General features: G+C 64.9%; 106 protein-coding genes and 1 pseudogene (2 of these 107 only partly in view). 25 read left to right on the plus strand and 82 right to left on the minus strand.

Features of this window, described 5'->3' with window-relative positions; translation table 11 throughout:
* A protein-coding gene (locus ASE43_RS02500) for a hypothetical protein (protein WP_057159354.1) crosses the window boundary here: on the plus strand, positions 1-223 show its 3' end. 278 nt of this gene lie to the left of the window's left edge; the window shows 223 of its 501 coding nt (coding positions 279-501); its start codon lies beyond the left edge, outside the window; it ends in the stop codon at positions 221-223.
* 36 nt (positions 224-259) lie between these two features.
* Here the strand turns inward: ASE43_RS02500 and ASE43_RS02505 are convergent, their stop codons facing one another.
* Entirely contained in the window at positions 260-874 is a 615-nt protein-coding gene (locus ASE43_RS02505; RefSeq protein ID WP_057159355.1) for a hypothetical protein, read from the minus strand.
* 237 nt (positions 875-1,111) lie between these two features.
* Between ASE43_RS02505 and ASE43_RS02510 the strand changes: the two genes are divergently transcribed.
* Entirely contained in the window at positions 1,112-2,029 is a 918-nt protein-coding gene (locus ASE43_RS02510) for a DUF2268 domain-containing putative Zn-dependent protease (protein ID WP_057159356.1), read from the plus strand.
* A 48-nt stretch (positions 2,030-2,077) separates the two neighbouring features.
* On the opposite strand, the gene ASE43_RS02515 is transcribed toward ASE43_RS02510, so the two are convergent.
* Entirely contained in the window at positions 2,078-2,764 is a 687-nt protein-coding gene (locus ASE43_RS02515) for a DUF4386 family protein (protein WP_057159357.1), read from the minus strand.
* A gap of 141 nt (positions 2,765-2,905) precedes the next feature.
* The gene (locus ASE43_RS02520; RefSeq protein WP_057159358.1) at positions 2,906-3,301 is read right to left on the minus strand and encodes a type II toxin-antitoxin system PemK/MazF family toxin; all 396 of its coding nucleotides are present in this window, start codon (positions 3,299-3,301) and stop codon (positions 2,906-2,908) included.
* Between the two features lie 337 nt (positions 3,302-3,638).
* On the opposite strand from ASE43_RS02520, the gene ASE43_RS02525 reads away from it, so the two are divergent.
* Positions 3,639-4,655, plus strand: coding sequence for a transporter (locus tag ASE43_RS02525; RefSeq protein WP_057159359.1), 1,017 nt, complete (start codon positions 3,639-3,641; stop codon positions 4,653-4,655).
* Between the two features lie 13 nt (positions 4,656-4,668).
* On the opposite strand, the gene ASE43_RS02530 is transcribed toward ASE43_RS02525, so the two are convergent.
* The 7 genes from ASE43_RS02530 to ASE43_RS02560 form a co-directional block, all read right to left on the minus strand.
* Positions 4,669-5,391: a M15 family metallopeptidase gene (locus tag ASE43_RS02530; RefSeq protein WP_057159845.1), complete on the minus strand. Its 723-nt coding sequence runs from the start codon at positions 5,389-5,391 to the stop codon at positions 4,669-4,671.
* 94 nt (positions 5,392-5,485) lie between these two features.
* Positions 5,486-6,085, minus strand: a complete 600-nt coding sequence (locus ASE43_RS02535) for a DUF3011 domain-containing protein (RefSeq protein WP_056174791.1) — start codon at positions 6,083-6,085, stop codon at positions 5,486-5,488.
* Positions 6,086-6,096: 11 nt separating this feature from the next.
* Entirely contained in the window at positions 6,097-6,498 is a 402-nt protein-coding gene (locus tag ASE43_RS02540; protein ID WP_082576281.1) for an EF-hand domain-containing protein, read from the minus strand.
* Between the two features lie 478 nt (positions 6,499-6,976).
* A complete protein-coding gene (locus ASE43_RS02545; RefSeq protein ID WP_056174795.1) occupies positions 6,977-7,390 on the minus strand; it encodes a DUF4124 domain-containing protein in 414 nt (137 codons plus the stop codon).
* A gap of 489 nt (positions 7,391-7,879) precedes the next feature.
* Positions 7,880-8,347 carry a nuclear transport factor 2 family protein gene (locus tag ASE43_RS02550; protein ID WP_057159360.1) on the minus strand — a complete coding sequence of 156 codons (468 nt, stop codon included), beginning with the start codon at positions 8,345-8,347 and terminating at the stop codon, positions 7,880-7,882.
* A 126-nt stretch (positions 8,348-8,473) separates the two neighbouring features.
* On the minus strand, positions 8,474-8,680 hold the full coding sequence (locus ASE43_RS02555; RefSeq protein WP_057159361.1) for a twin transmembrane helix small protein: 207 nt from the start codon (positions 8,678-8,680) through the stop codon (positions 8,474-8,476).
* 66 nt (positions 8,681-8,746) lie between these two features.
* Positions 8,747-9,097, minus strand: coding sequence for a hypothetical protein (locus ASE43_RS02560; RefSeq protein ID WP_235568630.1), 351 nt, complete (start codon positions 9,095-9,097; stop codon positions 8,747-8,749).
* 129 nt (positions 9,098-9,226) lie between these two features.
* Between ASE43_RS02560 and ASE43_RS02565 the strand changes: the two genes are divergently transcribed.
* Positions 9,227-10,642 carry a PLP-dependent aminotransferase family protein gene (locus ASE43_RS02565; protein ID WP_056176620.1) on the plus strand — a complete coding sequence of 472 codons (1,416 nt, stop codon included), beginning with the start codon at positions 9,227-9,229 and terminating at the stop codon, positions 10,640-10,642.
* A 242-nt stretch (positions 10,643-10,884) separates the two neighbouring features.
* On the opposite strand, the gene ASE43_RS02570 is transcribed toward ASE43_RS02565, so the two are convergent.
* From ASE43_RS02570 to ASE43_RS02580, 3 genes are all read right to left on the minus strand, one after another.
* Positions 10,885-11,919: an NADP-dependent oxidoreductase gene (locus ASE43_RS02570; protein ID WP_057159362.1), complete on the minus strand. Its 1,035-nt coding sequence runs from the start codon at positions 11,917-11,919 to the stop codon at positions 10,885-10,887.
* Between the two features lie 147 nt (positions 11,920-12,066).
* A complete protein-coding gene (locus tag ASE43_RS02575; RefSeq protein WP_057159363.1) occupies positions 12,067-12,672 on the minus strand; it encodes a TetR/AcrR family transcriptional regulator in 606 nt (201 codons plus the stop codon).
* 186 nt (positions 12,673-12,858) lie between these two features.
* Entirely contained in the window at positions 12,859-13,455 is a 597-nt protein-coding gene (locus ASE43_RS02580) for an NAD(P)H-dependent oxidoreductase (RefSeq protein ID WP_056174805.1), read from the minus strand.
* Between the two features lie 299 nt (positions 13,456-13,754).
* Between ASE43_RS02580 and ASE43_RS02585 the strand changes: the two genes are divergently transcribed.
* On the plus strand, positions 13,755-14,000 hold the full coding sequence (locus ASE43_RS02585; protein ID WP_057159364.1) for a hypothetical protein: 246 nt from the start codon (positions 13,755-13,757) through the stop codon (positions 13,998-14,000).
* Positions 14,001-14,080: 80 nt separating this feature from the next.
* On the opposite strand, the gene ASE43_RS22450 is transcribed toward ASE43_RS02585, so the two are convergent.
* The 3 genes from ASE43_RS22450 to ASE43_RS02600 form a co-directional block, all read right to left on the minus strand.
* Complete coding sequence (locus ASE43_RS22450; RefSeq protein ID WP_235568631.1) at positions 14,081-14,971, minus strand: hypothetical protein; 891 nt, start codon at positions 14,969-14,971, stop codon at positions 14,081-14,083.
* A 499-nt stretch (positions 14,972-15,470) separates the two neighbouring features.
* Entirely contained in the window at positions 15,471-15,857 is a 387-nt protein-coding gene (gene crcB / locus ASE43_RS02595) for a fluoride efflux transporter CrcB (protein ID WP_057159366.1), read from the minus strand.
* A 26-nt stretch (positions 15,858-15,883) separates the two neighbouring features.
* The gene (locus ASE43_RS02600; protein WP_057159367.1) at positions 15,884-17,242 is read right to left on the minus strand and encodes a replication-associated recombination protein A; all 1,359 of its coding nucleotides are present in this window, start codon (positions 17,240-17,242) and stop codon (positions 15,884-15,886) included.
* A 204-nt stretch (positions 17,243-17,446) separates the two neighbouring features.
* Between ASE43_RS02600 and ASE43_RS02605 the strand changes: the two genes are divergently transcribed.
* Positions 17,447-17,974 (plus strand): N-acetylmuramidase, encoded by a 528-nt coding sequence (locus ASE43_RS02605; RefSeq protein ID WP_057159368.1) that lies wholly within the window; start codon positions 17,447-17,449, stop codon positions 17,972-17,974.
* 106 nt (positions 17,975-18,080) lie between these two features.
* Positions 18,081-18,563 carry a GNAT family N-acetyltransferase gene (locus ASE43_RS02610; protein ID WP_057159847.1) on the plus strand — a complete coding sequence of 161 codons (483 nt, stop codon included), beginning with the start codon at positions 18,081-18,083 and terminating at the stop codon, positions 18,561-18,563.
* Positions 18,564-18,618: 55 nt separating this feature from the next.
* Here ASE43_RS02610 and lolA read toward each other — a convergent pair whose 3' ends face one another.
* The 3 genes from lolA to ASE43_RS02625 form a co-directional block, all read right to left on the minus strand.
* Positions 18,619-19,266 (minus strand): outer membrane lipoprotein chaperone LolA, encoded by a 648-nt coding sequence (lolA, locus tag ASE43_RS02615; protein WP_057159369.1) that lies wholly within the window; start codon positions 19,264-19,266, stop codon positions 18,619-18,621.
* A gap of 150 nt (positions 19,267-19,416) precedes the next feature.
* Complete coding sequence (locus ASE43_RS21515) at positions 19,417-20,283, minus strand: hypothetical protein (RefSeq protein ID WP_157499633.1); 867 nt, start codon at positions 20,281-20,283, stop codon at positions 19,417-19,419.
* A gap of 118 nt (positions 20,284-20,401) precedes the next feature.
* Entirely contained in the window at positions 20,402-22,759 is a 2,358-nt protein-coding gene (locus ASE43_RS02625) for a DNA translocase FtsK (protein ID WP_175489052.1), read from the minus strand.
* Positions 22,760-23,292: 533 nt separating this feature from the next.
* Between ASE43_RS02625 and trxB the strand changes: the two genes are divergently transcribed.
* The 9 genes from trxB to ASE43_RS02665 all read left to right on the plus strand — a co-directional run bounded on the left by trxB (position 23,293) and on the right by ASE43_RS02665 (position 31,732).
* Positions 23,293-24,246 (plus strand): thioredoxin-disulfide reductase, encoded by a 954-nt coding sequence (gene trxB / locus ASE43_RS02630; protein ID WP_056174823.1) that lies wholly within the window; start codon positions 23,293-23,295, stop codon positions 24,244-24,246.
* 2 nt (positions 24,247-24,248) lie between these two features.
* Complete coding sequence (locus ASE43_RS02635; RefSeq protein ID WP_057159372.1) at positions 24,249-24,446, plus strand: hypothetical protein; 198 nt, start codon at positions 24,249-24,251, stop codon at positions 24,444-24,446.
* Positions 24,443-24,898: a GNAT family N-acetyltransferase gene (locus ASE43_RS02640; RefSeq protein WP_200956229.1), complete on the plus strand. Its 456-nt coding sequence runs from the start codon at positions 24,443-24,445 to the stop codon at positions 24,896-24,898. Before ASE43_RS02635 ends, ASE43_RS02640 begins: the two co-directional genes overlap by 4 nt.
* Positions 24,876-26,042 carry a GNAT family N-acetyltransferase gene (locus ASE43_RS02645; protein ID WP_057159374.1) on the plus strand — a complete coding sequence of 389 codons (1,167 nt, stop codon included), beginning with the start codon at positions 24,876-24,878 and terminating at the stop codon, positions 26,040-26,042. Before ASE43_RS02640 ends, ASE43_RS02645 begins: the two co-directional genes overlap by 23 nt.
* A 160-nt stretch (positions 26,043-26,202) precedes the next feature.
* The gene (gene aat, locus ASE43_RS02650) at positions 26,203-26,961 is read left to right on the plus strand and encodes a leucyl/phenylalanyl-tRNA--protein transferase (RefSeq protein WP_057159375.1); all 759 of its coding nucleotides are present in this window, start codon (positions 26,203-26,205) and stop codon (positions 26,959-26,961) included.
* Positions 26,962-27,048: 87 nt separating this feature from the next.
* Positions 27,049-27,267: a translation initiation factor IF-1 gene (gene infA, locus ASE43_RS02655; protein WP_031372296.1), complete on the plus strand. Its 219-nt coding sequence runs from the start codon at positions 27,049-27,051 to the stop codon at positions 27,265-27,267.
* Between the two features lie 340 nt (positions 27,268-27,607).
* Positions 27,608-27,772: a hypothetical protein gene (locus ASE43_RS21520; protein WP_157489276.1), complete on the plus strand. Its 165-nt coding sequence runs from the start codon at positions 27,608-27,610 to the stop codon at positions 27,770-27,772.
* Between the two features lie 97 nt (positions 27,773-27,869).
* A complete protein-coding gene (gene lanM, locus ASE43_RS02660) occupies positions 27,870-30,728 on the plus strand; it encodes a type 2 lanthipeptide synthetase LanM (RefSeq protein WP_057159376.1) in 2,859 nt (952 codons plus the stop codon).
* 644 nt (positions 30,729-31,372) lie between these two features.
* Positions 31,373-31,732, plus strand: coding sequence for a DUF6491 family protein (locus tag ASE43_RS02665; protein ID WP_056174834.1), 360 nt, complete (start codon positions 31,373-31,375; stop codon positions 31,730-31,732).
* A 291-nt stretch (positions 31,733-32,023) separates the two neighbouring features.
* Here the strand turns inward: ASE43_RS02665 and clpA are convergent, their stop codons facing one another.
* Together clpA and clpS are read right to left on the minus strand one after the other, a co-directional pair.
* On the minus strand, positions 32,024-34,306 hold the full coding sequence (gene clpA, locus ASE43_RS02670) for an ATP-dependent Clp protease ATP-binding subunit ClpA (protein ID WP_056174836.1): 2,283 nt from the start codon (positions 34,304-34,306) through the stop codon (positions 32,024-32,026).
* 88 nt (positions 34,307-34,394) lie between these two features.
* Complete coding sequence (gene clpS / locus ASE43_RS02675) at positions 34,395-34,715, minus strand: ATP-dependent Clp protease adapter ClpS (RefSeq protein ID WP_056174837.1); 321 nt, start codon at positions 34,713-34,715, stop codon at positions 34,395-34,397.
* Positions 34,716-34,822: 107 nt separating this feature from the next.
* Here clpS and ASE43_RS02680 point away from each other — a divergent pair, with 107 nt between their 5' ends.
* Genes ASE43_RS02680 through hflD form a run of 4 tightly spaced genes read left to right on the plus strand, consistent with a single transcriptional unit; the run spans position 34,823 to position 37,642 of the window.
* Positions 34,823-35,344 carry a YbjN domain-containing protein gene (locus ASE43_RS02680; RefSeq protein ID WP_056174839.1) on the plus strand — a complete coding sequence of 174 codons (522 nt, stop codon included), beginning with the start codon at positions 34,823-34,825 and terminating at the stop codon, positions 35,342-35,344.
* Entirely contained in the window at positions 35,344-35,823 is a 480-nt protein-coding gene (locus ASE43_RS02685; RefSeq protein WP_057159377.1) for an NUDIX hydrolase, read from the plus strand. Before ASE43_RS02680 ends, ASE43_RS02685 begins: the two co-directional genes overlap by 1 nt.
* Before the next feature lie 5 nt (positions 35,824-35,828).
* A complete protein-coding gene (gene mnmA / locus ASE43_RS02690) occupies positions 35,829-37,013 on the plus strand; it encodes a tRNA 2-thiouridine(34) synthase MnmA (RefSeq protein WP_057159378.1) in 1,185 nt (394 codons plus the stop codon).
* Positions 37,010-37,642, plus strand: coding sequence for a high frequency lysogenization protein HflD (gene hflD, locus ASE43_RS02695; protein WP_057159379.1), 633 nt, complete (start codon positions 37,010-37,012; stop codon positions 37,640-37,642). The genes mnmA and hflD overlap by 4 nt, the downstream gene beginning before the upstream one ends.
* Before the next feature lie 800 nt (positions 37,643-38,442).
* On the opposite strand, the gene ASE43_RS02700 is transcribed toward hflD, so the two are convergent.
* The 33 genes from ASE43_RS02700 to acnB all read right to left on the minus strand — a co-directional run bounded on the left by ASE43_RS02700 (position 38,443) and on the right by acnB (position 72,381).
* A complete protein-coding gene (locus ASE43_RS02700) occupies positions 38,443-39,072 on the minus strand; it encodes an HAD family hydrolase (protein WP_057159380.1) in 630 nt (209 codons plus the stop codon).
* A gap of 519 nt (positions 39,073-39,591) precedes the next feature.
* The gene (locus tag ASE43_RS02710; RefSeq protein WP_057159381.1) at positions 39,592-39,918 is read right to left on the minus strand and encodes a nucleotide pyrophosphohydrolase; all 327 of its coding nucleotides are present in this window, start codon (positions 39,916-39,918) and stop codon (positions 39,592-39,594) included.
* A gap of 79 nt (positions 39,919-39,997) precedes the next feature.
* On the minus strand, positions 39,998-40,231 hold the full coding sequence (locus ASE43_RS21525) for a hypothetical protein (RefSeq protein WP_157489277.1): 234 nt from the start codon (positions 40,229-40,231) through the stop codon (positions 39,998-40,000).
* Positions 40,232-40,310: 79 nt separating this feature from the next.
* A complete protein-coding gene (locus ASE43_RS21530; protein ID WP_157499634.1) occupies positions 40,311-40,769 on the minus strand; it encodes a hypothetical protein in 459 nt (152 codons plus the stop codon).
* Between the two features lie 365 nt (positions 40,770-41,134).
* Positions 41,135-41,752, minus strand: a complete 618-nt coding sequence (locus ASE43_RS21015) for a DUF1294 domain-containing protein (RefSeq protein WP_082607056.1) — start codon at positions 41,750-41,752, stop codon at positions 41,135-41,137.
* A gap of 70 nt (positions 41,753-41,822) precedes the next feature.
* Positions 41,823-42,194: a DUF4274 domain-containing protein gene (locus ASE43_RS21020; protein ID WP_082607057.1), complete on the minus strand. Its 372-nt coding sequence runs from the start codon at positions 42,192-42,194 to the stop codon at positions 41,823-41,825.
* 60 nt (positions 42,195-42,254) lie between these two features.
* Complete coding sequence (locus tag ASE43_RS02720; protein ID WP_157499635.1) at positions 42,255-42,563, minus strand: hypothetical protein; 309 nt, start codon at positions 42,561-42,563, stop codon at positions 42,255-42,257.
* A gap of 256 nt (positions 42,564-42,819) precedes the next feature.
* Positions 42,820-43,239 (minus strand): hypothetical protein, encoded by a 420-nt coding sequence (locus ASE43_RS02725; protein ID WP_056174861.1) that lies wholly within the window; start codon positions 43,237-43,239, stop codon positions 42,820-42,822.
* 57 nt (positions 43,240-43,296) lie between these two features.
* On the minus strand, positions 43,297-43,671 hold the full coding sequence (locus ASE43_RS02730; RefSeq protein WP_057159384.1) for a VOC family protein: 375 nt from the start codon (positions 43,669-43,671) through the stop codon (positions 43,297-43,299).
* A gap of 836 nt (positions 43,672-44,507) precedes the next feature.
* Entirely contained in the window at positions 44,508-45,047 is a 540-nt protein-coding gene (locus tag ASE43_RS02740; protein WP_057159386.1) for a hypothetical protein, read from the minus strand.
* A gap of 519 nt (positions 45,048-45,566) precedes the next feature.
* Positions 45,567-45,983 carry a DUF4440 domain-containing protein gene (locus ASE43_RS21535; RefSeq protein WP_157499636.1) on the minus strand — a complete coding sequence of 139 codons (417 nt, stop codon included), beginning with the start codon at positions 45,981-45,983 and terminating at the stop codon, positions 45,567-45,569.
* An 823-nt stretch (positions 45,984-46,806) separates the two neighbouring features.
* Entirely contained in the window at positions 46,807-47,136 is a 330-nt protein-coding gene (locus tag ASE43_RS21540; RefSeq protein WP_157499637.1) for a hypothetical protein, read from the minus strand.
* Between the two features lie 58 nt (positions 47,137-47,194).
* Entirely contained in the window at positions 47,195-47,509 is a 315-nt protein-coding gene (locus ASE43_RS21545; protein WP_157499638.1) for a hypothetical protein, read from the minus strand.
* 1,489 nt (positions 47,510-48,998) lie between these two features.
* Positions 48,999-49,313 (minus strand): hypothetical protein, encoded by a 315-nt coding sequence (locus ASE43_RS02745; RefSeq protein WP_057159387.1) that lies wholly within the window; start codon positions 49,311-49,313, stop codon positions 48,999-49,001.
* A gap of 96 nt (positions 49,314-49,409) precedes the next feature.
* Entirely contained in the window at positions 49,410-49,769 is a 360-nt protein-coding gene (locus ASE43_RS02750; RefSeq protein ID WP_057159388.1) for a hypothetical protein, read from the minus strand.
* A gap of 2,031 nt (positions 49,770-51,800) precedes the next feature.
* Positions 51,801-52,286: a hypothetical protein gene (locus ASE43_RS02760; protein WP_057159390.1), complete on the minus strand. Its 486-nt coding sequence runs from the start codon at positions 52,284-52,286 to the stop codon at positions 51,801-51,803.
* A gap of 52 nt (positions 52,287-52,338) precedes the next feature.
* Complete coding sequence (locus ASE43_RS02765) at positions 52,339-52,626, minus strand: hypothetical protein (RefSeq protein WP_057159391.1); 288 nt, start codon at positions 52,624-52,626, stop codon at positions 52,339-52,341.
* Between the two features lie 1,989 nt (positions 52,627-54,615).
* Positions 54,616-55,074 (minus strand): hypothetical protein, encoded by a 459-nt coding sequence (locus tag ASE43_RS02770; protein WP_057159392.1) that lies wholly within the window; start codon positions 55,072-55,074, stop codon positions 54,616-54,618.
* A gap of 63 nt (positions 55,075-55,137) precedes the next feature.
* The gene (locus ASE43_RS02775) at positions 55,138-55,521 is read right to left on the minus strand and encodes a hypothetical protein (RefSeq protein WP_057159393.1); all 384 of its coding nucleotides are present in this window, start codon (positions 55,519-55,521) and stop codon (positions 55,138-55,140) included.
* A gap of 89 nt (positions 55,522-55,610) precedes the next feature.
* A complete protein-coding gene (locus ASE43_RS02780; protein WP_057159394.1) occupies positions 55,611-55,847 on the minus strand; it encodes a hypothetical protein in 237 nt (78 codons plus the stop codon).
* Between the two features lie 76 nt (positions 55,848-55,923).
* Positions 55,924-56,298, minus strand: a complete 375-nt coding sequence (locus ASE43_RS21025) for a DUF4274 domain-containing protein (protein WP_082607058.1) — start codon at positions 56,296-56,298, stop codon at positions 55,924-55,926.
* A 415-nt stretch (positions 56,299-56,713) separates the two neighbouring features.
* Positions 56,714-57,046 (minus strand): hypothetical protein, encoded by a 333-nt coding sequence (locus tag ASE43_RS02785; protein WP_057159395.1) that lies wholly within the window; start codon positions 57,044-57,046, stop codon positions 56,714-56,716.
* Positions 57,047-57,241: 195 nt separating this feature from the next.
* A complete protein-coding gene (locus ASE43_RS02790; protein WP_057159396.1) occupies positions 57,242-57,553 on the minus strand; it encodes a hypothetical protein in 312 nt (103 codons plus the stop codon).
* Between the two features lie 458 nt (positions 57,554-58,011).
* The gene (locus tag ASE43_RS21550; protein ID WP_157499639.1) at positions 58,012-58,269 is read right to left on the minus strand and encodes a hypothetical protein; all 258 of its coding nucleotides are present in this window, start codon (positions 58,267-58,269) and stop codon (positions 58,012-58,014) included.
* A gap of 68 nt (positions 58,270-58,337) precedes the next feature.
* Positions 58,338-58,754, minus strand: a complete 417-nt coding sequence (locus ASE43_RS02800; RefSeq protein WP_057159398.1) for a hypothetical protein — start codon at positions 58,752-58,754, stop codon at positions 58,338-58,340.
* Between the two features lie 185 nt (positions 58,755-58,939).
* Positions 58,940-59,143, minus strand: a 204-nt coding sequence (locus tag ASE43_RS21030) for a hypothetical protein (protein ID WP_235568632.1), incomplete at its 5' end; no start/stop codon positions are given.
* A 4,159-nt stretch (positions 59,144-63,302) separates the two neighbouring features.
* A complete protein-coding gene (locus ASE43_RS21555) occupies positions 63,303-63,698 on the minus strand; it encodes a hypothetical protein (RefSeq protein WP_157499640.1) in 396 nt (131 codons plus the stop codon).
* Between the two features lie 452 nt (positions 63,699-64,150).
* Positions 64,151-64,642, minus strand: a complete 492-nt coding sequence (locus tag ASE43_RS02810) for a hypothetical protein (RefSeq protein WP_057159400.1) — start codon at positions 64,640-64,642, stop codon at positions 64,151-64,153.
* A 71-nt stretch (positions 64,643-64,713) separates the two neighbouring features.
* A complete protein-coding gene (locus ASE43_RS21560) occupies positions 64,714-65,277 on the minus strand; it encodes a hypothetical protein (protein WP_157499641.1) in 564 nt (187 codons plus the stop codon).
* Between the two features lie 1,835 nt (positions 65,278-67,112).
* On the minus strand, positions 67,113-67,484 hold the full coding sequence (locus ASE43_RS21565) for a hypothetical protein (RefSeq protein WP_157499642.1): 372 nt from the start codon (positions 67,482-67,484) through the stop codon (positions 67,113-67,115).
* 3 nt (positions 67,485-67,487) lie between these two features.
* Positions 67,488-67,916: a hypothetical protein gene (locus ASE43_RS02815; RefSeq protein WP_157499643.1), complete on the minus strand. Its 429-nt coding sequence runs from the start codon at positions 67,914-67,916 to the stop codon at positions 67,488-67,490.
* Positions 67,917-67,932: 16 nt separating this feature from the next.
* A complete protein-coding gene (locus ASE43_RS02820) occupies positions 67,933-68,649 on the minus strand; it encodes a hypothetical protein (RefSeq protein WP_057159402.1) in 717 nt (238 codons plus the stop codon).
* Positions 68,650-69,783: 1,134 nt separating this feature from the next.
* Positions 69,784-72,381, minus strand: a complete 2,598-nt coding sequence (acnB, locus tag ASE43_RS02825; protein WP_057159403.1) for a bifunctional aconitate hydratase 2/2-methylisocitrate dehydratase — start codon at positions 72,379-72,381, stop codon at positions 69,784-69,786.
* Between the two features lie 350 nt (positions 72,382-72,731).
* Between acnB and acnA the strand changes: the two genes are divergently transcribed.
* Complete coding sequence (gene acnA / locus ASE43_RS02830; protein ID WP_057159404.1) at positions 72,732-75,497, plus strand: aconitate hydratase AcnA; 2,766 nt, start codon at positions 72,732-72,734, stop codon at positions 75,495-75,497.
* Positions 75,498-75,918: 421 nt separating this feature from the next.
* Here acnA and ASE43_RS02835 read toward each other — a convergent pair whose 3' ends face one another.
* Positions 75,919-76,362 carry a nuclear transport factor 2 family protein gene (locus ASE43_RS02835; RefSeq protein ID WP_057159405.1) on the minus strand — a complete coding sequence of 148 codons (444 nt, stop codon included), beginning with the start codon at positions 76,360-76,362 and terminating at the stop codon, positions 75,919-75,921.
* Positions 76,363-76,575: 213 nt separating this feature from the next.
* On the opposite strand from ASE43_RS02835, the gene ASE43_RS02840 reads away from it, so the two are divergent.
* Both ASE43_RS02840 and ASE43_RS02845 read left to right on the plus strand, forming a co-directional pair.
* A complete protein-coding gene (locus ASE43_RS02840) occupies positions 76,576-78,249 on the plus strand; it encodes a long-chain fatty acid--CoA ligase (RefSeq protein ID WP_056174901.1) in 1,674 nt (557 codons plus the stop codon).
* 287 nt (positions 78,250-78,536) lie between these two features.
* Entirely contained in the window at positions 78,537-79,430 is an 894-nt protein-coding gene (locus tag ASE43_RS02845; RefSeq protein WP_082576287.1) for a crotonase/enoyl-CoA hydratase family protein, read from the plus strand.
* A gap of 51 nt (positions 79,431-79,481) precedes the next feature.
* Here ASE43_RS02845 and ASE43_RS02850 read toward each other — a convergent pair whose 3' ends face one another.
* From ASE43_RS02850 to lysS, 3 genes are all read right to left on the minus strand, one after another.
* Positions 79,482-81,647, minus strand: a complete 2,166-nt coding sequence (locus ASE43_RS02850; protein ID WP_057159406.1) for a response regulator — start codon at positions 81,645-81,647, stop codon at positions 79,482-79,484.
* A gap of 3 nt (positions 81,648-81,650) precedes the next feature.
* Complete coding sequence (locus tag ASE43_RS02855; protein ID WP_057159407.1) at positions 81,651-82,718, minus strand: two-component system response regulator; 1,068 nt, start codon at positions 82,716-82,718, stop codon at positions 81,651-81,653.
* 219 nt (positions 82,719-82,937) lie between these two features.
* Positions 82,938-84,452, minus strand: coding sequence for a lysine--tRNA ligase (gene lysS, locus ASE43_RS02860; protein ID WP_057159408.1), 1,515 nt, complete (start codon positions 84,450-84,452; stop codon positions 82,938-82,940).
* Between the two features lie 211 nt (positions 84,453-84,663).
* Here lysS and ASE43_RS22795 point away from each other — a divergent pair, with 211 nt between their 5' ends.
* Positions 84,664-84,798 (plus strand): hypothetical protein, encoded by a 135-nt coding sequence (locus ASE43_RS22795; protein WP_255356342.1) that lies wholly within the window; start codon positions 84,664-84,666, stop codon positions 84,796-84,798.
* Between the two features lie 65 nt (positions 84,799-84,863).
* Here ASE43_RS22795 and prfB read toward each other — a convergent pair.
* Positions 84,864-85,992, minus strand: a protein-coding gene (prfB, locus tag ASE43_RS02865; protein ID WP_157489291.1) for a peptide chain release factor 2 whose coding sequence is annotated in 2 segments (ribosomal slippage) — positions 84,864-85,916 and positions 85,918-85,992 — 1,128 coding nt in all. Because the reading frame shifts where the segments join, the coding sequence is not laid out codon by codon here.
* A gap of 136 nt (positions 85,993-86,128) precedes the next feature.
* Entirely contained in the window at positions 86,129-89,056 is a 2,928-nt protein-coding gene (locus ASE43_RS02870) for a VIT domain-containing protein (RefSeq protein ID WP_235568633.1), read from the minus strand.
* Between the two features lie 355 nt (positions 89,057-89,411).
* On the opposite strand from ASE43_RS02870, the gene ASE43_RS02875 reads away from it, so the two are divergent.
* Positions 89,412-90,797 carry a trypsin-like peptidase domain-containing protein gene (locus ASE43_RS02875; RefSeq protein WP_057159410.1) on the plus strand — a complete coding sequence of 462 codons (1,386 nt, stop codon included), beginning with the start codon at positions 89,412-89,414 and terminating at the stop codon, positions 90,795-90,797.
* Between the two features lie 70 nt (positions 90,798-90,867).
* Here ASE43_RS02875 and ASE43_RS02880 read toward each other — a convergent pair whose 3' ends face one another.
* The 22 genes and pseudogenes from ASE43_RS02880 to dnaK all read right to left on the minus strand — a co-directional run.
* Positions 90,868-92,703: a 2Fe-2S iron-sulfur cluster-binding protein gene (locus ASE43_RS02880; RefSeq protein WP_057159411.1), complete on the minus strand. Its 1,836-nt coding sequence runs from the start codon at positions 92,701-92,703 to the stop codon at positions 90,868-90,870.
* Complete coding sequence (locus ASE43_RS02885) at positions 92,700-93,392, minus strand: PepSY domain-containing protein (RefSeq protein ID WP_056174913.1); 693 nt, start codon at positions 93,390-93,392, stop codon at positions 92,700-92,702. Before ASE43_RS02885 ends, ASE43_RS02880 begins: the two co-directional genes overlap by 4 nt.
* Before the next feature lie 77 nt (positions 93,393-93,469).
* Complete coding sequence (locus tag ASE43_RS02890; RefSeq protein WP_057159412.1) at positions 93,470-96,205, minus strand: TonB-dependent receptor; 2,736 nt, start codon at positions 96,203-96,205, stop codon at positions 93,470-93,472.
* Positions 96,206-96,320: 115 nt separating this feature from the next.
* On the minus strand, positions 96,321-96,698 hold the full coding sequence (locus ASE43_RS02895; RefSeq protein ID WP_057159413.1) for a CopL family metal-binding regulatory protein: 378 nt from the start codon (positions 96,696-96,698) through the stop codon (positions 96,321-96,323).
* Positions 96,699-96,867: 169 nt separating this feature from the next.
* Positions 96,868-97,671: a TSUP family transporter gene (locus tag ASE43_RS02900; protein ID WP_057159414.1), complete on the minus strand. Its 804-nt coding sequence runs from the start codon at positions 97,669-97,671 to the stop codon at positions 96,868-96,870.
* Between the two features lie 82 nt (positions 97,672-97,753).
* A pseudogene (locus ASE43_RS02905) lies at positions 97,754-97,990 on the minus strand (single-stranded-DNA-specific exonuclease RecJ); the annotation flags it as partial.
* A gap of 173 nt (positions 97,991-98,163) precedes the next feature.
* On the minus strand, positions 98,164-98,589 hold the full coding sequence (locus tag ASE43_RS02910) for a hypothetical protein (protein ID WP_057159416.1): 426 nt from the start codon (positions 98,587-98,589) through the stop codon (positions 98,164-98,166).
* Positions 98,590-98,595: 6 nt separating this feature from the next.
* A complete protein-coding gene (recJ, locus tag ASE43_RS02915) occupies positions 98,596-100,386 on the minus strand; it encodes a single-stranded-DNA-specific exonuclease RecJ (RefSeq protein ID WP_082607065.1) in 1,791 nt (596 codons plus the stop codon).
* 10 nt (positions 100,387-100,396) lie between these two features.
* On the minus strand, positions 100,397-101,344 hold the full coding sequence (locus tag ASE43_RS02920; protein ID WP_057159417.1) for a hypothetical protein: 948 nt from the start codon (positions 101,342-101,344) through the stop codon (positions 100,397-100,399).
* A 25-nt stretch (positions 101,345-101,369) separates the two neighbouring features.
* Positions 101,370-101,846, minus strand: a complete 477-nt coding sequence (gene greA / locus ASE43_RS02925) for a transcription elongation factor GreA (RefSeq protein WP_056174930.1) — start codon at positions 101,844-101,846, stop codon at positions 101,370-101,372.
* Between the two features lie 184 nt (positions 101,847-102,030).
* Positions 102,031-105,279: a carbamoyl-phosphate synthase large subunit gene (carB, locus tag ASE43_RS02930; RefSeq protein WP_057159418.1), complete on the minus strand. Its 3,249-nt coding sequence runs from the start codon at positions 105,277-105,279 to the stop codon at positions 102,031-102,033.
* Between the two features lie 4 nt (positions 105,280-105,283).
* A complete protein-coding gene (locus ASE43_RS02935) occupies positions 105,284-105,934 on the minus strand; it encodes a hypothetical protein (RefSeq protein WP_056174937.1) in 651 nt (216 codons plus the stop codon).
* Positions 105,935-105,983: 49 nt separating this feature from the next.
* Entirely contained in the window at positions 105,984-106,427 is a 444-nt protein-coding gene (locus tag ASE43_RS02940; RefSeq protein ID WP_057159849.1) for a hypothetical protein, read from the minus strand.
* A gap of 14 nt (positions 106,428-106,441) precedes the next feature.
* Positions 106,442-107,020: a hypothetical protein gene (locus tag ASE43_RS02945; protein ID WP_056174940.1), complete on the minus strand. Its 579-nt coding sequence runs from the start codon at positions 107,018-107,020 to the stop codon at positions 106,442-106,444.
* Entirely contained in the window at positions 107,017-108,144 is a 1,128-nt protein-coding gene (carA, locus tag ASE43_RS02950; RefSeq protein ID WP_057159419.1) for a glutamine-hydrolyzing carbamoyl-phosphate synthase small subunit, read from the minus strand. The genes ASE43_RS02945 and carA overlap by 4 nt, the downstream gene beginning before the upstream one ends.
* 345 nt (positions 108,145-108,489) lie before the next feature.
* Positions 108,490-109,215, minus strand: a complete 726-nt coding sequence (gene dapB, locus ASE43_RS02955) for a 4-hydroxy-tetrahydrodipicolinate reductase (RefSeq protein WP_082576291.1) — start codon at positions 109,213-109,215, stop codon at positions 108,490-108,492.
* A gap of 58 nt (positions 109,216-109,273) precedes the next feature.
* Complete coding sequence (locus ASE43_RS02960) at positions 109,274-109,735, minus strand: hypothetical protein (RefSeq protein ID WP_057159420.1); 462 nt, start codon at positions 109,733-109,735, stop codon at positions 109,274-109,276.
* Between the two features lie 88 nt (positions 109,736-109,823).
* Positions 109,824-110,426 (minus strand): hypothetical protein, encoded by a 603-nt coding sequence (locus tag ASE43_RS02965; RefSeq protein ID WP_056174950.1) that lies wholly within the window; start codon positions 110,424-110,426, stop codon positions 109,824-109,826.
* Positions 110,427-110,477: 51 nt separating this feature from the next.
* The gene (locus tag ASE43_RS02970; RefSeq protein ID WP_057159421.1) at positions 110,478-110,810 is read right to left on the minus strand and encodes a hypothetical protein; all 333 of its coding nucleotides are present in this window, start codon (positions 110,808-110,810) and stop codon (positions 110,478-110,480) included.
* Positions 110,811-110,858: 48 nt separating this feature from the next.
* On the minus strand, positions 110,859-112,754 hold the full coding sequence (locus ASE43_RS02975; RefSeq protein WP_057159422.1) for a DUF3857 and transglutaminase domain-containing protein: 1,896 nt from the start codon (positions 112,752-112,754) through the stop codon (positions 110,859-110,861).
* A 205-nt stretch (positions 112,755-112,959) separates the two neighbouring features.
* Positions 112,960-114,093 carry a molecular chaperone DnaJ gene (gene dnaJ, locus ASE43_RS02980; RefSeq protein WP_057159423.1) on the minus strand — a complete coding sequence of 378 codons (1,134 nt, stop codon included), beginning with the start codon at positions 114,091-114,093 and terminating at the stop codon, positions 112,960-112,962.
* A gap of 120 nt (positions 114,094-114,213) precedes the next feature.
* Positions 114,214-114,653: the final stretch of a molecular chaperone DnaK gene (gene dnaK / locus ASE43_RS02985; RefSeq protein WP_056174962.1), read on the minus strand. 1,474 nt of this gene lie beyond the right edge of the window; the window shows 440 of its 1,914 coding nt (coding positions 1,475-1,914); the start codon falls outside the window, past its right edge; it ends in the stop codon at positions 114,214-114,216.

The raw sequence follows: 114,653 nt of genomic DNA on the forward strand, positions 1-114,653 counted from the left end.
CGCGCGCGTGGTCCACACCTACGATCGTTTCGCGGTGGCCTACAGCGTGGTCGAATCCCGGGCCGACAAGCACGCGGCGCGTCCGGACTTCGTCGGCGTCAACAGCGTCCAGCTCTACAAGGTGGGCACGCAGTGGCAGGTGCTGTCCTTGTACTACCACGTCGAGAAGCAGGGGTCGCCGATTCCGACCGACGCTGGACGCTCGGGGCAGTGCATCGGTTAAGCGCCCGGACTGCCGGGGTCCCGCGCCTTGGCGGCCTCAGTCCGGCAATAAGCTCCACTGCGAACCCTGCAGTTGGAAGCGCACCCGTTTGGAGCCTGCGCCGGCACCGGGCGTATGCAGTTGCGCATCGCATTCGACCGCGCCGCTGTCGCGGTCCAGATCGCAGGACTCCAGCGCGGCGACTTCGAGGGCGAGCGCGAACCGACGATACTCGGCGGCGCGCCGGGCATCGGTTTCGCGCGCGCCCAGCGCCTGCAAATGTTCGCGCAGCAGCGCTTGCGCGCGGCCCAGGGTCGGTTGCGGAGCCTCGATATCGGACCGTTTGACCAGCCGCCAGTGCGCACCGTCCAGGTCGAAGGCGAAGACCTGATACGCATCGCGCATCGGCGCTTCGATCTTGACGATGCAGGCGGTCTGCGCGGGGACCAGCGACTGACACCCTTGCACGAGCGAGAACTTCAGCGATTCCAGCAAGGCCCGGCCGAGCGGCGACGCCGCCGCCTGGGGCCCGGCCCGTTCCGCGCTCAAGGCCGCGTGCAAGGCGGCATTGGCCTGATCCAGGGTCGGCGCCGCATCCAGGGCCAGGGCCTGACCCGACGCGAGCGACAGGACGAATAAAGCATAACGGCGTGCGAGCGCGGTGAGCGGCATTCGGGAAGACTGCGTGGAGCGGACGAAGACCGCGGGCGGCATAGTCTAAAGGCACGGCGCTATCGACGAAGGAGCAGGACGCCACCGTCGCAGCGCCTCCGCTTCGGCTGTCAAGCCTCTTGAGTTCACCGTCGTCCGGCCTACTCGGGCCGCTATCGCCGAGGCGGTGCGGCGCTACCATGCAGGCGCAGCACGACCAGCCGATTCCAAACCGCCTACGACGAATGGAATGCCCCCATGCGAGCCACACGCCTGCTTCTGACCACCGTATCCCTGCTCCTGCTCACCGCCGCCGTCCCGGCCCAGCGCGGCCCGGAAATACGCGTCGACGATATCGAACGCTTCTATGCGATCTACGATCGCGCCGGCGGCAAGCCGAGCGCGGAAGAACTGCAGCGCGACTATCTGGATCAGGGCAGCCCTGGCTTGCTGGAGTTCGCTCGGATGCGCAGGATCACCGGCGAACGCATCGCCGGCATGATCGCCGAGCGGCCCGCGCTGTACACCAACGCCAAGCGCTGCGTGGACGTGTTGCCCGCGGTGGAGACCCGGCTGGGCACGGCGCTGGGCAAGCTCAGCCAGTACTACCCGCCTACGCGTTTCCCTCCGGTGACCCTGGCGATCGGGCGCGGCAAGCCGGTCGGCACCGCCAACGCCAGCGGGGTGATGATTGGGTTGGAGTCTCTGTGCGCGGTGGACGTCCTCAACCCCAATCTGGAGGACCGCTTCGTCTACGTGATCGCACACGAGTACGCGCACGTGCTGCAACCGGCCGCGCAGGTGGAGGACTCCAACAGCACGGTGCTCAAGGCCTCGCTGATCGAAGGCGGCGCCGAATTCGTGGGCGAGCTGATCTCCGGTTCGGTCGGTTACAGCCATCTGCGCGCCGCGACGCGCGGAAAGGAACTGGCGCTGGAAACCGCGTTCCTCGCCGACCAGGACCAGAAAGCCGAAGGCTCGGCCTGGCTGTACAACGGCCTGGGCACGCCCGAGCGCCCGGGCGACCTGGGTTACTGGGTCGGCTATCGCATCGCCAAGGCCTACTACCGTCAGGCCAAGGACAAACGGGCCGCGGTGCGCGAGATCATCGAATTCGAAGACGCCAAGGCCTTCCTGGCCAAGAGCGGATGGAAGCCGGGTATGCAGTTGGATTGAGGCATCGCGGCGGGTCGGCGCCGACGACGCGCCGACCACCGCCGCCCGTCAGCCATCGACCGCGCGCTGCGCGTTCGCCTCCTTGGGGAAGCCCTTGACCAGCAGCCAGCACAGCAACGTCAGGTAGACCAAGGCCAAGGGAGCGATCAAGGGATAGATCACCGGCAGCCCGAACAAAGGGCGACCGACGGAGAACATCTGCGCCGTCGCCGCCGCGATGCCGACCACCGCAAGCGCGCGCGGCACCAGCCGCGCCCGGTAAAGAAACGCGAAAAACACCAGTACGCTCGCACCGCCGATCAGCACGTCCATGAAGTGGATGCTGTTGCGCAACCCGGTCAGCAGGCTCTTGGCCGGCAGGAACAGTTCGCCCGCGTGCGGACCGGCGGCGGTGTAGGCCTCGCTCAGGCTGGCGAACGCGACCAGGGTGGAACATTCGATCAGGGAGATCGCCAGGGCGGCCGCCGCCAGCCCGAAATAGAAGGTGACGATCGCCGGGTGGCTGCGGCGGAAGTGCGCCGACACCAGTGCCGCGACCCATAGCTTCAGCAGGCTGGTGCATAGGCCGATCACCGCGATCAGGCCTATCCGATACGGATGCTGCGCGGCATTCACCAGCAGGCCCTCGCCGACGAACAGATCGGTCTGCAGTTTGAAGTTCGAATACATGCCTAAGGCGAAACTGAGCAGCATGCTCGCCCCGATCCAGCGACCCACGGTGGTGATGTTGTTCATCTCGTCCCTTCGTTCCCCGCCTCATCGGCGAGGCCCACTGTCGTCGTGCGTCGCCAGCGCGTTCAAGCGCGACAACGACAGGCGACGACTAGGACTGGATGAATACCGGCCGGGCGCGACCGGCGGCGCGGACCGGCCCGTTCAGCGACGGAAGAACGAGGCCTGCAGGAAGCGCATCCCGGCCAGAATCTGGGCGACGCGTTCGCCCGACAGGCTGCCGATGCGTTCGCCCAGTCGCGCCTTGTAGACCGTCGATACCTGCGAGACCACCACCACGCTGCGCTTACTCAACCCGCCCTCGTCCGGGTCCAGCAGCAGGTTGCCGGGCTCGCTGGCACGGTTCAAGTTGGAACTCAGCGCGCACACCACCACCGTGCCGATGCGCGAATGATTGAATACATCGTCCTGCACGATCACGTGCGGATGCGGCGCGCCCGGGATCGAGCCTTTCGTGGGATCGGGTGGCAGCCAGAACACTTCGCCTTGATTGACGACGCGGGCATGCCCCCCGCCTGGGGCTTCTGGCTCTCGATCCATGGCTTGCGATACCGGTGCTGAGGTGCGGTGAGGGCGTGCTGGCGCTGCCGATGCGGGAGCGCGCGGAAGAGAATACTAGGCCTGCCGCCGAAGCGCGGCTGACGCGGATCCGGCGACTGCCGCGGTCGCGGGTCCGCCCGACCGCACTCCCGGATCGGATCGCGCCATCCGACTGGGGCGATCCGGAGCTCCACTTCACCCCCGCAAGCTGGCTACCTATCGCGCCCTACCCGCCCGCCGCTCCGAGGCCACGACCCGGCGGGCCCGCCCGCAAGCCCAAAGGCATCGCCCGCCACCAACTTCCGCTAGGCTTTCGGCAAATCCCGGACTACGCACGATGCGCTCGATCGACGCTACTTACGGCTCCAATGAGGATGGACTGATCTGGGGCTATCGGTTCGCGCCCGGCCAGGCCGCGCAGGCCATCGGCACCGACGCGGTCGCGGCGTTCCTGGCCGCGCAAAGCGTCGCCTCCACCGGCGAGTTCCTGTGGCTGCATTTCTCGCTCTCCAATCAGGGCGCGGAGCGCTATCTGCGGCGCGTGCTGGATCTGCCCGAGGCCTTCTTCGAGTCGCTGGGCAGCCAGGTCGGTTCGACCCGTTTGGAGCAGGACGACGATGCCCTGATCGCGGTGATCCACGACGTGCTGTTCGAATCCAGCTTCGACGCCTCCGAGGTCGGCACCACCAGCCTGTGCATCAATCCGCGCCTGATCGTCAGCGCGCGCCTGCGCCCCTTGCGATCGGTCGACCGGCTGCGCGCGGCGGTACGTGCGGGGCAGCCGTTCCGCTCGCCGGTGGAACTGCTCGCGCATCTGTTGCGCGATCAGGCCAACGTGCTCAGCGATATCCTGCGCAAGTCGACCGTGCGCGTGGACGGCATCGAAGACCGCCTGCTGGCCAATCGCATCGCCAGCGACCGCACCGAGTTGGGCAGCTTGCGGCGCTCCTTGGTGCGCCTGCAGCGGCTGATGGCGCCGGAGCCGACCGCGCTGTTCCGGCTGTTGAACCGCCCACCGGCCTGGGTCGATCGCGACGACGTGCAGGACCTGCAGCAGGCCGCCGAGGAGTTCTCCACCGCGATCGGCGACTCGGCTGCACTGGTCGAGCGCGTCAAGCTGATCCAGGAAGAACTGGCGGCGCTGGTCAACGAGCAGACCGGTCGCAGCCTGTTCGTGCTGACCGTGGTAACGGTGCTGGCGCTGCCGGTCAACCTGATCGCGGGCCTGTTCGGCATGAACGTGGGCGGCGTGCCGCTGTCGGAGCACGGCCACGGCTTCGCCATCGTGGTCACCGCCCTGGTGGTGCTGACCGCGGTGTTGGCCTACCTGGCGTTCGGCCGCAAGCGGGATTGAGCGCAGCCCGCGCTCAGCGGATCGGAAAGTCGTAGGCGGTATCGGGCGTGGGCTCGGGCTTGTAGGTGTAGTGCCACCACTCCAGCGGATAGTTGACGAAGCCTTCGCGCGCCATCGCGGTCAGCAGGCGCTGGCGGTGTTCGCGCTGGGCGGGGCTGGCACCGGGCCAATCGGTATGCGCGGAGACGTCGAAGTAATCGAAGGGCGTGCCCATGTCCAAGGGCGTGCAGGTGGCCGGATCGCTCGCCGACCCGCAACGCATCAGGGTGAGGTCCAAGGTGGCGCCGCGGCTGTGGCCGGAGGTCGGCGAGATGTAGTCGCCGAGCAAGGCGCTCTTGTCCAGTCTGGGGTAATAGGCGGCCTTGGTGGATTGGTCGTGCAGGTCGCCCGCCCAGGCCACGAAGTCGCCGACCGCGCGGGCCGGGCGATAGCAATCGAAGAGCTTCAGACGCAGGCCTTCGGTGCGTAGCATGCGCTCGACCCGTTGCAGGGCCTGCGCGACCGGGCGTAGCAGGTAGCAGCGCGCCGCAACGTAGCCTTCGACCGGACGGCCGACGAAGTTGTCGGCGGAGGCGTAGCGGATTTCCAGGGCCAGATCCGGCACCGATGCGCGCACGTCGACCATGCCGGCCGCATCGGCGTCGCTAGCGGGCGACAGGCGCGGCGCGACCGCGGCGCTCGGCGCTGGTGGCGACGCTGGTGGCGAGGTCGAGACGCAGCCGGACAGGAGCAGCATCAACGGCAGGAAGATGGCGATGCGCATGGGCGCCAACATACAGGACCCGGCCCGCGACCGCGGCGGGCGGTCGTGGGCGCGGGTCGGAGCGGACTCAATACACCGCGAAATCTGCGCGGCAGCCGTTGTCGACCCAGATCGTGTTGCGCTCGACGCCCCAGTTCTGGCCGTACTGGCAATAGGTCTTGCTGAGCTGGCGCTGCACCTCGACGTGGCCGCGGCCGTAGAACGGGCAGCGCACGTAGTTGTTGTCGTTGGACTCGCAACGCACGGTGTTGCTGGGCTGGTAGTAGTTGCCGCCGTTGTAGCGATCGTCGTCGTAGCGGTCGCGATCGCGGTCCTTCTTGTTCTTGTTGGCCAGGATCGCGGCGCCGATCAGGCCCACCACCACCGCGCCGGCGACGGCGTTGGAATTGTCGTGACCGGAGGACTGATAGTCGCCGACGTTGAACTCGGCGCGGCAACCGTTGGTCACCCATACCCGGTTGCGGTCGTAGCCCCAGGTATCGTTCTGCCAGCAGCCCGAAGAGCTGAGCTGGCGCGACAGGGTGACGCCGCCGCGGGTATCGACCGGGCAACTCTTGTACTGGCCGTTGCCGGATTCGCAACGCACGGTTTGGCCCGCGTAGGCGCTCTGGCCCAACGAGGGCACGACCAGGGCGAGGACGAGGATGCTGCTGACGATTCGTTTCATGGTCGTCTCCTTCACTTCGCGGCCCGGCGGGCCTGGGCCAGGGCTTCGAGTTCGGCGCCGGCGAGGTAGCCGTCGCGATCGGTATCGAAGCTGTCGAAGACCGGCCGCAGCGCGTCGCCGTAGGCGTCCATGGTGATCTCGTGCTGCGGGTTTTCCGCGCGTGCGGTAGGCACCAGGTGCGCTGGGATCTCGGCGCCGCGCAGCACGCCGTCGCGGTCCGCGTCGGCTTGGGCGAATCGGCGGATCATGGCATTGCGGTATTCCTCGAACGAGAGCTTGCCGTCGCCGTCGCGGTCCATGCGCTTGAGCAGGCCCTCCGGGGTGACGGCCACAGGTTCGTTCTTGGTCTTCGCCAGCGCCAATGGACTAAGGCACAGCAGCACGACGGCCACCAACGATATGCATCGTTTCATGCGGTTCTCCTGAGGATGGGAAGCGGACGAAGCGCCGTCGGCCGGGAGGGGCCGAACGGTGGACGACGGAACGACGATGTGTGGGCGGCTTTCCTTCTCCTCGTGAACGAACGGCGTCCTGGCGGTTCGGTGGCGATGGGTTCAGCGCTTGCGGGACATCGATGGGTCGGGCGGGCATCCGCAGCGCACTGGCGGGTCGGCCCCAGGTGCGCCTGCGCTCATCAAGAACGCGCGCGGCTCCAGATTCAGGCCATACGGCGCACCGACGGAGCCCCCAGTCGTGGCTAGCCCGGCGCGACGGTCCGGCGATACTGGCGTACGGAACATGGCTCACCCCATGCCGCTGCGACCCCGCACTAATAGTGCATCAATCGTTAGCAAAACATGTATTCGCGGCCGGCGCCGACGAGCGGCCGCCGGGCACTCCGTCTGAGGTGTGCGCACGGTCACGTCACGACCGGCCGGCGTGCCACTCCGGCTATTTGCAGGCTTCGAAAACCGCGTCGTTGAGCGCGCTGACCAGCGCGTAGTCGCGTTCCATGCCGACGGCGGCGAGCTTTCGTTCGCGGCGTTCGCGCGCGACATCGCAGTCGCGGCCATCGCCGAGCCGGATCGCATAGGCGCGCGCGCCGCCGGGGCGGTCGGTGCCGGCCAGGCGCGAGAGATAGCGCGAATCGGCTTGGCCGCGCTGCTCGGCCTGCTGACGGCGGGCCAATTCGGCCGTGTCGGGCGGCGGCTGCGGTGTGGCCTCCCAGACCCGGGCGGTGGCGGCGGCGCAGGGTTCGGACTGATAACTAACCGCACCGGAGCGCGCGACGCATTTGTAGAGGCTGGCGGCGTCGGCGACGGTAGGCAGCAGCAACAGCAGCGTGCAGATGGGATGGAGGGGCATGGCGATCGTCCTTGACCGATGCGGCGGGGCCGCGTTGTGGGGTGCGGTCAGATTGATCGTGGCGGGAGATCGTCGCCAGCGGTGGAGCGCGCGGATCGGGGTCGGATAAAGGAGGATCGGGACGTAGGAAAGCCCTTATCCGGATTTGCGGAGGCCGGCATTGCAGCCGCGCGTTCTCAAGGCACCGATACCGCGTAGCGCTTCGAGGCCTGTGGGAGTTCGTGGCGCGCTGGTCGGGTCATCAGCGCTAGGCATGCGCGCGCAGTACCCGATCCCCCTGCCCCCTTAGACAAAGGACCAGGTCGAGCGGCCCCCGGCTGGAGGTCGGCGATCGCACCAGAGCTGGGCGTACTGCTCAGGGCCGTTCCTGACGAGCCTGTGCAGCCATGGGCGGCGAGCGAGCGCGCGAGGCGCAGGAGCAAAGAAGAGCTCGGGCGGCGGGCCTCGATGAGCGAGGTCCCGCAATGGCGCGGGCGCCCTAGCCTGCGGTCAGGGCTTGGTCGCGGGCGCCGCTGGCAGGCGCGAGGCGTGGCTGGCCACCATCACCCAGCCCTGCGGCCCGCGCACGTAGGTGTCGGTGAACTGGAAATCGGCGGCGAAGGCTTTGCCTTCGGAGACACCCTTGACGCTGGTGATGCCCAGCGCGATCGCGGTGTCGTTGCCGTAGTAACGCAGGCGGGTGCCGTGGTTGCGGAACACCTCGTAGGTGGTCACGCCTTTGGCTAGTTCGGCGACCTCATCGTCGCGCGTGGTGATCTTGCCGTTGGACGCGGTCAGGGTGAAGTCCGGGGCCAGGTGCTTGCCGATCCAGGCGGCGTCCTCGGCTTCATAGGCCGCGCAGATGTCGCGCTCCAACTGCAGGATGGCGCGTTCGTCGGCGCTGCGATCGGCGGCGATGGCGGCGGGCGCGCACAGCGCCAGGACGATGGACAGCGGCAGCAGCGAGTACAGGCGCATTGCGGGTTCCTTGCGGGATCGATGGCGAGGGACGCGAACGGCGCCCGTCGCGCAGCATGCCCGCGTGCGCTCGCGCAGGCTGCGCGGATCTTGCGGTTTCGCGTGGTTGCGCGGAGCGCTGCGCGCTCAGCGGCCGATGCCGTGCGGTTCGATGACGCCCGTGGCGATGCCGGCCGCGACCAGCGCGATCAATGCCACCGACAAGACGATGCGGCGGGTGAGCGCGTTGACGGTGCGCCGGCTCTGTCCGTGATCGACGAGTATGTAGTACAGGCCGGCGCCCAGGTTCCAGACGATCAGGCTCAGGAAGGCGACGATGAACAGCGTTTTCATACGGGTTCCATGCCGGCGCGGCCGGCGACGTAGCGGGCCCGCGGGACGCCGCGGGCGGCGGCGGGTTCAGGCGTCCGCGGAGGCGACGGCCTTGCGCCAGCGCGGCAACATGCGCAGGCGTAGGAAGACGGCGGCGGTCATGATCAGCAGGAACAGGCCGTAGGCGACGGAGGTTGCCAGCACCTGTTTCCAGATCGCGCCCGCGTTGGGGTCGGCGTTGTGCATCGACCAATGCATGCCCCACCCGGCCAGCAGCGTGGCCAGCAGCAAGGCGCCGCTGTCGAAGACGGTGCGCGCGGCCAGGCGCGGCTGCTTCGGGTAGGCCCAGTACAGCCAAGCCAGGATCGAGAACCAGGGCACGAACAGGATCAGCGCGAGGTTGAGTTCGACCTGCGGATTCATGGCGGCGGCGAGCATCGACGGCGACTCTGTGGGGTTGAGGCCATACTGCGCCGACCATATCAGTTTCGCCAGAATCAGAAATGAGATAAAAAACCGTATCAGTTGAGCCTGAGCGGCCGTCCGGCCGCGCTCTGGAGCCGCGCCTTGAAGCGTTACGAAGCCCTAGCCGACGACATCGCGGCCTCGATCCGCGACGGCCTGCTGCGTCCGGGCCAACGGCTGCCCTCGGTGCGTCAGGCCAGCGCGGCGCGCGGGATCAGTCCGGCGACGGTGTTCCAGGCCTATTACCTGCTGGAGGCGCGCGGCCTGGTGAGATCGCGCGCGCGCTCGGGTTACTACGTGACCCGCCCGTCCGCGCTGCTGCCGCCGGAGCCGGACGCGGCCTCGCAGCCGGACGGCGAGTCGCGCGCGGTCGATGTGTCCGAACTGGTGTTCGAGGTGCTGGGATCGGCGATGGCGCACACGGTGGTGCCGCTGGGGTCGGCGTTCCCCAGCCCCTTGCTGTACCCGCTGCAGAAGTTGGGTCGGGCGATGGCTTCGGCGGCGGTGCATCTGGACCCTTGGAGCACGGTCGACGATCTGACCCCGGGCAATGCAGCGCTGCGGCGCCAGATCGCGCTGCGCTACCGGATCGACGGCCTGCAGATCGGTGCCGACGAGATCGTGGTCACCAACGGCGCGCTGGAAGCCTTGAATCTTTGCGTGGCCGCGGTGACCCGCCCCGGCGATGCGGTACTGGTGGAGTCGCCCTGCTTCTACGCCGCGCTGCAATCGCTGGAGCGCCACGGTCTGCACGCGATCGAGGTGCCCACGCATCCGCGCGACGGCATCGACCTGGAGGCGCTGGCCGCGGCCATCGAACGCCATCGCCCGCGTGCGTGCTGGCTGATGACCAACTTCCAAAACCCCTTGGGCAGCGCCATGCCCGATGAGAAGAAGCGCGCCCTGGTCGAACTGCTGACCCACCATGGCGTGCCGCTGATCGAGGACGACGTCTATGGCGAGCTCTACTTCGGCGAGCGCCGACCGACGCCGGCCAAGGCCTACGATCGCGAGGGGCTGGTGATGCATTGCGGTTCTTTTTCCAAGAGCCTGGCGCCGGGCTATCGGATCGGCTGGGTCGCGCCCGGGCGTTATGCGCGCGAGGTCGCGCGGCGCAAGCTCACCGCGACCTTGAGCACCTGCGTGCCGGCTCAGCTTGCGATCGCGCACTATCTGGAGAAAGGCGGCTACGACCGTCACCTGCGGCGGCTGCGCGCGACGCTGTCGGCGCAGCAGGCGCAGTATCTGGCGGCGGTGGCGCGGCATTTTCCGCCCGGCACGCGCGTGACCCGTCCGGCCGGCGGCTACTTCCTCTGGATCGAACTGCCGGAGGGCGGCGACGCGCTGCGCGTCTATCAACGCGCCTCGGCCCTGGACATCAGCATCGCGCCGGGGCCGATGTTCTCGGTGCGGCGCGGCTTCGGCCACTGCCTGCGCCTCAACTGCGGGCACCCGCTGGATGCGCGCGTGGATGCGGCGCTGGCGACCTTGGGTCGGTTGGCGGGCGGCGGCGGATAGGAGCATCCAACACTGCGCGTATCCGAGCGGATCTTGCATCGAGGCGGCGCCGGCGAGGCGCGCGCGGTCGACGGTCCGTCACGCGCTGGATCGCTGCCTTGGCGCCGAGCGGGGTCGGTCGCGCATCCGATCGCCGGCCGACGCGTATCGCCGCTCCTTCGCGAGAGCGGCGATACGCGGACGGAAGTCGCCTTCGCGGTTCCGCCTCGTTGTTAGCTGGCGTCTTGCTCAGGCCGTAAGGATCAGGCGTCGGCGACCTGCACCACCAGCTTGCCGAAGTTGCGCCCCTCGAGCAGGCCCGCGAACGCCGCCGGTGCCCGCTCCAGTCCATCGACCCGATCCTCGTGCAGTTTGACCAGTCCGTCGGCGAACCATTGGTCCATGTCGCGACGGAAGGCCTGGTAGCGGTCGGCGTAGTGGTCGAGGATCACGAAGCCCTGCATGCGGATGCGCTTTTGCACCAGCATCGTGGTCAGCTGGGGCAGACGGTTCGGGCCCGGCGGCGGGGACTCCTCGTTGTAGTGCGCGATCACGCCGCACACTGGTACGCGCGCGCCGATATTGAGCAGCGGCAGCACCGCATCGAACACTTCGCCGCCGACGTTTTCGAAGTAGACGTCGATGCCGTCCGGGCATGCCGCGGCCAGGCGCTGAGCCAGGTCCGACTCGCGGCGGTCCAGGCAGACATCGAAACCCAGTTCCTCCACTGCGTAGCGGCACTTGTCGGCGCCGCCGGCGATGCCGACCACGCGCGCGCCTTTGAGCTTGGCGATCTGGCCGACCATGGCGCCGACCGCGCCGGTCGCGGCGGCCACGACCACGGTCTCGCCGGGCTTGGGCTGACCGATATCGAGCAGGCCGACGTAGGCGGTAAAGGCCGGCATGCCCAAGCCGCCCAGCGCCAAGGACGGCTGAGGCATGTCGCCCAGCGCGACCAGATCGCTGCCGTCCGACAGGGCGTAGTCCTGCCAACCGGCGTTGCCCAGGACCAGGTCGCCGGCGCGGAACTGCGGGTGCCGCGATACGACCACGCGATTGACGGTGCCGCCGACCATAGGCTGGCCCAGCGCCACCGAAGGTGCATAGGTCGGCCCGATTTCGTTCATGAGCTGGCGCATGTAGGGATCCAGCGAGAGGTAGAGGGTACGCAGCAGCAGTTGCCCCTCCTCTGGCGTCGGCACCTCGGTCTGGTCCAGGCGGAAGTCCTGCGGGGTCGGCACGCCGCGCGGACGCGCGGCCAGGACGATACGGCGGTTGACGGTGGCGCTGGACGACATGGGTTTACTCCGTGGTGTGGGGTGAGTGGGGCGCGAGTGGGCGCGCGATCGGGCTGGCAACGGCGCAGGGCCGGCAGCGGGCGCAACTAGACCGGTCGTCTAGAAGGCGGATACAAAAAGGGCGGGAATGCATGCGCAACTCCCGCCTCAGACGTACAGGTTAAGGCCGAGCAGTTGGCGGGTGCCGATCAGGGCCGTGTCCAAGGGCGCGCGGTCGCGGGTGATCTTGGCCAGCAGGCTGGCGCCCAACCAGTTCTGATAGAGCGCGGCCGCGGCGGCCTGCGGATCCGCTGGCGCCGACGCCAACGACCCGTCCAACCTGCCCGCTTCGATGCACGCGGCCAGCCGCGCGATGATCCGGCGGGTACCCTGCGCGAGCGCGGTGCGCATGCTCTCGGACAGGTCGCAGACCTCGGCGCCGAGCTTGACCACCAGACAGCGGCTTTGCGCCTGCTCGCCGGTCTGCGAGTCCAACCAATCGTGGAAGTAGGTCAGCAAGCGTTGCGCGGCCGGGCCCGGGGCGCTCAGCAGGGCGTCGGTACGCGCCAGGTACTCGTTGAAGTAGTTCTCCAGCAGCGCTTCGCCGAAGGCTTCCTTGGAACCGAAGTAGTGATAGAACGAGCCCTTCGGCACGCGAGCAGCGGCCAGCACTTCGGCCAGCCCCACCGCGGTGAAGCCCTTGCTGAGCAGCAAGGGATGGGCGACGTCGAGGATGTGCTGGCGGACGTCGGCGACGGCGGCGGCGGGATTCATAGGCCGGGACTTTAAACTCAATTAGACCGGTCGTCTAGCGCCTGAAATCGCGGGGCTAGACGCCGTATGGCGGTGCGTCATGCAGATCACTGCCCCGCGCCGCTCGCGCTGCGCCCGCGCAAGCCCGCGAATTCATCCTCCGCGCGCCGACCGAAACATCGAACTCTGCGCCCGGCCGTGCGGCGCTCAACGCAAGCCGCGGAGCCGCGCCAGGATGCGGCGCTCGAAACGCTCCAGGCGACCGCGTTCGACCCGCTCGGCGCGATACAGCGACAGCAGCTCCAGCCGGCAACGCGGCGCGCAGGTGCCGAGCAAGGCGTGCGCGAGCACGCGTCTAACCGGCCGACGCAGCCACAGCCAGTCGACCCACCAGGGCGAGCCCAGCGTGGTGATCGCGATCGTGCGCCGCAAGCCGTGCAAGGCGGGCTTGATCGCGCTCAGATCGGAGGCATGGTGATACGCGTGGCCCGGCGCCCAGACCCGATCGAACCAGCCCTTGAGCATGGCCGGAAAACCGAACCACCAAGTCGGAAACACCAGTACCAAGGCCTCCGCCGCGCTCAATCGCGCCAACTGCGCGCGCACCGCGGTGTCGTCGTAAGCGCCGGCCTCGTAGTAGGAACCGCGTTCGCGCGCGCTCAGCGCCGGCTGAAAACCTTCCGCGTATAAGGACTCGGTTTCGACCTCATGACCATCGGCGGTCAAGGCATCGATCACCAAACGCGACAACGAGACGCACAAACTGTCGTGCAGCGGGTGCGCGACTACGACCAGACATTTCACGACTGCGTTCCTTGCCTTGCGCGATTCGTATGGCGTCCAGACTAACCAAGCCTGGGCGATATTCCGATCCGCCCATGGTCGTAGATACGACGCCATTGTTGTGCATATCGTATGTGTTTTAAGTGCTGTCGCTGCCGGCGCAGATGTGAAAAGTGCGTCGAGAAGCTGAACGCTTTGTCAAAACCCTTCACACGACTAACGCGACGTTGCGCACGGTTAACACACCCGATCCTAGATTCGCCCGGCACAAGAAGGGGGGATTGCGGGTGTTCAAAGTGTCGTTGAGGGAGCACGCATTGATGAGCGTGCTGGTGGGGCTGCAGCGCGGCGTGCAGCCGGAAACCAGTCATCTGAAACATTGCCTGGTCGAAGAAGGCCTGGCCCTGAATCGCGAGGGCCGTCTGTGCCTGTCCGATGCCGGCAGCACCCTGCTGCAGGGCTTGCAGCACATGCTCTGGGCCGAGGTCGAAGCCCTGCAGCAAGTGCTGGCCAATCGCAGTGCGACCGTGGCGCAGGGCCAGCCGCGAGTGCTGGCGCCGGACTGAGCGGTCGGGATCCGCGGGTCGCCAACCCCGCGGCGAAGCGCGAGCGCGCCGACGGCCGCAGGCCGCCGGCGCATCGTCGATCACGCCGTGGCGCGATCCTTACGACCCAGCCACCAGGCCATCGCCGCACCGGCCAGCAACCAGCCGATCAACTGTTCGGCCAAAGCGGCGAGCGTGAAGTCGATCGGGAACAGGTACCAGTTCCAGTACGGCACGCTAAGCGCGAACCAGGCGAACAGCGCCATCGCGCCGGCGATCAGCACGCGTCGGCCGAAGCTGCGCGCGGCCAGCGCCATCACCCAGGCCGCCAGCATCGCACCCAGCAGGCAGCTTACGAACTGTTTGCCCAGATTCGGGCCCATGCTGGAAATCGCCGGATTGCCAGCGGGCTGATAGATCACGAAGGCATAGGCTTTGCCCTGGTTCTCGGCGATGAAGCTCTGCCTCGCCGCTTCGTCGCTCCACTTCTCCGGCGCCATGCTCGGATACATGTACACGCCCTCGCCCGCCGCGGACTGGCTGAGCGCGCTCAGCACCGCATCCTGCTGAGCCGGCAGCTTCATGCCGGCTTCGCCGATCGGCAGCGCCATGTGCGCGACCGCGCCCCAGATGAACATCACGATCGCGCCGATCAGGCCCGTAATCGCTATCCGCATAGTCGTTCTCCCCGCAACGTAGGTGGGTTCCCCCGAACCCGCGATAGCGAGCTTGCGCTCAGTCGCGATGGCCGACAACTCCCACGCGGGTGTTGCGCCGCAACGTCGAACGGTGCGCATAGCGGCCGCGTCGCAACCCGCGCATGCGCTCAGAACGAGCGTGGCACCTGCGGTCAGAATTGCATCGGGAGTATCGCGGCTCACTCCGATAGCCAGGGCCAGGCACAAGAAATCCGCCGCTGTGTTGTCGTCGCTGGCGCTTGCGCGGCCGCGCCAGTCGACGGTGCCGTTGCCGGAACTGTCGATCGCGCTCACGCTGCGATAGTCGTTTCCGTGGTGGCGTGACGCCTGGCCGCGACAACGAGATGGAGGATCATCGCTGTGGCCAACAGGCGCGCATGCTTGTCTCCTTCGGCACCAGCGGATGCCAGGGGGCGGACGCGATGCGCCGCTACGGGCAATCGCGGTCTCCTGATCGACTTAGCCAAGCCGATCTGCCTTGGCAGATAGCGCTCTCGGAAAGGCGCATTACATACGTAGAAATTGCGCAGCCCTTATCGAGGCGAACGAGTGCGAAAAGGTTGCATCGCTGCAACATCGCCTGAGTCGTCCGAGGCCAACTCGTGGGCGCCGAGCCGCGCCAGATGCTTGATCGTCAAGCGATAGGCCACCCAGGCCCAATCATTCGACCAGACGTTTCAGTAGCGAAACAGTGTCTAATTTCCGGCCGATGGAATTGTTTAACTTATTATTTTCAAATACTTATATAAAATAACTGAAGTGACTCCGCAGTTACGCTTTCGATACTCCACTGCTAGCCCACCCCACTCCAGCCGCGCACGCTGGCGATCCCCAAGGCCGTCATCGCCAGCGAACCGAATAAGTGCAGTGCCGCAGTCGCCAGCGCCCAGCCGTACTGCTGGCGCAGCAGTTGCTGGACGACCTCGGCCGAGAAGGTCGAGAACGTGGTCAAGCCGCCCAGCAATCCGGTGATCGCGAACAAACGCCACTCCGGCGCGATCGAGGCATGCGCATCGAACCAGGCCAACGCCAGGCCCACGCCGTAGCCGCCGATCAGATTGGCCGCGAGCGTACCCAGCGGCAGACTCGCGGCCAGCGGATTGAGCCACAGCGACAGGCCCCAGCGCGCCCAGGCGCCGAGCGCGGCGCCCACACCGATGGCGAGGAAGGCATAAGGCATCGCGTGGTTCTCCGTGCGGCGCGGGCTCAGTCGTCGCCGCGCGCCTTGGCGCGCGCCGAGCGCAGGCGGTCGAGTTTGTCCTTGAGCTTGATCTCCAGCCCGCGTTCGACCGGCTGGTAATAGACGCGCTCGCCCATCTCGTCGGGAAATCCGGTTTGATCCAGCGCGATCCCGCCTTCGGCGTCGTGATCGTACTGATAGCCCTGGGCGTAGCCGAGCTGCTTCATCAGCTTGGTCGGCGCGTTGCGCAGATGCAGAGGCACGGCCTGGCTGCCGTATTGGGCGACGTCGCTGCGGGCCGCGTTGTAGGCCGCGTAGGCCGCATTGGATTTGGCGGTGCTGGCCAGATAGATCGCCAGCTGCGCGAACGCCAGCTCGCCTTCGGGGCTACCGAGGCGGTCGTAGGTGTCCCAGGCTTCCAGCGCCATCTGCAGGGCGCGCGGATCGGCCAGACCGACGTCCTCGACCGCCATCCGGGTCAGCCGGCGCGCCAGGTAGGCCGGATCGCAGCCGCCGTCGAGCATGCGCGCCAGCCAGTACAGCGCGGCGTCGGGATTGGAGCTGCGCACGGATTTGTGCAGCGCCGAGATCTGATCGTAGAACTGCTCGCCGCCCTTGTCGAAGCGGCGGGTGCGATCGGCCAGCACTTGGGCCAGGCTGGCCTCGGTGATGCGGCCGCCCTCGTCGGCCGCCAGTTCGGCGGCGATCTCCAGCAGGGTCAGGCCACGACGCACGTCGCCGTCGGCGGCGCCGGCGATCTGCAGCAGCAAGTCGTCGTCCACCGCGATGCCCTGCGCGCCCAGGCCGCGTTCCTCGTCGCTGAGCGCATGCCGCAGCGCCAGCGCGATGTCGTCGGCCGACACCGCCTCCATCACATGCACGCGGCAACGCGAGAGCAGCGCCGAGTTGAGTTCGAACGAGGGGTTCTCGGTGGTCGCGCCGACGAACAGGATGGTGCCGCGCTCGATGTGCGGCAGGAACGCATCCTGCTGGGCCTTGTTGAAACGATGGACCTCGTCGACGAACAACACCGTGCGCCGGCCCTCGGCGAAACGGTGCGCGGCTTCGGCCAGCACTTGGCGGACCTCGGGCAGGCCGGACAGCACCGCCGAGATCGCGCGGAACTCGGCGTCGGAATAACGCGCCAGCAACAGCGCCAGGGTGGTCTTGCCGCAGCCCGGCGGCCCCCACAGGATCATCGAGTGCACGTGCCCGGATTCGACCGCGCGTCGCAGCGCGGTGCCGGGCGCGACCAGGCGGCGCTGGCCGACCATGTCGTCCAGGCTGCGCGGGCGCATGCGTTCGGCCAGCGGGCGCAGGCCCTCGCGGTCGACGCTGAGCAGGTCGGGTTCGTCCTCGGAACGGCGGGAAGTTCGGCGGGCCACGTGGGGGTCGGTCGCTTACGGCGGTGTCGACCGACACGATAGCAAGTTCGTGCGCACGCGGCGCCGCGACCGACGCCAAGGCCTTGATCCGCAAGGCCTTGACCGGCATCGCTCACAGGCGCGGCCTGGACGCGTTGGCATTACCGGGCCGGCAACCGCGCCGCCCGGCGCGTCCACGCGCCCACTCGGACCGGACTGCGTTCAATGGCCAATTTCGATCTGTACTTGCCGCAACTGCTGATCTTCGAAGGCGGCTACGTCGACGACCCCCACGACCCCGGTGGCGCGACCAACAAGGGCATCACCCTGCGTACGTTCCAAAGCCATGCCGGGCGGCTGTTGAACCTGGCCCCCACCCTGGCCAATTTGCAGGCGCTCACCGACCAGCAGGCCGCCGCGCTCTACCGCGCCCTGTACTGGGACGCGCTGCAGTGCGATCAGATCCAGTTGCAGTGCCTGGCCGAGGATCTGTTCGACTTCTACGTCAATGCCGGCGTGCATGCGATCTTCCTGATCCAGCGCCTGCTCGGCGCACCGGTGGCGGTGGACGGCGTGTTCGGCCACGACACCCTGGCGGCGTTGGAAGCCGCGGATCAGCGCACGCTGTACGCGCGCTACCGCCAGGGCCGCATCGACTACTACCGCCTGCTGGCGACGCAGCATCCGGTGCTGGCGCGCTTCCTCGCCGGCTGGCTGCGCCGCGCGCAATGGTTCCCGGTCAACGCGCCATGAGCGATCCGTGAGCCGGTCCGGGGCCATCGTGTACGCGCGCATCCGCGCAGCCGAGGCGGCCGCGCGCGACAATGCCGACGATGCTGAGCCGCGAACGGACCTGCGAATGAACACCCCTGCCCTGCGCACCTGGCGGCCCGACGACCGCCACGCCGTGCTGGCCCTGCTGGAGGAAACCTTCCAGCACACTTGGCAGCCGCAGCTCAGCGCGGCCGCGATCGAGGCCTACCGCCGCGATCGCGTCGCCGAGCGTTATGTCGATGCGCAAGGCGCGCATTTCCTGATCGCCGAATGCGAGGGCCGCATCGCCGGCTTCGTGCATCACGAGGCGGGATTCGTGCAAGCCCTGCACGTGACGCAACGCTATCGCCGACGCGGAATCGCGCGCCGCTTGATGGCCGCCGCCGAAGCACAGATGCGCGCGCAAGGCCTCGCACTGGCGAGCCTGGAGACCGACACCTTCAACGCCGAGAGCCAGGCGCTGTACCTGGCCCTGGGCTACCGCGAGGTCGCGCGCTATCCCGATTTGGAATGGAACAGCGGGCTCACCACGATTCGCTACGAGAAGGCGCTGACGCAGCCCTCGTAACGACGCGGCCAGCGCGCATGCGGCAGCGCGGACACTGCCACGAATCTCGCCGGGCTCAGCGCTCGCCGATCACATCGGTGCCGGCGGGCGGCACGAACTTGAACTTGCCGGCGGCGAAGCCAGGGTTGCGCTTCCAGCCGCTGAACACGACCTCGGTGCGCTGGCCCAGGCTGTCGACCACCTGCATGCGGGCCAGGCCGTTGCCGTCGAAGCCAAGCTTGGCAGTGCGGAAGTTGGCCTCGGCGTTGCCCTTGGGCGCCAGCGACAGCCAGTTCAGGCCGTCGGCCTTGCCGGCGTCCTTGACCACGAACTGCGCGTCCAGCTTGGCCGGATCGATCAGCGCCGACAGCGGGCTGTTCTGTTCCTCGGCGCCCTGCGGACGCACGGTGACCTGTTGCAGATCCGGATCGTGCACCCAGACCTTCTTGCCGTCGGCCACGATCAGCTGCGGGTACGGCTTCACGTACTCCCAGCGGAACAGGCGCGGCGCGGACAGCGCGAGGTTGCCGCTGGAGGCTTCCTTGCGCTTGCCGTTGGCGTCGAACACCTGCTGGGTGAACTGCCCTTCCAGGCCCTTGAGGCCGCGGGTGAAGCTGTTGAGATCGTCGCGCGCGGCGGCGACGGCGCTGCCGGCGAACAGCGCCGCGGCGATCAGAACGATGCGCGCGGCATGGCGGGCGGTGGGAAGGACGGACAGGCTCATGCGATCGATCGCTCCGGAAAGACGTGCTGCGGCGAGTCTGCCGCGAGCAAACTGAATAGGTGCTGCGCAATGCGCCAGTATCGCGCGAAAGCGCGGGCGACGTTCAGTCGCGCGATGGCGGCGTGAGCGCCGCCGCGCGTCGGCGACCGCTCAGAAGCCGCGCAGCGCGCTGCGCTTGATTTCCGATTCGATCTGGCGATGCGGCGAGTTGTTCACGCCCGGCGCGGCCTGCAGGCCGACGCTGGGGAGTTCGTTCTCCAGGTGCTCGCAGCGCCCGGACTCGTCGCAGGAATAGACCTGCGGCGCTGCCGCCACCACGCTGGCGTCGCCGTCGCTGCCGACGGTCACGTAAGCGCCGCCGGCGCGCGGCGCGCGCACTTCGGTCTCGGCGCGGGCGACGGCCGCGGTCGCAAGCGAGGCCCGCTCGGGCTCGGCGTCGGCGTCGGCGGTGGCGGCGATGGACGGCTCGTCCGCACTCAAGGGCGCGATCTCGAGCGCGGCGGCGTCGACGGGGGCCGCCAAGGTGATCGCGGGCGCGCCGCGCGTCGGCGCTGTGGCGGTCGGCATCGTGGCTGCGGGCAAGGCAGCCCCCGCGGCCGGAACGACCGGTGTCCGCGCGATCGTCGCGACCTCGACGCCGGCAAGCGCAGCCGGTGCGGTCGCCGCATCGGCGGGCGCGGCTTGCGATACGGACGGCACGGGAGCCTGCGTTGCCACCGCTGGCGGCGTCGGCGCAATCGCAACGCTTTGCGCTGCGACAAGCGGCGCGGGCCTGGCGACCGTGGGGGGTTCGGGGACGGGAACCACCTCTCGCGCGGCCCCGGCTGCTTGCGGCGTCCGCGCCTTCGGCGCCGGCGACTGCGGCAGGCGTTTGGCCGGATCCTGATCCAGCAACGAAGGCGTCCCGCGCCAGCGCACCCATTCCTGGGCCAGCGCCGGCGGCGAAACGCAGACGATCATCCAGAACGCCGCGATCGCGACGCCCGTCCTGCTCGAATTCCAGGCCATGGCGGCCATCCCCCGAGTCCGAACCGCGTAATCCCCCCCTGCGGTCCAGCTTAGGGCGTCGTTGTGACAGCCGCCAGTCCGGCGCCCGCCGCCCGTCGGCGCCCGGCCCGGTTCCGGCGGCGCGGCCCTATTTCGGCGGCGGCGGCGCCAGCACGCTGCGGTCGCCGTTGTGCTCGGGGGCGGTGACGATGCCGGCCGCCTCCATCGCCTCGATCAGGCGCGCGGCGCGGTTGTAGCCGATCTTGAGCCGGCGCTGCACGCCCGAGATCGAGGCGCGGCGGGTCTCGGTGACGATGCGCACGGCCTCGTCGTAGAGCGGATCGGACTCGTCGCCGCCGCCACCGCTCTCCGGCAGGCCGGTGGCGCCGACCACGATGCCGTCGCCCAGGGTCTGGACCTCATCCAGCACGCCTTCGATGTAGTCCGGCCCGCCGCCGACCTGCTTGAGGTGCTCGACCACGCGGTGCACTTCCTCGTCGGAGACGAAGGCGCCGTGCACGCGCTCGGGCATGGCCGTGCCCGGCGGCAGATAGAGCATGTCGCCGTGGCCCAGCAGGGTCTCGGCGCCGGACTGGTCCAGGATGGTGCGCGAATCGATCTTGCTGGAGACCTGGAAGGCGATGCGGGTCGGAATATTGGCCTTGATCAGGCCGGTGATCACGTCCACCGACGGGCGCTGGGTGGCCAGGATCAAATGGATGCCGGCCGCGCGCGCCTTCTGCGCCAGGCGCGCGATCAGCTCTTCGACCTTCTTGCCGACGATCATCATCATGTCGGCGAATTCGTCGATGAAGATCACGATGAAGGGCAGCGTCTCCAAGGGGCGCGGCGCCTCGCCGAGCTCGGCATTGGGTTTGAACAGCGGATCCATCATCGGCTGGCCCGCTTCCTCGGCATCGCGGACCTTCTTGTTGAAGCCGGCCAGGTTGCGCACGCCGACCATCGACATCAGCTTGTAGCGCCGCTCCATCTCGGCCACGCACCAGCGCAGGCCGTTGGCGGCTTCCTTCATGTCGGTCACCACCGGCGCCAGCAGGTGCGGGATGCCCTGGTAGACCGACAGCTCCAGCATCTTGGGGTCGATCATCAGCATCCGCAGTTCCTTCGCGGAAGCCTTGTACAACAGGCTCAGCACCATCGCGTTGACCGCGACCGACTTGCCCGAGCCGGTGGTGCCGGCGACCAGCAGATGCGGCATGCGCGCCAGGTCGGCCACGGTCGGGCGGCCGGCGATGTCCTTGCCCAGCGCCAGGGTCAGCGGGCTACCGGACTTGTCGTATTCCTTGGAGCGCAGCAGCTCGGACAGGAAGATCATCTCGCGGGTGGTGTTCGGCGTTTCCAGGCCGATCACCGACTTGCCCGGGATCACGTCGACCACGCGCACCGACTTCACCGACAGACCGCGCGCGATGTCCTTGTCCAGCGAACTGATCTGGCTGACCTTGATGCCGGCCGCGGGCTGCACTTCGAAACGGGTGATGACCGGGCCCGGGTAGGCGCCGACCACCTGGGCGTCGATGCGGAAGTCCTTCAGCTTGAACTCGATCTGCCGCGACAGCGTTTCCAGGGTCTCTTCGCTGTAGCCCTTGGGCTGCGGCTTGGGATCGTCGAGCAGGGCCAGCGGCGGAATGCCGGTGCCGTCGCCGACGTGGAACAGCGGAATCTGCTGCTCGCGCTTGGCGCGCTCGCTCTTCTCCACCACCGGCGCCGGCGGCGGCTCGATGCGGACCTTCTCGCGCTTGGCGCGCAGCTCGGTGTCGACCTTGCGCGCTTCCTCGCGCTCTTCGCGGAAGGCGCGGGTCTGCTGCCATTCGGTGGCTTGCTGGCTGCCGCGCCGGAACAGCTTGCTCAGGACCGGCCCCAGCGCCATCGCCCAGCCTCCGATCCTGTCCATCACCGCCAGCCAGGAAATCCCGGTGGCCAGGGTCAGCGAGACCAGCAGCAATGCGAGCAGGAACAGGTTGCCGCCGACCGGGCCGAAGCCCGAGTACAGCGAGCGCCCGACCAACTGGCCGAGGATGCCGCCACTGCCGGCGGAGAAATCGGCGGCCGGGCCGAAGCGCAACTGCAGCAGGCCGGTGGCCGAGACCAGGAAGCCGACGATGCCGACCAGGCGCAGCGCCGGACCGAGGTCGGCGTCGCCATCGCCATCGCTGTCCATGCCGAACAGGGCGATCCAGGCGATCGCGCCCAGCATCAACGGCAGCAGGAAGGCGACGTAGCCGCACAGGTACAACAGCACGTCGGCGGTCCAGGCACCGACGCGGCCGCCCAGGTTGTGCAGCGGCGCGGTGATCGAGCCCGAATGCGACCAGCCCGGGTCCTGCGGCGAAAACGACAGCAGACTGGCCAGCAGATACAGCAGCAGCGGCGCGATCAGGATCAGCGCGATATCGCGCACCAGCCGCTGCCGGCGCGGCGAAGGCGGCGCCTTTTCCTTGGCCGGAGCGGCCTTCTTGCGGCTTGCGGAGGGAGCTTGCGCCACCGTGATGTTCTGCCTGAGCTAGATACCGTTAGTTATTGAATATACGGCGGAACAAACTGAATTAACAGCCAATTCACAGCAAGATCCCCGCCGTGGCGGGGATCCGCGGACGCCGCGGGCGTCTCGCCGTCGTCCCGGCGGGACGGCGGCCGGACCGGCCTGCGTCGCGGCAGGCCAGGACGCCACGTTACAGCTTCATGCCGCGTCGCGCAGGATCGCCGCACGGATCGTCCGGGCCGCGCGCCCTGCTCCGCCTCGGCCGACGCCTGCGCGTCATCGCCCGCGACGTTCGCGGCGCAGGCCTGGTTGATCGGCTCCATGGCGCCGATGGATGTTCAACGCGCTCCGACCGCGATCGCGCCGCAATGGCGTGGATCGCGGGCCATGCAACGTTGCGTCCGCGGCGCGTGCCTTGTGTTGCCGGGACGCCGCCGCCAAGCTATGTGGCCACCGCATCTTCGCCGCGCCAGCATCGGCTCGCGCGACGGAGACACATCGCGCCCAGGCGCGTCCTCATAGCCCGCGATCCCTACATGACCCCTTCGAAGCACTCCCGCGTCGTCATCCTCGGTTCCGGCCCCGCCGGCTGGACCGCCGCCGTCTACGCCGCCCGCGCCAATCTCAAGCCGCTGGTCATCACCGGCCTGCAGCAGGGCGGTCAGCTGATGACCACGACCGAGGTCGACAACTGGCCGGGCGACGCCCACGGCCTGATGGGGCCGGACCTGATGACGCGCATGCAGGCGCATGCCGAACGCTTCGATACCGAGGTGGTGTTCGACCATATCCACAGCGCCGATCTGTCCAAGCGCCCGTTCCGCCTCACCGGCGACAGCGGCGAGTACACCGCCGACGCCCTGATCATCGCCACCGGCGCCACCGCCAAGTACCTGGGCCTGCCCTCGGAAGAGGAATACAAGGGCCGCGGCGTGTCCGCCTGCGCCACCTGCGACGGCTTCTTCTACAAGGACCAGGACGTGGCGGTGATCGGCGGCGGCAACACCGCGGTCGAGGAAGCGCTGTACCTGTCCAACATCGCGCGCAAGGTCTACCTGGTCCACCGCCGCGACACCCTGCGCGCCGAAAAGATCATGCAGGACAAGCTGCACGCCAAGATCCAGGCCGGCAAGATCGAGCCGGTGTGGCACCACGTGGTCGAGGAAGTGCTGGGCAACGACGCCGGCGTGACCGGCCTGCGGGTGAAGTCGGTGCAGGACGACTCGGTGCGCGAGCTGGCGATCCACGGCTTCTTCGTCGCCATCGGCCACACCCCGAACACCACCCTGTTCGAAGGCCAGTTGGACATGAAGAACGGCTACCTGACCATCAAGACCGGCCTGGACGGCAACGCCACCCAGACCTCGGTCGAGGGCGTGTTCGCCGCCGGCGACGTCGCCGATCAGGTCTACCGTCAGGCCATCACCTCCGCCGGCTTCGGCTGCATGGCCGCCCTGGACGCCGAGAAGTTCCTCGACAAGGACGCCTGAGCGTGCGCGACGCGCTCGCGGCGGCATCGCTGATGGTGGCGCTGGCGATCGCGCCCGCGGCGGCCGCGCGCGAGCCGGGCATGTTCTGCCTGGACCGAACCGAGCTGGCCGCCGAACGCAAGAACGCCAGCGGCCCGGCGCAGCAGTACATCTTCAGCGAGACCGCCGGCATGGGCATTCCGTTCTCGATCAAGCGCTGATGACCGCACCCGCCTCTTCGCTGCAGATCCGCGACGACCGCGACGGCCCCTGCTCGGAGCAGGACTTCGCGCGTATCCACGACTTCATCGGACAGTCCTACTGGGCCGCCGGCATTCCCGCCGACACCCTGCGTCGCGCGCTCGATCATTCGCTGTGCTATCGCGGCTATGTCGACGGCGAACTGGTCGCGTTCGCGCGCGCGGTCACCGACCAGGCCACCTTCGCCTACCTCGCCGACGTGTTCGTGCTGCCCGCGCATCGCAGCCGCGGCCACGCCCGCGCGCTGGTGGGCGCGCTGATGGACGACGCGCGCGTGCAAGGCCTGCGCCGCTGGCACCTGGTCACCCGCGACATGCAACGCCTGTACGCGGGGCTGGGTTTTCAAGCCTTGAGCCAGCCCGAGTACCACATGCAGCGTCACGATCCCGATGTCTACCGACGCGGCGACTGAGCCGGTCCGCGCGCGCCTGCTGGAGGACCTGTCGGAGCTGGCGCCCGCACAGTGGGACGCGCTCCACGACGGCCGCAATCCCTTCGTCGCGCATGCCTTCCTGTCCGGCCTGGAGCGGCACGGCTGCTTGCGCGAAGAATGGGGCTGGCGGCCCCAGCACCTCACGCTGTGGCGCGGCGACCAGCTGATCGCGGCGGCACCCGCCTATCTCAAGGACAACTCGCACGGCGAGTTCGTGTTCGACCACGCCTGGGCACATGCCTACGCGCAACACGGGCTGGACTATTTCCCCAAGTGGCTGTGCGCGGTGCCCTACTCGCCGGTGACCGGCCCGCGCCTGCTCGCGCACGAGCCCGCCGACCGCCGCCTGCTGGTCGAGGCCATGAGCGCGCTGGCCGAACGCCTGGCGCTGTCATCGGCGCATGTGAACTTCCACGGCGAGGGTGAGGACGCACTGTTCGGCGACGACTGGCTCGCGCGCAGCGACGTCCAGTATCACTGGCGAAATCCCGCCGGCGCCGACGGTCCGGCCTGGCGCGATTTCGAAGCCTTCCTGGCCGCGTTCGACCACAAGCACCGCAAGAACATCCGCCAGGAGCGCGCCAAGGTCGCGCGCGCCGGGGTGCGCTTCCGCACCGTCGAAGGCGTCGACGCCAGCGACGCCGATCTGGCGCTGATGCACGGCTTCTATCTGCGCACCTTCGCCGATTACGGCAACCATCCCGCGCTGACCCTGGACTTCCTGCGCCACCTGGCGCGCGAGTTGCCACGCGCGCTGGTGATATTTCTGGCCGAGCTGGACGGCCGCGCCATCGCCGGCGCGTTGTGCCTGCGCGGCGGCGATACCCTCTACGGCCGCTACTGGGGCGCCGAGACCGCCCTGCCCGGTCTGCATTTCGAGACCTGCTACTACCAGGGCATCGACTACTGCCTGCGCGAAGGCCTCAGCCGCTTCGAGCCCGGCGCCCAGGGCGAGCACAAACTCGCGCGCGGCTTCCTGCCCACCTTCGTGCGCAGCCGCCACTGGATCGCCCACGAAGGCTTCCGCGCCGCGCTCGCGCCCTGGTGCCGCGACGAACGCGCATCGATCCGCGACTACGCCCGCACCTTGGCCGAGCACAGCCCGTTCAAGCAGGCCGACTGAGACGCCTTGCCCTTCCTTGCTGTACCTCTGTGGCCTCCCTCCTTTGTCGCAGGGTGAGCACTGCGTTCAAGACCGGCCGGGCTGGGGAGCATGCGCTTTCGATCCGCCGCGCCCCGCACCAGCCCTGCAGCCGTACGCCAACTCGGCGATCATGCCCGCGATGAGTCCCCTGCCCACGCTGCTGTCGGCCGATCCCGAGTCCCCGTTCCCGCCCGCCGAGCGCGCCCTGCGCCGGCCGGAGGGTCTGCTCGCGGCGGGCGGCGACCTGACACCGACGCGGCTGCTCAACGCCTATCGGCACGGCATCTTCCCCTGGTACGCCGAAGGCCAGCCCCTGCTGTGGTGGTGCCCCGACCCGCGCACGGTGTTCCGCAGCGACGGCGTGCGCCTGTCCTCGAAGTTCCGTCGCCAACTGCGCCGCAGCGCCTGGCGCCTGCGCGCCGACACCGCCTTCGCCGAGGTCGTCGACGCTTGCGCGCACATGCCGCGCCCCGGCCAGGACGGCACCTGGATCACCGACGAAATGCGCGCGGCCTATCTGCAGCTGCACCGGCTGGGCCATGCGCATTCGGTCGAGGTCTACGACGGCGAGCGCCTGGTCGGCGGCATCTACGGCGTGGCGATCGGACGCATGTTCTTCGGCGAGTCCATGGTCTCGCTGCAGTCGGGCGGCTCCAAGGTCGCCCTGGCGGGACTGGCGCGGCGTCTGCACGCCTGGGGCTGGCCGCTGCTGGACGCCCAGGTCGAGAACGAGCACCTGCTGAGCCTGGGCGCGCAACTCTGGCCGCGCACGCGCTTCCTGGCGGCGGTGGCCGAACTCAGCGCCGCCGACGCCGCGCCCGGCCCCTGGACCGCGGCCTTCGGCGATCGCCCCGCCAGCGAGTTGGCCGACGCGGCCGGGGATTGCGGCGCCGATTAACGCTATTTTTGCGTCGATGCGCCAGGCGTGGCACAATGCCGGGCTTCGCGGGCGCGAAACGCCCGTTCTTCCTCATTCAGGAAACACATGGCAAAAGATGACGTGATCGAATTCGAGGGCACGGTGGCGGAAACCCTTCCGAACACCATGTTCCGCGTGCGCCTCGAAAACGGGCACGAGATCATCGCCCACATTTCGGGACGGATGCGCAAGAACTACATCCGCATCCTGACCGGCGACAAGGTCAAGGTCGAAATGACGCCTTACGACCTGACCAAGGGACGCATCACCTACCGCATGAAGTAAGTGCGGTTGCGAGCAGCGATCAGAAAAAGCGGCCCATGGCCGCTTTTTTCGTTTCGGCCCTCCCGCCATGTTCCCGGCGCCAGCGTTATACGCTGAGGATGTGCCTAACGGCATAAACAACCCTAACGCGTAGCGCCCGCCTCGGCTTACGGCGCAAATGCCGCGCATAGGCAGTCGCGCGCGCGCATTCGGCTGTGCTACGTTCGGGATAAGGCCATTTCCGCATTGGAAATCCGATCCCTGTGCGAGTCAGGGCGCACGCACAAGGAGGGTGCTCGGAACGCGCCCATTCCGGAACGCCGCCAAGCGCGCGGCGCTCCGCTGCCAAGGAGGAACGCACATGCCTGCACGGATCCCCGAAGACGTCATGAACCGGCTGATGATCGAAAGCGTCGGCGATGTCGAGTTGAAGGACGAAAAGCTGGTCGACCAGACCGCGAATCTTCGCTCCCCGGTCGACACCGTACGTTGCACCTGCATGATCGGCGCCGACTACTTCGGTTGACGCACCCACGATCCGGGTCGCCGCGACGCGGCCCGGATCGCTACCAGGACCGCCCGCACCCACGCGCATCGGCGCGGGCAACGGCCTAGGACCACGGATGTCCGAACCCGATCCGCCTGCCATCGAGCTGGACGACTACACGCCTTTCGAGGCCGGTCTGCTGCCCTTGCTGGAATGGGCCCGGCCGCTACTCGCGCCGCCGCAACGGCGGTTGAGCGCGCTGCTGCGCCGGTTGCGGCGCGAAGCCAAGGCCCGCGAATTCGACCTGGTCGGTTTCCAGGACTCCGTCGCACGCGCGCTGGACAGGACCGCGCTGCGCTGGAGCTACCGCTGCCTGCTGCTGGAACTGCGCATCGCCCGGCACCAGCAACGCCTGCGCGGCGCGACGCCGCAGGAACGCCACGCCGATTTCCTGCGCTGGATCGGTAGCGCGGCCGGAAGGCGGCAGGTCCATGCGCGCTATCCGCTGCTACGCGCCGATGTCGAACGGCAGGTCGCCCAGAGCGAGCGCTTCCTGGCCGAGTTCCTGCAACGCCTTGCCGGCGACCGCGCACCGCTGGGCCGGCTGTTCGCCGGATGCGACCTGGGTGCCGCCATCGGATTCCGCACCGGGCTGGGCGACCCGCACGACCACGGGCGCAGCGTGGTGCGGCTGCGTTTCGAACATGGCTGCGCGTATTACAAGCCGCGCAGCTTCGCGGCGGATGTCGCTTATGCGGATTTCCTCGCCGACCTGGCCCGGCACGGCATCGCGCCTGCGCAGCGCTCGGTCGCGGTAGCGGACCTGGGCCGCCACGGCTACGCCGCCGAGGCCGTGCACGCGCCGATCGCCGATCGCCAGGACGCCGTCCAGTACTACCGGCGCTACGGCGGCCTCGTCGCGATCGCGCAATTGCTGGCGATCTCGGACCTGCACTACGAAAACCTGATCGCCAGCGGCGCCTATCCGGTCGCGATCGACCTGGAAACCCTGTTCCAGCCGCGCCTGGGTGCGCGCCACGGCGGCCGCATCCGCTACGACGTTTATGGCGCCTCGGTGCTGTTCTCCAATCTAGTGCCGCGCGCACGCGACGCCGCCGATGAGCACGATCTGAGCGGCTTGGCGTTCGCGCTGCACACCGTGACCTCGCGCGTGCCGGTGGACCCGGGCACCGATACGCTGCGTCTGGACGAGGTCGAAACGGTCACCGCGCACGGCCAGAACCTGCCGCGCTTCAACGACGGCACCCGCGCCCTGCCCCAGGACCACATCGCCGACATCGTCGCCGGCTTCGAACAGACCTACCTCGGCCTGCTTGCGATCAAGCCGGCGCTGCTGGCGCCGGACGGCCCGCTGTCCCGGTTCCGGCATGCACGCATGCGCCTGTTGCTGCGCTCGACTCATATCTACGGTCGCCTGCTCTCGGCGATGTCGCACCCCAAGTTCATGGGCTCGTCGGCCGCGCGCGAGGACGTGCTGGCCCGCCTGCGCCTGGGCGAGCGGCAGTGGCCGTTCCTGGCCCAGTCGCACGGCTCCGAGCGCGAGGCCTTGCTGCGCGGCGACGTGCCGCGCTTTTCGATGACGGTCGACGGCACCGACGCGATCGACGAGCTCGGCCGCCGAATCGGCCGCACCCACGCGCGCTCGGGATGGGCGGAGGTGCGCCGTCGTTTGCGCGAGTGGTCGCCGCGCGATCTGCAGCGTCAACGCTACGTGCTCGCACAGGCGCTGGAATGCATGCGCGCGGACGCGGTCGTGGCGCCGTCGTCGCGATCGCGCGTGCGCGAGACTTTGCCGCCGCCGCCCTCGCCAGTCGAGTTTCGCAGCGCGGCGGCGGCCATCGGCGATCGCCTGCTGGCCCTGGCCTTTCGCGATGGCCGCGGCTCGGCCTATCTGCAGGTCGAGTACGACCAGGCCGACCGCCCCGCGATACGGCCCATGGGCCTGGGGCTGTACGAAGGCCTGTGCGGGCTGGCGCTGAGCTTCGCCGAACTCGGCCGTCAGTGCCGGCAACCGCGTTACCTGCGCGCGGCCGAGGCCGCGCTGCAGTCGATCCGCCGACGCCTGCGCGACGAGCCCGAAGCGCTGGCCTCGATCGGCCTGTACACCGGCACGGCCGGCTGGATCCACACCCAGTTGCAGTTGGGCCTGAGCTGGCGCCGCCGCTCCTTGCTGCGCGACGCCGTCGCCAGCGCGACGGGCTTGCGCGAACGCATCGCTCAAGACCGCGAACTCGACCTGATCGGCGGCGCCGCCGGCTGCCTGCTGACGCTGATGCGCCTGGACGACGCCTGCCCCGACCCGGGCCTCGCAGCGCTGGCACAGGTCTGCGCCGAACACCTCGCCGCGTCCGCAACCATCGAAGGCCGCGACGCCTATTGGCTGAGCCTGGGCGCGCCCGAGGTCCCGTTCTGCGGCTATGCCCACGGCAGCGCGGGCATAGCCGCCGCCCTGTCCGTCCACGCCCGCCGCAGCGGCCAGCGACAATTTCAAGCGCTGGCCGAGCGGGCCCTGCGCTTCGAACGTCGCCGCAGCCGTCTCGGCGCGGATGCCTCGACGCAGGCGGATCCGGCGTCCTGGTGCCACGGCGCCAGCGGCCGCGGCATGTCGCGCCTGCTGCTGGCGCGGACGCTGCCGCAGCCCCCTGTCGAAGCCGAGCTCGACGCCTGCCTGGCCACGGTCGAACGCACCGGCCTGAGCGGCAGTCACTGCCTTTGCCACGGCCAGCTCGGTCAGCTGGATTTCATGCTGCAACTCGCGTTGCATCGCGGCGATCGCGATTTGCTGCGACGCTGCCGCAGCTATGGCGGACGGATCCTGCAGCAAGGCCGGCAGCGCTGGCGTTGCGGCGTGAATCAACCAGGCCAGGAGCCGCTGGGCCTGATGATCGGTCTATCCGGCATCGCCTACGGCCTGCTGCGCCTGGCCGACCCGAGGCGCACGCCCTCTGTGTTGAATCCGGGCTGGGCGCAATGAGCCGGCGCGGACCGCACCCGCCTGCGGGGCCCTGAAAGCGGCGCAGCGCGAGCACAGGACCGGGGATTGAGGTGCGTCCGGATGCGAGGATGTTGGCGACCTGGCGGCGATGCCGTCGCCGCATGCGCAGCGACGAGAGCAAGCCGGTGGCCACACGACACCAACGGCAGGGCCGCGATGGACGGGGCCTGGAGGTACCCGACGCCAGCGTCCGCTACAGCGCGCTCGATGGCGGTTCCTGCGAGATTCGAGCGAGCCCACGCATCGACTGCGACCCAATCGCGCGCTCGCGCATCCATATCCGCATGCCGTAGTCCAAGCGACGTGCGGCGACGAGCGATCGTCCGTTAGGAAGATCGTCGCGATAGCTCGCGCCCTGCGCACAAGCCCCGCCGATGCGACGCAGGACCGAGGGATTCGTCGGCGTCTGCGGCGATTCGCGCCGGTCGCGGCCCGAATCGTCGCAAACGCCTTGCGCCGCAAAGGACGGCACGCAGCATAGGCACCGTCATACGCGTTTCGTTCGGAATCGGACATAGGCCGATGTTCACGGTGCCGGAGGTCAGGGCGACTTCCTCCAGATTCGGCACGAACCGCGCATCACTACTTTAATCACGCCCCGTTCCCAAACCAGGAGAGATGCCATGCGCCACACCCACCGAATCACCCTGTTGCTCGCGCTCGGCCTGTGCGCCGCCAGCGCGCAAGCCGTCGCCGGCGAAGCCATCCAGGAATGCGTGGAGCTCAGCGGCTCGCAGCAGGTATCGCGCTTCGGCACCCAGTACGTGCTGGTCGCCGACGGCGACGCCTATTACCGCCTCAGCGTCTCCAGCTCCTGCGACGGCCTGCAAATGGCAACCCGCTTCGATCTCTCCGCCGACGGCCAGAGCGGCCGCATCTGCCCCAGCGGCACCCGCGTCAAGCTCAACAAGGACGACTGCAAGGTCAGCGCGGTCGAGCGCATCGACGAGACCGCGTACGCGCGCTACAACAAGCGCCGCTGAGCGCGGCCGAACGAGTCGCGAGCCGTGTTGCGTCGTAGGGTGCGGTGAGCGAACGCGTCGGCGGGCCCCCGCCTTCGCCCCCTCCTTTGAAAAAGGAGGGTTGGGGAGGATTTGCTCCTCCTCGCTACGCGACAATCCACCCGCGAGAGGACCGGCACGCGGCGAAGCGGGCTGGAGTAGCGCCGCGATCGGCCGTCATAGCGTAACGAGAGACCCAAACCAAAACAGGCGGCCATCCGGCCGCCTGTTTCGTATCGCCTGACACCGCGCGAACACCGCGGCGCCGTCGGATCACACCGTGACCGGCAACAGCTTCTCCGGCTCGGCCTGGGCCTCGACCACCAGCTCGTCGTCCTTGACGTCGATGCTGACGCGGCCGCCGCCGATCAACTTGCCGAACAGCAACTCGTCCGCGAGCGGGCGCTTGATCTTGTCCTGGATCACGCGCGCCATCGGACGCGCGCCCATCAGCGGATCGAAGCCGTGCTGGGCCAGCCAGTCGCGCGCGGTCGGGGTCGCGCTGAGGGTGACGTTCTTCTCGTGCAACTGCGCTTCCAGCTCGATCAGGAACTTGTCTACCACGCGCAGGATGTGATCGAAGCCCAGCGCCTGGAACTGCACCACCGCATCGAGGCGGTTGCGGAATTCCGGGGTGAAGCTGCGACGGATCACTTCCATGGCGTCGGTCGAATGGTCCTGCTGGGTGAAGCCGATCGTGCGCCGCGCCGCCTGCGCCGCGCCGGCGTTGGTGGTCATCACCAGGATCACGTTCTTGAAGTTGGCCTCGCGACCGTTGGTGTCGGTCAGGGTGCCGCGGTCCATGACCTGCAACAGGATGTTGAAGATGTCCGGATGCGCCTTCTCGACCTCGTCCAGCAGCAGCACGCAGTGCGGGGTCTTGACGATCTTCTCGGTCAGCAGGCCGCCCTGGTCGAAGCCGACGTAGCCCGGAGGCGCGCCGATCAGGCGGCTGACCGAATGCGGCTCCATGTACTCGGACATGTCGAAGCGCACCAGCTCGATGCCCAGCTGCAGCGCGAGCTGCTTGGTGACCTCGGTCTTGCCCACGCCGGTCGGGCCGGCGAACAGGAAGTTGCCGATCGGCTTGTCCGGATTGCCCAGCCCCGAACGCGCGAGCTTGATCGCCGCGGTCAGGGTGTCGATGGCCGGATCCTGGCCGAAGATCACCATCTTGAGGTTGCGCTCGAGGTTGCGCAGCACGTCCTTGTCGCTGGCCGAGACCTGCTTGGTCGGGATGCGCGCCATCTTGGCCACGATGGTCTCGATCTCTTCGATGTCGATCAGGCTCTTGCGCACGTTCTCGGGCAGCAGGCGCTGGCGCGCGCCGGCCTCGTCGATCACGTCGATGGCCTTGTCCGGCAGCAGGCGGTCGCCGATGTGCTTGACCGACAGATCCACCGCCGCCTGCAGCGCCTCGTCGGCGTAGGTCACGCCGTGGTGCGCCTCGTACTTGGGCTTGAGGCCCTGCAGGATCTCGAAGGTCTCGCCCACGGTCGGCTCGACGATGTCGATCTTCTGGAAGCGCCGCGCCAACGCGCGGTCCTTCTCGAAGATGCCGCGGTATTCCTGGAACGTGGTCGAACCGATGCAGCGCAGCTCGCCCGAGGACAGCGCCGGCTTGATCAGGTTGCTGGCGTCCATGGTGCCGCCGCTGGCGGAACCGGCACCGATGATGGTGTGGATCTCGTCGATGAACAGCACCGCGTCGGGCAGCTTCTTGAGCTGCGCCAGCACCGCCTTGAGGCGCTTTTCGAAGTCGCCGCGGTACTTGGTGCCGGCCACCAGCGCGCCCAGGTCCAGGGCGTAGATGGTCGCGTTCTCCAGCACCATCGGCACGTCGCCGTCGACGATGCGCTTGGCCAGGCCTTCGGCGATCGCGGTCTTGCCCACGCCGGCCTCGCCGACGTACAGCGGGTTGTTCTTGCGCCGGCGGCATAGCACCTGGATGGTGCGCTCGACCTCGTCGGCGCGCCCGACCAGGGGGTCGATGCGGCCGTCGCGAGCGAGCTGGTTGAGGTTGACCGCGAACTCGGCCAGGGCGTCGGACTTGCCCTCGCCCTCGCCGCCCTCGGCCGGCTTGGCTTCGCCGTCCTCGTGCTGGCCGCCCGCGTCCTCGGCGCCGTGCTTGGCGATGCCGTGCGACAGGTAATTGACCACGTCCAGGCGGGCCACGTCCTGCTGGTTGAGGAAGTAGACCGCGTGCGAGTCCTTCTCGCCGAAGATCGCCACCAGCACGTTGGCGCCGGTGACCTCCTTCTTGCCCGAGGACTGGACGTGGTAGACCGCGCGCTGCAGCACGCGCTGGAAGCCCAGGGTGGGCTGGGTATCGCGATCGACGTCCTCGGGCAGCACCGAGACTGAGGTCGCGATGGCCTGTTCGAGGTCGCTGCGCAGTCGCGCGAAGTCGGCGCCGCAGGCCTTGAGCACGCCCTCGGCGGAGGGATTGTCCAAAAGCGCCAGCAGCAGGTGTTCGACCGTCATGTACTCGTGGCGCGCCTCGCGGGCGCGCTTGTAGCACTGGCCGATGCTGTATTCGAGATCCTTGCTGAACATGGGAGGGGGCCTCCAGTACGTATGCACCCTTGATTGGGGCCGGCCGGCGGTTTTTCCATCCCCGTCGTCGCGGAGCTACAGCAGAGTTCTAAGCCTTTTCCATCGTGCACAGCAAGGGGTGCTGGTGCAGCCTTGAAAATTCGTTCACTTGCGCCACCTTGGACTCGGCGACTTCGCGCGTGAAGACGCCGCAGACGCCGCGGCCGCGGGTGTGCACATGGAGCATGATCTGGGTCGCTTTCTCGGCATTCATGGGGAAAAAGCGCATCAGCACCTCCACCACGAAGTCCATCGGGGTGTAGTCGTCGTTCAGCAACAGCACGGAGTACAGCGGCGGCCGGGCGACTTCCGGCTTCCCGGTCTCCACCATGACGCCGTGGCTGTGTTCGTGATCGGTTTGTTTGGGCATACGCAAATTATACGGCCGGCAGGCCGCGAGCCGTGGACGCCCGAGAGCGCGGCAAGCAAAATGGCGGCTTCCGCCCCATCCCAACCTCCCAAGTGAAAGGAATCCCGATGCGCCTTACCGCCCTGGCCCTACCCGCCGCGCTGGCCGCCGCCCTGCTGCTGCCCGCCGCCGCCCAGGCCGCCAGCAACAAGGCCCAGGCCGACGAGGCCAAGCACTCGACCGCCGCCGACCCGCGCATCGCCAAGCAGTTGGACGGCTTGGGGTACAAGTACGAAGTGGACGAGGACGGCGACTACAAGTTGACCTTCGAGATGGACGACGACCGCAGCCAGCTGGGTTTCGTGATCTCGCGCACCGAGAGCTACGGCAAGCACAAGGTCCGCGAAGTCTGGGCCCCGGCCTACCGCGCCGAGGGCGACGCCTTCCCGGCCGAGCTGGCCAACAAGCTGCTCGAGGACAGCCAGTCCAGCAAGATGGGCGGCTGGGTCAAGCAGGGCAACATGGCCGTGTTCGTGGTCAAGCTGCGCGCCGACGCGCCGGCCGAGGAGCTCGATGACGCTCTGGACTACGCCCTGCGCGCGGCCGACCTGATGGAATCCGAGCTGACCCCGGGCAAGGACGAGTTCTGATGAGCTACCGCGAGGGCCGCTTCTGGCAGCCGGACGTCACCGTGGCCACGGTGGTGGTCGACGGCGGGCGGCTGCTCGTGGTCGAGGAGACGGTCGGCGGGCGCCTGGTGATCAACCAGCCTGCCGGCCATCTCGAGCCCGACGAGAGCCTGGTCGACGCCGCCCTGCGCGAAACCCGCGAGGAAACCGGCTGGGACGTGCGCCTGACCGGCTTCGTCGGTGCCTACCAGTGGAAAGCACCGTTGCAGCCCGACGGCAGTGGCGGCCGCCACTACCTGCGCTTCGCCTTCGCCGCGGTGCCGGTGGTGCACGACCCGAACCGGCGCCTGGACGAAGGCATCGTGCGCGCCCTTTGGCTGACCCCGGACGAGCTGCAGGCCGAGTCCGCGCGCCACCGCAGCCCCCTGGTCTGGCGCACCGCCAGCGATTTCCTGGCCGGGCGCCGCCACCCGCTGGACCTGATGCAGCACCTGGATTGAACGCAGTGGCTTCGCTACGCACCGTGGTGGGCATGTCCGGCGGCGTCGATTCGTCGGTCGCCGCGCTGCGCCTGCGCGATGCCGGCGAGCCTATCGCGGGCTTGTTCATGCAGAACTGGGCCGATGACGATGCGCAGGACAGCGCGAGTGCCGCTGAAGGCAGGAAGCCGAAAGCGGCCGGCAAGAGCGACTGCCGGGCCGAGGACGACCGCCGCGACGCGGTCGCGGTCTGCGGCCGGCTCGGCCTGCCCATCCACTTCCGCGATTTCTCCAGCCAGTACTGGGACGGCGTGTTCACCCACTTCCTGGCCGAATACGCGGCCGGCCGCACGCCCAACCCGGACGTGCTGTGCAACCGCGAAATCAAGTTCAAGCACTTCCTGGACGCCGCCCACGAGCTGGGCGCCGAATTCATCGCCACCGGTCACTACGCGCGGGTCGAGCGCGTCGGCGGCCGCCAGCGCCTGCTGCGCGCAGCCGACCGCGGCAAGGACCAGAGCTATTTCCTGCACCAGCTCGGCCAAACCCAGCTGGCGTCCACCCTGTTCCCGCTGGGCGACCTGATCAAGCGCGACGTGCGCCAGATGGCCCAGGACGCCGGCCTGCCGACCGCGGCCAAGAAGGACTCGACCGGCATCTGCTTCATCGGCGAGCGCGACTTCCGCGAGTTCCTGTCGCGCTACCTGCCCGCGCGCGAAGGCGAGATCCGCGCCGTCGACGGCGAGCGCGCCGACGGCCGCGCGATCGGCCGCCACGCCGGCGTGTTCTATTTCACCCTCGGCCAGCGCGAAGGCCTCAATATCGGCGGCGTGCGCGGCTACGAGGCGGCGCCCTGGTACGTGGTCGGCAAGGACGTCGCCCGCAACGTGCTGTACGTGGACCAGGGCAGCGACAGCCCCTGGCTGCGTTCGCAGGCGCTGTGGTCGGAAACCGCGCACTGGATCGACGGCGCGCCGCCCGCGCGGCGCTTCGCCTGCAGCGCGCAAACCCGCTACCGCCAGCCGGACGAGGCCTGCGAGGTCGAAGTGCTGGACGACGGCCGCCTGCAGGTGCGCTTCGCGCGCCCGCAACGCGCGGTCACCCCCGGTCAATCGCTGGTGCTGTACGACGGCGAGGTCTGTCTGGGCGGCGCCGTGATCGCCGCCACCGACGCGCCGCTGGAACAACATTTGAAGGTCAATGCCGCATGAGCTCCACCGCCTCCCCCGCTGCCTCGGCGATTTCCGAGCGCGTGCTCGCCCTCGCCGGCCTGGTCCAGGCCCTGGCCCAGGTCCGCCGCATCGCCGACACCGGCCAGGCCAACGCCGCGGTGCTGGGCACGGCGCTGGACTCGGTGTTCCGCATCGACGCCGCCTCGCCCGCCCAGGTCTACGGCGGCACCGAGGCCCTGCGCCCCGGCCTGGTGCTGCTGCGCGACTACTTCGTCAACGACACCAAGGACGAGCAACTGCCGCGCCTGGCGATGGCGGTGATGCAGCTGGAGCGCCGTTTCGTGCGCGACTCGGCCATGGCCGAACGCGTCCAGGCCGGCATCCGCGCCCAGTCCGGCGCCGCCGAACGTCTGGGCAGCGCGCATCCGGACGTACTGGCCGCGCTGGGCGGGCTGTACGCCGAAACCCTGAGCCACCTGCGCCCGCGCGTGCTGGTGCAGGGCAACCCGCATTACCTTGGCCAGGCCAACGTGGTCGCGGAAGTGCGCGCGGTGCTCCTGGCGGCAGTGCGCTCGGCGGTGTTGTGGCGTCAGCTGGGCGGCAGCTTGTGGGACTTCCTGCTGCGCCGGCGCGACATGATCGCGGCGCTCCACGCCTATCTCGACTAGCTCGAAGCCGCCCGGCGGTGAGCCGCAGGCAGCCCCCGTAGGTGCGGTAAGCCCTAGGTGCACCGCATCGGCGCCATCGAAACGGCCGCGACGCCGAGGGCAATGCGTAAAGATGGCGATAGCGCGCCAGGGCGCGCCCAATCGATAGGTCCGTAGGATGCGGTAAGCCCTAGGCGCACCGCATCGGCGCCATCGAACGGCCGCGACGCCGAGGGCGACGCGTAACGATGGCCAAAGTGCGCCAGGGCGCCCCTATCGACAGAGCAGCTTAGAGCGTGCTGCCGCCGTGGGCCCAGGCCCAGGCTACCGCCGCGATCAGGACCAGGCCCAAGGTCCAGCGCAGAGCACGGTCCAGCCGGTCGGCTCGAAGCGATTTAACGGATTTCATTGCATTCCCCCTGCGCGTGCAATCACACACCAGCACGCGTTTTGCATCTGCGAATGCCGTCACGTCGCCGTGCAGCGCAGCGCCGCGGAATGCGACCTGCTTCGCGTCTTCGCATCGCGGTCCTGCGACGATGCGTCCTGCCTATGAAGAATACGCCGCGCACTTGAAACGCCGGCCAAATCCGGCGGGCTCCAGGCTCGCGAAGATGGCGATGCATTCATCGCGATACAGGCAAAGGCAACGCCAGCCGGCCACCGGAGTAGCCCGACGTACGATGTGGTGAGCGCAGCGAACCGCATCGCCACGCACCGCCAACTGCGGCCCGTCCCGGCTCGCCCCGGACACGAACACCGCCATGCGAGCGCAGCAATGGGCTATTCCGACGCAGGAACGGGCTCGCATCTCCTGCGGTTCACGGGACGTCCAGCGCCTCCAACACCCCGCCGAGGTCGGAAATCGGGTCGGCCGCCTCATCGCCCAGCCTCGCCCCCTCGCGCCGCAGCAGCAGGCTACGCATGCCGAACCGGCGCGGGCCGTGCAGATCGGCTTCGGGCGTATCGCCCACCATCAGCACCTGCGCGGGCTCACAGCCCAGCTCGCGGCAGACGTGGGCATAAATGGCCGGTTCGGGCTTGATCGCGCCGACCTCGAAGCTCCAGGCGTAGGCGTCCAAGGGCGGCAGCAGAGCCAGCACCGGCGCCGCATAGGGCGCGGCCAGGTTGGAGCACAGGCCGAGCTTGAGGCCCCGCCCGGCCAGGGCCTGCAGCACGCCCAGGGTGTCGGGGAACAGGCGCACCGATGCTAGTTCGGCTTGCAGCTCGCCCTCCAGCGCGGCCAGCTCCGACGCGGAAAGATCGGCCCCGAGCAGCGCCGCGGCGTCAGCCAGGTCGAGCCGCCGGCTCATGATCGTAGCGGCGTCGCCGGCCTGTCGCGCCCGCCCGGCCGCCTCCATGCGCGCCAGCAACGCCCGGAACGGCGCGCGCCGTTCGCCGATGCGCACCAAGGTGCCGTACACGTCGAACACCACCGCCCGTATCGTCATCGCAAATCCGCCTGAAACCGGAATGCCAGCCTAGCGCGCCACGCGCGCATCGCCGAGCGTAATGGCCACGACGGGGCCCGATCACGACGCGATCCATCTACGGACAACCCCGGCCTAGCATCGCCAAGGTCATTCATGTCCTCTGCAACTCACTAAGCGAACAGCGCGAAGGGCACAGGCCACCAATAGCCTGCGCCTCCCAATGGAACAGGTGTCCAGAAGAGGAGAACTACCGCCGCCCTGATCGATATCTTGAGCCATTGTTTGGACATGCGCCTGGTCAATAACCAAGTGATAGCAAAGACGATGGCAAAGACCACGGCGAGAACCGCATAGAGGAATATCGCCAACTCCGTGGGGTCTGAAGCATGCGCGAGGGTTGGACTTACGAGCATCGAAAAGAAAACAAACGAGCGATTTGGAAGCGAGTTAAGGCCTTTCGAGCATCTTCGATGGCTGGCAACAGGCCTAACGCCCGAATTGAGCCGAGCCGCGATGCGGCGTCGGATGAACCAATGGCTATGCACCCAGCTCGCCGGATACATGTGCAACCAGCTCGCCGGTGTTCTTGACAAACTCCGCCTCCAAGTCGATGCCGCACTTATTTGCAAGCACAATAATGGACCATAAACAGTCCGACAATTCATGGCCGAGCTTTGCTTTGCAGTCGTCGATATGTCTGATGCCCGCGTTCGCCTGAATCAGCTTTGCCAGATCGCCCACATCGCCCACGAAGCCGAGCGCAAGCTCTTCTGTGCTCCAGACACGCCCATACCTTTTGATCTCGAGCTTTTCGTAAAGCTCGTTTAGCTCAAGCGCTAGTTTCTCGATGTCACTGAGCTTCATGATTGCATAGCACCTGTTAAGCCGAGCCGCGAAGCGCTCTGTTTGGATGAAATGGGTTCCGACCTGGACAGACAGGCCCTCATTTGCGCAGCAACTCCGGTGATTCCGCAGGATCGAAGCGGGCCTTTCCGTCTTTGTCCATAGAGAACGTGTTGGTAAGTTCCTTTTCAAGCGGCAGCACTGCTTCGGGTGTGACCGGAACGATCTGACGAACAGCACGCCTGATCTTGCGGTGCGATGCTGCTTTGTCGGATTTTTCGGACGTCGCTGATGTAACCCCACTGACAGGCGTCTTGCGCTTTGATCTCGCCATGAACCTACTCCTGCCTACTAACACGCGAGCGAAGACGACCCACACAGCGGGGTCGGATTGAACGAATTGCCAGAGGCTTTCACCGGATGCCGCAGCCGCTGACCAGCTGGCTATCGGCGCGCACATAACTTGCCGTATTGCCGGTCTTGTCGCTATGCAGCAGCAATTGGTCGTACGCAGGCGAAGCAGATAGCTCTATAGGGATCGCGTAACCGTTCGCATTAGCGAGGAGAGACACAGATCGACCAGAATGCCTATGCAAAAACTCGATGCTGCCTTTGGCCCGGATGACCATACCCGTCCCGTCTTCGTTGAACTGCAATGAGTCCTTGGGGCTATTGTCGGGATCTTCGCAAAGAACCCAGGTCCCAACGAGCCAACCGACTTTAGGACTCTGATCCGGCTGAGCAGCAACCTCCATGGAAGCCAGCAAAAGAAGTAAATAAAACATCAAGTTACGAAACACCATAGCCACCTCAACTCCGAACCAAGCCCAGCCGCGAAGCAATTTTGGCCGGAACAAACAGCTATCTCTCATATGAATCCTGCTTCACGCAATGCGCTAGCGATTGCGATTGGCTCCGCCGTCGCACCAACAGGAAAAATGTCCAACTCCGGCTCCCAACCTGCCGGAGCCCGCGCTGTTGAATGCTCATAGCTGAGACAGGATTGACACCACTCCCAAAGGCCCCGGCCGCCGTCATGCCACCTAAGAAGCCTGCGCTCGCCACACACAGGACAAGGATGGGCGACGCATATCCGCGCGGGGGCTTCGGAAAAGGCTTGGCGCCATGCGCCCAGCAGGGCCGAAGGCACACCTTCCCAAACGCTGGGGGTATCGGACATAAGCGCAAAAGCCTGAATTAAGCAGCGCCGCCAAGCGGCGTCGACTTGAGTGAATCGTTAGCTGCCGAGAAGTGCGGTTGTCAACGACCTCGCGGCACCACTGCGTATAAGCCAAATAGTAGCAACAATGTTAATGAGAACGGTAACCCAGAAAACCGATTGAAACGATGTCTTCACGGTCTTATGGCGAAACCGTTGCTGCGCCATGAGCGCGCCAGGCCAGCCGCCAAGCGCATCCACGAAATGCAGCGTGCTTTCCGGAGTGCGCTGCATGCCCTTCCCCGCTGCAGCCTTGTCTACCGAGTACATGATGTAAGACAAGCAACTCAGCAGCGCGTAGCCCGCGATGATTGCAAACGGGATGAAACCGAAGAACGCGGCAAATGCGCTTGCAAGCAAGAATAGAACGCCGATCGCCAACCTTGGCATTGGCCTGGATGACTTGCGTTGCTCGATCTTCTGACCGGCATAACGCACATCCACTGCGTTCGCGCGGCCGCGATCGTCCTTAGACACCGAGTACGAGATGAGGTCTCCGTCAACAGGGCGACGAGACTCGGGCTGGAATGCTTTGATATGAACAAAGGCACGGACGCTGCCGCCACCGGCATGCGGCGTGACTAAGCCGTATCCTTTTTCCTCGTTCCAGCCTGAAATTCTTCCTACAAGTCTCATGGCAAGTTCGCTTTACGAATAACGCGCGAATGAGGCCGAACCGCGAAGCGGCTCCAGTTCAAACGAACTATCAGACCGACCAACTGCCACCAAGAAGTAGGCTAGGCACGCCGAGCTTTCGGTACTTATAGATCTGAACCTTGGTCAGCGGGACCTGGAACGAAGTTGCGCCTTGAACATAGTGCCCACTCAAAATTCGTTGAGTGATCGAGCTACAGAAGCATCGCCAGTCTTCGTTGTACGCGCCGTTAGATACCTCTCCGAGGTAAATCGAAATGGCGTTAGAAAGCCAGAACAGTTCAAGAGCTACTGCAAGATCACAATTTGGGTGATCTGCGATCGCTTGTGGAAAAGCAAAGCCGTCATCCCAATTGTAGTCAAGGCACATATGCCGCAGAGTTTCCGGGGTAGCATCGCGGGGCACATGGATGAAAAGTGTCATTCGGTGCGAGCCTAACGCCTGAACTAAGCCACGCCGCGAAGCGGCCGATTGAACTAATCGCTAGTCGCGATCACGCAAGCCTTGATCGCGCAGCTTCTTGATTCGCTCATGAATCTTGTCGGACCTAAACTTGAAGAAGTAGTAGAGCGCTATAAACCCCACAAAGGCAGCGGGCGCGACGCTGCGCCCTAACGCGCGCCCCAACTGGTACGGCCCTAGATCCGAGCGCGACGCCATGACGAGGTTAAACACTATAAACGCCCCTGCCAGCACCAAATAGATGGCGGCGCCGTTGACGGTCAGAGTTCGCCGCGCCGAATTGATAACTTTTGCGATGCCTAGACAGGCAAGAAAGATCAAAGCGAACACAAAAAAAAGCACAAAACCCCCAATAGTTTTGAATGTCTCGCGTGAGAAGCGACCGATCGGCGTACTCGTGATTCACGAATATAGCCGTGTGCGCCATCACTGGATAGCCTGATGCGCGTCATAGGAAGACCTACGAGAGCCGTCACCGCTTCCGGCCCGCAGGAAAACGGAGACCGTCAGATAGGCATACACGCGCGATGACATTCGGCTTGAGCGCGCGAATCCCTTTCGGCCTGAATGACCATCAGACCGCATCTTAAACGTCCATAAGAACGATACGAGACTCGCCCGCCAGGATGGCCCGTAGATCCGCATCGAGTTTCGCGACCGCCACAGTAGTGTCGATTCTTCTGAAGAGGCGCTTCCAGAGAGAGACCTCAGCCTCCGGAAAGCAATGCCAGATCACGTCCTCCTTGGCGGGTGGCGGGTCTCCCGGTTTTGCGGTGTCGTAGTCAGCGACACTCCCGCAACCGACCCACAACATGAAAGGGGCTCGCAAGCACACCAGGCAGCGCCCCCAATCCTCATCAATGACAGGCTCGACGACATAGCCACGCCCCTCCAATTGGACTTTCAGCCACGCAGCAAGCTGCCTGCCGTACATGCGAGGATTGATCAGCTCATCCTCGCCCGGCTCTATGTCAAACAGGGTTGACTTAAACCGATAGCCTTCCATGCGACCTGACACCTGAATTAAGCCGAGCCGCCTAACGGCTTCAGCTTGAATGAATAGCTAGGGTTCAGCCGGAATGACGTGTCCAATGCGCCAAAGCACACCTGTAGGATCGATGAGTGTGAAGTCCCTGATCCCCCAGGGCCTATCATCTGGCGGACTAAGGCGAACCGCGAACTTTGCGACTACATCCGACGCTTCGACGTTCCGATACCAATCGTCTGCATTTGAGACAAGCATGTGCATTACGAAGTTGTTTGCATGCTCCGGATTGTAGAACTGCGAAAGCAGAAATGAGGTCTTACCAAAACGAAGATAAGCGAGCTCATCCGACTCCATCGTCGCTTCGAAGCCGAGCGCCTCGTAGAAAGCTATGGACTCGGCAAGCTCCCGAGCCGGAACAAACGCTTTGATCTCAATCGTCTCCAGATTCATGCGCCCCCCCTACAAGGCCAAACGCCGACATTGAGCCGACCCACAAAGCGGCTTCGACTTGCATGATTGTTCAGGCTCGACGGGCGATGCAAGCAGCTCCTTGAGCTTCACCCTATTCCCCAGAACGCATCTTTGAACGCCGACCCGAGTTGCCTGAGGGTCTTGTTGTCGCCACCACGCAGCGCAACCCGAATGAGTTGCACGATAGTAGCCAGTCCAAGGGCTAAGAAGACAACAAGACCGAGACCGTCACGGAACGCGCACGCAACCCCAAACCAGAAGATAGCCAGGACTAGCAAAGCCAGAGCTTGCTTCCTCTCACCGTTTGCCATGTCTATTCCCTAGCGCTAGCGCCTGAATTAAGCCGTCCCGCGAAGCGACTTCGGCTTGAATGAATTGCTAGAACCCACCGCCGGTGAGGCCCCAGGGAAATGGCGGCTCCGTTGATAGGCAGAACCCCTGAGGGGTCAACTTGCTATCGATCCGAAGCACATCCATTGCAGTAAGCATTGTGCCGAGTTGCTGGCCATCTCTTAGGATTTGGAGTGCTTGTCGACCGGTAATGCCAAGTTCTGCAGCGACACAAGCCGCTGCTTTAGCCAGATGGCCATTGGTTGTGACCAAGCGAATCCGGTACTGGGTTTTATCCCACTGAGGAAGGTCATAGTTGGTCGTGGTAACAGCCCAAGAGCACTCGCTGCAAGAAACCGATCTCGACCCCTCCGAGATCGAGAGAACCAGAAGAGCACCACAGCCTGGGCAAAAACGATCCGTCATGTACTGCCTAACGCTTGAACCAAGCCAACCCGCCCAGCGGATTCGGCTTGAATGAATTGTTAGGCCGCGTCTGCGTACTTGCCGATGAGGGCGCGCCATTCAGCCCAGAACAGCGCCCAGCCTTTGCGATCAAAAGCATCGTCGATCTCGACTTTGGGTGTAGATGAAGCATAAAAGGCGTCAATCTGCCTTGCAAACTGTATAACCGCCGCGCGCCAGACCGCGACCTCAACAGTGACGGCGGCTACCCCGCGAGCGATTCGGACCTGGTCATCCGCAAGATGCTCCACGCTGAAATCGATCCCTACTCCACAACCGAGGAGAATCAGCGCCCCGCCCTCGCCAGCGGGCCACGCGTTGAAAGCGCAGCACGGAAGAAGATGATTGCCGTCCGTTACAGAGGTGGTCGCTGTATGGGAGGACTTGAGAGTGCGCAGAAGAAAGAAGGCCGCGCCGCTGAGGGTCAGCTCCCCATCCTTAGCGGTAACTAGCTCCACACCATTGACGGTGATCATCATTTCGCCATGGGCGCACTGGTCTAGCGGATCATCCGGCGCGCCCTGGATCCATCGCAAATTCAGCGCTTGAATTGTCAACATGTGGCGCAATACCTGAATTAAGCCGACTCTCAAAACTGTATCGGCTTGAATGAGCCGTCAGGCCTTAGCGGAATCCTACGACTACCATTTGAATAGACCCTCTTCTCCATACCGGCGTAGAAATGGATCAGCACTTGATGCCATAACCTCAAGGGCCGCATGGGCTGATGGCGTTCCAATCCCGACAAGAGCAAAGGCACACTTTCGCTGAAACTCATGGAGATTTCCCCAACGGATCAAGTGAGGAAACGGAATATTTACCGCTTGGGCAATGGCACCTATAGCAGACTCGTCGCCGCTTTGATCGATGCTGAAAACTATGTCCTCGTGAACGTCATGCCAGTCCTCCAACAACAACCGACGGAGAGCGCTTGGAGGAATTTGCCCCGCGCAGAGCGCTGCTCTTAGTGCGATGCTGTCTCGTGCTCTCTCGGCTGCTTCTAGCGCTTGTGTACTTATCATAAGGCCTTACGCTTGAACTGGGCCGTCCCGCGAAGCGACTTCGGCTTGAATGAATTGTCAGGCATCGTCGTCGACCCAGGCAAGCGAGGATATGCGCCACCCATCGCTTAGATCTACAAGCTGGAAGCACTTGGTGCCTGATCCCGAGTAGTCGCGATCGTTGAGTATCCCGAGCTTGCTGTAGCGTGATGTGCGAGTCGCTATGCCGCCAAAAATGGATGTACTTGAGTCGGTCTCGTACTCGTGAAAGTCTCGCAGCGTGCCATTTGCAAGCAAATCAATACGCGGCAACGCAAACTCGAGTGGAGTGTAGATAGCTGTCGCGGCTTTAGAATGGCGAACAATAACCGCCTTATCACTGAAGCAGTCAACGACACGTTTCAGCTCCGGCAGAACACCACCGCGATTGTCGAAGGCCGAAAAGAAGGCGCCGATGAGTACATCAATCCTATCTCGCTCGCGCTGATCGCTCATGCGAATCCTAACGCCTGAGTTGAGCCGAGCCGCGAAGCGGGTTCGGCTTGAATGAATTGTTAGGCGACACTGCCGACCGCCCTACCGCAGTGCAAGCACTTGCGAGTATAGGGATTACGCCAGAACGTGCCCGAGGCAAATCGATTGTCGCAGTGGGGGCAACGAAATAGCCAGACGTAGTTTGCCGTCAGCGCGGGGGCCAATACCGCGAAGAAGGCCAGTACATAGAAGACCCAGTCCACGCCAAGTGCGCTAGCCAAGAAACCACCAGCCAGACCAATTGCTACAGAAGCCGGAAGCGAACGCAGATGCAATTGTTGGCGTTTGCGGTACTGGTACCACTGATCTTCAAGGTATGCAGGATTCAACATGTGCCGTCTAACGCCTGAACTAAGCGGACCCGCGGAACAGATTCGGATTGAATGAACTGTCAGGTGACAGGTGCCCACCGACCGTGAGCAACATCTCCGACTCGCTATTCCAACTCCGATTCATACACTTCCACCTCATATAGGCAGTCGTTCCCAACGGCCGGGAAGTACGCCAACACCATCGGCAGACCATCTTCGCCGGTGAACCCCTGATCCAGAACCACCATGTCTCCGATCTGCGGAGCACGCCCTGCTGCTGTGAGGAGCCGGTAGCGCTCCGCGGGTATCTCAACCAGAAGACGAGCACAAGGATTTCCCATTGTTTCCATGAGTGCCACCTAACGCCTGAGTTAAGCCGGACCGCTGCGCGGCGCGGCGTGATGACACACCTCACCATTTCAGACGAGTCGCGAAGCGGTCTCGGCATGAACGAATTGCAGTCCCCTTAGAGATCAGTCCATCCAGCCGTAAGGTGGTGATTGGCCAGTTCTCAGTTCAACAGCAAGGGGAACGGGAATGTCTACAGACTTCCGGATCAATGAAAAGCCCCAGCGTGCGTGCATTTCGTAGCGCCCGTTGAAATCTTTGTCCACTAGGGCCCAGTCACAGTCATCACAGCCACGTAAATGCAGCTCGAAGTCCGCGACACCATCATTGTTACGGTCGTAGTAGGCAACGCCGATGAAGTCACCTGACGCAGGATCGGTAACTTGAGGTTCTGCATGCTCTGGTGCACAAGCTGCGAGCAGAACAACTACCAAAAAAGCGGTGCCACTTCGCATAGAAGCCTAGCGCCTGAATAAAGCCGACCCGCAAAGCGAGCTCGGCACAAATGAATTGTTAGGCCCCGCCTGCTTGATATGCAAGCAATGCCTCACGAACCACCAAGAGCTCTGTCGCCCAACCACGAGGGTCAGGGCTGATCTCAAATCGCTCCCCGGCGGGCCAGGTCGACTCAATCGTGAAATTGCGGCCGTTTAACTGAAAGCGACAGAAGGGCTTACCGCGAAAGCCAAACAGGACACCTGGCTTCTGCGTCACCAGCACACCCGGAATGCTTGAAACGATGCGTGCAGCAGTTCGTCTACCGATCGACGAGGAGATCTCGATAGACCAAATGCGCCCGGGCTTTGGCGAGTTGTCATAGACCTTCATGCGGCGCCTAACGTTTGAGTTCAGCGGCCGCCGCAGGCGGCCCGCTGGAACGACGGACTTGGCCTGATGCCTCACTCATTCCATGCCCCTTCAGGTTCGATATCAAGCCTTCCATCGCGAACGAAAGCGCGATAGATGCTCCCGCTCGCAACCAGCCCTTCACTGAGTCGACCGGTTTTGATTTCGTAGTCGGCGTCAAGGGCTACCTGGTTCCCGTGAACGTCCTCGTACGGATATGAATTGGGCGTCCATACCTGAATGACCATCTCGCCCGACAAAGTCCTCACCCGGTCGCATAGCTCGCGTTCGAGTTCGTCCTTCGGTGTGTATGGCAACGGATTTACGGTCGTCAGTCGCATGACAGCCTAACGCTGAATTAAGCCGACCCGCGAAGCGAATTCGGTTTGAATGAATTGTTAGGGCCAAACCTAGTAGTCCGAGCCCCAGTTCTCAATCTCAACAGCACAACCAAAGATGGACGATAGGGCTGCCCGGTGGAGGACAAGCCACGATAGCAGGGGTTCACTATAGCTATCAGAATGTAGGACTGCGACTGGAGATCCCTTGGGAGCGGAAATCTCAAGCGCGACGAAGCCCGGCCCTTTGGCTCGCTGCATTGACCCAATGGAAATACGGGCAGCTGGCCAAGTAACGCTCATGCAGCGCCCCTTGTGACATAGGCCAGCAGTTCCGGCAGCCTCATCTGTCCACGCAACAAGGTGCCACAAGCGACCCGATGCCAAACGATTTCGGACCTCGGGTGGCGCGACCTCGAAAGAACACGAGCCCACTCCAAGCCGAAAGGGAACCGCTGCACTTGTCTCAAGAGTTACAATTCTCACTTTGGGTCAAGACGCCTAAATTAAGCTGAGCCGCGAAGCGGCTTCGACTTGAATGAACTGTCAGCAGGAACTGCACCAATCGTCGCCCCTGCAAGCCAAAATGCCGCACCGCGAACTCAAATCACTGCTCCAGCATGTTCTCGACTGGGTTCGAGCCTGCCCGATTCATCGCACAGCCTTCTTGGATAAATGTCGGATGTAATAAGACGACTCTGCGGCAGGTATCAGGCGGAAGTGCTTATATGGTTCCTGTCCGTTGCCGTACAGGAGGTAAGCGTTCTTATCGGACAGGCGAACCTCGTAGTTGCATGGCGACGCTGGAAAAGTGCGGCGAGTAGTGAACCTATCCCCGGATTTTCGCCCCCCTTTCCAGCCGAGAAGGACCTCCCATAAAACAGTTTCGCGGAAGCTCTCGGCGTAACGAAGATCAGCGGCTTGTCGGGGCCGGAATGAAACCGCTACTGGCCGCGCCAATACAACAATTTCACTGCGCTCGAACTCGTAATCGGGAGGAAATAGAACGATCGAGCATGCTGCAGTTGGCGCAGAAGCCGTCAACAAAAATAGAAAGACGATCATGCACTTCATGTTGCACCTATCGCCAGAGTGGAACCGGCCCGAGGAGCGGCCTCAGCTAGAATGATTAGCTAGGACATTATCCTGCGAAAGAAGCCCGTCACGATACAAGTAGCCAACAATACGATGAGAATTTGGTGAATGCGGTAGTGCCGCCGAATGGCGATGTGGTCCGGGTCCGATAGATCATCGGCCGTGGGTACCTTTCGCATGCGGAAGAGGTTGAGGACGATTCCCACTGGTGAGCCGCCGAAGCGGACATTTCCGAGATCCGGGTAGCTCAATCGTTGCGACTCCACCGCTTTTCGGACCTTCCTGGCCAGCAACCAATCGCTCGCTATGACGGCAATAAATAGGCCCACGCATAAGTAGTACAGCAGCGGCATGAATTCTCCGAGTGATCTCGCGCATGAACTAGGCCGCCCTGCGAGGCGGCTTTAACTTGAATGGATTCTTAGGCCGCGTGCCACCTCAGCCCATGGTCAGTCCGCCGCCGAGGGTGCAACTCGGCGGACCCGGCCTTGCAGCCAACTGTCGACAATCTCTTGCCCAGAAAGATCAACCTCTGCTCTATCCAACAAGCTGATAGATATCTCATTCACATCACCCTTGAGTTCTAAGGGCTCGATCTCCCAGTGGCTATCAAAAAGAGCGCCCCCGATTTTTGCCCCTGACAGAACGAGATCAACGCCAGGGGCGCCTCTGTACTCCGTCTTGAGGTATATGAGGAATGCCAACTTTGCTCGGAGAGCGTAATCCTCCAGGGTCCATAGGCTTTTTCCGCCCTCGGGGCTTTGCCAAAGCTGAGACTCCCTCAAAACATCTCTGGACAGTTCATCCATGTCGGTAGTGAGTTGAACAAGTGACGATTTGGGGCGGACTAGGTAGTAGCTATTTGTTCTCATCGAAACTCCTTAAGCACCGATCGTGCCCGATACTTGCCACGGCGGCTCATGCCTGAGTCTAAGCCGCGTCAAGAGCGCCAGCTTGAATGAATTGTTAGGCCCGTAGGTCAACTACCGCAAGCAGCAGATGAGCAGATGACCCGCAGTAGAAACGACGGCCCTCACTGCCCTCAAGTGCCCCTCGCCCACGCTGGTATCTCTCAAATATGGTTCCAGCAGCTTCGAACTCGCGACCGCATTGCGAACACCATACAAAACCAAGCCCTTTTTCGAGGGCCTCTGCTGCCATGAACTCGAGCAGCCGTCCCTCAGTCGGGGTGGCGGCGCTGAGTGGGTAAGGGTCATCGGAAAGCCCACTAGTTGTTGCGGCCGCAAGTTGGAGCGCGATTGGGCGCAGCTCCACCTCCAAATGATGCGCCGTGTCCATTAGGCCGACGACGTATGCCTCGCATACGGCAAGAGGCAGTCGCAGGCGACAGAGTTCCCGGCGCTTTTTTACTATCGGATAGCTGACGTGCATGGTTATACGACCTAACGCCTAGATTAAGTCAACCCTCGAAGCGGGTTCGGATTGAATGAATTGCTAGCTGTCATCCGGCGGCGCCTGCTGGTCGCTCGGTCGTGGGAAAACCTCATTTCGTATCCTTTCGAGACGAACTACGACCTCTGCGTTTGACTCGCAATCATCTGAAGTTATTTCCACGAATTGGGCAGGAGTGATGTAGGCCTGTAAAATGGCATCGTCCAACATAGATTGAAACTCCGAGATGAGCGCTTTCATCTCCGCGTGGAGGGTGCCATCTCGAATCATGGCTCGAAGCTCGTGCGTCTCGTACCACTCCATGTGGCAAAAGGTTCGAAGCACCAATCGGAGCGTTTCCGGGACATCCCGCATGACTTCAATGTTCCCTAGAGCCTGAATTAAGCCGAGCCGCGAAGCGGGTTCGGCTTGAATTGACTGTCAGGCCGATACCAGCGATTCGACGCGGGCATCAAAAGTAGGACAACAGCAGCTAGCTGGAGAAATCCTTGAGCTGCGTACATGACCTTTAGAGCATCGGAATTGCGCGAAACAGCGCCTACGAGTAAGACAACGTTGACTGCCATGAGAATAACTACCAACCATCTGCCCCAGTTCCGGCGAGAGCAGATGGCGAACAACATAGCTGTGGAAACAAGTAGGCCAAGGAGCAGGCCGCCAATGAAGATAGGCGTTCTAGGAATGCCCACTCTAGCTATGGCAATAGTTAGTCCGATTGCGTAGCTGATCCCGTAAAGCCATGCGGAGATTGCGACAGAAGCTGGTCGCGTCGCGCGCGACGAGATCGGCAACGGAGCAGCAGGTGCAGAGTAAGGATTGTGTGACATCGGCCTAACGCCCGAATTAAGCCGAGCCGCGAAGCGGCTTCGGCTTGAATGAACTGTTAGGCTCCGCTGCCGAGGTCATTTGGGATTGACCCAGTGGCGGAGGACGACACCTTGATGGCTAACATAGATGTGAGTTTGCCCACCGAGCTGATGCTGACAGGAGCCAACCTCCCAACAATCGCTTTCAAGCCTCATTGTGAAGGACGGTTTCCAGCCAAGCCCCCTGCTCTGGGCGTAGTCCTTGGCAGCAGAAATTGCAATGGAGGGATCTAGCGGAACGATTTCCGGGGTGATCCTGCCCGTGGCCTCACTAATGCGAATGACGCACTCATTCTCCGCCTGAACTCGCCACTCTCCATCCTCAAGGTCGATCCAGTATGGAGGGCGCCACGGCCAACCTCGTGTTTGGGCAGCAGCGCCAGCAATTTTGAAGGCTTCAATCTCGTCGGCATGCATATCAGGGACCTAAAACCTGAATTAAGCTACGCCGCAAAGCGGCTTCGGTTGAATGAATTGCTAGGACTCTACACGTTGACTCCGCCAGTAGGACACCGCCTCAATTAAGTCGAGCCGCAAAGCGGCGTCGGCTTGACTGAACTGTTAGACCTCATGGCCCGGCACCTCCGGATAGCAATCATAGATTGCCGATGGAGGCACCCGCATGTATGTGAGAAAGTCAGCCTCTCCAAGAACCTGTGCCGGATCCAAGCGCTTCAAGAACCTGCGGAAGCTCCTGGACGAGGATTTTTCCGAATCCGGATTGCTACGCGCCAGCAACCCAAGCAGCTCAGATACAGTGACCGCTCGGCCGGGCAGTAACTCGTACTCAACCAAACTCATGCTCCAGAGCCAGTTCAGCTTGCTGAGCCAACGTCGCCGATACCCCGTTACTTGAAACTCACGTAGCTGGCCATGCCGATCCACCAACCAGCGGAACTTCCGATCGGTACGGGCGCCTTCACTGCAAAGGTAGCGGTTAGCGCCGACGTGGCGAAAATCCCCAAAGGCGATCAGTTCTTTTCCGCAGGGCACGATGTCGTCACCGAAGCGGTAGATGACGGGGAACGCGATGGGAGCTGTATCCATAAAGCCTAGCGCCTTAAGCCGAGCCGCGATCGGCTTCGGCTTGAATGAATTGTTAGGTCTCGTCCAATACGGTCAGACTCTCACCAACGACGTCAAACTGCTGAAGGAAGTCCGCATCACTTTGATCCTCGATTGCGACAGTGAGAGCAACAAGCTCGTCGCCATCCCTCCGGAGGACCTCCACGCCCTGTACCGGAACATCCATCGTTGCATCCTCGTTGAGAGAAATGTGGATACTCATCCCGCGCTCTACAGCGCCTTGGATGACCTTCCCGGCAAAGACAAACAGCGAACGGGAAGTCAGAGGGAAAGCGTACTTAACTTTAAAGATCGCTGCCATAGGGTCTAACACCTGAATTAAGCCGATCCGCGAAGCGGCTTCGACTTGACTGAATTGTCAGGCCCCGACTGCGTGAACCAGGGTATTGCGTGGTCGTTGGTAACGCGAATCAGATCGGAAATGCAGCGATCGTACGTACTCCACGATGAAGCGTTGAAGCGAAGATGATATGCGTAACCACGATGGTCACGTAATTGATCGGTTGAAGGGCCGACAACTCTGAGTGCGGGAGAACCCAGAGGGTCCTCAATAGAAAAGGAGACGCGGATATCGACGGATGCGGTCCGAGGCGGACCATAGCTGCTGCCGAGCCTGAAGAAGCCGATCTGGTCAAATAGATCGCCCCGCGGCCGACTCCAGACCATCTTCTTGGTGCGGGTGAACCCAAGAGGAGCAATGGCACGCGTGAAGTCTCCGCAGGCTCGCTCGAGCCCAGCGCGGACAATCTTTATCAATGGGACCTGAGGATCTTCCATAGAAGCCTAACGCCTGAATTAAGCTAAGCCGCGAAGCGGTTTCGACTTGAATGAATTGTTAGGCCGCGACCACCAAGCGATCCAGCGCTGCTTCTCCCAGTGATCATGAGTGAAGAAGAATGCTGATCGCGATCTCCGGGCGGAGAGCTCCAAGCTCCCGCAAGACACTACGTAGTGCTATAGCTTCACTTGGGACGCTAACCCCCAGATTTGGCAAGCCTGTGACGACAATCTTGGCAGGCAAAGATCTGTTTTCAGGATCGTACAGCCTATCCCTAAGAATCTCCCACGTAAGCTCTCCGTTGATCTGCATGCCAAAGGCTAAGGCAACCGTTTGTCGCACGAACAATGCACTCTTCGCGTGGGTGAGGTCGATGGTGACTTGCTTGGATGTCATTTGAGCCGCCTAACGCCTGAATGAAGCCGACTTGCGAAGCAAGTTCGGCTTGAATGAATTGTCAGGCCGCACCTCGCACGTCTTGGCCGGAGGGTTCCAAACCTTGTCTCCGCCATCCTCGCAGACGTGGTGGCAACCACCGCCAATGTTCTCTTCTGTCCATCCATCCTTCCAGCAGCTGATGAGACAGGCATCTATCTCATTGCAGCGATCTGCTATTGCGCCAAGTTGGCATTGACTCTGGTCCGAAGTGAACCTGTCGGTTAGTAGCAGTGATCTGATATCGCAGCGAGTCGCGGCCCCTTGGGCTACCGAGACTCTCACCGGCTGCGCGCAGCAACTGGCAAGGCCGCAGACCAGAAGAAAGTTTGCGAGTAGCGGAATGGTCTGCATAAGCGGCCTAACGCCCGAGCTAAGCCGCACCGCGAAGCGGGTTCGGCTTGAATGAATTGTCATGCACAAGCCTGTCAACATAGCTCAGTGACAGACCGGCGGTCTATGTCCACCAAGAGAACTACCTGGGTGTCACCGGTGGATTGTTTCTGCACGCAATTGACTGCGACAGACCACTTTCTATACCTCTCATAAAAATGGCGATTGCTTGCAACTGATTCCAGGTCGAAACTTGTGCATTCGCATTGCCAGATACCCCCTACCCGTTCCGCCAGATAAGCAGAAGCTAACTTGATTGCTCTTTCTTGAATTTGATGCTTGCTGAGTCGCATCTCTTGCGCCTAATGCCCGAATTAAGCCGATTCGCGAAGCAGGTTCGGCTTGAATAAATTGTCAGATCCCGACATAGCGCCTGAGGCCCTGGTTGCCGGGCCAAGTATCCCAGACATCTTGTGGATCGGCCTCGCCGTAGGTTTTCGCAGAGTTACCCTGCGGCCGGACTTTAGACCTACCCAGCAGCGAATGCACGTGAGAAGCGGAACTCCATCCGCCGCCCGGCGAGTGACGTGCTTGGCCTCCCACTCTCGCAAGTCCATACGAACATTGAGATGGTACGACGCATTGCAAGTCGGACAAACGGCATATGGCATCGCGGGCTAACGCATGAATTACGCCGCGCCACGAAGCGGCTTCGGCTTGAACAAATTGTTAGAGCTCAGGCTACTAGACTAGCGTAACGCTCTGTTTCTGCTGGTACGGATAGTCGATGCCATCAAAGAAGAACTGAAGGTTGTCTTCAGGTCCATTTGTTGCCCTGCCGAGGACTTTTTCCATGGCGCAGACACCTATCTGGAATTCCGGCTCGCCTACAACCAGAACAAAGGGATTTTTCTCGTCGCCCCTCAGGTACCTGCCGCCGTAACGGCGCCTGGCGCACTCGAACACATACGCCGATGCCAGAAAGTGTAAATCGTCTGGAAGCTGTGCATTCTGCGCATAGAAGTCCTGGAGAATCCGATCTACCAAAGCGATCGAGTCTCTACTGAAGTCAAGTCCATCTGCATCAATTGGGGAGCCGGGACCTCGGAATGCATTGATGAAGTCATCTGCCTGAGATGCCATTCCATCCTCTATCGATGCGGGCATCTTGGGCTTCTTGCGGAAAATGTCGAAGATTTTCATCGGCTTGAGGCTTAACGCCTGAGTTAAGCCACACCGCGAAGCGGCTTCGGCTTGAATGAATCGTTAGAGCCCGGCGACGTGCTGGAGCAAATCATGGTACTCGCGCTCTCCAGCGTCAGGCCCTAGAAAGATCAGATCGTCGGTGATGCCGGACGCGGATGCAACGCCAACGACGAACTCCTGGCCTGTTGCCCGGGCTAGAGTGCGCGCAAATGGCACAAGCTCGGCCGCTTGAGTGGGGCCAAACTGATCTAGCGGGACGTTGAGGCCTATGAACCAATCCGGGAGATCATTAGGCCGAAGGTCCGGGGTCCGTTCGTGCCGTTGGTTTACGGCGAATGCGCCAATGCTTGACCACTGATCCGCGAACTGACGAAACGCGGATACCAGCAATGCTTCTGTTGCTGCGTTGTCAGAGTCATCGACGTAGACGTAGACGGTTTGCATGATCCGGGCCCTAACACCTGAATTAAGCCGACCCGCGAAGCGGGTTCGGCTTGAATGAATTGTTAGATTTGTCCCACATGGCGCGAGTTCTACTGCTGAGGCCCTTGATGTTGCTGCGCGACATAATTTGTATCCGTGATGTCCGGTCTGTCTCTGCGCGGCATGACGACGACGTCATTGCTAGAAATTTCACGACGCATGAAGTAGCGCATCACAACAACCGGAATGTAGAGGCCAAGCCATAAGAATTGCTTGGTCTCCCAGGCAACAATACCAATGATGAAAATGAGTGGTATGCCGAGAAGTAGCTGTAGGTTTCTTTTCATGAGCTGCGTCCCCCTGACGCAAATCTAACGCCTGAATTAAGCCGCGCCGCGAAGCGGTGTCGGCTTGAATGAATTGTTAGGCCCGCCCGCCAATAACGCTGGCAAGGAATATCTCAGGCAGACCTCTTTTACGCAAGTTATAGGCTTGCACTTTTGTGAGTGGAGGATCGAACGTTCCTGGGCCTGGGGAATAGAAGCCGTCGATAATTCTTTTGGCCAATATCTCCGAGAATGAGCGCCATGCAGCATTGTGCGGTGAGTCTTGCGCCTCACCAAGGTACACCGCGTCAGCATTTGCAAGCCAGAAAAGTTCCAGTGCCGCTGCTAGATCACAGTTGGGGTGGTCAGCGATATGGCAGGGAAAAGCGAAGCCGTCGTCCCAGTTGTATTCGCTGGCGAGACGACGCAGATCTTCGGAAGACGCGCTAAGTTGGATTTCTGCCTCACTCACCTTGCAACCTCATGCGGGCCTAACGCCTGAATTAAGCCGAGTCGCGTCGCGGCGTCGGCTTGAATGAATTGTTAGGCATCTGCCCGAGAGAGCTGAGCTGCCCTTCTAGCCATGCCACGAACTCCTGCTCTGAGAGTGGATTTGGATTGTGGCCCCACTCGTTCCAGCGCCGGTCAACCATAGTGGACCAGTCGCCAGCAACCTCAGCAAACGCAGGGTGACTGCCCCAGAACTTTGCTGCTGTAGCTAGACCACTGATGCGACCGTTGAGCTCTTGTATGGAGCAGGTCCCTACCAGGTAGCGCCGACCAGCCTAAAGCATTTGGCGGAACTCTCCGATCTCAGTAGCCATTCTACTAATGCCTGACGCCTGAATTAAGCCGACCCGCGAAGCGGCTTCGGCTTGAATGAATTGTTAGGGCGCACCGACAGTGAGCCCCGCTAATATGCCCAAGAAGACAACCATACCGAACGGGAGAAGGATGCGGACGCGGTTGGCGTACTTGGCAGCCTGCGGTGAACGCAACTCATGTCGCTTGGCACTGAATGCGATACCGATAGTAGCGAGACTGACGTTAGGGTCCGCAAGGCGGGGAATGCCTGTGTAAAAGAAGCCGAGCGAGCCGCGACGATCAACCCACTCAGGCCGCTCCGCTTTGACCACGGCATAGAACTTAAACACCGCATGCATGTACACGAGCATGGCGATGAAAAAGAGGAATGTGGCAATTGAAAGTGAGGATTGCATGTGCGCCCTAACGCTTGAATTAAGCCGACCCGCGAAGCGGGTTCGGCTTGAATGAGTTGTTATACGTGCCTACCAGATCTTCCACCAAGGTTTAGCCGATGCAGGCGAACTGCTTGCAGTGGAGGTGGCAGGCATGGCAAGCTTTTCCTGCCATGCCTGACGCCGGAACGAAGCGGAGTCGGCTTGAATGAATTGTTAGGGGGCATGCGGCGACCCGAAAGCTTGCGACTCTAGCTCTTGAAGCAGGTGCGCGCCCGCAATGTCGTCCCCGGATCGGTAGGAGGCCAAGGACTTCTCTAAGAGGTCGGCGAGGTTGGTGATTGCGTTTGCACTCACGCCGGACTGGACCATGAGAGTGAGTCCATGGCTCAGCTCGTGAAATGCACTTTCTAGGCTCAGCTGCTCGTGAAGCTTAAGGAAGTCTTCCTGCGGGAAGTCATCCGGAGCATGGACGATCACCAGCGACAAGAAGTCTTTGAAGGAAGAAATATTGGTCACCCATGACATTTGGTCATGCCCCCTAGCACCTGAATTAAGCCGAGCCGCGAAGCGGCTTCGGCTTGAATGAATTGTTAGACCTGCACGCGCTAACCCTCATGCACGGCCCCACCAAAGAACGTTGCCAAACTCTCGGCCAGTGCTCGCGAGGAAGGGGTGCCATCTGCAATATGCACCGCATCGTTTGCAAATGCGACCGGGACAGTCTCACCAGCATCGTGACCAAGCCACCAATAGGACTCGCCTTGGGAAGGGTAATAGGTTGGCCGTCAGGGCTGAGGCCATGCAACTGGCCGGTGGGTTCGAAATCGGAGCGCGAGGCAACAAAGGACTGCCACTCACCGAGAGAAATCGGTGACTTACGCGTTACCCAGAGATCCAAGGAGCTTTCCATGCAGGTCTAACGCCTGAATTAAGCCGCGCCGCGAAGCGGCGTCGGCTTGAATGAATTGTTAGGCCGCGCCCCGTTACAAATGCCAGCGCTCATTGATGGCCTCTTTGATTGCAGTGTCCGGATCGACACCGAGCTCAGCAAGCTTTCGATGCAGAACCTCAATGCGCCACCAGGGGCATGCTGGATCTGCACACGGTCGATCCGGGTCCCCCTGATGCTCGAATTCGAGGTGGAAGCAGAGCCAGTGCATCCGTTCGAACACCTCATAGGAATCTGAGTTCTTTTCGACGGGAAGATTGCAGCGAACACAAACGGGGAAATCGGTTGCCACGAGCGCTCCTAGCGGCCTAACGCCTGAATTAAGCCGAGCCGCGAAGCGGCTTCGGCTTGAATGAATTGTTAGGCCACATGCCGTGCAACCCTGATGACCTGTGGATGCTGTGCATCCATGAACATAAAGCAGCGCCCGAAGAGTGCCTTGATGCCGAATGCGTCGAACTTGTTTTGCCCAAGCGGAGTAATAAGGACCTCATGCGTCGCTAGGGCGCGTTGATGCTGCGTCTCGATCTCTGCCCAGTTTGCAGTAGCTACGTCAGAAAGCACGACGTTGCCAGTAATGTTGTTTTTGTAGCCAATCAGAATGTTGCCGTCATCCATAGCTACGGGGTGCATGTCGGGATGCGCATGGAAGACGTCGCGAAGAGCCCCGAGTGCAAAGGCCTCGGCTTGCGCATCTGATAGGGCGTCAGGGAGGAGGACGAAGGTGCCGTTGCTGAACAGTGCAAAGTCTCTCTTTCCGTCCGTGTAGTAGCGCACGCGATCCTCGATCCTATCCAGCGGCTGGAGAATCGAAGGCTGCCAGTCGGGAACGGGCGGGAACCGCTCCTTGGGCGGAGGGGGGGGTGCCTTTCTCTTTAGCCATCCAAACAAGGAAACTCTCCAATGTGGCCTAACGCCTGAATTAAGCCGAGCCGCGAAGCGGCTTCGGCTTGAATGAATTGTTAGGCCGCGCGCGACGACTCAAGTGAACCATCGGCTGACCAGTATTTCCAAGCGCCAACCTCTGAGCCGTTTGCATAGCTGCCCTCTGCTGCGAGTTGACCATTGGGATGATAGTCCCGCCATGGGCCATTCTCCTGCCCGTGCTCATAGTTGCCCTCCGAGGCCAGAGCCCCGTCCTCGTGGTACGCACGGAACATCCCGTGNGGCTGACCAGTATTTCCAAGCGCCAACCTCTGAGCCGTTTGCATAGCTGCCCTCTGCTGCGAGTTGACCATTGGGATGATAGTCCCGCCATGGGCCATTCTCCTGCCCGTGCTCATAGTTGCCCTCCGAGGCCAGTGCCCCGTCCTCGTGGTACGCACGGAACATCCCGTGGCGCACCCAAGCGGAGCCACCGGCTGCCAAGTAGCGCGAGTAGCGGAAGCGAATCGTTCCCGAAGGATAGGGAATTTCAGCAATTTGCATATCGACCATAGCGGCCTAACGCCTGAATTAAGGCGAGCCGCGAAGCGGCTTCGGCTTGAATGAATTGTTAGGCCGCTCCCGACGACTCAAGTGAACCACCGGCTGACCAGTATTTCCAAGCGCCAACCTCTGAGCCGTTTGCATAGCTGCCCTCTGCTGCGAGTTGACCATTGGGATGATAGTCCCGCCATGGGCCANCCGGCTGACCAGTATTTCCAAGCGCCAACCTCTGAGCCGTTTGCATAGCTGCCCTCTGCTGCGAGTTGACCATTGGGATGATAGTCCCGCCATGGGCCATGCTCCTGCCCGTGCTCATAGTTGCCCTCCGAGGCCAGAGCCCCGTCCTCGTGGTACGCACGGAACATCCCGTGGCGCACCCAAGCGGAGCCATCGGCTGCCAAGTAGCGCGAGTAGCGGAAGCGAATCGTTCCCGAAGGATAGGGAATTTCAGCAATTTGCATATCGACCATAACGGCCTAACGCCTGAATTAGGCCGAGCCGCGAAGCGGCTTCGGCTTGAATGAATTGTTAGGCGGGCGTACTAGTCAACGCACCACCCACCCATGATTTTGCCCTCTACGATCTCCGACCAGCAACCATCAATGTGGTCGTCGCGCTGGCATTGACCGCTGCTAGAGGCGCCTACCGGAAGGTCGCTGTTGTAGATCAGGCACTTGCCAGAACAGTCAGACTTGTCCGAGCAGGACTTGCCTCCGTCTACGAACGGAATGGCACATACCGGGGTGCCAAACATGCCAACGGAACGAATGTGGCCGCCCTTAGCTTGGCAGGCAGGTTGGTCGATCTTGGCGAGGGCGGCAGCGCGATCGCGATCAAGTCGCGACTCCATCTGACTATCACGCCAGGACTGACAGCCAGCGCAGAGAACAACGACGAGAATAATTCCAGGTAGCCGCATTACTCGCATAGCCCTCTAACGCCTGAGTTAAGCCGCGCCGCGAAGCGGCGTCGGCTTGAAGGAATCGTTAGGCGCGCTCACAGGAAGACTCGACTGCCGCCTCTTCGTACATCGAGTTAACGGGAATAGAGCGCGAAGATCGGCCCGTGAATTCCAATATGCGCGATTGATAAGAAGATTTTTTGCGTACTTGAGCGTCCTGCGCTTGCTGCCCCATCTCCTTTGTTATAGATGGGTCAGACGATGTCAAAAACTCCACTCCTTGAACGGTGGAGGTAATAACGTCATTCTCCAGTAGCCACGTCCCCCACGCTCTGTCGGTGGTGGTGATGGGAGGTTTGCCGTGAGGCGCTATGATTGAAGTTGTGAGGGTCGAGTACGTACCGTCAGACGCATTGGAGGTCTCTGTTGTAACGGCAATATCGAAGTTTGGGCCATGTATGACAGTAGGCCCGCAGCGCCAAGTGCCCACAAGGGTCTGACTGGTCAGAGCTGCTTGACTTGTCGTTACGCAGCCGCTGAGGAGCAGGCTAGTGAAGAAGAGCTGTATCAGCCGCATTGATGCTCCTAAGCGCGCCTAACGCCTGAATTAAGCCGAGCCGCGAAGCGGGTTCGGATTGAATGAATTGTTAACCCTGCTAGTCATACACAATGTGCGGGTTCATCTGCTTTGGTGAGAACCACACGATATTGTGACGCTCAAGCAAGATCCTGGCTTGCTCGCGCCAGACAAAATGGCAGCTACCTCTTCCAGTGCACCCCACTTTTTTAGCTAGTTCCCTTGCCTCAACCGCTGCAGCCGAAATGACGGGACCAAAATCCGGGGCATCTTCTACGGGATCAACCAAGCCAACCGACCGTTTTGGGCGTTGAATGGCCAGCAACACACGCGCTCTAAGAAGCGGCTGCATAGCTCGCAGCGTCTCCTTGGCAAGGATGGCCGGACAGCCAGTAGCTATGTGGTAAGCGAACACTTCTTCTGTGGTTGGATCCGTCATGTTTGGTAGGGCTAACGCCTGAATTAAGCCGACCCGCGAAGCTGGTTCGGCTTGAATGAATTGTTAGGCGCCAACCGAGAATCTAGATGGCGCCAAGCGAAACCGTAGAAAACCCTAGCTCTTGGCAGATCAGTCTAACGTCTTTCGCCAGAGCCTCTATATCCGATGGACTGGCTCCAAGTGAAGCCAAGCGCTCTCTGCTAAGGCCATCCCAGCACGCCTCTATTTCATCACGAAGCTCGGCGCCAAAAGGATCCTGGTCAGATAGCGGGGAGATGCCAAACCGAAGGCCGATACGAAGAATGGCGGCGTAGAGAAGGATGCGAGTTCACCTCGGGGCTTCTCAGGCTCGATCTCGTCGACACAGTAGCCGAGCCCTTGGTCCGGCGTGCACCCCATGGATCGCATGGCGTGTGAGTAGTACACGGACGCCAGAGAAAGATTGTCTTGGTATGACCGGTAATCGTGCATTGGCGCCTAACGCCTGGATTAAGCCGACCCGCGAAGCGCGCTCGGCTTGAATGAATTATTAGGCATCTGCGCCGCGAAGCCTTGCGTGCACTGCCTCAGACACCATGACGTCGGTCCCAACCGGAAGCAGCGCTCGATCCAAGTCCGAGAACGACAGCATAAGCTTATAGCCGCCCGGCTTGAGATGGATGAGCGAGAACTGCGCTGGGACCTCCTGGAGACTACCACCAGGTGGAAGCAGCGTTACGGACTCAATAAACTTAGCAAACCGCGGGGGAGGCGGAAAGGGAATACACGGTGCAACCAGAAGTCCCTTGCCAGGGATCTGAAACGCATCCTGCACTTGAAGTAGGAGCCTCATCGCTGACGCCTAGCGCTTGAGTTAAGCGGCGGCGAAGCCGTCCGCCTTGAACGAAATGTTAGGCGGAACCTACACCACCGGCCTCTAGGACGCCAGCTGCGTGTTGCGCGGCCAGTTGCAATGTCCCGCAGGTAACTGGAGCAGACCTAGGATCACTGAAGTCCGTCACGGTCCAGTGCCCTTTCCACAGGTGGATACAAACGCAGCTATTCCAATAAGGAATGCCATTGTCTCTTTGCACGATGGTCCCAGCGACTACGCTCTCCCCAAAGCTCCAGTCACGCTTGTTCGCTCCAAGGCCTCTGGCACGTAGCCACTCAACGGCGTCATCGCGACTGAAGTCATTCATTGTCAATGCAGCGGCCTAACGCCTGAATTAAGCCGAGCCGCGAAGCGGCTTCGGCTTGAATGAATTGTTAGGCATCTGCCCGAGAGAACTGAGTTGCCCCTCTAGCCATGCCAAGAACTCCTGCTCTGAGAGTGGGTTTGGATTGTGGCCCCACTCACTCCAGTGCCGGTCAACCATAGTGGACCAGTCGCCAGCAACCTCAGCAAGCGCAGGGTGACCACCCCAGAACTTTGCTGCTGTAGCTAGATCACTGATGCGACCGTTGAGCTCTTGGATGGAGCATGCCCCTGCCAGGTAGCGCCGACCAGCCTCAAGCATTTGGCGAAACTCTCCGATCTCAGTGGCCATTCTGCTGATACCTAACGCCCGAGTTAAGCCGAGCCACGAAGCGGCTTCGGCTTGAATGAATTGTAGGCGCCAACCTGGGCCTTAGGCCGCCTATGGATTGCCACCCAAATGGAATCTTCTTGCCTTGTCATAGCAGACACTGCAAAGACTGTGGACGCCAAGATGGGCGGCCGTCTCTCCAACCCATTCTCCGCCCGTCAACGCCACGCGTTCCTGGCATTCGGCACACCAAGCGTCGGGATGTGGGGTGCCTGGATCATCGGCAGACCAGAAAAAGCCGACACGGCGCCTTTCTTGTAGCCCCTGGGCGATGTGCTGGCAGACAAACGTCTCCCGCTGCAGCCCGTGAATCGCACATTCAATAGTGGCTATGTAAGGCACGATAGCTCCGCATTTGGCGCCTAACGCCGCACCGCGAAGCGGTGTCGGCTTGCATGAATTGTTAGCCCGCTCAGTCACCCCAAGCTATCCGTTTTTCAACTGAATTTATCAAGTTCTCTACATCTGCTAATGGATAAAAAAGGCCTTTCTGTCTGTAAAACTCAAAAGCCATCGCATTGCAACCTCTCAATGCCTGTAGCAGGAGTTGAATTGGATCATTTTCTGTTGAATCACCGATAGCAACTTGTACGACTAGACAGGGAGGGCTTGGCGAGAACTGCCCATAGCGAAGTCCGTCAAATGGGATTTTGTTGATCAGAGAACCAGGCACGTAAAAAATTGCGTTGAGTCGTATCTCAGACTCAGCCCGCAAGTCCTTGACGATTCCAGCAATGCGCTGGATCGCTAGGTTGAGCGGGCCACCTCTGAGTTCAGGGCCGCCATAATGAGCACCGATTGAGATCATGGATAAGGGCTAGCGCCTTAATTAAGCCGAACCGCGAAACGGCTTCGGCTTGAATGAAATGTTAGGCGCCAGCGTACTCAACCGTGCCGCCCGAACAAGAGATTATGAACTCAGCAGCCCTCCGGCAGAGAGGCTGTTGCGGGGAGCGTACCGCCAGAACCAGAGGATCTAAGGAAACTGGATCGATATCTAGATGCTCAGCATCCAGGTTTTCCCCGGACGGGCCACGTAACGACAATGACAGTTCTGTCCAGTTACGGTCGCCGGGATCCTGGCTATCGCCATCCGAGTCGAAGTCGCAACCGTCGCCCCATAAGTGCTCTGCGACCCGATAGAACTCAGGTCGCGGTCCAATGGCTTTGATTAGAACAACGTGATGGCTGGACATGGCGCCTAACACCTGAATTTAGCCGACCTGCGAAGCGGGTTCGGCTTGAATTAATTGTTAGAGATCAATAGCCGAAGTTGCTGAGTACTTCTTTGTAGAACGCATGAAGTGCCGGCTCATTGCTGTGCTCCAACTCTCCTGTGACGCTCGTAGTGTGTGTCTCTGTAATGAAGCCTGCGAAGAAGAAGTACCGGCCCAGGCTATCATGTCCCATGTAATTAACCTGAAGCCCGCCGTCTTGTGGCTTTGAACCCCATGGCTCACTAAAGAAAATCTCCCGGTCAGCGGCTGCTTCCCGCTCTGCAGCAAACCGAAACTCAAGTAGCTTGTTGGCTATCTGCTCAAGATCGCGACCTTTAGCGTTCATTGGCACATAAGAAATGGTCACCTGTGCCTGGCGAGAATCAGAGGTGACAATGAACTGCTCAGAGTCTGCCCCTTCCTGCTGCTGCCAGTCGCCTGGTAGGTTCAGATGAAAGTATTGGTTCTTGATCTCCACAGCGGCCGCGGCTCCTGACAAGGCAAAGAAAAGAATGGCAATTGCTTGGAATCTCACCGAATGACCTCTAACACCTGAATTAAGCCGACCCGCGAAGCGAGTTCGGCTTGAATGAATTGTTAGGGCCCTCACTGGATAAAAACGCTACCACCTTCCTTATGGGCTGCCGCAACCAACTGCATGAGCGCTTGGCCAACATTCTCTCCGTCAACATTTAATGCTGAGATGCATTCATTGCGTAGGGCAACGACAAGATCACCTAGCTCGGCGCCAGAAAACTCATGCCCTACGTTTAGCCGCTCAAGAAGCCATGCCGACTGAATAGTGCTCTTTAGCGCGCTAAATGCTGTTGCATCACCTAAAACCCAGCCATCCTTCTCGCCGCTCGGGGAATCATGGCCAAAGTAAACGCAGAAGTCTTCTAGCTGTACCACCTCAATCTTTGCGGCGTGCTCATGTAGTAAAGATACAATCGTTGGATCCACTGCAGCATGAGGCCTGACAGCGAGAATAAAGCGCAGCCCTCGCGATACGGCCATGTACAGTGCGAGACGGATTTCGTATGTGTTTCGAATAGTGGGCGAAGCCTTGCTCAGGACAACAAGCTCGTCCGTCATGAAAGTAGGAAGAACGCCACGAGGCGTGCGATCAACTGCTTTTGATTCGCTTGTCTTCCTGAACACACTGAACATTGATTCTGGGCCCTAACGCCTGAATTAAGCCGCGCCGCGAAGCGGCATCGGCTTGAATGAATTGTTAGGTGCCGCCCCTCGATGATTGGCCGCCCTAAGTAGAGGTTCTAGCTTAACGCTGGCCGGAAGCAAGTAGCTCCCGTAGTACCAGCCAGAGCGGACCGAGCTCCACTGGGTGAGCATATGCCCGCCGGAACGAAGGGTGCAGAGTTGCCCACCGACAGTGCCGCGAGTTGTGGCAAAGCTCACGTACATGCACCGTTGCACTAGGGGATGCTCGGGACGAAAGGGTTGAACCGATGCAAAAGCCCGCGTCCACTCGGCAATGGTGGCCGGATCCGTGAGGCGTTGACCCGCTTGAATCAAAGACGCCTCGCGCGCAGGTTCCAAGACGACCTCGGAGATGCTAGTAGCCGATAGATTCTGAATTGTGTCGCGCGCTACCCGAGCACTCGGACTAATAAAACGGTAGCTACAGAGGCTTAAAGAAATAAGCACGACACCAATGAACCCACCCAATCGCAGTTTTTTTGTTGTTGTCTCGACTGGCAGCATGACTGTAGCGGCACCTAACACCTGAATTAAGCCGAGCCACGAAGTGGCTTCGGCTTGAATGAATTGTTAGGCGGCAGCCTGCACGAGGGACGCTCTGCCCACAAGTCTGCACGCCTTGCGAGATCCTCCGGGAAACCCCAGGAGCAAACGTGCTCGCAGCCGCCGCCAATGTTTGTGGCGCAGCCGCTGCGGGAGCATGCAAGAACACAGGCATCTCGTGGATCGCATTTACCGGCGAGATGCTCAAAGTAGTCTTTCTCCGAAGTGCTACCGACGGGTATATCCGATGCGGTGCAATGCCTAGACCAGTGGGGTGGTACAGCCACCAAGCGCGGGGATGGGGCGCAGCCGGCCGAAGCGACCAACAGAACTATGAGTGCGATGAACGTTCTCATGCCGCCTAACACCTGAATTAAGCCGACCCGCGAAGCGGGTTCGGCTTGAATGAATTGTTAGCCCTATGCTGCACGCAATGAGGCCACAATTTCATTAATGAGTTTCTCAAGAGAACGGCCCGGAGGCTCATCAATGCAGACAGCGGCAGCCCTCAAAGGGATCCGCAAGGGATTCCGCGTTGTCGAAGTCGCGAAACTGCCCAACAACATAGCGGCCATAGAACCTAGAAGCTGGTGCCGTACACACTAGCCATGCTCCGGAATAATGAGTAACGAGAAGCTCGCCAATGTAGTAGCCGACACGAGAAAGAACCCAAGCTCGATCTTCTTGCTCAATGTGCTGGAGGGCTAGCCACGCACTAATGCCGCTAAGCACAGACATTGGGTCCGTAAGGATGGCGTGGGGAGCGGGTAGTCTGAGGGACTGAGCAAATTCATAGAGAACGGGCATGCGCTCGTCCAAGAACTGGTCGAAGTTGTCAATGCGTTTAGTTAAATCAGATGCGGTGCTCATTAGATAGGGCTAACGCCTGAATTAAGCCGAGCCGCGAAGCGGCTTCGGCTTGAATGAATTGTTAGGCGGCGAACTACTCATACTCGCCCGGCTGGAAACCGGCCGACTGGATTTGAACTGCCGACGCCGGCTTGAATGTGGACAGGGGAAGCTTGCCGCAGGCACGACATACGCATGGCTCCGTGTACGCGGGCGGATCTCTCGGGTCCGGGCAGTAAGCGCCACAGTCCTCACAAGCTAGCGCAACGCTCGCACACCCAGGGCAAGCGATGAACTGAAGGACATGAGTTTGCTCGCACGTAGGGCAGACCCCGTTGCTCAGTACCCATGTTGGAGAATCAATGATCATGCCGAGCCGCCTAACGCCTGAATTAAGCCGAGCCGCGAAGCGGCATCGGCTTGAATGAATTATTAGGCCTGACCACCCGAAGCACGACAAGCAGGAAGCAAACAGCTGCTCCAGATGCAAACAAGCTGAATCCAACTACCTCCGCCCATATCAACGTGTAGGGCGGAAGATGTTTATAGGCGCCCGTACTGTAGAAAGCCTCTGGCAGGTGAGTGCGCATTGCCCACGCCACGGGAACCCATAAGATTAAGGCCACAACAAAGCCAAACAGCCATTTGCTTGATCTGGTTCTCAGTGAGCGCATGAGAATCCATGCGCCAATTGTAACCGACAGTGTCACGACGGCCGCCGCTGGAAGCGTCACATAACCGACAAAGATAGGTTCTCCGCTCATGACCTAACGCCTGAATTTAGTAGAGCCGCCAAGCGGCTTCGGCTTGAATGAATTGTAGGCGCGTAGCAGCAGACCCTCGGCTGCCAGCACCTCCATTACTCTGGGCAAAGTGTACTTTTGCCAGCTGATTGTGCCCGGCGGATCTTGCCCATGTTGGTATTCACCGGCATCAAAGGCATGGTAGATCTCCCAAGCAAACCCCCGAAGGTCGATATCAACGATCCCAAAGAGGCAATTCATCGCCGCATCCCCTTCCGCATAGCTCAGCTCGCCGTGGGCAAACTCTAGCGCGACAACGCGAGCAAACGCATGACAGAACTCATCCTTAGTTAGGCCATGCTTGGCGCATAGGGGCAAGAACCCGTCGGGCCACAACGGATTGCTTTCGCTTGTGATGCACTCCAATGCGAGTTTTCGAAGATCTTCTTCCACGCGCCTAACACCTGAATTAAGCCGAGCCGCGAAGCGGCTTCGGCTTGAATGAATTGTTAGGCAGCAAGCTGCGATCCCCGCCGGCAACAATCTCGTGCATTAGCTCGCAGAACTCATTCAATAACTTCGTGATCGATTCGCGGTTGTTGGTTAGCCTCTTGACCCAAGTTTTTCGCGCGACGCTGTAGAGCTGCCGGTGTAGAGCGCGCCACTCGTTCCTTTCTGGGGCGTGGATGGCGAGAAAAGAGAATGTCGAGAGTTCTTTCATTTCCTCATCTCGGAATGCTCGGGCGTGCACATGTTTGCCGCGCATCAGAACGACGGAGGATAGCGCGACACGTATCCGCTCCAACAAGCCATCCAGTGGGCTAGCGTTGACGCCTTCTAGCCCAATCCGTTTCTTGCGAAGTCTAAGTACGCTCTTTGCGTAACTTTCGAACCGCTCGTTGAGTATGTACACCTCTTGGAAATAGAAGGTGATGTGGTACATCAGGTAGTCATCAGCTTTTAGTCCCTTACGGCGAGGCATTGGCGCTTTAATGAATGCCAAACACAGATCCAGCCGATCAACACAATCTGTGAGTTCAGTGAAGTGTTGGAACACGATATCCATCAGCTCGCACTCATCCGCCGGCATGGATTCGTTTCCTTTCAACATCTCTGGCGTGAACCTGGGCGCAACCCAATCCACGAGTAGAGCTTGGTACTTCTCAAGTGCCGACTTCTCTTCCATGCTGCCTAACGCCTGAATTAAGCCGACCCGCGAAGCGGGTTCGGCTTGAATGAATTGTTAGGCCTCACTTGCCGTGGCTAACACGTAAGATTTGGCCGTCCGACCTGGAAATGACGGCTGTCGCAGTGCCGCCTACCCAGCCTTTGGGGAGTGAGCCTGTCACAGTCCATTTCCCATCAGCAAGTGTTGCCCGATAGGGTCGCTCCGACTCGATCTGCTTCTCGCCGTAGATTGGCACCCAGACAGCCACCGCAATGGAAATTGCGGTTCTAGCGTCTGGAACCAATCCTTGCGGCGGGCGAACGTTGTGCTGTTGAGCGGGCAGTGGCAGAACTAGAAACACAAGCCCAAAGGCAATCAGAGTTCGAGCGAATGGCATAAACACCTCGTGAGGCGCCCGAGTTGAGCCGAACGGCTAAGCGGGTCAGCTTGAATGAATTGTTAGAACCTGTGCTCCAAGAGCTGATTCGCTGCGCCCGCCGCTATGGCCGCTGCAGCATGAACACGAAGTAGCTCAGGCTCGAATGAATTGTCAGGCGGCGCTACGACGTGCCGGCTAACCATGATGCGAACCACCAACAGAGCGCAAGGACTACCAAGCCTACGCCTAGAGCCATCAGCACACGCTTGATGGAAAACGGACGACGCAAGATGACGGCGCCCGGCTTGGGCGGGAACAACCAGCCGGGGAGCCACTCAGCAAGTATTGAAACAATTACATAGAGCGGCGGCCCAATAACAACGAACAAGATCCAACCAAGTAGGGAGTTCGGAACAAGTGGCCAGAACTGCAGCGCCAGTAAAGCCGCGATAGCGAGCCAAAACGCTGCGACAATCAGTAATCCGCGCCGCATGATTCCTCCAAGTCGCCGTTGCCCCTGCTGCTCGGCCTAGCGCCTGAATTCGGCCGCACCGCGAAGCGGCATCGGCTTTAGTGTTGGCATGCAGCAACTTGCGACGCTAGAAGATGTCGCGACCGTAAGCAATCTGAATCATTCCGCCAAAGCCCGATTTGTTCAGCGCGGGCTGATAATTTCCATAGTCGCTCCACATAATTACGTCTAAACAGACACAAAAAACCCGGCCGAAGCCGGGTTTTTCGCGAGCGCCTAGCGCCCGAAACTTGCGATCCGATCAAGCCGCGACAGTATTCGCCACCGTCTTGTAATCCTCGATCTGATCGAAGTTCATGTAGCGGTAGATCTGGTCGCCGCTGGCCTTGAGCACGCCGACGTCCGCCATGTACTCCTCGCGGGTCGGGATGCGGCCCAGACGCGAGCAGATGGCGGCCAGTTCGGCCGAGCCCAGGTAGACGTTGGTGTTGCGGCCCAGGCGGTTGGGGAAGTTGCGCGTGCTGGTCGAGAACACGGTCGCGCCCTCGCGAGCCTGGGCCTGGTTGCCCATGCACAGCGAGCAGCCGGGCATTTCCATGCGCGCGCCGGCGGTGCCGAAGGTGCCGTAGTGGCCTTCCTTGGTCAGCTCGGACGCGTCCATCTTGGTCGGCGGCGCGACCCACAGGCGGGTCGGGATGTCGCGCTTGCCTTCCAGCAGCTTGGCGGCCGCGCGGAAGTGGCCGATGTTGGTCATGCACGAGCCGATGAAGACCTCGTCGATGGCCGCGCCGGCGACGTCGGACAGGGTCTTCACGTCGTCCGGATCGTTCGGGCAGGCCACGATGGGTTCGACGATCTGGTTGAGGTCGATGTCGATCACCGCGGCGTACTCGGCGTCGGCGTCGCCTTGCAGCAGCTGCGGGTTGGCCAGCCAGCCTTCCATCGCCTTGATCCGGCGCTGCAGCGAGCGCGGGTCGGCGTAGCCTTCGGCGATCATCCACTTCAGCAGAGTGATGTTGCTGGTCAGGTACTCGATGATCGGTTCGGCATCCAGCTTCACCGTGCAGCCGGCGGCGGAGCGCTCGGCCGAGGCGTCGGACAGTTCGAAGGCCTGTTCGACCTTGAGCTGCGGCAGGCCTTCGATCTCGAGGATGCGGCCGGAGAAGATGTTCTTCTTGCCCTGCTTGGCCACGGTCAGCAGGCCCTGCTGGATCGCGGCCAGCGGGATCGCGTTGACCAGGTCGCGTAGGGTCACGCCGGGCTGCATCTCGCCCTTGAAGCGCACCAGCACCGACTCGGGCATGTCCAGCGGCATCACGCCGGTGGCCGCGGCGAACGCGACCAGGCCGGAGCCGGCCGGGAACGAGATGCCGACCGGGAACCGGGTGTGGGAGTCGCCGCCGGTGCCGACGGTGTCGGGCATCAGCATGCGGTTGAGCCAGGAGTGGATCACGCCGTCGCCCGGGCGCAGGGCGATGCCGCCGCGGTTGCTGATGAAGGCCGGCAGGTCGTGGTGGGTCTTGACGTCGACCGGCTTCGGGTACGCGGCGGTGTGGCAGAACGACTGCATCACCAGGTCGGCCGAGAAGCCCAGGCAGGCCAGGTCCTTGAGCTCGTCGCGGGTCATCGGGCCGGTGGTGTCCTGCGAGCCCACCGAGGTCATCTTGGGTTCGCAGTAGGTGCCCGGACGGATGCCCGGCTGGACGCCGTCGACTTCCGGCAGGCCGCAGGCGCGGCCGACCATCTTCTGCGCCAGCGAATAGCCCTTGCCGGTGTCGGCCGGGTTCTGCGGCAGGCGGAACAGGGTCGAGGTGGGCAGGCCCAGGGCCTCGCGCGCCTTGGCGGTGAGGCCGCGGCCGACGATCAGCGGGATGCGGCCGCCGGCGCGGACTTCGTCCAGCAGCACGTCGGACTTGAGCGCGAACTCGGCGATCACCACGCCGTCCTTGATCGCCTTGCCGTCGTAGGGACGCAGCTCGACCACGTCGCCCATGTTCATCTGCGACACGTCGAGTTCGATCGGCAGCGCGCCGGCGTCTTCCATGGTGTTGTAGAAGATCGGCGCGATCTTCGAACCCAGGCACACGCCGCCGAAGCGCTTGTTCGGGATGTAGGGGATGTCCTCGCCGGTGAACCACAGCACCGAGTTGGTCGCCGACTTGCGGCTGGAGCCGGTGCCGACCACGTCGCCGACGTAGGCGACCAGGTGGCCCTGATCCTTGAGCGACTCGATGAAGGCGATCGGGCCGCGCTTGCCGTCTTCCTCGGGCTCGATACCGTCGCGCTTGTTCTTCAGCATCGCCAGCGCGTGCAGCGGGATGTCCGGGCGCGTGGTGGCGTCGGGCGCCGGCGACAGGTCGTCGGTGTTGGTCTCGCCGGTCACCTTGAACACGGTGATGGTCAGGCTTTCCGGCACTTCCGGCTTGCTGGTGAACCATTCGGCGTCGGCCCAGCTCTGCAGCACGGCGCGGGCGTTGGCGTTGCCCTGCTCGGCCTTTTCCTGGACGTCGTGGAAGGCGTCGAACATCAGCAGGGTGTGCTTGAGCGCGTTCGCGGCCACGCCGCCGACCTGGGCGTCGTCGAGCAGCTCGATCAGCGGATGGATGTTGTAGCCGCCCAGCATGGTGCCCAGCAGCTCGGTGGCGCGCTCGCGGCTGATCAGCGGGTTGGTTTCGGTGCCGAACGCGACCGCGGCCAGATAGGAGGCCTTGACCTTGGCGGCGTCGTCGACGCCGGCCGGGACGCGGTGGGTGATCAGGTCGAGCAGGAACTCGCCCTCGCCCGCCGGCGGGTTCTTCAGCAGTTCGATGACCTCGGCGGTCTGCTGAGCGGTCAGCGGCAGCGGCGGAATGCCCAGCGCGGCGCGCTCGGCAACGTGTTGGCGGTAGCTGGAGAGCATGGAGAGTCCCGTAGATGGAGCTGGTGTGCACCGCGCCGGCGCCGCATCGGCCACCGGAATGGGATGCGTCGCGGGCTGGCGGGGTTCGGAGCTTGCCCTTTCGGAGCGGGTCTGAAGCGGGCGGCCCCTCGACCGCGTATTTTGCCTGGAAAGGCGTTTCGCGGCAACGCGCCCGGGGCCTGACAGCCATATCCGGCAAGGCTTTGCGTGGTTTTTACGGAACGCTGTGGCGCGCTTGCGACCATTGTCTGCACGCTACCTGAATCCGATAAGGTGATAATCGCGACGAACGCACGCCACCTTGCCTGCACACGCGGGCACGCCAGCCGCACATCAGGAGCATCACCCCCATGCCCGACTCCTATTCGACCCGCCGCCAGCTTTCCGTCAACGGCCGCGACTACACCTATTTCAGCCTGCCGGCCCTGGGCGAGCGCTACGACATCGCCCGCCTGCCCTACTCCATGAAGATCCTGCTGGAGAACCTGCTGCGCCACGAGGACGGCGGCATGACCGTGGGCCCGGAGCACATCGAGGCGGTCGCGCAATGGGACGCGACCCGCGAGCCGGACACCGAGATCGCCTTCATGCCCGCGCGCGTGGTCCTGCAGGACTTCACCGGCGTGCCCTGCGTGGTCGATCTGGCCGCGATGCGCGACGCGGTCGGCCGCCTGGGCGGCAAGCCCTCGCAGATCAACCCGCTGATCCCGTCCGAGCTGGTCATCGACCACTCGGTCCAGGTCGACGTCTACGGCAGTCCCGAGGCCCTGGACCTCAACGGCAAGATCGAGTTCCAGCGCAACCAGGAGCGCTACAGCTTCCTGCGCTGGGGCCAGAAATCCTTCGAGAACTTCAAGGTGGTGCCGCCCAATACCGGCATCGTCCACCAGGTCAACCTGGAGAACCTGGCCCGCGTGGTCATGGGCCGCGAAGTCAACGGCGAGCTGCAGGCCTTCCCGGACACGGTGTTCGGCACCGACAGCCACACCACCATGATCAACGGCATCGGCGTGCTGGGCTGGGGCGTGGGCGGCATCGAGGCCGAGGCGGCGATGCTGGGCCAGCCTTCGTCGATGCTGATTCCGCAGGTGGTCGGCTTCAAGCTGACCGGCAAGCTGCCCGAGGGCGCCACCGCCACCGACCTGGTGCTGACCGTGACCCAGATGCTGCGCAAGCACGGGGTGGTCGGCAAGTTCGTCGAGTTCTACGGCGACGGCCTGCAGCACCTGCCGCTGGCCGACCGCGCCACCATCGCCAACATGGCGCCCGAGTACGGCGCGACCTGCGGCATCTTCCCGATCGACGCCGAGGCCCTGACCTACCTGCGCCTGTCCGGCCGCTCGGAGGAACAGATCGCCCTGGTCGAGGCCTACGCCAAGGCCCAGGGCCTGTGGCACGAGCCTGGCCAGGCCCACGCCACCTATTCGGCCACGCTGGAGCTGGACCTGGGCGACGTCAAACCCTCGCTGGCCGGCCCCAAGCGCCCGCAGGACCGCGTGTTGCTGGAAAACGTGCACAGCAACTTCCAGGACAACCTCGGCCCGCTGGTCGCCAACCGCAAGCCCAAGGTCGGTTGCGCGATCGACGAGCTCAAGGCCGAGGGCGGCGCGCAGCCGCAGGCCGAGCACCTGGCCGCCAAGCCGGTATCCAGGATCCGCATCAAGGACCAGGACGCCGAGCTCTGCGACGGCTCGGTGGTGATCGCCGCGATCACCTCCTGCACCAACACCTCCAACCCGGCGGTGATGCTGGGCGCCGGCCTGCTCGCGCGCAACGCCGCGCGCCTGGGCCTGAAATCCAAGCCCTGGGTCAAGACCTCGCTGGGGCCGGGCTCGCTGGTGGTTACCGATTACCTGAAGAAGGCCGGTGTGCTCGACGATCTGGAGAAGCTGGGCTTCTACGTGGTCGGCTACGGCTGCACCACCTGCATCGGCAACTCCGGCCCGCTGCCGGACGAAGTCTCCAAGGGCATCGCCGAGAACGAGCTGGTGGTGGCCTCGGTGCTGTCGGGCAACCGCAACTTCGAAGGCCGCGTGCATCCGGAAGTAAAGGCCAACTACCTGGCCTCGCCGCCGCTGGTGGTGGCCTACGCGATCGCGGGCACGGTCAATATCGACCTTACCCAGGAACCGATCGGCAAGGGCAGCGACGGCCAGGACGTCTACCTGCGCGACATCTGGCCCAGCAACAAGGAAATCGGCGACACCATCGCCGCCACCGTCGGCCCGGAGCTGTTCGCGCAGAACTACGCCGACGTGTTCAAGGGCGACTCGCGCTGGAACCAGATCGCTTCGCCCGACGGCGAGTCCTTCCAGTGGGATGAGGCCTCCACCTACATCAAGAACCCGCCCTACTTCGACGGCATGACCATGCAGGTCGGCCATATCGCCGACGTGGCCGGCGCGCGCGTGATGGGCCTGTTCGGCGACTCGATCACCACCGACCACATCTCGCCGGCCGGCAACATCAAGAAGGATTCGCCCGCCGGCCGCTTCCTGCAGGAACGCGGCGTGCAGCCGGTCGACTTCAACAGCTACGGCTCGCGCCGCGGCAACGACGACGTGATGGTGCGCGGCACCTTCGCCAACATACGCATCAAGAACCTGATGTTCGGCGGCGAGGAAGGCGGCAACACCCTTTATTTCGGCAAGGACGGCGGCGCCGGCGAGAAGCTGGCGATCTACGACGCGGCCATGAAGTACAAGGCCGACGGCGTGCCGCTGGTGGTGTTCGCGGGCAAGGAATACGGCACCGGTTCCTCGCGCGACTGGGCCGCCAAGGGCACCAACCTGCTGGGCGTCAAAGCGGTGATCGCCGAGAGCTTCGAGCGCATCCACCGCTCCAATCTGGTCGGCATGGGCGTGCTGCCGCTGCAGTTCAAGGACGGCGAGAACGCCCAGACCCATGGCCTGGACGGTTCGGAAGTGATCGACGTGACCGGCCTGCAGGACGGCGCCGCCAAGACCGCCACCCTGACCGCGACCAAAGCCGACGGCCGCCGCGTCCAGTTCGAGGTCAAGGTGCTGCTGCTGACGCCTAAGGAAGTCGAGTACTTCAGGCACGGCGGCATCCTGCATTACGTGCTGCGGCAGTTGGCGGCGCGCAAGGCGGCGTAAGCGGTCTTAAGCCCTGCTCGGCTCGTAGCCCCTCTCCCGCCTGCGGGAGAGGGGTTGGGGTGAGGGCCGCCGCAGGCGCGAAACTCCAACCTCATCCGCTGCCCTCATCCGCCCTTCGGGCACCTTCTCCCGCTAGCGGGAGAAGGGAAACGAACCTCGTACATCCGCGCGCATTAGCCCCTCTCCCGCCTGCGGGGTGAGGGGCGGCGTTTGCGAGCCATGGCTCGCGCTGCACCGAACGCCCGGCCGCTGTGCGGTCGGGCCGGGGTGCGGGTTGGGGTGAGGGCCGTCGCAGGCGCGAAACTCCAACCTCATCCGTTGCCCTCATCCGCCCTTCGGGCACCTTCTCCCGCAAGCGGGAGAAGGGAAAGCGGTAGGGCCCTAGTAGGGGAAAGCGGTCATCCGCCCTCCTCTCCCAGCCCTACAACTTCGGCTTCCACTCCGCGCTGCTCATCCGCCATTCGCCGTCGCTTTCGCGCCAGCCGGTCTGCACCTCGTAGACCTGCGCGGCCTCCGGCAGCACCTGCCCCGCGCCGCCCGTGAGCGCCGCGCTGAAGCGCACCGTGGCGCGGTCGCCCTGGATCTCGATCTGCGCCGGTCCCAGCGCCACGCCCACGTCGCGGTAACGCCGGAAGCTGAGCATCGCCAATGCGCGGGCGCCGTTGCGGTCCATGCCGTCCGGGCCGACGAAATCATCGGCCAGGCTGGCGTGCAGGGCCTCCAGATCGCGCTGCTCCAAAGCCGTCTGCAACTCGCCCAGGGTTTCGCGCAGACGCTGCTCGGGCGGCGTGCGCGCGCAGGCGACCAGCAAGGCCAGCAGCGCCAATGCGCACAGGCCGAGGGCGATGCGACGCCAACGCGGCATCCCGAAACTCGTCGTTGGGGGGCTCATAGACCTGACCGTCCGTTCGTTTTTTCGGTCGCCATCGTGACACGTCGCGGCGGTGTTTCGCGCTCCCGCACTGGCTCTCCTTGCCAGCCAATAGAGCCTATGCTCCAATCCAGTGAGGACCGTACGGCAGCGCATTCGCTTGCGCCGCCAGCGAACGGAAACAGCGGCGATAGAGAGGGGATCGCGATGAGTTTTGAACGTCCGTGGCTTGCCCAGTACCCGGCGGAAGTGCCGCCGCAAATCGACGTGGACGAGTTCCCGTCCATCGTTTCGGTGCTGGAAACCGCGATTGAGAAGTATCGCGACCGCCCGGCCTTCTCCAACCTCGGCAAGGTCCTGACCTACGCCGAGATCGACCGCCTCAGCGCCCAGTTCGCGGCTTACCTGCTGGGCGAGCTCAAGCTCAAGAAGGGCGATCGCGTCGCGATCATGATGCCCAACTGCCTGCAGTACCCGATCGCGACCTTCGGCGTGCTGCGCGCCGGCCTGACCGTGGTCAACACCAACCCGATGTACACGCCGCGCGAGCTCAAGCACCAGCTCGACGACTCCGGCGCCAGCGTCATCTTCGTGCTCGACAACTTCGGCGACACCGTGCAGAACGTGGTGGCCGGCAGCTCGATCAAGGTCATCACCACCGGCCTGGGCGACATGCTCGGCTTCCCCAAGGGCGCAATCGTCAACTTCATGCTCAAGCATGTGAAGAAGATGGTCCCGGACTACAACATCCCGGGCGCCACCCGCTTCCGCGACGCGCTGACCCTGGGCCAGATGCACAAGCTGCCCGACATCGAGATCACGCCCGACGACATCGCCTTCCTGCAATACACCGGCGGCACCACCGGCGTGGCCAAGGGTGCGATGCTCACCCACCGCAACCTGGTCGCCAACATGCAGCAGGCCGCGGCCTGGGTCGGCACCAACGTCAAGCTGGGCGAAGAAATCATCATCACCGCGCTGCCGCTGTACCACATCTTCGCTTTGACGGCGAACGGTCTGGTCTTCATGAAGTTCGGCGGCCTCAACCACATGATCACCAACCCGCGCGACATGCCTGGGTTCGTCAAAGAGCTGAAGAAAACGCCGTTCACCGCCATCACCGGCGTCAATACCTTGTTCAACGGCCTGCTCAACACGCCCGGCTTCGACGAGGTCGATTTCTCGCGTCTGCACCTGACCCTGGGTGGCGGCATGGCGGTGCAGCGCGCCGTGGCCGAGCGTTGGAAGCAGGTCACCGGCGTGACCCTGCTGGAAGCCTACGGCCTCACCGAAACCTCGCCCGCGGCCTGCATCAACCCGATGAACCTGGCCGACTACAACGGCGCCATCGGCCTTCCGATCTCCTCCACCGACGCCTGCGTCAAGGACGAGAACGGCAACATGCTGCCGATGGGCGAAGTCGGCGAGCTGTGCATCAAGGGCCCGCAGGTCATGAAGGGCTATTGGAAGCGTCCGGAGGAAACCGCCAACGTCATCGACAACGAAGGCTGGCTGCACACCGGCGACATGGCGCGCATGGACGAACAGGGCTATTTCTATATCGTCGACCGCAAGAAGGACATGATCCTGGTGTCGGGCTTCAACGTGTATCCGAACGAGGTCGAGGACGTGATCGCGATGATGCCCGGCGTGCTGGAAGTGGCCGCAGTCGGCGTGCCCGACGAGAAGTCCGGCGAGGCGGTCAAGGTCGTGATCGTCAAGAAGGACCCGTCGCTGACCGCCGAGCAGGTCAAGGCGCACGCGCGCGAAAATCTCACCGGCTACAAGCATCCCAAGTACGTCGAGTTCCGTACCGAGCTGCCCAAGACCAACGTCGGCAAGATCCTGCGCCGCGAGCTGCGAGACGCACCGGCGGCCTGAACGCCGCCGATCCGGCAGCTAACGGCACCGTCCGTCCGATAAGCCGCTTAAACGCGCCCGCAAGGCCCCGAGCCTTGCGGGCGCTTCGTTTTGGGCGCTTAGAATCGCCCGTGCCGGGCATCGGTTTGCCAAGCGGGTCACGCCCGCTGAGGCATGCTGAATCGGCCACACGCCCGTTCCGGATGCGGGGTCGGCCAATTTCTGGAGCTTCGAGTCTGAACGGCAGGTGTAGCATGAATTTGCCGGGCTAACGCCCGCCATTCCCTACTACGACTAGGAGCCTCGCCATGTCTGCTGTCCCCGCACGTTTGCACCTCGAAGATTCCTCGCTGTTCCGCCGCGTCACCGATGCCGCCGGCACCGCCGATTGGTGCTACATGCACGCCAATCCCTCCCAGGTCTACCACCCCTGCTTCTCCGAGCGCCTGCTGTGGGATATGAAGCGCACCCAGGAATGCATCCGTCGCGAGCTTGCCGCGTCCGACGATGCGCGCGCCGGCATCCATCATCTCGTGCTCGCCTCCGACGACGCCCAGGCCTTCAACCTCGGCGGCGATCTGGCCCTGTTCTCGCAGCTGATCCGCAACGGCAACCGCGGCCGCCTGCTCGAGTACGCCAAGCTCTGCATCGAGGTCGCGTTCAACCTCTATCAGCTCTACGAAGACCGCGTGCACAGCATCGCCGTGATCCAGGGCGACGCGCTCGGCGGCGGCTTCGAGGCCGCGCTGTGCTGCCACACCATCATCGCCGAGGAAGGCACCGGCATGGGCTTCCCGGAAGTGCTGTTCGACCTGTTCCCGGGCATGGGCGCCTACACCTTCCTCACCCGCCGCGTCACCCCGGTCCAGGCCGAGCGCATGATGCTGGACGCGCGCGTGTACCCGGTCGAGGAACTGCAGCGCATGGGCGTGGTCGACCTGGTCGTGCCGCGCGGCGAAGGCCTGCGCGCGGCGGCCGACATGGTCAAGCGCAACCAGCGCATCGGCAACGCGCTGCGCGCGATGAACACGGTCCGCCAGGCCTGCAATCCGGTCACCCTGGACGAACTGCTGTCGGTCACCACCGAATGGGTCGATGCGGCGATGCGCCTGAACGACCGCGGGCTGAAGACCATGGAACGCCTGGTGCGCGCTCAGCAGCGCCGCGCGGAATCGAACGCTCCGGCGCTTGCATTCGCATGAGGACTTCGCAGGGGGAGCCTGCCACGCGTCTTGCGTGGCAGGACGAAGGGCCTAGGAGACGTCGGGGACGTCCTTGCCGCGCCCGTTGCGGCTGAGGCGGGCGACCTCATGACGGCTGGCGTCGGTCACCGCCGTTAGCTGCGAGGCCAGGTCCGAAACCAGCTTGGATTGCTCGCGCGCCAGGACCTCGTCGCTCGCGCGCATGATCTGCGAGCAGCGCTCGGCGATCGAGTGCGCGCCCAGGTTCTCGGCCACGCCCTTGTAGGCGTGCGCGACCTCGCGAAACTCCTCCCAGTTGCGCGCCGCACCGACCTTGGCCAGCTCCTGCTGGCAGCCGCCGGCGTCCTTCAGGCACTGCTCGACGAAATCGCGCAGGAACTGCTCGCCCAGGCCCATTTCCGCCAGTTCCGCCAGCACCGCCGGATTGGTCAGCGGACGGCTGACGTCGCTGATCGCGCGCACCGCCGGCAGCTTCTGCGAATCGACCACGTCGGCGATGGTCTCGAGCAGGCGCCCAACCACGATGGGCTTGGTCAAAAAGGCCATCGCGCCGGCCTCGTTGGCCGCTTCCGAGGCCTGCAGGGTGGCGTCGGCGCTGAGGATGATGGTGGGCGTGTTGCGGCCGGTGCCGGCCTGCATGAAACGCAGCTGGCGGATCACGTCCAGGCCGCTGAGGCCGGGCATGTGCATGTCCAGCACGGCCAGTTCGAACTGCGCGACCTCGAGCTGGTCCAAGGCCTGCTCGCCGTCGTTGACCGCGGTCACGCGGTGGCCGGCGCGCTCGAGGATGCGCGTAAGCACGGTGCGGTTGGCCTGCTGATCGTCGGCGATCAGCACGCGCAGATTGCGCACCCGGGTCTTGTGGCGGATGAAGGGATCCTCGAACGAGATCACCTTGCCGCCGTCGCTGCTGACGGTGTCGTGCTGCTGGGTCGGCTGGGTCTCCTCCAGCAGCATCGGCAGCTCGATCCAGAAATGGCTGCCGCCGCCGGGGTTCTCTTCCAGCCCGATTTCGCCGCCCAGCAGCTGGGTCAGCGTGCGCGCGATAGTGGTGCCCAAACCGGTGCCGCCGAAACGCCGGGTCGGGCCGGTGTCGACCTGCTCGAAGGCCTGGAAGATGCGCTCGGCGTCCTGCGTGGGCACGCCGATGCCGGTGTCGCGGACCGAGAAACGCAGCCATACGCGGCGTTCGGAATCGCCGCTCTCGGCGCGGTCGCCGGCCAGGCGCGCGACCAGCGACACCCCGCCCTTCTCGGTGAACTTGACCGCGTTGTGCATCAGGTTCAACAGCACCTGGGTCAGCAGCGCGCTGTCGCCGTTGAGGCGCACCGGCACGTCGTCCTCGATGTCGACCTTGAAGGTCAGGCCCTTGGCCGAGGCCAGCGGCTGCAGCATCTTCTGCAGACGCTTGAGCACTTCCTGCAGGTTGAAGTCGACGTCGCGGCGCTGCAGCTTGCCGGCCTCGATCGCCGAGATGTCGAGCACGTCGTTGACCAGCAACAGCAGCGACTGCGCCGAGGTGTGGATGACCTCGGCGTACTCGCGCTGCTCCGGCGCCAGACGGGTGCCGTGCATGAGTTCGGCCATGCCGATGATGCCGTTCAAGGGCGTGCGCAGCTCGTGGCTCATATTGGCCAGGAAACGGCTCTTGGCCTCGTTGGCGCGGCGCGCGTCCTCGGTGGCCTTCTGCAGGCTGCGCAGCAGCGAGGACAGGTAGGCGGGGATCGCGACCAGGCCCAGCCACAGGCCCGCGGCCAGATAAGGCTGCACGCGCCAATAGGGATTACCCAGGATCACCGCCATGAACGACACCGCCGCCAGGCCCGCGGCGGTGTACAGATAGGTGGTGCCGTAACGCAGACCGTTGCCGATCGTCACCCACAGCACGATCACGTACAGCGGCGCCAGCGAGGGCGCGTCCAGCGACATCAGCATCGCCAGGGTCGAATAGTCGGCGATCATGCCGATCCAGCGCCGGGTATGCGACACGCCCGGCGAGGCCACGATCCCGGCCAGCAGGGCCAGGCCGATCACCGACTCGCCCAGCATGACCCACAGCATGACCATGGTGGCCTGACTGTCGTGCTCGAAGGCCTGCAGGCCCAGCAGGTAGGCCACGATCAGGCAGGCGATCACCAATCGCACCAACGCCTGCCCGTGCTCGCTGTCCGGGCGATTCGAAAGGCGCTCCTTCAACAAGCGCAGGGCGGAAGCCATCGGCTACTCCATGCCGGGACGGGGGACACTCGTCGAATATCGGCTGCAAATCTCTTCGAGGCGGGCGCGGCTGCGGATCAGGGCGTCCACGCAGCGCGGGTCGAACAGGCGACCGCGCTGCGCATACAGATAGCCCAGGGCCGCGTCCACGTCCCAGGCCTTCTTGTAGGGGCGCGGCGAGATCAGGGCGTCGAACACGTCGGCGACCGCGACGATCCGCGCTTCCAGCGGAATCTCCTCGCCGACCAGACCGTCCGGATAGCCGCTGCCGTCGTAACGTTCGTGGTGGCGCAGCGCGATCATCGCGCCGGCCTGGATGAAGCGGTTCTGGCTGCCGCTGAGCAGTTCGTAGCCGATCTTGGGATGGCGGCGCATCACCGCCGTCTCCTCCTCGGTCAACGGGCCCGGCTTCATCAGCACCGCGTCGGGGATCGCGATCTTGCCCACGTCGTGCAGCGGCGCGGCCATCTCGATCACCCGCACTTCGTCTTCGAACATGCCCAGCGCCTCGGCGATCAGCCCGGCGATGTGGGCCATGCGCTCCAGATAGGCGCTGGTGCCGGCGTCGCGGTACTCGATCGCGCGCGCCAGCCGCGACAGCGTTTCGCGTTCGCGTTCCTCGACCTCGTGCATGCTCGACAGCAGGCGCTGCTCCAGCGACAGCGCGCGTTGCTTCACGTTCTCGGACTGCTGGCGCAGCTGCAGCAGGTTGCGGCAACGCGCGCGCAGTTCGCGCGGACGCACCGGCTTGACCAGGAAGTCGATCACCCCGGCCTCCAGCGCGGCCTGGCGCACGGGTTCGTCGCCGACCACGGTGACCACGGTGACCAGGATGATCGGGATGTCGCGATGCAGCGGCAGGCGGCGGAAGCGGCGCGCGAATTCCAGGCCGTCGATGCCGGGCATGCGGTAGTCCAGCAACAACAGATCCGGCTGGCTCGACTCGCACCAGGCCAGCGCGGCTTCCGGTTCGCCGAAGTCGTGCACGGCCAGCTCGGACGCAATGTCCTCGATGATGTGGCGCAGCATCGTGCGCGCGGACGTTTGGTCATCGACGATAACGACGTTCACACCGGCATCCGTGAGGGGCCACCCCCTGTGGTGGCCGACAAGGCGAGGATACCCCGCCCAGCGGCTGTTGGCAGCCGCCCCGTTCATTTTGCTTGCCGGCGTACATCGATAACGCAGGAAGGCCGCCGCGGCGGCCTTCCGAGTTTGCGCCGAGTCGGTGCGGCGGGGTTCACGATCGTCGCCCCGCTTCGTCCCCCCGCGCCCCGCCCAGCTTGACGATCAGCCGGCTTCGGGCCGCATGTAGGGGAACAGCAGGACGTCGCGGATCGACGACGAACCGGTCAGCAGCATCACCAGGCGGTCGATGCCCACGCCCAGGCCGCCGGTGGGCGGCAGGCCGACCTCCAGCGCGCGGATGTAGTCGGCGTCGTAATGCATGGCCTCGTCGTCGCCGCCGGCCTTCTGGTCGACCTGGGCGCGGAAGCGAGCGGCCTGGTCCTCGGGGTCGTTGAGCTCGGAAAAGCCGTTGGCCAGCTCCTTGCCGCCGATGAACAATTCGAAGCGGTCGGTGAGTTCCGGGTCGAGGTCGTTGGCGCGCGCCAGGGGGCTGACCTCGACCGGGTGGTCGGTGATGAAGGTCGGCTGGATCAGGGTGTGCTCGACGGTGGCCTCGAAGATCTCCAGCAGCAGCTTGCCCCAGCCGTAGGAAGCCTTGATCGGCAGCTTCAGGCGCGCGCAGTGGGCGCGCATGACGGCCAGGTCGCGCAGCTCCTCGCGCTTGATCTCGGGGTTGTGCTCCAGCACCGCGTCGATCATCGACCAGCGCCGGAACGCCGGCCCCAGGTCGATGGTGTTGCCGTCCCATTCGGACACCACCGCGTCCACCTGCTGCGCGCAGTGGCGGATCACCGCCTCGGTCAGGTCCATGATCTCGGTGTAGGTGGCGTAGGCCTCGTACAGCTCGAGCATGGTGAATTCGGGGTTGTGCCTGGTCGACACGCCCTCGTTGCGGAAATTGCGGTTGATCTCGTAGACGCGTTCCAGGCCGCCGACCACCAGGCGCTTGAGGTAGAGCTCCGGCGCCACGCGCAGGTACAGCTCCAGATCGAGGGCGTTGTGGTGGGTGGTGAAGGGCTTGGCCGCGGCGCCGCCGGGGATGTAATGCATCATCGGCGTTTCCACTTCCAGGAAACGACGCGCGTCCAGCCAGGCGCGGATCGCGCGGATGATCAGCGAGCGCTTGACGAACACGTCGCGCGCGTCGGGCGAGACGATCAGGTCGACGTAGCGCTGGCGGTAGCGCTGCTCGACGTCGGCCATGCCGTGGAACTTGTCCGGCAGCGGACGCAGCGCCTTGGTCAGCAGGCGCAGGCTCTCGGCCTTCAGCGACAGTTCGCCGGTGCGGGTGCGGGTGAGCTCGCCCTCGGCCGAGACGATGTCGCCCAGGTCGAGGTCCTTGAACACCTCGTAGGCCTCGCCCAGCACGTCCTTCTTCAGCCACAGCTGCAGGCGCCCGGACTCGTCCTGGATCTGGCAGAAACCAGCCTTGCCCATGTCGCGCTTGAGCAGCACGCGGCCGGCCACGGCGACGCGGTGGTGCTGGCCTTCCAGCGCCTCGGCGCCCCACTGCTCGGCGTCGGCGTACTGCGCCTGCAGGTCGCCAACGTAGTCGCCGCGGCGGAAGTCGTTCGGGAAGGCGATGCCCTGCCCGCGCAGCGCCGTGAGTTTGGCGCGACGCTCGGCGATCAGGTGGTTCTCGTCGTGCGGCGTGGTCTCGGGCGTCTGGTCGGTCATGGTCTTCGCGTTTGAGGGTTGCGGTGGGACGGGGTCGGTAAGGCGGTGCTCAGGAGCGCAGAGTACTGGCAGCGGCGGCGGTTTGCTCGCCACTGGGCGGTAGCCGGTTCCCGAAAGACCGGGTGACCTTGCGCACATACGCGCGCCGTCGGCCGGGTCTAGATTCGGTCGTGCGCCCTATCCGGCGGCGCGCCCACGAGGTGGATGCAGCATGTTCAAGAAATTTCTGATCGGCCTGGCGATGGTGGCGGTGGTCTGCGCCCTCGCCCGCGCCGGCCACGAGTTCGGTCAGCACCTGGCGCAGCGCGATCAGGCCAAGGTCGCCGCGACGGCCGCCCAACCCTAGAGGGGCGGCAACGCGGTCCCCAGGCGGCGGGCGACGACCGTGGTCGCGCCCGTCGCCAGCGGGGTTCAGACCGCGTCGCTGCGTTTGGAACCGACTTCCAGGCCCGATTTCAGGCTGGCCTCGACGAATTCGTCGAGGTCGCCGTCGAGCACCTTCTGGGTGTCGCTGCGCTCGATGCCGGTGCGCAGGTCCTTGATCCGGCTCTGGTCGAGCACGTAGTTGCGGATCTGGCTGCCCCAGCCGATGTCGGACTTGGTCGCCTCGACCGCGTCGCGTTCGGCGTTGCGCTTCTGGATTTCCAGCTCGTACAGCTTGGCGGCGAGCATCTTCATCGCGTTGTCGCGGTTCTGGTGCTGGCTGCGGCCGGTCTGACAGGCCACCACGATCCCGCTGGGGATGTGGGTGATGCGCACCGCCGACTCGGTCTTGTTGACGTGCTGGCCGCCGGCACCCGAGGAGCGGTAGACGTCGGTGCGCAGGTCGGCCGGGTTGATCTCGATGTCGATGTTGTCGTCGACTTCCGGCGACACGAACACCGAGGTGAAGCTGGTGTGGCGGCGGTTGTCGGAGTCGAACGGCGACTTGCGCACCAGCCGGTGCACGCCGGTTTCGGTCTTGAGCCAGCCGTAGGCGAAATCGCCCTCGACCCGCAGCGTGGCCGACTTGATGCCGGCGACGTCGCCGCCGCTGGCTTCCATCAGCTCGGTCTTCCAGCCGCGCGACTCGCACCAGCGCAGGTACATGCGCAGCAGGATTTCGGCCCAGTCCTGGGCTTCGGTGCCGCCAGCGCCGGCCTGAATGTCGACGAAGGCGTTGCACGCGTCCATCTTGCCGGAGAACATGCGCCGGAACTCGAGCTTCTCGACTTCCTTGGCGTAGCCCTCGACGTCCGCCACCACAGCCTGCGCGGTGGACTCGTCGTCCTCCATCTCGGCCAGTTCCAGCAGTTCGCCGGCGCCGACCAGGCCGTCGGTGAGGTTGCGGATGCCGTCGACGACCTTTTCCAGCGAGGCGCGCTCGCGGCCCAGGCCCTGGGCGCGCTCGGCGTCGTTCCAGATGTCGGGGTTTTCGAGTTCGCGGTTTACTTCTTCTAGACGTTCGACCTTGCTGTCGTAGTCAAAGATACCCCCTGAGCGAATCCAGCCGTCCGGTGAGGTCGGCGATGCGCTGGCGGACGGGATTGAGTTCGATCATGTCCGGTGGTTTTGATGCGGATGAACCGGCGATTCTAGCAGGCTCGGCGGCGTGGCCGGCTGCGGCCGCGGTGCGCAGGGCCGGGAGCGGCCCAGGACCGTCCCGACGCCGCCCTGGGCGGCGCCGGGCGTGGCGCTCACTTCACCTCGAACTCGCCGACCAACACCGTTTCCGACTGCTGCTTCAGGCGCAGGGTCACGCGCTGATCCTGCTGGCGGGCGGTGCCGAAGCCGGTGCTCAGCCACAGCTGCAGCGTGGTGGCGCCGGTGACCAGTTGCTGGCGGTCGCCATAGAAGTTGGCTTCGACCTTGTACTTGCCGGGTTTGGCGTCGCGCAGCATGAATTCCTCGGGGCCGTAGCCGCCGGTGAAGTCCTTGGAGATGCGCCCGCCCTGGTAGGTCAAGGTGTGCTGGTAGTAGCAACGCTCGCCGTTGGGGTCGGTCACCCACAGGTCCATGTCGGAGTTGTCGCTGTCCCAGCTCAGCACCGCACGCAGGTCCAGCGGCAGATTGCGCAGCAGGCGCTTATCCATCGCCGAGGTATCCAGCGGCCGGCCCGAGGTCGCCACGATCGCGTTGAGTTCGTTGAGCGCGATCAAGGCCACGCCGTCGAAACGGCTGTCCCAGGTTCGGCTCACCACCTGGTAGAGACTGTCGATGGCCGGCTGATAGTCGCGCGCGGCCGCATGGGCCAGGCCGAGGTCGCGGAAGCTTTGCGGCTCCTCTTCGGCCAGCCGCACCACGCGCTCGAACAGCGGCACCGCCAGCGTCGGCTCGTCGGCCTGCAGCAGGCGATAGCCGAGCACGCGCAGGATGTGGCGGTTCTCCAGGTCCAGTTCGGCCAGGTTGGACAGCACCCGCAGCGCCAGTGCGCGCTGCTTTTTCTCCAGCAGCACGTCGGCCACGTCCAGGTAGAACGCGGTGCTGGCGGCATAGCCGTCGCGCTCGTCCAGGTAGATCGCGTAGGCCTGCTCCGGCCCGGCCTTGCGCAGGCGCGCGGCGTACGGCGAATCGGGCTTCCAGGCCTGCAGGGCGATGGTCGCGCCGCGGCCTTCGCCGCCGTCGCCGGCCTCGCCCTTGGGCGCGGCCTCGGGCTCCAGATCCTCGGCGCTGATGCGCGCGCCGGTGACTTCGATCCGCTCCAGGCTCTGCGACGCCGCATCCGCCGCCGCCACTTCGCGCACCGCGCTGGGCGCGGGTGCGGCCATCGGCATCGGCGGCGCGTAGGCGTAGCTGTCGCTTTCCGTCGTGGGCGCGGCGATCGTCGGCTTGGGCTGCGGCGGCCGGCCCTTGGGCCAGGTCTTCTGCCACCACTGCACTGTGTCTTCGAACTGCGCGGCGATAGCGTCCAGATGCGAGCGCCGCGCCTCGTCGCGCTGCCCGCGCTGTGCGGACTTCAAGCGATCGAACTCGGCGCGCAGCTCGACCGGCGGCAGGATGTCGTACTGCAGATAGTCGGCGACCGCTTCCAGCACCAGCAGCGAACTCTCGGGCGTGACCAGGCCGAACTGCTGGCTCAGGCGCGCGATGGCGGCGCGATTGAGCTCCGGTTCGGCGCCCAGCGCACGCACCCGGTAACCCGCCCACAGGCGCGCCGCATAAGCGCTGTCCGGCGCGTCGGCGCCGATGGTCAACTGCTGCGGCGACTGGCCGGCGAAACCCAATGTCAGTGTCGCGCTCGGCGCGGTCAGGCGCCCGGCCACGCGCAGCACGCCATCCTGGGGATAGGCGGATTCGGCGACCAAGTCGGTCGCGCCCAGCGCCTCCAGGTCGGCAAGGCGCGCGTCGGCCGCCAACAGTTCGCGCGCGCCGCTCTCGATCGCGCCCGGTGTCTGCCAGGCGATCAGACGGCCGCCGTGGCCCTCGGCCAGCGCGCTCAGGCGCGCGCTGTCGGCGGCGTTGCCGGCGGAATTGATCGCGTACAGACGCTGGCCGCGGCCCAGTTCGGGGAAGCGGCGCTGGCCGTAATTGAACAGGCCGTCGCTGACCAGCAGGTATTCCTCGACCTCGGCCTGCGGCGTCCAGCCGCCGGGGTCGGTGGCGCCGTCGTAGACCGTGGCCTTGAGCGCGTCGCGCAGCGCGCGCCAGTCGCCGCCCTGGACGCGGAAATCGCCCGCGTCCTCGGCGCGGTCGCGCAGGCGGATCAGGCGCACCTGGGCGTCGCCGAGGGCGGCGAAGTAGCGATCCAGCAGCGCCAACTCGCCGGCCAGATCGCGCTTGCGGCCCGAGGCCGAGCTGTCCCACACCAGGCCCACGCGCTGGGGCAACGCGCGCTGGGCGACGCTCGCGGCCACCGGCACCTCGGCGAGAAAGTAGTGCTGGCCGTCGACGCTCTGGGTGTAGACCTGCGCCGATTCGGCGCGGGCGAAACGCAGGCCCAAGCCGCCGCCGACCAGCTGCGCGCGTTCGATCCGGGCGCGGTAACCGCCCTGGCCGTCGCGCTTGAAATCGACCCGGCCGAAACCGCTGTCGACCCGCGGCGCCGAGGCGCCGCGCGCGATCACGCGCAGGTCCACCGCATCGGCGCCGCGCGCGTAATCCAGCGGCAGCCGCAAACGCCGGCCGTCGCGGTCCGGGCGCAAGGCCTCGACATAGCTCAGGCGCACCCGGCGGGTGCCCTGGGCCGGGATCGGATACACGCGCAGGCGGAAGTGATTGCCCTCGGTCTTCTCCAGCAGGGCCGGATCGACCCCGCGCCGTTCGATCGACTCGAACACCGCTTGCCCCTGCGCCTTGGGCACCGGCACGGCCGCGCGCATGCGGCCGTCGATATCCAGCGCGAACGCGCTGATCTGCTGGCCTTCGTGCAGCGGAAACTGCAGTTCGCCTTCCAGCGGCCGCGCGTTGGGGTTGCGGAACGTCAGCTCGACCGTGGTCTGGGCCAGCCCGCCGTTGAGCTCGACCTCGACCGTGGCGGTCTCCAGCACGATCGGCCGCTCGGCGCCGGGCGCGCGCATCAGCGGCGGCGCGGTGACCGACCCCCGGTCCGGCGGACCGATGACCTGGGCGGCGACCGCTCCGCTTAGCCCCAATAGCAGGCACACATGCAAGACATAGGAACGCACCGGTGGTCTCTCCTGGATTGGTCGTCGATCACGCCTGCTGGTAGCCAACGCACGCGCACGCTGAACGGGGTTGAGTCGCCACTCAATCCCTCCAGGCACGGCACTCTTGTCAGCCCCTCGCCTACCTTAAGGCCTGCCGCCCGGTCGCGGGCCGGACGCGCGTCCGACCCGGCGAGGCCGGATCCCCGGGCGCAGGGAGGCCCTTTCTAAAAATGTGACTTACGTCTCATTTAATGAGTATTTACCCAGACTCTAAGCGCGCTGCCGCCCGCCGGCGCTCCGCCATGATCCCAGCAGCCCCGCCGATGCGAGGGCACAACGGACTACTTCATCAGCACACTGGGAGCCAGACGCAATGACACGTAAAGGCATGCTTCGCTACGCGCTGTTGGCCGCTATTTCCGCCACGACCGCCACGGCCTCGGCGGCGGAAATGAGCGCCGCGCCGGTCACCGCCAAGCCCATGGCCAGCGCCTTGGGCGGCGCCGATTTCGCCACCGGCCTGAAGGTCCGATCGCAGCGCGCAGTCGACCTGGGCCTGCCCGATGCGGCCAGCCTGAAGGCCTTGCGTACCCGCCGCGCCGATCAGTACAAGCACGGCCAGCCGATGGAAATCGGCTACGCCCGCAACGTCGGCCGCAGCCGCGTCGATCTGACCAGCCTGGACTGGGAAGCCCTGCCCGACGGTTCCCACGGCGCCCGCTTCACCCTGACCTCGACCCAAGCCGTCGCCCTGCGCGCTGGCCTGCTGCTGCGCCCCACGCGCAAGAACGGCGGCGATCCCGCCGCGGTGACCCTGCGCTTCGCCGGCAGCGACGGCCGCGTCTTCACCGACAACGGCCGCAACTACAGCGGCGACGAAGCCGGCTGGTCGCCGACCGTGGCCGGCGACACGCTGACCGTCGAAATCGTGCTCGCGCCGGGCCAGCGCCCGGACGGCTTCGACCTGAACGTGCCGCAGTTGTCGCACCTGGACGTGGACCCGGCGTCGAACACGCGCGATCTGTCCAAGGCCAGCGGCGTCGGCGCCAGCGGCGCCTGCGAAAAAGACATCGTCTGCCGCGTCAACCCGACTCCGGGCTTCCTGGCGGCCAGCAAGTCGGTGGCGCGCATGGTCTACACCGCCAAAGGCAAGTCCTACCTGTGCACCGGCACCCTGCTCAACAACAACAACTCGCCCAAGCGCCAGCTGTTCTGGACCGCGGCCCACTGCATCAGCACCCAGAGGGTCGCCGACACGCTGCAGACCTATTGGTTCTTCGATGCCACCGCCTGCAATAACGACACCGCCAACCCGGGTGCGGTGACGCTGACCGGCGGCGCCTACCTGCGTCACGCCAACACCACCCGCGACACGTCGCTGCTCGAGCTGAAGACCGCGCCGCCCACCGGCGCCTACTACGCCGCCTGGAACAGCAGCGCCATCACCGTCAACGGCACCGCGATCGAAGGCATCCACCACCCGGCCGGCGATCTGAAGAAGTACTCGCTGGGTTCGGTGACCAGCCTGTCGTACACGCTGGACGGCAAGTCGCCGCTGACCCGCGTGGCCTGGAACACCGGCGTCACCGAAGGCGGCTCCTCGGGCTCGGCGCTGTTCACCGTCGCCGCCTCCGGCGACTACCAGCTGCGCGGCGGCCTGTACGGCGGCACCTCGTTCTGCTCGGCGCCCAACGATCCGGACGGCTACTCCCAGCTCAGCGGCGTGTGGTCCAACATCTCGACCTACTTCGGCCCCTGATCGCGACCAGCACCGACGGCCCGCCTCTCCCGCCCTGCGCGGGAGAGGCGACGCCGCCGCGTCGCGACGCTCAGATCTTGAAATCGTCGAACGCGATGCGTTCCTCCGCCACACCCAACTTGCGCAACAGCTGCCGCGTCGCAGCCAGCATCGCGGGCGGTCCGCACAGGTAGAACTCGCACGCGGCCAGGTCCGGATGCGCGCTCAGCAGATGCGCATGGGTGGCCTCGTGGACCAGGCCGCGCACCAGGCCGTCGCCCTGCTCGGCCTCTTCCGACAGCACCAGGTGCCAGCTGAAATTGGCGTGGCGCCGCGCGAGCTCGGCCATCTCCTGCACGTACGGCGCTTCGCGCAAACGCCGCGCGCCGTACCAGTAGTGGATGCGCTCGGGCCCGCCCCGATCCAATCGTGCGCGAATCATCGCCCGCAGCGGCGCCATGCCCGCGCCGCCGCCGATGAAGATCTTCTCGCGCTCCCCGGGCCGCAACGCGAAGTCGCCGAAGGCGCCGCTGAAGTCGACGTCGTCGCCGGGCTTGAGCGAATACAGATAGGTCGAGCCCTTGCCGAACAAGGTGCGCTTCTTGTGCTGGCCGCCGGGGCTGAATCGCGCCAGCAGGGTCAGGCACCCATCGGCCTGCTCCACCGGCAAGGCCAGCGAGTACGAACGGCGCACCGGCTCCTTGTTGTGCAGGCTGGCCGGCAGATCCAGCGCGGCCCAGTCCTCGCGGTGGTGCTCGGGATAGTCGATGTCGTCGCGTCGCAGCGTGTAATCGGGCACGTGCAGCTGCAGGTAGGCGCCGGGCTGGAATTCCGCCCCCTGTGGCGACTGCGGCCGCAGCACGATCTCGCGCAGGAACGGCGTGACCGCGTGCACCGACTCGACCGTGGCCTTGCGCTGCGTCCACAGCGCCGCCCCGCCCGCCACTTCGATCTGCAAATCGCCATCCAGGGCCAGGTTGCAGGCCAGGCGATGCCCCAGGCGCAATTTGCTTTCGGCCAGGTGGGCGCGGTCGGCGCTGCTGGGCGGCGGCGCGGTGCCGCGCACGCGCACCTCGCACAGACCGCAGCTTTGGCCGCCGCCGCAGTTCGAGGGCAGTTGCAGGCCGCTGCGGCCCATCGCCAGATAGACCGTGTCGCCACGGTGCGATTCCAGCGAGCGCAGCTTGTCGCCGGCTTGATCGAACACCGTCAGCGCGCGCCGCGGCCGCCAGCGCGCGGGCACGAACTCGCCCAGGCGGAAGCTGGCGACCAGCAGCCACGCGCCCGACAACGCGATCCACAAACCGCCGGCCGCGGCCATGATCACCAGCGGATTGTTGAAATCCTGGCGACCGGTGTAGTCCATGATGTGCAGCATCCAGAACAGATCGAACAGGCGCCAGCTGTCGTTGCGCCGTTCCAGGATGCGGCCGTCCTGCGCCGACAGGTACACACTGGTGCCGTCGGCATCGCCGAAATCCACCCGCCAGATCGGCCCGGCATGGCCGCGCACCTCCAGCGTCGCGCGCGGCATCCACTGCGGCGCGCCGGGACGCCCCTCGCCCACGTAATCCGCCGCGGCCAGTCGCGCGGCCAACGCGGCATCGATCTTCAGCGGCATACCGTCGCGCGCATCCACCAGCCAGGCCGCGGACTTATGGCTGAGGCGATAGACCGGCCGTTCCAGCAACCAGGCCGCATCGACGCTTTGCACCGGCTTGCCGGCCTGGGCCAGCAGTTGCGTCGGCGCCAGCGTGCGCGCGGGCCAGGCGCGCGCCTGCGCCTCGGCGTGGGCGCGATGCTGATGGCCTTGGACGGTGTCGTGATCGAGCACGCTCATCACCAGCCCGCTCGCGGTCCACAGTACGAACTGCAGCGCGACGATCAGGCCTACCCACTTATGCAGCTTGCGCATCCAGGGCGTCATGCGGGCCGCCTCCGGCTGAAGCTGTACAGCAGCAGCCACACGCCGCTGAGCGCGAACACCAGACCCAGCCCGGACGCGATCCGCAGCAGGTTGTTGTTGACGTCGCTGCGCTCCTGGTAATCCATGATGTGGAACATCCACAGGAAGTCGAACCAGCGCCACAGGTCGTGGCGCTTGGCCAGCAACTCGCCGGTTTGCGGCGAGAGATACAGCGCGGTTTCGTTGTCGTCGGCGAACGCGACCCGCCACATCGGCACCGGTCGGGTTTTGACTTCGCTGGGCGCCTCATGCAACAGCTCGACCGAGGCGATCGGCGCCTTACCCTGATACAGCGACACCGCCAGGGCGCTGGCGGTGGCCTCGTCCAAGGGGCTGATCGGATCGCCGCTGATCGCATCGACCAGGCTCAGGCGCTCGCCCTGGCGCAGTTCGTAGACCTCGCGCTGCATGAAGCGCTTGAGCCGGAATTCGCTCAGCTGCGGGTAGCGCGCGCGCAGTTGGTCGGGGCTCAAAAACGCGCTGGCCGCCGACAGCGGCTGGGCCCGGGTATGCGCTAGATGATCGCCATGGATGATGTCGATCGAGATCGAGGTCATGTAGAGGCCGCTGATCATCCACAGCAGGGCCTGGACGCCCACCACCAGAGCGATCCATTTGTGGGCGCGACGCGCCCAGAATGCAGGTTTCATAGCGTCACCTATCGGAGTTCATGTAGTCGGCGAGTCCGCGTTCCTGCCGGCGCGCGGCCGGCAGGAACGTTCGGGTCTCACCAGCGGTAGGTGGCTTTGAGGTTCCAGCGCCGGCCCAGCAGGTCGTAGGTCATGGTGTCGGTGTTGGCGTCGGTCCAGCTCTGAATGAACGGCGGCGATTTGTCGAACAGATTGTCTACGCCGACCGAGAGATCCAGCGACTCGCTGAAGGCGTACTTCACCTGGGCGTTGTGGTAACTCAGGCTGGGCGCGCGATCGCCGATGTCGCCGCGTTCGGCGTTGATGTCGTCGGCCGAGCCGATGTACTGCACGCTGTAGGAGCCCGACCAGGGACCGCGCGCCAGCGTCAGCGAGCCGAACGAACGCCACTGCGTGTAGCTGCCGCGGCCGCCGGTGATCTTGCCGGCATAGCGGATCTCGTCGGCGCCCAGGAACGGCCGCACGTCGTAGTTCTTCAGATACGACAGGTCCCAATTCACGGTCGCGTCCCAGCCGCCCAGCGCGAACTGGTACAGCAGGCCCAGATCGATGCCCGACACTCGCTCGCTGGCCGCGTTGACCGGCTGCGCCGACAGGAAGTCGATCTCGCCGGTGAGCGGATTGCGGGTGAAATTGGCGTTGCTGCAGAACGGGTGGCTCAAACCCGGCGTGTTGTAGCAGACCGAAAGCTTGGTCGAACCGTCGATGCGCTGGATCGCGTGGTCGATCTTGATGTTGTAGTAGTCCAGGGTCAGGGTCAGGTCGGGCACGAAGCTCGGCGTCCAGACCGCGCCGACGGTCAGCGTCTTGGCGTCCTCCGGTTTGAGGTCCGCGTTGCCGCCCACCGTGGTCAGCACGGTGTTGCCCAATTGGGTATAGCCCACCGGCACGCCCGAGGCCTGGCAGTTCTGGTAGATCGTCGACGACGCCGGCTGGCTGCTCCAGCCGCTGCAGGGATCGGTGGTGGTGAGGTTGCCTTCGGACACGCCGCCGAACAGCTCGGGCACGTTGGGGATGCGGAACGCGGTGGCATAGGTCGCGCGCAACTTCAGCGAAGGCACCACCTGCCAATCCAGGCCGACCTTGTAGTTGGTGTCAGCGCCGAACAGGTCGTAGTCGGAATAGCGCACCGCCGCGTTGAGGGTCAGCGATTCGGCCAGGGCCCTGCCCTGCAGCAAGGGCACCGCGACTTCGGCGAACACTTCCTTGGCGGTGTACTCGCCGGCGATGCGCTGCTGCTGGTTGGTGTTGGCGATGCCCAGCACGGTCAGCGGATCGGGATCGCGCCAGCCGCGCTCCTTGCGCACTTCCACGCCGGTCGCCAAGCCGACCCAGCCGGCCGGCAGCTCGAACAGCTGGCCGCTGATGTTGGCGGTGAAGCTTTTCTGCTCGTTGCCGCCGCTGTCGCGGGTGGTGAACATGATGTAGTCCAGCACCTGCTGGGTGACGTCGCCGTAGCCCAGATAATCGGCGCAGGGAATCGCCGCGCCCGGCGCGTTGCTGCACAAGGCGGTGTTCAAGGTCTGATCGACGCGGTCCAAGTTGGCGACGTTGTTGGAGCCGTCGATGCCGGTGTTGCGCCCCCAGTTCAGCGCCGCCGACCAGTCCCAGCCCACGCCGAGCTTGCCGTCCAGGCCCAGCACCACGCGGAAGGTGTCGGTCTCCTGATAGAACTTGCGCACGCCGGCCTCCTGCAAACGACGGCGCTGCAGCAGCAGGTTCTGTCCGGTCGGGTTGGTCGGATGGTTGGCGGCGATGTTGATCGGCCGGTACTGGCCGATCGCGCCCGGCGTGGCGAGCTGGTTGGAACGCCGGTTGGTGTACATCAGCTCGGTGAACAGGCGCAGGTCGTCGTTGAGGTTCAGATTGCCGAAGCTGCTGAAGCTCAGGCGCTTGATCGGGTTGACCGCGTTGAGATACGGGTTGCTGTTGTAGTTGTGCTTGGCCGGCGAATAGGTCTCGTAGAAATCGCCGTCGCCGTTGGGGTCCTGGTTGAAGTTCACCCGGCGCCCGTCGGCTAGCACGGCGCGGCCGCCGATGGTGGTCGAGCTGCCCACGCAGACCAGTTGGCCGTTGGACTCGCCCAGGCCGCAGGGCGCGCGATCGGCCATGTTGACCGAGCCACCCTCGGTGTAATTGACCGCAGCCATGATCGAGCCGCGCTCGCCGCTCATACCCCAGGTCAGATCGACCGCGGTCTCATCGCCATCGCCCTGGAAGGTCTGACCGTAGCGCACCGAGGCTTCGACGCCGTCGAACTTCTTCTTGGTGATGATGTTGACCACGCCGGCCACCGCGTCGGCGCCGTAGATGGCCGAAGCGCCGTCCTTGAGCACCTCGACGCGCTCGATCAGGGCGATCGGGATCACGTTGAGATCGACCGAGCTGTTGGCGCCGGTGCCGCCGTTTACGATGCGGCGGCCGTTCAACAGCACCAGGGTGCGGTTGATGCCGAGGCCGCGCAGATTGACCTGGGTGGTGCCGTAGCCGTTATCGGCCCAATAGGCGTTGGTCTGATTGCCGGCGAAGCCCGCGGCCGCGGGCAAACGTTGCAGCAAGGTGTCGACCGAGATCGCGCCGGAACGCTGAATCGCTTCGCGGTCGATCACGGTGACCGGGCCGACGCCGGAAATCTGGGCGCGCTTGATATGGCTGCCGGTCACGGTGACCGTATCGATGGTGGTCGCTTCCTGCGCGGTGCTGTCGTCCGTGGGGTCGATCGGTGCGGCGGTTTGAGCGTTGACGGCCTGGCATAGGCCCGCGGACAGCATCAGGCCTATCGCGGCGGCGAGGTGGTTGCGCTTGCAGTACATGGAATTCCCCGAACGGTTCTGGATCTGGTGTCGAACGCCCACGGCGACGCCCGCGCGGATGCGCGCACGCGAAGCTGGAAGCGACGGAGACCACCACGCAGGTGGTCGGACCGGATCAGGCGATCGGAGGTCGGAATACGCCGGTAGCGGCTGCGGGGGCGGCGGACACCGGCGCCAACGCCACGGGTTGGTCGGCGAGACGGTGTTGGGCCGCGAACGGCACGCTGTGGATTACCGCCAACACCGGGAAGGCGCAGGCGCAGCAACCCGAACCGGTGCCGCAATCGCAATCGCGATGCGGCGAACCGCCTTCGCGATGCGGGGTCTGCTCTTCGCAGTCTTCGTCCGCCACCACTGCCGCGGCGGCTTCGGTGGACACCGCGGCGGCGACGCCCTCGGTGGCCATGACGCTGGAACTCCACAGCGACAGCGTGCCTTCGAGGCAGAACGCCACGATCAGCAGGCAACGCAGCAATGTGCCGTAGGAGAACATAGGTTCGCAGCGTACGAGGACCCCGCAATCAAATAACATGTGGAAAAAGCGTGTGTCAACCGCGTGACGCGGACCGCACGCATTCACTATTTGCCGCAACAGGCGACTCGCCGACGCGCATGCGGCGCGAGGCGATGAGGCCCAGTCGCACCGGCAAGGACGCGGGCGCTCAGCCGCCGCCGGCGTCGGAAAAATGCGCCGCCAACGCCAAACGCAAGGGATTGCCCGGGTCCGACAACAGTTTCACCGTGAGCGCCAGACAGATCACCACCAACACCGGCCGCACCGCGCGCGCGCCGAAACGCATCGCCGCGTGCGCACCGACCTGCCCGCCCGCAACGCTGGCCAGGGCCATCGCCAGTCCGACCGTCCACAGCACATGCCCGCCGGCGATCATCACCGCCAACGCGGCGAGATTGCTGGCCAGGTTGAAGAACTTGGTCTGCGCGGTCGCGCGCACCACGCCCAGGCCGCCCAGCGCGACCAGGGCGGTCGCCATGAACGAACCGGTGCCGGGCCCGAAGAAGCCGTCGTAGACGCCGATCAGCGCGATCAGCGCCGCCAGCGCGTACGGGCCGATGCGCTGATGGCTGTCCTGATCGCTCATGCGCGGCGCGAGCAGGAAGTAGGCCGCCATCGCGATCAGCAACAAGGGAATCACGCCGCTGAGGAATGACGGGTCCATGCGCTGCAGCAGCCAGGCGCCGCCGGTCGATCCCACGAACGCGCCCAGCGCGGGCAAGGCGTAACGCCGGAAATCGATATGGCCCTTGCGCGCGAACGCGAACACCGCGCTGGAGGTGCCGATCGCGCTTTGCAGCTTGTTGGTGGCGATGGCCGCCACCGGCGGGATGCCCACCGCCATCAGCGCCGGAATCGTCAGCAGCCCGCCGCCGCCGGCCAGCGCGTCGATGGCGCCCGCGACGAAGGCCACGGCCATGAGGAAGGCGATGACCTCGGGCGAGAACTCCATCGACGGCGCACCTGGATCGGGGAGCGCATTGTCTCCGCTACGGACCGCACTGGAAAGAAGGCCGTTGCGCGGCCGTCGCCGGCTAAGCCGGCTCGCGGTGCACGATCACCAACTGGATCGCATCGCCGCCACGGTAGTCGTCCGGTTCCAGCCGATACGCGATGCGCACGCGCGCCGGCGGCGGATCGCCGTGCCAGCCGCCGAACTCGATCGCGTTCAAGCGCCGGCCTTGATGGCCCAGTTCCAGCTTGAGATGGCGCTCGCCGACCACGCGCCAGCCCAGCACCGGGAACTCGCCGTCGAACTGCGGCTCGGGAAAGGCGGACACCCGTGGCCCCAAGGCCCGCCGAGAAAACCGCCAAAAGGCGTCAGATCGCAAAAAAGCCGATCGGTGGCTGTTCTGCCTTCCTCAACTGCCTCCGGGCCTGTGCCCAAGCAGCTACCAGCACTCGCGAATACACCCATCAGGGCGGCTTCGGCTTGAATGAGTTGTTAGCGGCGCCCAACAGGCAGCGCGGCCAACACAAAACCTACGCCACCCCACACTAGAGGCGCCAGCAAGTAGTCCATGTAGGGCTGGAAGCTCCACTGGAGCAGACCAATAGAAAGCACGAAGGGGATGGCCCAAGCCACGGCCCAAAGCCCAGCAAACATAGATACGCGCCAGTTTTCTGAGGTGAAAGTATAGACACGGCGGCGTTGGCGGGCTGAGCGTACTTCGATAGCACCGGCAAAGCTGGAGGGAACGACGACGAAGACAAAGCCGATCGTTAGGGCTTTCTGAAAATCATCACCCCCTAGCCAGTGCAAGCCGCCAATGATGAAGAACGCGGGAAAGCCGATCTTGAGCAGATCAACGGCAATGCGCCACGCGCCGCGAGGCAGGCTTTCAATGTCAATCTTGCGACCAGTCCACATGCACAGCTAACTACCTTTTAGACCGACTGTTTGGGGCATTTCTGGCGTTGCTATCAAACTGCTATACCTCTCGGCTGTATATGGCTCGCGGTAGACGATGTTGAGCTGGATCGCGTCCCCGCCCCGGTAGTCGTCCGGCTCTAGCGTGAACACCAGCAAGATGCGCCCGACGGGGGGTTCCCCATCCCAGCCGTTGAAGTGGATCGCGTTCAGCGGCTCCACCCGCCCCTCGATCCGCAGCACTAGCTTCACGTGCTTCTCGCCCAGCACGCGAAAGCTCAGAACGTCGGCAATCACATTCCAATTCGGGAGGGGGAAGCCCTGCCCCCACGGCCCGCCGTCGCGCAGCGATTCGGCGCTGGCGCGGTCGAACTCGCCCGCGCCGAGCTCGCCGTCGCTGAGCACGTCGGCTTGCAGCAGTTCCGGCGTGAGCGAGGCGGCGGCGCAGCGTTCGAATGCGGCGCGGAACGCGTCGAGAGCGTCGCGGCGCAGCGACAGCCCCGCGGCCATGGCATGACCGCCGAAGCGTTCGATCAGCTCGGGATGCTGCGCGGCCACGTCGGCCAGCGCGTCGCGGATGTGGAAGCCGGGGATGGAGCGCGCCGAACCGCGCAGCGCGTCGCTGCCGGGTTCGGCCGGCGCGAACGCGATCACCGGGCGGTGCAGGCGCTCCTTCATCTTGGACGCGACCAGGCCGACCACGCCCGGATGCCAATCTTCGTCGAACAAACAGACCGCGAACGGTACGGCATTGGCATCCAGCGCGACTTTGGCGAACGCGGCCGCGGCCTCGTCGGTCATCTGCTGCTGCACCGCGCGTCGTTCGGCGTTGATCTCGTTGAGACTGTGGGCGATCTCGCGCGCCTGCGCCTCGTTCTCGGTCAGCAGGCATTCGATGCCCAAGGCCATGTCTTCCAGACGACCGGCGGCATTGAGGCGCGGCGCCAGCGCATAGCCGATGTCGGCCGCGGTCAGACGGCGCGCATCGCGTTGCGAGACCTCGATCAGGGCGCGCAGGCCGGCGCCGCCGTGCCCCGCGCGCAGCCGGCGCAAGCCGGCGGCCACCAGGGCGCGGTTGTTCGCGTCCAGCGGCACCAGGTCGGCGACGGTGCCGACCGCGACCAGATCCAGCAGTACCTGCAAGTCCGGCCCATTGCCTTCGCAGCGCCCCTGCGCGCGCAGCGTGCGGCGTAGCGCCAGCAGCACATAGAACATCACGCCGACGCCGGCCAGGGCTTTGCTGGGAAATGCATCGCCGGGCAGGTTCGGATCGACGATCGCGTCCGCGGGCGGCAGGCGTTCGCCGGGCAGATGGTGGTCGGTGACCAGCACCTGCCAGCCGCGCGCCTTGGCCGCGGCGATGCCGGCGTGGCAGGCGATGCCGTGATCGACGGTGACCAGCAGATCGGGTTGCAGCGCGGCCAGTTCGTCCACCAGCGCCGGCGACAGGCCGTAGCCGTGCACCATGCGGTTGGGCACCGCATGCGAGACCCGGCGCGCGCCGAGCATGCGCAGTCCGCGCACGCCGACCGCGCAGGCGGTGGCGCCGTCGCAGTCGAAGTCGCCGACCACGACGATGTGGCGATCCTGGGCGATCGCATCGGCGAGCAAGGCGGTGGCGGCGTCCAGGCCGCCGAGTCCGTCGGGCGGCAGCAGTTGAGCCAGGCGCGGCTGCGCCTGTTCTATCGCGATCGCGCCGCGCGCGGCATACACGCGCCGCAGCAGCGGCGACACGCTGTCGGGCCAGGCGCCGGGGTCGGCGATCTGGCGGCGGCGCAGGCGGGCGGGTTCGGTCATGCGCGCGCGGTCATGCTTGCAGCGAACGCAGCGGCTTGCGCCAGAAGCGCCAGCGCTGCGCGCGCGCGAGTTCGTAGGCTTCGCTGCCACCGAATTCCAGTGCGATCCGGCTCACCCGGCCGGCATCGAGTTCGGCGCTCAACGGCGTCAGCCAGTCGCGCTCCAAGGCTTGCAGGTCGCGTGCGCGGCGCAGATCGACCGCCAGGTCGCCCTCGCCCGCGCTCCAACGCGGCGGCAGCGCCGTGGCCTGGACGCCGGCCAGCGCGCCCAGCGCGGTCAGGGCTTCGTCGTCGCTGCAGATGCGCGCGTAGGCGCTGCGCACGTGATCGGGCAGCAGCCCCGCGCCCCAGAACCACAGCGAGTTCACCGGCGCCTGGCCGGCGGCGATGCGCTGGGCGTTGCGTGGGTGGTTGTGCAGCGTCACCTGCGCTTCGCTCAGCAGCGAGCGCCAGCGCCGGCCTTCAGGGCTCTGGTCGGCCGCGTCCGGCAGGTGTTCGAACAAGTCGGCGCCGAGCACGGTTTCCGGGCTGGCGAAGCTCGGCAGCTTGGCGCCTTGCGGCAGGCGCAGGTACCAGCGCGAGGGCCGCGGCGCGTCGATCGGAAAACCGGCATCGCCGAACAAGGGCTTGAGCGCGCGCAGGAAGTCGGCGGCCTCGGCCTCGTCCAGGCCCAGAGCCTGGCCGTAGGCGAGCAGGCGCGCGCCGTTGAGGTCGGGTCGCACATAAGCCGGATCGGCGCGCATCCAGGCCGCGTGGGCAGCATCGCGGGCGTCGCGCTGGCGGGTGGCCGCGGCCACCGGCCAACCGCGCGGCAGCACGTCGAGCACGCGCGCGAGCGGATCGCCGCTGCGCGCGATCCGGTCGGCGCGCGCGAGCCGGCGGCCCAGGTCCTCGGACAGGCGCTGGCCGCCGAAGCGTTCGCGCTCGGGCAGCAGCAGGGTCGCGGTGGTCGGAGTCATGCGCGGCCTCGCGGTCGCGGCCTGCTCAGCCGGCGTAGCTGACGCCGACGATTTCGTACTCGTGGGTGCCGCCCGGCGCCTCGATGACGACGCTGTCGCCCTCGTGCTTGCCGATCAGGGCGCGCGCGACCGGCGAGGAGATCGCGATCAGGCCTTGCTTGATGTCGGCTTCCAGGTCGCCCACGATCTGGTAGGTGCGTTCTTCGTCGGTCTCGACGTCGGCCAGCTCGACGGTGGCGCCGAACACGATCTTGGAACCGGCGTTGAGGGTGGACACGTCGATCAGCTGGGCGTGCGAGAGTTCGGACTCGAGCTGCTTGATGCGGCCCTCGATGAAGCTCTGCTGCTCGCGCGCGGCGTGGTACTCGGCGTTCTCCTTGAGGTCGCCGTGCGCGCGCGCTTCCGCGATCGCGTTGATCACGGCCGGTCGCTTGACCGACTTCAACTCTTCCAGTTCCGCGCGCAGGCGCTGGGCGCCCTTCACCGTGATCGGTGCTCTCATCTCATCGTTCCTCGTGCCGGCCGGGGGCCGGTCGCTTCCGTTTGCAAAGTTCGATTGTGCCGCGAACGCGGCCGCTTGGCACCCCATCGGGCGCCGGCGGGAAAATCCCTCGAAATCGGGCGCGAAACCCGCGCTGGGCGCGCGGGCCGCCGGGACGCGGAGCGGTTCCGCGTCCCGTGCCGGCTCAGGCCGCGCCCTGGATCTGCGCGTGCAGCTCCTGCAGCGACCACACCGGGCCCTGGCCGCGGTAGTCCAGCGAGTTCACCAGCGCGCGCGCGCCGGACACCGTGGTCGAGTACGTGATGCGCGCCTGCAGCGCCTCGCGGCGGATCGAGAACGAGTCCGAGATGGCCTGACGGCCTTCAGTGGTGTTGATGATGTAGACGATCTCGCCGTTCTTGATCAGGTCGACCACGTGCGGGCGGCCCTCGGTGACCTTGTTGACCACTTCGCAGGCCACGCCGTGGCCGCTGAGGAAGGCCTGGGTGCCGCTGGTGGCGACCAGGGTATAGCCGCGGCGCACCAGTTCCTGCGCCACCGTCAGCACGCGCTGCTTGTCCGGATCGCGCACCGAGACGAACACCTTGCCCACCGGCGGCGCCTTGATGCCGCCGGCTTCCTGGGCGCGCGCCATGGCCGCGCCGAAGTTCTTGCCCACGCCCATGACCTCGCCGGTGGAGCGCATCTCCGGCCCGAGGATCGGGTCCACGCCCTGGAACTTGGCGAACGGGAAGATCGCTTCCTTGACCGAGTAGTAGTCCGGCACGATCTCTTCCAGCGCGCCCTGCGAAGCCAGGGTCTGGCCGACCATGCAGCGCGCGGCGATCTTGGCCAGCGGCATGCCGGTGGCCTTGGACACGAACGGCACCGTGCGCGAAGCGCGCGGGTTCACTTCGATCAGGAAGATGGTGTCGCGGCCTTCGGCGTCGGTCTGGATCGCGAACTGGGTGTTCATCAGGCCCACGACCTTGAGCGACTTGGCCAGCGCCACGACCTGCTTGCGCAGCTCGTCCTGGGTCGCCGGCGACAGCGAATACGGCGGCAACGAGCAGGAGGAGTCGCCGGAGTGCACGCCGGCCTCTTCGATGTGCTCCATCACGCCACCGATCAGCACGTGGCCTTCGCGGTCGGCGATGATGTCGACGTCGACCTCGACGGCGTTGTCGAGGAAGCGGTCCAGCAGCACCGGCGAGTCGTTGGAAACCTTGACCGCGTCGCGGATGTAACGGGTGAGGTCGGCGTCGGAATAGACGATTTCCATGGCGCGGCCGCCCAGCACGTAGCTCGGGCGCACCACCATCGGATAGCCGATCTGGCCGGCCAGCAACAGCGCTTCCTCGGGATTGCGCGCGGTACGGTTGATCGGCTGCGCCAGGCCCAGCTCCTGGACCAGTTGCTGGAAGCGCTCGCGGTCCTCGGCAAGATCGATGCTGTCCGGGCTGGTGCCGATGATCGGCACGCCGTTGGCTTCCAGCGCGCGCGCCAGCTTCAGCGGGGTCTGGCCGCCGTACTGCACGATCACGCCCTTGGGCTTCTCGAGGTCCGCGATCTCCAGCACGTCTTCCAGCGTCAGCGGCTCGAAGTACAGGCGGTCGGAGGTGTCGTAGTCGGTCGAGACCGTTTCCGGGTTGCAGTTGACCATGATGGTTTCATAGCCGTCCTCGCGCAGGGCGAGCGCGGCATGCACGCAGCAGTAGTCGAACTCGATGCCCTGGCCGATGCGGTTGGGGCCGCCGCCGAGCACGATGATCTTGTCGCGGTTGGTCGGCTGGGCCTCGCACTCGTCCTCGTAGGTCGAGTACATGTAGGCGGTGGTGGTGGCGAACTCGGCCGCGCAGGAGTCCACGCGCTTGTACACCGGGCGCACGCCGAACGCGCGGCGCAGGGTGCGCACGGCGGTCTCGTCGGTGCCGGTGAGCTGGGCGATGCGCGCGTCGGAGAAGCCCATGCGCTTGAGCGCGCGCATGCGGGCCTTGTCCAGCGAGGCCAGGCCGGCCTCGGCGAGCTTGCGTTCGGCAGCGATCAGTTCCTCGATCTGGTCCAGGAACCAGGGATCGACGAAGGACAGCGCGTGCACGTCCTCCACGCTCATGCCGGCGCGGAAGGCGTCGCCGATATGGAACATGCGCTCCGGGCCCGGCTCCTTCAGCTCGCGGCGCAGCTTGGCCATGTCGGTGTCGCTGGACAGGTCCAGGCCGGTCGGGTCGAGGCCGACCTTGCCGGTCTCCAGGCCGCGCAGGGCCTTGTGCAGCGACTCCTGGAAGGTCCGGCCCATCGCCATGACTTCGCCGACCGACTTCATCTGCGTGGTCAGGCGCGCGTCGGCCTGCGGGAACTTCTCGAAGGCGAAGCGCGGAATCTTGGTGACCACGTAATCGATGGTCGGCTCGAACGAGGCCGGGGTGGCGCCGCCGGTGATCTCGTTGCGCAGTTCGTCCAGGGTGTAGCCGATCGCCAGCTTGGCGGCGATCTTGGCGATCGGGAAGCCGGTGGCCTTGGAGGCCAGCGCCGAGGAACGCGACACGCGCGGGTTCATCTCGATCACGACCACGCGACCGTTCTGGGCGTTGATGCCGAACTGCACGTTGGAGCCGCCGGTGTCGACGCCGATCTTGCGCAGCACCGCGATCGAGGCGTCGCGCAGGCGCTGGTATTCCTTGTCGGTCAGGGTCTGCGCCGGCGCGACCGTGATCGAGTCGCCGGTGTGCACGCCCATGGCGTCGAAGTTCTCGATCGAGCACACGATGATGCAGTTGTCCGCGGTGTCGCGGACCACTTCCATCTCGAACTCCTTCCAGCCCAGCACCGACTCCTCGACCAGGATCTCGTGCACCGGCGACAGCTCGAGGCCGCGCTTGGCGATATCCTCGAACTCTTCCTTGTTGTAGGCGATGCCGCCGCCGCTGCCGCCCAGGGTGAAGCTGGGACGGATGATGGTCGGGTAGCCGACCCGGGTCTGGATATCGACCGCCTGCTCGAAGCTGCGCGCGACTTCGGCCTTGGGGCATTCCAGGCCGATCTCGGCCATCGCCACGCGGAACAGCTCGCGGTCCTCGGCCATGCGGATGGCTTCGCGCTTGGCGCCGATCAGCTCGACGTTGTACTTCTCCAGCACGCCGTTGTCGGCCAGGTCCAGCGCGCAGTTCAGCGCGGTCTGGCCGCCCATGGTCGGCAGCAGCGCGTCGGGCTTTTCCTTGGCGATGATCTTCTCGACCGTCTGCCAGTTGATCGGCTCGATGTACACGGCGTCGGCCATGTTCGGGTCGGTCATGATGGTGGCCGGATTGCTGTTCACCAGCACCACGCGATAACCCTCGTCGCGCAGCGCCTTGCAGGCTTGCGCGCCCGAGTAGTCGAATTCGCAGGCCTGACCGATCACGATCGGCCCGGCGCCGATGATCAGGACGGTTTTGATGTCGGTGCGCTTGGGCATTGTGTCACTCGAGGATCGTGGAAGGCGGTACGTCGCAAGTGGTCATCGCGCCGAGCATCAGCTTCAGCACCAGACGGGTGCCGATGCTCTTGCCGGCGTCGCTGTTCTCCTGCGCCGTCTTGGAGGGATCGAAGGCTTCGCCGATGCCGACCAGCTCGCGCAGCGGCGCGTGCTTGGGCTCGGTGATGAAATCGATGAAGGACAGCATCTGATCGGCCTTCATCTTCTTCATCACTTCGGTCGTTTCGACCTTCTTGCCGGTCTGGGCTTCATTGACCCCGGCATTGATGAAATCGGAGAACACGCTGGCGGCGCCGCCGTTGAGCAGGGCCAGGTCGGCGTCGACGCGGCCGGGATTGGCCTTGACGTACTCCAGGGCCTGGGCGCGCTTGCTGCGGCGATAGCCGTCGGTGGACAGCTCGTTGCGCAGGCAGCTCAGCTTGGCCGGCTCGACCTTGTCGGCCTTGCCTTGCAGCGGCCACTCGGGGTCGCCGGCGGCGGCATCGTCGAGGATCTTGCCGAACGGCAGCATCTGCATCATCACGTCGGCCAGCTTGTCGGCCTGGGCCTGCGCGTTCTGGGCGCTGGCGACGATAGGAAGCAGCGCCAGCAAAGTGGCGGCGACGACGGCATTGCAGCGAGCTTGCAGGGTCATTCCTTGTCTCCGTTGAGTGCGCGTCGCGGGTGGTGTGGTGTGTTGCATGTCAGTACAAGCGGTCCTGCCAGTCGCCCGGGGGCAACCAGGTGATCTGCTGGCTGCCGGTGGCGTCGATCGCGCCGGCGCGCACGGCGTCGCGCACGCTCAGGTTCATCGCCTGCCAGCTGTCGGCGTCGCGGCCGATGCGCGCGCCGATGCGGTTGTTGTGCGCGTCCATGGCGCGGCTGCGGTTGCCCTGCCCGTCGCGCTCCATGACCCGGGTGACCCAGTCCACGATGCGCGGCGAGGTGGTGTAGGCGACCACGGCGCTGGCCAACGTGTGCCGGTAGGCGTCGGCGGGGCCGTTACGGCCGCCCGGCAGGCCGGCGGCGAAGAACTGCGAATACACCACGATCAGGACGAAGGCCGGATAGGCCGCGACCACGGCGCCGGCGATCAGCCAACGACGCCAGCGGCGCGCGGGCTTGCGCGCTGCGGTCGCGGCCTGGATCGTGGCGGCGCTCATCAGGCCTTGGGCATCTCGATGCCGCAGCGCTTGGACACGCGCTCGCTGAGCTTCTGCAGCTGTTCCGGGCTGACGTCGGTGTCGGGGAATTCGCGTTCCAGCACCTTGGCGGCCGGGCTCTGCATGAACTCCATGACCTCCATCAGTTCGTCGGCCTGCATTCCCTTGAAGAATTCGACCGCCTCGGCCTTGGGCGCTCCGTCGACGGCGTTGTCGATGTTGCCCTTGACCTGCTCGCGCATGCCGGCGACGAATTTGGCGCCGCCCTTGGTCTGGCCGAAGCGGGTCCAGGCGGCGATGGTCTCGCCGTCGCCGAACAGCTGGCGGAAGGCGTCGACCATGCTGCTGCGGAATTCCGGCAGCAGCTCGCCCTTGATGCAGCCGCGTTGGCTGTCGTTGAAGACCTTGAACTCTTCGGCGTTGTCGATCTTGCCGGCGATCACGCGCTCGATCGCGACGTCGAAGCCCAGCAACTGCTGGATCTGGGCGACTTCGGCATCGGTGGGCGCGGCCGCGGCGACCGGGGCCGACCAGGCCAAGCCCGCGGCCAGGACGGCGGCGAACGCGTGGAACTTCATCGTGCCGACTCCATGCTGGCGACGAAACGGTCGAACAAGGGCGCGACATCGTGCGGGCCGGGGCTGGCTTCCGGATGGCCCTGGAAGCTGAAAGCCGGCGCGTCGCTGAGCTCGATGCCCTGGTTGCTGCCATCGAACAGCGAGCGGTGGATCACCCGCACGTTGGCCGGCAAGCTGGCCTCGTCGACCGCGAAACCGTGGTTCTGCGAAGTGATCATCACGCGCCCGCTGTCCAGGTCCTGGACCGGGTGGTTGGCGCCGTGGTGGCCGAACTTCATCTTCAGCGTCTTGGCGCCCGCGGCCAGGCCCAGCAGCTGGTGGCCCAGGCAGATGCCGAAGGTCGGCAGCTTGCGCGCCAGGAATTCGCGGATCGCGGCGATCGCGTAGTCGCAGGGCTCCGGATCGCCGGGGCCGTTGGACAGGAACACGCCGTCCGGATTCAGCGCCAGCACCTCGGCGGCCGAGGTCTGCGCCGGCACCACCGTCACCCGGCAGCCGCGCTCGGCCAGCATGCGCAGGATGTTGCGCTTGACGCCGAAATCGTAGGCGACCACGTGGAAACGCGGTTCGGCCTGGACGAAGGCGTTGGCGTCCAGATCGAGCTGGCCGTCGCGCCACTCGTAACGCTCGCGCGTGCTGACTTCCTTGGCCAGGTCCATGCCCTTCAGGCCCGGGAACTTGCGCGCGGCCTCGATGGCCTTGGCCGCGTCGATGCCCTCGCCCGCCATCAGCGCGCCGTTCTGAGCGCCGCGATCGCGCAGCAGACGGGTCAGTTGGCGGGTGTCGATGTCGGCGATCGCGACCACGCCGCGCTCGGCCAGCCACTGCGGCAACGCGATCTGGCTGCGCCAGTTGCTGGGGCGGCGCGGCACGTCGCGCACGATCAGGCCCGAGGCCCAGACCTGGCCGGCTTCGTCGTCCTGGTCGGTGCAGCCGGTGTTGCCCACGTGCGGATAGGTCAGCGTGACCAGTTGGCGCGCGTAGGACGGGTCGGTGAGGATTTCCTGGTAACCGGTAATGGCGGTATTGAAGACGACTTCGCCGACGCTGAGGCCGGGCGCGCCTACGGAAACGCCCTCGAATACGGTGCCGTCTTCGAGAGCGAGGATTGCGGGTTGGGTCACGGGGGTCGCCTTGGCTGCCGAGGATACTGACCCCGTCCAGCGCGCACCGGCAAAACCGGCTTGCAGCAAAACACGGACGCGGTGCGGGACCGGTCCGGCGGGCGGGGTTCAGGCGAGCGAGAATTGTACCGACGCGGGCCGGCGAACGCCAGCCGCGCGAGCCCATTCCAGCGCCGCCCGCGCGTCCGGAAACCGGCTGTTCACCTTCGCGCCAGCGGTGTGGCGGTTACGGCCTGGATCGGCAAACCGGCGCGCTGCCCGCTCCGCGGCCCCTGCCTCGCCCTGTCGGGCCGGCGAACCAAGGGGCGCGCTGCCGTCAGGGGCCCGAGCCCGCCACGACGCGACCTACAGATTCGGGAACATCAGCTCGGCCAGGCCGTAGCGGCCCGGGCCTTGGCGCGCCACCTTCAACGCCGCCTCCAGCGCACCGCGCGCGAAGATGTCGCGGTTGGTCGCGCGGTGGATCAGCTCCAGGCGCTCGCCGGCGCTGGCGAACTGCACCGTGTGCTCGCCGACGATGTCGCCCGCGCGCAGGCTGGCGTAGTGCGGGTCGCGGCCGCTGCCGATCGCGACCGCCTGGCCCAGGTGCAGGGCCGTGCCCGAAGGCGCGTCCAGCTTGCGGGTGTGGTGGGCCTCGACGATGTCGCAGTCCCAACTCGGCAAGGCGGCCGAGGCGCGCCGCACCAGTTCGGTCAGCACCGCCACGCCCAGGCTGTAATTGGCGGCCCACACGATTGCGATGCGCGCCGAGGCGGCCTCGATCGCGCGGTTCTGTTCCGAGGACAGGCCGGTGGTGCCCGAAACCAGGGCGCGGCCGCGTTCGGCGCACAGCGCCAGCACCGGGTCGAAGCCCTCCGGCAGGCTGAAATCGATGGCGACGTCGAACTCGGGCACGCCGCTCAATTCGCTGGCGGCGAACTGCGGCACGCCGTCGACCACGCGCTGCGCCGGCGATTTGCGCGAGACCGCGGCCACCACGCTGAGATCGTCGCGGGCCGCGGCCAGACGCAGCAGCGCCAGCCCCATGCGCCCGGAGGCGCCGTGGATCAGGAGTCGGGGGATATCGTTCATGCCGGCAGGCTAACGGCTGGGCCGGAGTTTCGACAAGCGGCGACGACGGCGCGCCGCCCTACTCGTCGTAATAGGACGTCAGCGTGCGCAGCAAGGAACGGCCGTCGGGACTGACCAGATCGGCCGCGCGCCAGCAGCGGTCCGCGCCGCTGAAGCGCAAGCGCAGCTCGCGCGACTGCGTCGGCATGCGCTCGTCGAGCACGAAGCGGTAACGCAACCGCACCACGTCCTCGGCTTCGACGAAGTACTCCGGGTCGCGGGCCTCGCCGTCTTGCGCATCCAGCCAGGGATCGGCGTCGATCGCGCACACGCCCTCGACTTTGCAGGCCTGCTCGCGTTCCAGCAGCCGCAGCAAGGGCGGCGCGAAGGCGTCGCCCAGGGTCGTCGTCGGCTCGTTCCAGAACGTGTAGTGCTGCCGAAACCAGGCCTGCGCGGCGGCCAACGGCGTCTCGCCCAGGCAGGCCGCGTGCGCGGGCGCAGCGAGCGCGTAGGCGGCGATGAGCGCCAGTGTCCGTTTCATAAAGCGTCCTGATTGGGGTAACGATCGCCACGCGACGCGCACACACGGGTCTGGCCTGGACGCCCACGGCGCGAACGACCGCGCACGCTCATTCATACCAGCGCCACGCATGCAGCAGCGCATCGGCTTGGGCGGGCCCCTGCCCCAGGAACTCGGCCAGCGCGTCGCGCACGCTCGCGCGCGCCTGCGGCCGCAACTCGTAATCCTCGTCCAGCGCCGACTCGCCCAGCGCGGCGTAGGTGTTGGCCACGGTCGCCAGCGCGCCGAACGCGGTGGCCAGATCGTCGGCGATCGGGCGCGGGTTCCAGTGGCCGCCGGCCAGGTCGAACGACACCGCACCGCTGATCAGGTCGTAGATGAAGGGATGGCTGCCCTCCATCGCCACCACCAGCCATTCGTCCTTCCAGCCGCGCAGGCGCTCGCCGCTGAGCCCATGCCAGCGATAGCCGGCCTGGCGCGCCCATAGGTTCTGCAGCGGCGGGATCGACACCGGATTGCCGCCGCAGGCCAGGTCCAGACCGAGCGGGCCGACCGACGCGTGGCGGACGCCGCCCCAGGGGCCGACCTCGCGATAGAAGTCCAGCAAGGCCGGCGGCAGTGCGAACTCGCCCTGCCAGTCCGATGCCGGCTGCGCGCGCAACTCGCCCCAGGGCGCCAGCAAGGGCCGGATCGCGGCATAGCTAGGCGGCATGCGGCCTCCCGGCGGCGGGAGCGGCGCGCAGCGTGGACAGGCCGGTCCGCCTCATGCGTCGGCGACCTCGACCGAACCCCAACCCTGCTGCGCGGCGTACTCGTGCAGACGCTCCAGCATCGCCGCGGCCGCGACGGCCCGGCTGAGTTCGACGTGGAAGCGGGCCTGCGGCAGTTGCGGATCCCATTCGCTGCCGCGCACCCGGCAGACCACGCCGTCGCGCTGGCCTTCCCAGTAGAAATCGTAGGACTGGTTCGGCCCATGCCGCTCGATCAGACGCTGGCGGGCGATGCCCAGCACGTTGAACAGGCGGCTGGCGCCCGCCTGCAGGCCGCAGGCGTGGCGGCCCGGCATCAGCACCAGCTCATGCACAGGCGTCGGCATGCGTCCGTTCCGCCATCGGCTGTGTCGCGCAGCGCATGCCCTGCCCGCCTACTGGTACACCACCTGCGACTTCAGGTTCGGCAGCACCTTCTTGGCGAAGGCCTGGAAGGCGCGGTTGTACTCGGGCGTGCACAGCGGGCCGGGCGTGCCGTCCTCGAACACCCGGCTGGCCTCGAGCACATTGCCCTTGAGGCTGTAGGTGGCGTGGTAGCGCAGGCCGCCGGATTCGATCGACAGATTGGTGGGCACCGCGATCACCTTCATGCTGGCCGGAAACTCGATCCGGTAGATCTCCTCGGAGCGCCCGCCGGTGCAGGCGGTTTCGCCCTCGGCACTGAGGTCTTCGTTGGCGCTGGAGACGAAGCTCGCGACCGGCTGCGGGTTCATGAACATCGGCCGCAGCGGGATCGCGCCCGGCACCGGCAGCATCTGCGCGACCTCGAATTGGGCGTCGTAGTTCTGGCTGTCGATCAGGGGCTTGGGATCGTCCTGGCGGAAGCTGCCCTGCGCGACCAGGCCGCTGGACTGGAAGTAATTCTTGACCAGGTCCCGGGCCTGCTCCTGGGTCATCTCGCGCAGCGCGCCGCGCAAGGAGACCGCCGGGAAACCCGACACCTCCACCGCGACCTTGCCCTTGACCGAGCCGTCCTCGCTCACGGTCAGATGGGTGGTCATGCGCTGGCGGTTGCGCTCGGAACGATAGGCCGGCGTGCGCGCCTTCAATTCGGGCTGGTCGACGCGCAGCACCGGCTTGCCGGCCACGTTCGGCGGCAGGTCGCCGAACGGGATGCCCTTGGCGGTGGCGTCCAGGTACAGATCCAGCCCGGGCAGGTAATTGATCACGTGGTTGACGCTGGAGGCGACCGGAATCTCCGGCAGGCGGTAGACGTTGCCAGCGTTGACCAGGGCCTGGCTGGCCTCGATGCCCTTGGCCGCCAACAGCGCCTGCAGCAGGGTGGCGTGGTCTTTGCAGTCGCCCAGGCGGTTGTCGAGCACGAAGTCCTGGTCGCGCGGCACCACCGCGCCCAGACCGATGCAGTTGCCGCCGTAGTGGATGTTGGTCGACACCCATTCGTACAGGGCGCGCGCGACCTCGCGCGGCGCGGTCTTGCCGGCCGCGATCTCGTCGGCCAGCTTGCGCGCGCGCGCCGTGGGCACCGCCTTGGGCAGCGCGCGCTCACCGTAGACGCGGGCGATGTCGCCGTAGCTGCGAAAGGTCGAATAGGCGAAGCCCGGGAAATCCTCGACCTGGTAGACCGAGTAGTCCGTGCGCTTGCTCTTGGCCGGGGCACGGTTCTGATAGCTCCACTCGACGATACGACGGTCGCCGACGGTCTCGTCGCGCACCTGCTTCAATGCGCCCCAGGCCTTGTGCTGGGCCCACATCGCCGCCGGCGCGTCGATCTTGATGCGCACGTCGCCCGCGTAGCGGTGGTTGCTGAAGCTGTCGAGTTCGGAGAACTGGCGGTCGAACATCGGCTGCTTGCCGATCAGGCGATAGGACAGCACCACGGTGTCGCCGGCGGCGACATCGGGGAAGATCAGGCTGGTGGTGGCGATGTCGGAGAACGCCGGACCGCCGCCTTCGCGGCCGTCGTTGGTCTCGACCTGATAGTTGGACTTGGGCACCTCGATGCGGCGGCCGTCGGCTTTGCGCGTATAGGCCTCGATCACCTCGAACCGCTGAATGCTGGCGCTGTAGCTGATCGACTCGCGCTTGGCGTATTCGACCGCGCGTTCGTCCAGCACCTTGAGTTCGGTCTCGTGCTGTTCGACGTAGCTGCCGTCGGGCTGCACGGTGTAGGTCACGTGCGCGCGTTCGCTGCGCACCGGATCCTCGGAGGCGGCGGGCGCCGTCGCCGGCGTGGCGTTCTGCGCCGCCGCGGCCGTAGCCGCCAGCGCAATGCCGATCGCGGCGCACAGCCGCAGTGTTGCGATACGCATCCCTTCCCCCTGTCGCTACGTGGGCGACGAGCGCCGCGCATAGGCTCGCGGGGCGCCGTCCTGAACCGGCCGTACACCGGATGCGAGACGTTCTATCACATCGCGCGAGCGCCGCTAAGACCGTTCCGGCGCAAGCCGGCGGCAGCACACAACGGGCACGAAAAAGGGGGCCGCAGCCCCCTTCGGATTTCGCTATGCCTCGGGCTCAGGACGTCATGCGGTCCCAGAAACCCTTGACCCCGTCCAGGAAGGTCGAGGAACGCGGCGAATGCTTGCGCGCCCCCTCGCCGATGAAGGTCGCTTCGAACTTTTCCAGCAGCTCGCGCTGTTCGACGGTCAGATTGACCGGCGTTTCCACCACCACGCGACAGTAAAGGTCGCCCGGCTTGCGGCTGCGCACCGACTTCACGCCCTTGTCGCGCAGGCGGAACAGCTTGCCGCTCTGGGTCTCGAACGGAATACGCAGCTCGACCTCGCCGCCCAGCGTGGGCACGCGGATGGTGTCGCCCAGCGCGGCCTGGGAAATGCGGATCGGCACCTCGCAGTGCAGGTCGTCGCCGTCGCGCTGGAAGATATCGTGCTCGCGCACGCGCACTTCCACGTACAGGTCGCCCGGCGGCGAACCGGCTGGCCCGGCCTCACCCTCGCCGGTCAGGCGGATGCGGTCGCCGTTGTCGACGCCGGCCGGAATCTTGACCTGCAGGGTCTTGGTGCGTTCCACCCGGCCCTGGCCGTGGCAGTCCTTGCAGGGATCGGCGATGGTCTGGCCGCGGCCGCCGCAATGCGGGCAGGCCTGCTGCATCGAGAAGATGCCGCGCTGGAACCGGACCTGGCCGCGGCCGCTGCAGGTGGTGCAGGTTTCCAGCTTGCCGTCGGCCGAACCCGAGCCGTTGCAGGTGTCGCATTCGTCCAGGGTCGGGATTTCGATCTGCTTGTCCAGGCCGCCGACCGCCTCTTCCAGCGACAGCTCCATCACATAGCCGATATCGGCGCCGCGGCGCGGACCGCGCTGGCCGCCACCGCCGCCGAAGATGTTGCCGAAGATGTCGCCGAAAATATCGCCCATGTCGGCGTAGCCGGGCCCACCGCCGCCGCCACCGCCGCCCATGCCGTGCTCGAAGGCGGCGTGGCCGTGCTGGTCGTAGGCGCGCCGACGATTGGCGTCGGACAGCACCTCGTAGGCCTCCTTGCACTCCTTGAACGCCGCCTCGGCGGCGTTGTCGCCGGGGTTGCGGTCGGGATGGTGCTTCATCGCGCAGCGCCGATAGGCCTTCTTCAGGTCGTCGTCGCTGGCGTTGCGGGCCACGCCCAGCACTTCGTAATAGTCGCGTTTGCTCATGGGCCGGGATTCGTGATTCGGGATTCGTGATTCGTTACGGCGCAAAACTCAGGGACGGAACCGGTGGGGGAATAGCGAAAGGAGCGGGAAAACCCGCTCCTTCCAATCTCTAATCCCGAATCACGGCTTCTGATCGTCCTTGACCTCGGTGAACTCAGCGTCGACCACGTCGTCGGACTTGGCGCCGGCGTTGCCGCCCGCGTCTGCGCCCGGCTGCTGGGCCTGGACCGCCGCGAACAGGGCCTGAGCGGCCTCTTCCAGGGCCTTGGACTTGGCCTCGATCTGGCCCTTGTCGTCGCCCTTCATCGCGGTCTCAAGCTCGGCGATCGCGCCCTCGGTGCGGCCGATCGCGTCGCCCGGCAGCTTCTCACCGTGCTCCTTGATCGTGCTGCGCGCCATGTGGATCAGGCCGTCGGCCTGGTTGCGGGCCTGGACCAGGTCGTGGAACTTCTGGTCTTCCTCGCGGTTGGCCTCCGCGTCGGCGACCATCTTGGCGATCTCGTCCTCGGACAGGCCCGAACCGGCCTTGATCTCGACCTTCTGTTCCTTGCCGGTCTTCT

It is taken from the genome of Lysobacter sp. Root983 (assembly GCF_001429345.1).
GTDB lineage: Bacteria > Pseudomonadota > Gammaproteobacteria > Xanthomonadales > Xanthomonadaceae > Lysobacter.

What these genes read in the sequence shown, in the direction of transcription:
- ASE43_RS02505 (WP_057159355.1), bottom strand. Translation starts at nt 874, where the DNA reads ATGCCGCTCACCGCGCTCGCACGCCGTTATGCTTTATTCGTCCTGTCG.
- ASE43_RS02510 (WP_057159356.1), top strand. Translation starts at nt 1,112, where the DNA reads ATGCGAGCCACACGCCTGCTTCTGACCACCGTATCCCTGCTCCTGCTC.
- ASE43_RS02515 (WP_057159357.1), bottom strand. Translation starts at nt 2,764, where the DNA reads ATGAACAACATCACCACCGTGGGTCGCTGGATCGGGGCGAGCATGCTG.
- ASE43_RS02520 (WP_057159358.1), bottom strand. Translation starts at nt 3,301, where the DNA reads ATGGATCGAGAGCCAGAAGCCCCAGGCGGGGGGCATGCCCGCGTCGTC.
- ASE43_RS02525 (WP_057159359.1), top strand. Translation starts at nt 3,639, where the DNA reads ATGCGCTCGATCGACGCTACTTACGGCTCCAATGAGGATGGACTGATC.
- ASE43_RS02530 (WP_057159845.1), bottom strand. Translation starts at nt 5,391, where the DNA reads ATGCTGCTCCTGTCCGGCTGCGTCTCGACCTCGCCACCAGCGTCGCCA.
- ASE43_RS02535 (WP_056174791.1), bottom strand. Translation starts at nt 6,085, where the DNA reads ATGAAACGAATCGTCAGCAGCATCCTCGTCCTCGCCCTGGTCGTGCCC.
- ASE43_RS02540 (WP_082576281.1), bottom strand. Translation starts at nt 6,498, where the DNA reads ATGAAACGATGCATATCGTTGGTGGCCGTCGTGCTGCTGTGCCTTAGT.
- ASE43_RS02545 (WP_056174795.1), bottom strand. Translation starts at nt 7,390, where the DNA reads ATGCCCCTCCATCCCATCTGCACGCTGCTGTTGCTGCTGCCTACCGTC.
- ASE43_RS02550 (WP_057159360.1), bottom strand. Translation starts at nt 8,347, where the DNA reads ATGCGCCTGTACTCGCTGCTGCCGCTGTCCATCGTCCTGGCGCTGTGC.
- ASE43_RS02555 (WP_057159361.1), bottom strand. Translation starts at nt 8,680, where the DNA reads ATGAAAACGCTGTTCATCGTCGCCTTCCTGAGCCTGATCGTCTGGAAC.
- ASE43_RS02560 (WP_235568630.1), bottom strand. Translation starts at nt 9,097, where the DNA reads ATGCTCGCCGCCGCCATGAATCCGCAGGTCGAACTCAACCTCGCGCTG.
- ASE43_RS02570 (WP_057159362.1), bottom strand. Translation starts at nt 11,919, where the DNA reads ATGTCGTCCAGCGCCACCGTCAACCGCCGTATCGTCCTGGCCGCGCGT.
- ASE43_RS02575 (WP_057159363.1), bottom strand. Translation starts at nt 12,672, where the DNA reads ATGAATCCCGCCGCCGCCGTCGCCGACGTCCGCCAGCACATCCTCGAC.
- ASE43_RS02585 (WP_057159364.1), top strand. Translation starts at nt 13,755, where the DNA reads ATGAGCGTGCTGGTGGGGCTGCAGCGCGGCGTGCAGCCGGAAACCAGT.
- crcB (WP_057159366.1), bottom strand. Translation starts at nt 15,857, where the DNA reads ATGCCTTATGCCTTCCTCGCCATCGGTGTGGGCGCCGCGCTCGGCGCC.
- ASE43_RS02605 (WP_057159368.1), top strand. Translation starts at nt 17,447, where the DNA reads ATGGCCAATTTCGATCTGTACTTGCCGCAACTGCTGATCTTCGAAGGC.
- ASE43_RS02610 (WP_057159847.1), top strand. Translation starts at nt 18,081, where the DNA reads ATGAACACCCCTGCCCTGCGCACCTGGCGGCCCGACGACCGCCACGCC.
- lolA (WP_057159369.1), bottom strand. Translation starts at nt 19,266, where the DNA reads ATGAGCCTGTCCGTCCTTCCCACCGCCCGCCATGCCGCGCGCATCGTT.
- ASE43_RS21515 (WP_157499633.1), bottom strand. Translation starts at nt 20,283, where the DNA reads ATGGCCGCCATGGCCTGGAATTCGAGCAGGACGGGCGTCGCGATCGCG.
- trxB (WP_056174823.1), top strand. Translation starts at nt 23,293, where the DNA reads ATGACCCCTTCGAAGCACTCCCGCGTCGTCATCCTCGGTTCCGGCCCC.
- ASE43_RS02645 (WP_057159374.1), top strand. Translation starts at nt 24,876, where the DNA reads ATGTCTACCGACGCGGCGACTGAGCCGGTCCGCGCGCGCCTGCTGGAG.
- aat (WP_057159375.1), top strand. Translation starts at nt 26,203, where the DNA reads ATGAGTCCCCTGCCCACGCTGCTGTCGGCCGATCCCGAGTCCCCGTTC.
- infA (WP_031372296.1), top strand. Translation starts at nt 27,049, where the DNA reads ATGGCAAAAGATGACGTGATCGAATTCGAGGGCACGGTGGCGGAAACC.
- ASE43_RS21520 (WP_157489276.1), top strand. Translation starts at nt 27,608, where the DNA reads ATGCCTGCACGGATCCCCGAAGACGTCATGAACCGGCTGATGATCGAA.
- lanM (WP_057159376.1), top strand. Translation starts at nt 27,870, where the DNA reads ATGTCCGAACCCGATCCGCCTGCCATCGAGCTGGACGACTACACGCCT.
- ASE43_RS02665 (WP_056174834.1), top strand. Translation starts at nt 31,373, where the DNA reads ATGCGCCACACCCACCGAATCACCCTGTTGCTCGCGCTCGGCCTGTGC.
- clpA (WP_056174836.1), bottom strand. Translation starts at nt 34,306, where the DNA reads ATGTTCAGCAAGGATCTCGAATACAGCATCGGCCAGTGCTACAAGCGC.
- clpS (WP_056174837.1), bottom strand. Translation starts at nt 34,715, where the DNA reads ATGCCCAAACAAACCGATCACGAACACAGCCACGGCGTCATGGTGGAG.
- ASE43_RS02680 (WP_056174839.1), top strand. Translation starts at nt 34,823, where the DNA reads ATGCGCCTTACCGCCCTGGCCCTACCCGCCGCGCTGGCCGCCGCCCTG.
- ASE43_RS02685 (WP_057159377.1), top strand. Translation starts at nt 35,344, where the DNA reads ATGAGCTACCGCGAGGGCCGCTTCTGGCAGCCGGACGTCACCGTGGCC.
- hflD (WP_057159379.1), top strand. Translation starts at nt 37,010, where the DNA reads ATGAGCTCCACCGCCTCCCCCGCTGCCTCGGCGATTTCCGAGCGCGTG.
- ASE43_RS02700 (WP_057159380.1), bottom strand. Translation starts at nt 39,072, where the DNA reads ATGACGATACGGGCGGTGGTGTTCGACGTGTACGGCACCTTGGTGCGC.
- ASE43_RS02710 (WP_057159381.1), bottom strand. Translation starts at nt 39,918, where the DNA reads ATGAAGCTCAGTGACATCGAGAAACTAGCGCTTGAGCTAAACGAGCTT.
- ASE43_RS21525 (WP_157489277.1), bottom strand. Translation starts at nt 40,231, where the DNA reads ATGGCGAGATCAAAGCGCAAGACGCCTGTCAGTGGGGTTACATCAGCG.
- ASE43_RS21530 (WP_157499634.1), bottom strand. Translation starts at nt 40,769, where the DNA reads ATGAGAGATAGCTGTTTGTTCCGGCCAAAATTGCTTCGCGGCTGGGCT.
- ASE43_RS21015 (WP_082607056.1), bottom strand. Translation starts at nt 41,752, where the DNA reads ATGAGACTTGTAGGAAGAATTTCAGGCTGGAACGAGGAAAAAGGATAC.
- ASE43_RS21020 (WP_082607057.1), bottom strand. Translation starts at nt 42,194, where the DNA reads ATGACACTTTTCATCCATGTGCCCCGCGATGCTACCCCGGAAACTCTG.
- ASE43_RS02725 (WP_056174861.1), bottom strand. Translation starts at nt 43,239, where the DNA reads ATGGAAGGCTATCGGTTTAAGTCAACCCTGTTTGACATAGAGCCGGGC.
- ASE43_RS02730 (WP_057159384.1), bottom strand. Translation starts at nt 43,671, where the DNA reads ATGAATCTGGAGACGATTGAGATCAAAGCGTTTGTTCCGGCTCGGGAG.
- ASE43_RS02740 (WP_057159386.1), bottom strand. Translation starts at nt 45,047, where the DNA reads ATGTTGACAATTCAAGCGCTGAATTTGCGATGGATCCAGGGCGCGCCG.
- ASE43_RS21535 (WP_157499636.1), bottom strand. Translation starts at nt 45,983, where the DNA reads ATGAGCGATCAGCGCGAGCGAGATAGGATTGATGTACTCATCGGCGCC.
- ASE43_RS21540 (WP_157499637.1), bottom strand. Translation starts at nt 47,136, where the DNA reads ATGCGAAGTGGCACCGCTTTTTTGGTAGTTGTTCTGCTCGCAGCTTGT.
- ASE43_RS21545 (WP_157499638.1), bottom strand. Translation starts at nt 47,509, where the DNA reads ATGAAGGTCTATGACAACTCGCCAAAGCCCGGGCGCATTTGGTCTATC.
- ASE43_RS02745 (WP_057159387.1), bottom strand. Translation starts at nt 49,313, where the DNA reads ATGCCGCTGCTGTACTACTTATGCGTGGGCCTATTTATTGCCGTCATA.
- ASE43_RS02750 (WP_057159388.1), bottom strand. Translation starts at nt 49,769, where the DNA reads ATGGATGAACTGTCCAGAGATGTTTTGAGGGAGTCTCAGCTTTGGCAA.
- ASE43_RS02760 (WP_057159390.1), bottom strand. Translation starts at nt 52,286, where the DNA reads ATGGATACAGCTCCCATCGCGTTCCCCGTCATCTACCGCTTCGGTGAC.
- ASE43_RS02765 (WP_057159391.1), bottom strand. Translation starts at nt 52,626, where the DNA reads ATGGCAGCGATCTTTAAAGTTAAGTACGCTTTCCCTCTGACTTCCCGT.
- ASE43_RS02770 (WP_057159392.1), bottom strand. Translation starts at nt 55,074, where the DNA reads ATGAAAATCTTCGACATTTTCCGCAAGAAGCCCAAGATGCCCGCATCG.
- ASE43_RS02775 (WP_057159393.1), bottom strand. Translation starts at nt 55,521, where the DNA reads ATGCAAACCGTCTACGTCTACGTCGATGACTCTGACAACGCAGCAACA.
- ASE43_RS02780 (WP_057159394.1), bottom strand. Translation starts at nt 55,847, where the DNA reads ATGAAAAGAAACCTACAGCTACTTCTCGGCATACCACTCATTTTCATC.
- ASE43_RS02785 (WP_057159395.1), bottom strand. Translation starts at nt 57,046, where the DNA reads ATGCAATCCTCACTTTCAATTGCCACATTCCTCTTTTTCATCGCCATG.
- ASE43_RS02790 (WP_057159396.1), bottom strand. Translation starts at nt 57,553, where the DNA reads ATGTCATGGGTGACCAATATTTCTTCCTTCAAAGACTTCTTGTCGCTG.
- ASE43_RS21555 (WP_157499640.1), bottom strand. Translation starts at nt 63,698, where the DNA reads ATGATCTCAATCGGTGCTCATTATGGCGGCCCTGAACTCAGAGGTGGC.
- ASE43_RS21560 (WP_157499641.1), bottom strand. Translation starts at nt 65,277, where the DNA reads ATGTTCAGTGTGTTCAGGAAGACAAGCGAATCAAAAGCAGTTGATCGC.
- ASE43_RS21565 (WP_157499642.1), bottom strand. Translation starts at nt 67,484, where the DNA reads ATGAGCGGAGAACCTATCTTTGTCGGTTATGTGACGCTTCCAGCGGCG.
- ASE43_RS02820 (WP_057159402.1), bottom strand. Translation starts at nt 68,649, where the DNA reads ATGGAAGAGAAGTCGGCACTTGAGAAGTACCAAGCTCTACTCGTGGAT.
- acnB (WP_057159403.1), bottom strand. Translation starts at nt 72,381, where the DNA reads ATGCTCTCCAGCTACCGCCAACACGTTGCCGAGCGCGCCGCGCTGGGC.
- acnA (WP_057159404.1), top strand. Translation starts at nt 72,732, where the DNA reads ATGCCCGACTCCTATTCGACCCGCCGCCAGCTTTCCGTCAACGGCCGC.
- ASE43_RS02835 (WP_057159405.1), bottom strand. Translation starts at nt 76,362, where the DNA reads ATGCCGCGTTGGCGTCGCATCGCCCTCGGCCTGTGCGCATTGGCGCTG.
- ASE43_RS02840 (WP_056174901.1), top strand. Translation starts at nt 76,576, where the DNA reads ATGAGTTTTGAACGTCCGTGGCTTGCCCAGTACCCGGCGGAAGTGCCG.
- ASE43_RS02845 (WP_082576287.1), top strand. Translation starts at nt 78,537, where the DNA reads ATGTCTGCTGTCCCCGCACGTTTGCACCTCGAAGATTCCTCGCTGTTC.
- ASE43_RS02850 (WP_057159406.1), bottom strand. Translation starts at nt 81,647, where the DNA reads ATGGCTTCCGCCCTGCGCTTGTTGAAGGAGCGCCTTTCGAATCGCCCG.
- lysS (WP_057159408.1), bottom strand. Translation starts at nt 84,452, where the DNA reads ATGACCGACCAGACGCCCGAGACCACGCCGCACGACGAGAACCACCTG.
- ASE43_RS22795 (WP_255356342.1), top strand. Translation starts at nt 84,664, where the DNA reads ATGTTCAAGAAATTTCTGATCGGCCTGGCGATGGTGGCGGTGGTCTGC.
- ASE43_RS02875 (WP_057159410.1), top strand. Translation starts at nt 89,412, where the DNA reads ATGACACGTAAAGGCATGCTTCGCTACGCGCTGTTGGCCGCTATTTCC.
- ASE43_RS02880 (WP_057159411.1), bottom strand. Translation starts at nt 92,703, where the DNA reads ATGACGCCCTGGATGCGCAAGCTGCATAAGTGGGTAGGCCTGATCGTC.
- ASE43_RS02885 (WP_056174913.1), bottom strand. Translation starts at nt 93,392, where the DNA reads ATGAAACCTGCATTCTGGGCGCGTCGCGCCCACAAATGGATCGCTCTG.
- ASE43_RS02890 (WP_057159412.1), bottom strand. Translation starts at nt 96,205, where the DNA reads ATGTACTGCAAGCGCAACCACCTCGCCGCCGCGATAGGCCTGATGCTG.
- ASE43_RS02895 (WP_057159413.1), bottom strand. Translation starts at nt 96,698, where the DNA reads ATGTTCTCCTACGGCACATTGCTGCGTTGCCTGCTGATCGTGGCGTTC.
- ASE43_RS02900 (WP_057159414.1), bottom strand. Translation starts at nt 97,671, where the DNA reads ATGGAGTTCTCGCCCGAGGTCATCGCCTTCCTCATGGCCGTGGCCTTC.
- ASE43_RS02910 (WP_057159416.1), bottom strand. Translation starts at nt 98,589, where the DNA reads ATGTGGACTGGTCGCAAGATTGACATTGAAAGCCTGCCTCGCGGCGCG.
- recJ (WP_082607065.1), bottom strand. Translation starts at nt 100,386, where the DNA reads ATGACCGAACCCGCCCGCCTGCGCCGCCGCCAGATCGCCGACCCCGGC.
- ASE43_RS02920 (WP_057159417.1), bottom strand. Translation starts at nt 101,344, where the DNA reads ATGACTCCGACCACCGCGACCCTGCTGCTGCCCGAGCGCGAACGCTTC.
- greA (WP_056174930.1), bottom strand. Translation starts at nt 101,846, where the DNA reads ATGAGAGCACCGATCACGGTGAAGGGCGCCCAGCGCCTGCGCGCGGAA.
- carB (WP_057159418.1), bottom strand. Translation starts at nt 105,279, where the DNA reads ATGCCCAAGCGCACCGACATCAAAACCGTCCTGATCATCGGCGCCGGG.
- ASE43_RS02935 (WP_056174937.1), bottom strand. Translation starts at nt 105,934, where the DNA reads ATGACCCTGCAAGCTCGCTGCAATGCCGTCGTCGCCGCCACTTTGCTG.
- ASE43_RS02945 (WP_056174940.1), bottom strand. Translation starts at nt 107,020, where the DNA reads ATGAAGTTCCACGCGTTCGCCGCCGTCCTGGCCGCGGGCTTGGCCTGG.
- dapB (WP_082576291.1), bottom strand. Translation starts at nt 109,215, where the DNA reads ATGAACGATATCCCCCGACTCCTGATCCACGGCGCCTCCGGGCGCATG.
- ASE43_RS02960 (WP_057159420.1), bottom strand. Translation starts at nt 109,735, where the DNA reads ATGAAACGGACACTGGCGCTCATCGCCGCCTACGCGCTCGCTGCGCCC.
- ASE43_RS02965 (WP_056174950.1), bottom strand. Translation starts at nt 110,426, where the DNA reads ATGCCGCCTAGCTATGCCGCGATCCGGCCCTTGCTGGCGCCCTGGGGC.
- ASE43_RS02970 (WP_057159421.1), bottom strand. Translation starts at nt 110,810, where the DNA reads ATGCCGACGCCTGTGCATGAGCTGGTGCTGATGCCGGGCCGCCACGCC.
- ASE43_RS02975 (WP_057159422.1), bottom strand. Translation starts at nt 112,754, where the DNA reads ATGCGTATCGCAACACTGCGGCTGTGCGCCGCGATCGGCATTGCGCTG.
- dnaJ (WP_057159423.1), bottom strand. Translation starts at nt 114,093, where the DNA reads ATGAGCAAACGCGACTATTACGAAGTGCTGGGCGTGGCCCGCAACGCC.